The organism is Cellulomonas terrae (assembly GCF_007990265.1).
GTDB lineage: Bacteria > Actinomycetota > Actinomycetes > Actinomycetales > Cellulomonadaceae > Cellulomonas > Cellulomonas terrae.
Genome location: NZ_BJWH01000012.1, coordinates 1 through 113,248 on the forward strand (window position 1 = coordinate 1; position 113,248 = coordinate 113,248).

Annotated in this window: 111 protein-coding genes (1 of these 111 cut by a window edge); 66 read left to right on the forward strand and 45 right to left on the reverse strand. The window is 73.1% G+C overall.

What is annotated here, in order from left to right:
• A partial coding sequence (pheA, locus tag CTE05_RS11910) for a prephenate dehydratase (RefSeq protein ID WP_146846395.1) occupies window positions 1-901 on the reverse strand: 901 nt, incomplete at its 3' end.
• Window positions 902-991: 90 nt separating this feature from the next.
• Between pheA and CTE05_RS11915 the strand changes: the two genes are divergently transcribed.
• On the forward strand, window positions 992-3,295 hold the full coding sequence (locus CTE05_RS11915; protein ID WP_186814843.1) for a hypothetical protein: 2,304 nt from the start codon (window positions 992-994) through the stop codon (window positions 3,293-3,295).
• Window positions 3,296-3,297: 2 nt separating this feature from the next.
• On the opposite strand, the gene CTE05_RS11920 is transcribed toward CTE05_RS11915, so the two are convergent.
• Both CTE05_RS11920 and CTE05_RS11925 read right to left on the reverse strand, forming a co-directional pair.
• Window positions 3,298-4,107, reverse strand: a complete 810-nt coding sequence (locus CTE05_RS11920; protein WP_246123567.1) for a glycosyltransferase family 2 protein — start codon at window positions 4,105-4,107, stop codon at window positions 3,298-3,300.
• Between the two features lie 132 nt (window positions 4,108-4,239).
• Window positions 4,240-5,064 (reverse strand): DUF5926 family protein, encoded by an 825-nt coding sequence (locus CTE05_RS11925; RefSeq protein ID WP_146846396.1) that lies wholly within the window; start codon window positions 5,062-5,064, stop codon window positions 4,240-4,242.
• Between the two features lie 126 nt (window positions 5,065-5,190).
• On the opposite strand from CTE05_RS11925, the gene pgm reads away from it, so the two are divergent.
• On the forward strand, window positions 5,191-6,864 hold the full coding sequence (gene pgm, locus CTE05_RS11930; protein WP_146846398.1) for a phosphoglucomutase (alpha-D-glucose-1,6-bisphosphate-dependent): 1,674 nt from the start codon (window positions 5,191-5,193) through the stop codon (window positions 6,862-6,864).
• A gap of 49 nt (window positions 6,865-6,913) precedes the next feature.
• On the opposite strand, the gene CTE05_RS11935 is transcribed toward pgm, so the two are convergent.
• Window positions 6,914-7,210: a GNAT family N-acetyltransferase gene (locus CTE05_RS11935; protein ID WP_146846400.1), complete on the reverse strand. Its 297-nt coding sequence runs from the start codon at window positions 7,208-7,210 to the stop codon at window positions 6,914-6,916.
• Between the two features lie 57 nt (window positions 7,211-7,267).
• On the opposite strand from CTE05_RS11935, the gene CTE05_RS11940 reads away from it, so the two are divergent.
• Window positions 7,268-8,581: an MFS transporter gene (locus CTE05_RS11940; RefSeq protein WP_146846402.1), complete on the forward strand. Its 1,314-nt coding sequence runs from the start codon at window positions 7,268-7,270 to the stop codon at window positions 8,579-8,581.
• On the forward strand, window positions 8,578-9,516 hold the full coding sequence (locus CTE05_RS11945) for a phosphotransferase family protein (RefSeq protein ID WP_246123559.1): 939 nt from the start codon (window positions 8,578-8,580) through the stop codon (window positions 9,514-9,516). The genes CTE05_RS11940 and CTE05_RS11945 overlap by 4 nt, the downstream gene beginning before the upstream one ends.
• Here the strand turns inward: CTE05_RS11945 and CTE05_RS11950 are convergent.
• A complete protein-coding gene (locus CTE05_RS11950) occupies window positions 9,513-9,893 on the reverse strand; it encodes a VOC family protein (protein WP_246123561.1) in 381 nt (126 codons plus the stop codon). The two genes, CTE05_RS11945 and CTE05_RS11950, sit on opposite strands and share 4 nt — an antisense overlap.
• A 74-nt stretch (window positions 9,894-9,967) precedes the next feature.
• Between CTE05_RS11950 and CTE05_RS11955 the strand changes: the two genes are divergently transcribed.
• The 3 genes from CTE05_RS11955 (at window position 9,968) to CTE05_RS11965 (ending at window position 13,267) form a co-directional block, all read left to right on the forward strand.
• Window positions 9,968-10,552 carry a TetR family C-terminal domain-containing protein gene (locus CTE05_RS11955; protein ID WP_146846407.1) on the forward strand — a complete coding sequence of 195 codons (585 nt, stop codon included), beginning with the start codon at window positions 9,968-9,970 and terminating at the stop codon, window positions 10,550-10,552.
• A 60-nt stretch (window positions 10,553-10,612) separates the two neighbouring features.
• Window positions 10,613-11,446, forward strand: coding sequence for a hypothetical protein (locus CTE05_RS11960; protein WP_146846409.1), 834 nt, complete (start codon window positions 10,613-10,615; stop codon window positions 11,444-11,446).
• Between the two features lie 63 nt (window positions 11,447-11,509).
• Window positions 11,510-13,267, forward strand: coding sequence for a pyruvate dehydrogenase (locus CTE05_RS11965; RefSeq protein ID WP_146846411.1), 1,758 nt, complete (start codon window positions 11,510-11,512; stop codon window positions 13,265-13,267).
• On the opposite strand, the gene CTE05_RS11970 is transcribed toward CTE05_RS11965, so the two are convergent.
• Complete coding sequence (locus tag CTE05_RS11970; RefSeq protein ID WP_146846413.1) at window positions 13,264-14,547, reverse strand: MFS transporter; 1,284 nt, start codon at window positions 14,545-14,547, stop codon at window positions 13,264-13,266. The genes CTE05_RS11965 and CTE05_RS11970 overlap by 4 nt on opposite strands.
• Before the next feature lie 139 nt (window positions 14,548-14,686).
• On the opposite strand from CTE05_RS11970, the gene CTE05_RS11975 reads away from it, so the two are divergent.
• Window positions 14,687-15,196, forward strand: coding sequence for a gluconokinase (locus CTE05_RS11975; RefSeq protein ID WP_307724291.1), 510 nt, complete (start codon window positions 14,687-14,689; stop codon window positions 15,194-15,196).
• Between the two features lie 37 nt (window positions 15,197-15,233).
• Here CTE05_RS11975 and CTE05_RS11980 read toward each other — a convergent pair whose 3' ends face one another.
• The 3 genes from CTE05_RS11980 to CTE05_RS11990 are packed head-to-tail and all read right to left on the reverse strand — an operon-like array spanning window position 15,234 to window position 16,913.
• Window positions 15,234-16,061 (reverse strand): ArsR/SmtB family transcription factor, encoded by an 828-nt coding sequence (locus CTE05_RS11980; RefSeq protein WP_146846415.1) that lies wholly within the window; start codon window positions 16,059-16,061, stop codon window positions 15,234-15,236.
• 40 nt (window positions 16,062-16,101) lie between these two features.
• Window positions 16,102-16,593 (reverse strand): DUF427 domain-containing protein, encoded by a 492-nt coding sequence (locus CTE05_RS11985; protein WP_146846417.1) that lies wholly within the window; start codon window positions 16,591-16,593, stop codon window positions 16,102-16,104.
• Window positions 16,590-16,913, reverse strand: a complete 324-nt coding sequence (locus CTE05_RS11990; protein ID WP_146846419.1) for a YtxH domain-containing protein — start codon at window positions 16,911-16,913, stop codon at window positions 16,590-16,592. The genes CTE05_RS11985 and CTE05_RS11990 overlap by 4 nt, the downstream gene beginning before the upstream one ends.
• 113 nt (window positions 16,914-17,026) lie before the next feature.
• Here CTE05_RS11990 and CTE05_RS11995 point away from each other — a divergent pair, with 113 nt between their 5' ends.
• Window positions 17,027-18,391 (forward strand): APC family permease, encoded by a 1,365-nt coding sequence (locus CTE05_RS11995; RefSeq protein ID WP_146846421.1) that lies wholly within the window; start codon window positions 17,027-17,029, stop codon window positions 18,389-18,391.
• A gap of 17 nt (window positions 18,392-18,408) precedes the next feature.
• On the forward strand, window positions 18,409-19,467 hold the full coding sequence (locus CTE05_RS12000) for a DMT family transporter (RefSeq protein ID WP_246123563.1): 1,059 nt from the start codon (window positions 18,409-18,411) through the stop codon (window positions 19,465-19,467).
• Between the two features lie 23 nt (window positions 19,468-19,490).
• On the opposite strand, the gene CTE05_RS12005 is transcribed toward CTE05_RS12000, so the two are convergent.
• From CTE05_RS12005 to CTE05_RS12035, 7 genes are all read right to left on the reverse strand, one after another.
• Window positions 19,491-19,781 carry a hypothetical protein gene (locus CTE05_RS12005; protein WP_146846423.1) on the reverse strand — a complete coding sequence of 97 codons (291 nt, stop codon included), beginning with the start codon at window positions 19,779-19,781 and terminating at the stop codon, window positions 19,491-19,493.
• A gap of 36 nt (window positions 19,782-19,817) precedes the next feature.
• Entirely contained in the window at window positions 19,818-20,735 is a 918-nt protein-coding gene (locus CTE05_RS12010) for a pseudouridine synthase (protein WP_146846425.1), read from the reverse strand.
• A 176-nt stretch (window positions 20,736-20,911) separates the two neighbouring features.
• Window positions 20,912-21,814, reverse strand: a complete 903-nt coding sequence (locus CTE05_RS12015) for a siderophore-interacting protein (RefSeq protein ID WP_146846605.1) — start codon at window positions 21,812-21,814, stop codon at window positions 20,912-20,914.
• Window positions 21,815-21,900: 86 nt separating this feature from the next.
• Entirely contained in the window at window positions 21,901-24,009 is a 2,109-nt protein-coding gene (locus CTE05_RS12020; RefSeq protein ID WP_146846427.1) for an iron ABC transporter permease, read from the reverse strand.
• A gap of 5 nt (window positions 24,010-24,014) precedes the next feature.
• Window positions 24,015-25,001 (reverse strand): ABC transporter substrate-binding protein, encoded by a 987-nt coding sequence (locus CTE05_RS12025; protein WP_146846429.1) that lies wholly within the window; start codon window positions 24,999-25,001, stop codon window positions 24,015-24,017.
• Window positions 25,002-25,034: 33 nt separating this feature from the next.
• Window positions 25,035-25,856 carry an ABC transporter ATP-binding protein gene (locus CTE05_RS12030; RefSeq protein ID WP_146846431.1) on the reverse strand — a complete coding sequence of 274 codons (822 nt, stop codon included), beginning with the start codon at window positions 25,854-25,856 and terminating at the stop codon, window positions 25,035-25,037.
• Window positions 25,857-25,916: 60 nt separating this feature from the next.
• On the reverse strand, window positions 25,917-27,008 hold the full coding sequence (locus CTE05_RS12035) for a VIT1/CCC1 transporter family protein (protein WP_146846433.1): 1,092 nt from the start codon (window positions 27,006-27,008) through the stop codon (window positions 25,917-25,919).
• A 140-nt stretch (window positions 27,009-27,148) separates the two neighbouring features.
• Between CTE05_RS12035 and CTE05_RS12040 the strand changes: the two genes are divergently transcribed.
• Complete coding sequence (locus CTE05_RS12040) at window positions 27,149-27,562, forward strand: ATP-binding protein (protein ID WP_146846435.1); 414 nt, start codon at window positions 27,149-27,151, stop codon at window positions 27,560-27,562.
• Here the strand turns inward: CTE05_RS12040 and CTE05_RS12045 are convergent.
• Window positions 27,549-28,127 carry a hypothetical protein gene (locus CTE05_RS12045; protein ID WP_146846437.1) on the reverse strand — a complete coding sequence of 193 codons (579 nt, stop codon included), beginning with the start codon at window positions 28,125-28,127 and terminating at the stop codon, window positions 27,549-27,551. The genes CTE05_RS12040 and CTE05_RS12045 overlap by 14 nt on opposite strands.
• A 108-nt stretch (window positions 28,128-28,235) precedes the next feature.
• Between CTE05_RS12045 and CTE05_RS12050 the strand changes: the two genes are divergently transcribed.
• Window positions 28,236-29,423 (forward strand): ATP-binding protein, encoded by a 1,188-nt coding sequence (locus tag CTE05_RS12050; protein WP_146846439.1) that lies wholly within the window; start codon window positions 28,236-28,238, stop codon window positions 29,421-29,423.
• On the forward strand, window positions 29,420-30,079 hold the full coding sequence (locus CTE05_RS12055; RefSeq protein WP_146846441.1) for a response regulator: 660 nt from the start codon (window positions 29,420-29,422) through the stop codon (window positions 30,077-30,079). Before CTE05_RS12050 ends, CTE05_RS12055 begins: the two co-directional genes overlap by 4 nt.
• On the opposite strand, the gene CTE05_RS12060 is transcribed toward CTE05_RS12055, so the two are convergent.
• The 4 genes from CTE05_RS12060 to CTE05_RS12075 are packed head-to-tail and all read right to left on the reverse strand — an operon-like array spanning window position 30,076 to window position 33,252.
• Window positions 30,076-30,441 (reverse strand): hypothetical protein, encoded by a 366-nt coding sequence (locus CTE05_RS12060; RefSeq protein WP_146846443.1) that lies wholly within the window; start codon window positions 30,439-30,441, stop codon window positions 30,076-30,078. The genes CTE05_RS12055 and CTE05_RS12060 overlap by 4 nt on opposite strands.
• Window positions 30,442-30,458: 17 nt before the next feature.
• Window positions 30,459-31,445, reverse strand: coding sequence for a TIGR03557 family F420-dependent LLM class oxidoreductase (locus tag CTE05_RS12065; protein WP_146846445.1), 987 nt, complete (start codon window positions 31,443-31,445; stop codon window positions 30,459-30,461).
• A gap of 38 nt (window positions 31,446-31,483) precedes the next feature.
• Window positions 31,484-32,581, reverse strand: a complete 1,098-nt coding sequence (locus CTE05_RS12070; RefSeq protein ID WP_146846447.1) for a Gfo/Idh/MocA family protein — start codon at window positions 32,579-32,581, stop codon at window positions 31,484-31,486.
• Window positions 32,582-32,634: 53 nt separating this feature from the next.
• The gene (locus CTE05_RS12075) at window positions 32,635-33,252 is read right to left on the reverse strand and encodes a hypothetical protein (RefSeq protein WP_146846449.1); all 618 of its coding nucleotides are present in this window, start codon (window positions 33,250-33,252) and stop codon (window positions 32,635-32,637) included.
• Window positions 33,253-33,407: 155 nt separating this feature from the next.
• Here CTE05_RS12075 and CTE05_RS12080 point away from each other — a divergent pair, with 155 nt between their 5' ends.
• The 4 genes from CTE05_RS12080 to CTE05_RS12095 all read left to right on the forward strand — a co-directional run bounded on the left by CTE05_RS12080 (window position 33,408) and on the right by CTE05_RS12095 (window position 36,170).
• A complete protein-coding gene (locus CTE05_RS12080; protein ID WP_146846451.1) occupies window positions 33,408-34,016 on the forward strand; it encodes a hypothetical protein in 609 nt (202 codons plus the stop codon).
• Window positions 34,010-35,032 (forward strand): hypothetical protein, encoded by a 1,023-nt coding sequence (locus CTE05_RS12085; RefSeq protein WP_146846453.1) that lies wholly within the window; start codon window positions 34,010-34,012, stop codon window positions 35,030-35,032. Before CTE05_RS12080 ends, CTE05_RS12085 begins: the two co-directional genes overlap by 7 nt.
• A gap of 80 nt (window positions 35,033-35,112) precedes the next feature.
• The gene (locus CTE05_RS12090; protein ID WP_146846455.1) at window positions 35,113-35,421 is read left to right on the forward strand and encodes a hypothetical protein; all 309 of its coding nucleotides are present in this window, start codon (window positions 35,113-35,115) and stop codon (window positions 35,419-35,421) included.
• A 143-nt stretch (window positions 35,422-35,564) separates the two neighbouring features.
• On the forward strand, window positions 35,565-36,170 hold the full coding sequence (locus CTE05_RS12095; RefSeq protein ID WP_146846457.1) for a hypothetical protein: 606 nt from the start codon (window positions 35,565-35,567) through the stop codon (window positions 36,168-36,170).
• Between the two features lie 205 nt (window positions 36,171-36,375).
• On the opposite strand, the gene CTE05_RS12100 is transcribed toward CTE05_RS12095, so the two are convergent.
• Window positions 36,376-37,371, reverse strand: coding sequence for an FHA domain-containing protein (locus tag CTE05_RS12100; protein WP_146846459.1), 996 nt, complete (start codon window positions 37,369-37,371; stop codon window positions 36,376-36,378).
• Window positions 37,372-37,628: 257 nt separating this feature from the next.
• On the opposite strand from CTE05_RS12100, the gene CTE05_RS12105 reads away from it, so the two are divergent.
• The 16 genes from CTE05_RS12105 (at window position 37,629) to CTE05_RS12180 (ending at window position 55,135) form a co-directional block, all read left to right on the forward strand.
• Window positions 37,629-38,375: an SAF domain-containing protein gene (locus CTE05_RS12105; protein WP_146846461.1), complete on the forward strand. Its 747-nt coding sequence runs from the start codon at window positions 37,629-37,631 to the stop codon at window positions 38,373-38,375.
• 1 nt (window position 38,376) lies between these two features.
• Window positions 38,377-39,156 carry a CpaE/TadZ family protein gene (locus tag CTE05_RS12110; protein ID WP_146846463.1) on the forward strand — a complete coding sequence of 260 codons (780 nt, stop codon included), beginning with the start codon at window positions 38,377-38,379 and terminating at the stop codon, window positions 39,154-39,156.
• 16 nt (window positions 39,157-39,172) lie between these two features.
• Window positions 39,173-40,486 (forward strand): TadA family conjugal transfer-associated ATPase, encoded by a 1,314-nt coding sequence (locus CTE05_RS12115; RefSeq protein WP_146846465.1) that lies wholly within the window; start codon window positions 39,173-39,175, stop codon window positions 40,484-40,486.
• Window positions 40,486-41,388, forward strand: a complete 903-nt coding sequence (locus CTE05_RS12120; protein ID WP_146846467.1) for a type II secretion system F family protein — start codon at window positions 40,486-40,488, stop codon at window positions 41,386-41,388. The genes CTE05_RS12115 and CTE05_RS12120 overlap by 1 nt, the downstream gene beginning before the upstream one ends.
• The gene (locus tag CTE05_RS12125; protein ID WP_146846469.1) at window positions 41,385-42,305 is read left to right on the forward strand and encodes a type II secretion system F family protein; all 921 of its coding nucleotides are present in this window, start codon (window positions 41,385-41,387) and stop codon (window positions 42,303-42,305) included. Before CTE05_RS12120 ends, CTE05_RS12125 begins: the two co-directional genes overlap by 4 nt.
• Window positions 42,306-42,368: 63 nt before the next feature.
• The gene (locus CTE05_RS12130) at window positions 42,369-42,593 is read left to right on the forward strand and encodes a hypothetical protein (protein ID WP_146846471.1); all 225 of its coding nucleotides are present in this window, start codon (window positions 42,369-42,371) and stop codon (window positions 42,591-42,593) included.
• Window positions 42,594-42,613: 20 nt separating this feature from the next.
• Window positions 42,614-43,015, forward strand: a complete 402-nt coding sequence (locus CTE05_RS12135; protein ID WP_146846473.1) for a TadE family protein — start codon at window positions 42,614-42,616, stop codon at window positions 43,013-43,015.
• The gene (locus CTE05_RS12140; protein ID WP_146846475.1) at window positions 43,012-43,437 is read left to right on the forward strand and encodes a TadE/TadG family type IV pilus assembly protein; all 426 of its coding nucleotides are present in this window, start codon (window positions 43,012-43,014) and stop codon (window positions 43,435-43,437) included. The genes CTE05_RS12135 and CTE05_RS12140 overlap by 4 nt, the downstream gene beginning before the upstream one ends.
• A complete protein-coding gene (locus CTE05_RS12145) occupies window positions 43,434-43,907 on the forward strand; it encodes a pilus assembly protein TadG-related protein (RefSeq protein ID WP_146846477.1) in 474 nt (157 codons plus the stop codon). Before CTE05_RS12140 ends, CTE05_RS12145 begins: the two co-directional genes overlap by 4 nt.
• Window positions 43,904-46,753 carry a LysM peptidoglycan-binding domain-containing protein gene (locus tag CTE05_RS20305; protein WP_186814846.1) on the forward strand — a complete coding sequence of 950 codons (2,850 nt, stop codon included), beginning with the start codon at window positions 43,904-43,906 and terminating at the stop codon, window positions 46,751-46,753. The genes CTE05_RS12145 and CTE05_RS20305 overlap by 4 nt, the downstream gene beginning before the upstream one ends.
• A gap of 130 nt (window positions 46,754-46,883) precedes the next feature.
• Entirely contained in the window at window positions 46,884-47,156 is a 273-nt protein-coding gene (locus CTE05_RS12155; protein ID WP_186814847.1) for a WXG100 family type VII secretion target, read from the forward strand.
• 78 nt (window positions 47,157-47,234) lie between these two features.
• The gene (locus CTE05_RS12160) at window positions 47,235-51,872 is read left to right on the forward strand and encodes an FtsK/SpoIIIE domain-containing protein (RefSeq protein ID WP_146846481.1); all 4,638 of its coding nucleotides are present in this window, start codon (window positions 47,235-47,237) and stop codon (window positions 51,870-51,872) included.
• 51 nt (window positions 51,873-51,923) lie between these two features.
• Window positions 51,924-52,370, forward strand: a complete 447-nt coding sequence (locus tag CTE05_RS12165) for a hypothetical protein (RefSeq protein ID WP_146846483.1) — start codon at window positions 51,924-51,926, stop codon at window positions 52,368-52,370.
• Window positions 52,371-52,378: 8 nt separating this feature from the next.
• The gene (locus CTE05_RS12170; protein WP_146846485.1) at window positions 52,379-52,681 is read left to right on the forward strand and encodes a hypothetical protein; all 303 of its coding nucleotides are present in this window, start codon (window positions 52,379-52,381) and stop codon (window positions 52,679-52,681) included.
• Window positions 52,678-54,699, forward strand: a complete 2,022-nt coding sequence (locus CTE05_RS12175; protein WP_146846487.1) for a DNA/RNA non-specific endonuclease — start codon at window positions 52,678-52,680, stop codon at window positions 54,697-54,699. Before CTE05_RS12170 ends, CTE05_RS12175 begins: the two co-directional genes overlap by 4 nt.
• Window positions 54,674-55,135, forward strand: a complete 462-nt coding sequence (locus CTE05_RS12180; protein WP_146846489.1) for a hypothetical protein — start codon at window positions 54,674-54,676, stop codon at window positions 55,133-55,135. Before CTE05_RS12175 ends, CTE05_RS12180 begins: the two co-directional genes overlap by 26 nt.
• Before the next feature lie 7 nt (window positions 55,136-55,142).
• Here the strand turns inward: CTE05_RS12180 and CTE05_RS12185 are convergent, their stop codons facing one another.
• Window positions 55,143-56,789 (reverse strand): ABC-F family ATP-binding cassette domain-containing protein, encoded by a 1,647-nt coding sequence (locus tag CTE05_RS12185; protein WP_146846490.1) that lies wholly within the window; start codon window positions 56,787-56,789, stop codon window positions 55,143-55,145.
• Window positions 56,790-57,035: 246 nt separating this feature from the next.
• A complete protein-coding gene (locus CTE05_RS12190; protein WP_146846492.1) occupies window positions 57,036-57,878 on the reverse strand; it encodes an SDR family oxidoreductase in 843 nt (280 codons plus the stop codon).
• A gap of 101 nt (window positions 57,879-57,979) precedes the next feature.
• On the opposite strand from CTE05_RS12190, the gene CTE05_RS12195 reads away from it, so the two are divergent.
• The 12 genes from CTE05_RS12195 (at window position 57,980) to CTE05_RS12250 (ending at window position 73,278) form a co-directional block, all read left to right on the forward strand.
• On the forward strand, window positions 57,980-58,357 hold the full coding sequence (locus CTE05_RS12195; RefSeq protein ID WP_146846494.1) for a winged helix-turn-helix transcriptional regulator: 378 nt from the start codon (window positions 57,980-57,982) through the stop codon (window positions 58,355-58,357).
• 122 nt (window positions 58,358-58,479) lie between these two features.
• Window positions 58,480-60,531 (forward strand): DEAD/DEAH box helicase, encoded by a 2,052-nt coding sequence (locus tag CTE05_RS12200; RefSeq protein ID WP_186814848.1) that lies wholly within the window; start codon window positions 58,480-58,482, stop codon window positions 60,529-60,531.
• A gap of 30 nt (window positions 60,532-60,561) precedes the next feature.
• Entirely contained in the window at window positions 60,562-64,041 is a 3,480-nt protein-coding gene (locus tag CTE05_RS12205) for a TM0106 family RecB-like putative nuclease (protein WP_146846498.1), read from the forward strand.
• Window positions 64,042-64,052: 11 nt separating this feature from the next.
• Window positions 64,053-65,084, forward strand: a complete 1,032-nt coding sequence (locus CTE05_RS12210) for a TIGR03885 family FMN-dependent LLM class oxidoreductase (RefSeq protein WP_146846500.1) — start codon at window positions 64,053-64,055, stop codon at window positions 65,082-65,084.
• Window positions 65,081-66,763: an alpha-amylase family protein gene (locus CTE05_RS12215; protein WP_146846502.1), complete on the forward strand. Its 1,683-nt coding sequence runs from the start codon at window positions 65,081-65,083 to the stop codon at window positions 66,761-66,763. Before CTE05_RS12210 ends, CTE05_RS12215 begins: the two co-directional genes overlap by 4 nt.
• 122 nt (window positions 66,764-66,885) lie before the next feature.
• Window positions 66,886-67,830, forward strand: coding sequence for an FKBP-type peptidyl-prolyl cis-trans isomerase (locus CTE05_RS12220; protein ID WP_146846504.1), 945 nt, complete (start codon window positions 66,886-66,888; stop codon window positions 67,828-67,830).
• Between the two features lie 97 nt (window positions 67,831-67,927).
• A complete protein-coding gene (locus CTE05_RS12225) occupies window positions 67,928-69,979 on the forward strand; it encodes an elongation factor G (RefSeq protein WP_146846506.1) in 2,052 nt (683 codons plus the stop codon).
• Window positions 69,976-70,329: a nucleotide pyrophosphohydrolase gene (locus CTE05_RS12230; protein ID WP_146846508.1), complete on the forward strand. Its 354-nt coding sequence runs from the start codon at window positions 69,976-69,978 to the stop codon at window positions 70,327-70,329. The genes CTE05_RS12225 and CTE05_RS12230 overlap by 4 nt, the downstream gene beginning before the upstream one ends.
• Window positions 70,330-70,339: 10 nt before the next feature.
• Window positions 70,340-70,960, forward strand: coding sequence for an L-threonylcarbamoyladenylate synthase (locus CTE05_RS12235; RefSeq protein WP_146846510.1), 621 nt, complete (start codon window positions 70,340-70,342; stop codon window positions 70,958-70,960).
• A gap of 7 nt (window positions 70,961-70,967) precedes the next feature.
• The gene (locus CTE05_RS12240; RefSeq protein WP_146846512.1) at window positions 70,968-71,444 is read left to right on the forward strand and encodes a TIGR00725 family protein; all 477 of its coding nucleotides are present in this window, start codon (window positions 70,968-70,970) and stop codon (window positions 71,442-71,444) included.
• A gap of 76 nt (window positions 71,445-71,520) precedes the next feature.
• A complete protein-coding gene (locus CTE05_RS12245; protein WP_371863370.1) occupies window positions 71,521-72,288 on the forward strand; it encodes a uracil-DNA glycosylase in 768 nt (255 codons plus the stop codon).
• A gap of 42 nt (window positions 72,289-72,330) precedes the next feature.
• Window positions 72,331-73,278: a glycoside hydrolase family 113 gene (locus CTE05_RS12250; protein ID WP_443092665.1), complete on the forward strand. Its 948-nt coding sequence runs from the start codon at window positions 72,331-72,333 to the stop codon at window positions 73,276-73,278.
• Here CTE05_RS12250 and CTE05_RS12255 read toward each other — a convergent pair.
• From CTE05_RS12255 to CTE05_RS12265, 3 genes are all read right to left on the reverse strand, one after another.
• Window positions 73,275-74,327: an SRPBCC family protein gene (locus CTE05_RS12255; protein WP_146846514.1), complete on the reverse strand. Its 1,053-nt coding sequence runs from the start codon at window positions 74,325-74,327 to the stop codon at window positions 73,275-73,277. The two genes, CTE05_RS12250 and CTE05_RS12255, sit on opposite strands and share 4 nt — an antisense overlap.
• 46 nt (window positions 74,328-74,373) lie before the next feature.
• Complete coding sequence (locus CTE05_RS12260) at window positions 74,374-75,096, reverse strand: RDD family protein (RefSeq protein ID WP_146846515.1); 723 nt, start codon at window positions 75,094-75,096, stop codon at window positions 74,374-74,376.
• Between the two features lie 361 nt (window positions 75,097-75,457).
• Window positions 75,458-76,231 carry a TetR-like C-terminal domain-containing protein gene (locus tag CTE05_RS12265; protein ID WP_222595476.1) on the reverse strand — a complete coding sequence of 258 codons (774 nt, stop codon included), beginning with the start codon at window positions 76,229-76,231 and terminating at the stop codon, window positions 75,458-75,460.
• A gap of 121 nt (window positions 76,232-76,352) precedes the next feature.
• Here CTE05_RS12265 and CTE05_RS12270 point away from each other — a divergent pair, with 121 nt between their 5' ends.
• The 3 genes from CTE05_RS12270 (at window position 76,353) to CTE05_RS12280 (ending at window position 78,974) form a co-directional block, all read left to right on the forward strand.
• Complete coding sequence (locus tag CTE05_RS12270; RefSeq protein WP_146846517.1) at window positions 76,353-77,282, forward strand: NAD-dependent epimerase/dehydratase family protein; 930 nt, start codon at window positions 76,353-76,355, stop codon at window positions 77,280-77,282.
• A gap of 10 nt (window positions 77,283-77,292) precedes the next feature.
• The gene (locus tag CTE05_RS12275) at window positions 77,293-78,117 is read left to right on the forward strand and encodes an LLM class flavin-dependent oxidoreductase (RefSeq protein ID WP_146846519.1); all 825 of its coding nucleotides are present in this window, start codon (window positions 77,293-77,295) and stop codon (window positions 78,115-78,117) included.
• A 65-nt stretch (window positions 78,118-78,182) separates the two neighbouring features.
• Window positions 78,183-78,974, forward strand: coding sequence for a zinc ribbon domain-containing protein (locus CTE05_RS12280; RefSeq protein WP_146846521.1), 792 nt, complete (start codon window positions 78,183-78,185; stop codon window positions 78,972-78,974).
• Between the two features lie 20 nt (window positions 78,975-78,994).
• On the opposite strand, the gene CTE05_RS12285 is transcribed toward CTE05_RS12280, so the two are convergent.
• Together CTE05_RS12285 and CTE05_RS12290 are read right to left on the reverse strand one after the other, a co-directional pair.
• Window positions 78,995-79,378, reverse strand: a complete 384-nt coding sequence (locus CTE05_RS12285) for an SseB family protein (protein WP_146846523.1) — start codon at window positions 79,376-79,378, stop codon at window positions 78,995-78,997.
• A gap of 44 nt (window positions 79,379-79,422) precedes the next feature.
• Window positions 79,423-79,746 carry a hypothetical protein gene (locus CTE05_RS12290; protein WP_146846525.1) on the reverse strand — a complete coding sequence of 108 codons (324 nt, stop codon included), beginning with the start codon at window positions 79,744-79,746 and terminating at the stop codon, window positions 79,423-79,425.
• A gap of 159 nt (window positions 79,747-79,905) precedes the next feature.
• Here CTE05_RS12290 and CTE05_RS12295 point away from each other — a divergent pair, with 159 nt between their 5' ends.
• A complete protein-coding gene (locus CTE05_RS12295; RefSeq protein WP_146846527.1) occupies window positions 79,906-80,970 on the forward strand; it encodes an LLM class flavin-dependent oxidoreductase in 1,065 nt (354 codons plus the stop codon).
• Between the two features lie 3 nt (window positions 80,971-80,973).
• Here the strand turns inward: CTE05_RS12295 and CTE05_RS12300 are convergent, their stop codons facing one another.
• The gene (locus CTE05_RS12300; protein WP_146846529.1) at window positions 80,974-82,440 is read right to left on the reverse strand and encodes a DHA2 family efflux MFS transporter permease subunit; all 1,467 of its coding nucleotides are present in this window, start codon (window positions 82,438-82,440) and stop codon (window positions 80,974-80,976) included.
• A 148-nt stretch (window positions 82,441-82,588) separates the two neighbouring features.
• On the opposite strand from CTE05_RS12300, the gene CTE05_RS12305 reads away from it, so the two are divergent.
• The 4 genes from CTE05_RS12305 to CTE05_RS12320 all read left to right on the forward strand — a co-directional run bounded on the left by CTE05_RS12305 (window position 82,589) and on the right by CTE05_RS12320 (window position 88,050).
• A complete protein-coding gene (locus tag CTE05_RS12305) occupies window positions 82,589-83,473 on the forward strand; it encodes an HNH endonuclease (RefSeq protein ID WP_186814850.1) in 885 nt (294 codons plus the stop codon).
• A 69-nt stretch (window positions 83,474-83,542) separates the two neighbouring features.
• Window positions 83,543-84,382, forward strand: a complete 840-nt coding sequence (locus tag CTE05_RS20835) for a nuclease-related domain-containing protein (RefSeq protein ID WP_146846533.1) — start codon at window positions 83,543-83,545, stop codon at window positions 84,380-84,382.
• A gap of 150 nt (window positions 84,383-84,532) precedes the next feature.
• Window positions 84,533-86,752, forward strand: a complete 2,220-nt coding sequence (locus tag CTE05_RS12315; protein WP_146846534.1) for a glycoside hydrolase domain-containing protein — start codon at window positions 84,533-84,535, stop codon at window positions 86,750-86,752.
• A 14-nt stretch (window positions 86,753-86,766) separates the two neighbouring features.
• On the forward strand, window positions 86,767-88,050 hold the full coding sequence (locus tag CTE05_RS12320) for a glycosyltransferase (RefSeq protein WP_186814851.1): 1,284 nt from the start codon (window positions 86,767-86,769) through the stop codon (window positions 88,048-88,050).
• Window positions 88,051-88,053: 3 nt separating this feature from the next.
• Here the strand turns inward: CTE05_RS12320 and CTE05_RS12325 are convergent, their stop codons facing one another.
• Window positions 88,054-88,902 (reverse strand): DUF429 domain-containing protein, encoded by an 849-nt coding sequence (locus CTE05_RS12325; protein WP_146846536.1) that lies wholly within the window; start codon window positions 88,900-88,902, stop codon window positions 88,054-88,056.
• 168 nt (window positions 88,903-89,070) lie between these two features.
• Between CTE05_RS12325 and CTE05_RS12330 the strand changes: the two genes are divergently transcribed.
• On the forward strand, window positions 89,071-90,471 hold the full coding sequence (locus tag CTE05_RS12330) for a glucose-6-phosphate dehydrogenase (protein WP_146846538.1): 1,401 nt from the start codon (window positions 89,071-89,073) through the stop codon (window positions 90,469-90,471).
• A gap of 143 nt (window positions 90,472-90,614) precedes the next feature.
• On the opposite strand, the gene CTE05_RS12335 is transcribed toward CTE05_RS12330, so the two are convergent.
• Complete coding sequence (locus tag CTE05_RS12335; protein ID WP_146846540.1) at window positions 90,615-91,403, reverse strand: SCO4651 family lipoprotein; 789 nt, start codon at window positions 91,401-91,403, stop codon at window positions 90,615-90,617.
• 315 nt (window positions 91,404-91,718) lie between these two features.
• Between CTE05_RS12335 and CTE05_RS12340 the strand changes: the two genes are divergently transcribed.
• Complete coding sequence (locus tag CTE05_RS12340; RefSeq protein WP_146846542.1) at window positions 91,719-92,153, forward strand: hypothetical protein; 435 nt, start codon at window positions 91,719-91,721, stop codon at window positions 92,151-92,153.
• 119 nt (window positions 92,154-92,272) lie between these two features.
• Here CTE05_RS12340 and CTE05_RS12345 read toward each other — a convergent pair whose 3' ends face one another.
• Entirely contained in the window at window positions 92,273-93,550 is a 1,278-nt protein-coding gene (locus CTE05_RS12345) for an alpha/beta fold hydrolase (RefSeq protein WP_307724292.1), read from the reverse strand.
• 100 nt (window positions 93,551-93,650) lie between these two features.
• On the opposite strand from CTE05_RS12345, the gene CTE05_RS12350 reads away from it, so the two are divergent.
• From CTE05_RS12350 to CTE05_RS12360, 3 genes are read left to right on the forward strand one after another with little or no spacing between them, the layout of a single operon-like run.
• Window positions 93,651-95,021, forward strand: coding sequence for an MFS transporter (locus tag CTE05_RS12350; RefSeq protein ID WP_146846544.1), 1,371 nt, complete (start codon window positions 93,651-93,653; stop codon window positions 95,019-95,021).
• A gap of 27 nt (window positions 95,022-95,048) precedes the next feature.
• Window positions 95,049-95,234 (forward strand): antitoxin, encoded by a 186-nt coding sequence (locus CTE05_RS12355; RefSeq protein ID WP_146846546.1) that lies wholly within the window; start codon window positions 95,049-95,051, stop codon window positions 95,232-95,234.
• A 2-nt stretch (window positions 95,235-95,236) separates the two neighbouring features.
• Window positions 95,237-95,674 (forward strand): nitroreductase family deazaflavin-dependent oxidoreductase, encoded by a 438-nt coding sequence (locus CTE05_RS12360; RefSeq protein ID WP_146846548.1) that lies wholly within the window; start codon window positions 95,237-95,239, stop codon window positions 95,672-95,674.
• Here the strand turns inward: CTE05_RS12360 and CTE05_RS12365 are convergent.
• From CTE05_RS12365 to CTE05_RS12380, 4 genes are all read right to left on the reverse strand, one after another.
• Window positions 95,671-97,173, reverse strand: coding sequence for an amino acid permease (locus tag CTE05_RS12365; protein ID WP_146846550.1), 1,503 nt, complete (start codon window positions 97,171-97,173; stop codon window positions 95,671-95,673). The genes CTE05_RS12360 and CTE05_RS12365 overlap by 4 nt on opposite strands.
• A 56-nt stretch (window positions 97,174-97,229) precedes the next feature.
• Window positions 97,230-97,967, reverse strand: coding sequence for an MIP/aquaporin family protein (locus tag CTE05_RS12370; RefSeq protein ID WP_146846552.1), 738 nt, complete (start codon window positions 97,965-97,967; stop codon window positions 97,230-97,232).
• 27 nt (window positions 97,968-97,994) lie between these two features.
• The gene (locus tag CTE05_RS12375) at window positions 97,995-98,405 is read right to left on the reverse strand and encodes a DUF2809 domain-containing protein (RefSeq protein ID WP_146846554.1); all 411 of its coding nucleotides are present in this window, start codon (window positions 98,403-98,405) and stop codon (window positions 97,995-97,997) included.
• Window positions 98,406-98,547: 142 nt separating this feature from the next.
• Window positions 98,548-98,943 (reverse strand): MerR family transcriptional regulator, encoded by a 396-nt coding sequence (locus CTE05_RS12380; protein WP_146846556.1) that lies wholly within the window; start codon window positions 98,941-98,943, stop codon window positions 98,548-98,550.
• A gap of 143 nt (window positions 98,944-99,086) precedes the next feature.
• On the opposite strand from CTE05_RS12380, the gene CTE05_RS12385 reads away from it, so the two are divergent.
• The 5 genes from CTE05_RS12385 (at window position 99,087) to CTE05_RS12405 (ending at window position 103,109) form a co-directional block, all read left to right on the forward strand.
• Window positions 99,087-99,551, forward strand: coding sequence for an anthrone oxygenase family protein (locus CTE05_RS12385; protein WP_146846558.1), 465 nt, complete (start codon window positions 99,087-99,089; stop codon window positions 99,549-99,551).
• A 68-nt stretch (window positions 99,552-99,619) separates the two neighbouring features.
• Window positions 99,620-100,048: a hypothetical protein gene (locus CTE05_RS12390; RefSeq protein WP_146846560.1), complete on the forward strand. Its 429-nt coding sequence runs from the start codon at window positions 99,620-99,622 to the stop codon at window positions 100,046-100,048.
• Between the two features lie 106 nt (window positions 100,049-100,154).
• A complete protein-coding gene (locus CTE05_RS12395) occupies window positions 100,155-100,865 on the forward strand; it encodes an HNH endonuclease family protein (protein ID WP_146846561.1) in 711 nt (236 codons plus the stop codon).
• Window positions 100,862-102,094, forward strand: coding sequence for a type III PLP-dependent enzyme domain-containing protein (locus CTE05_RS12400; RefSeq protein WP_146846563.1), 1,233 nt, complete (start codon window positions 100,862-100,864; stop codon window positions 102,092-102,094). Before CTE05_RS12395 ends, CTE05_RS12400 begins: the two co-directional genes overlap by 4 nt.
• 220 nt (window positions 102,095-102,314) lie before the next feature.
• Window positions 102,315-103,109, forward strand: a complete 795-nt coding sequence (locus tag CTE05_RS12405) for a DUF4240 domain-containing protein (protein ID WP_146846565.1) — start codon at window positions 102,315-102,317, stop codon at window positions 103,107-103,109.
• Window positions 103,110-103,115: 6 nt separating this feature from the next.
• Here the strand turns inward: CTE05_RS12405 and CTE05_RS12410 are convergent, their stop codons facing one another.
• The 4 genes from CTE05_RS12410 to CTE05_RS12425 form a co-directional block, all read right to left on the reverse strand.
• Window positions 103,116-103,502: a RidA family protein gene (locus tag CTE05_RS12410; protein ID WP_146846567.1), complete on the reverse strand. Its 387-nt coding sequence runs from the start codon at window positions 103,500-103,502 to the stop codon at window positions 103,116-103,118.
• Between the two features lie 61 nt (window positions 103,503-103,563).
• Window positions 103,564-104,292 (reverse strand): M50 family metallopeptidase, encoded by a 729-nt coding sequence (locus tag CTE05_RS12415; protein ID WP_146846569.1) that lies wholly within the window; start codon window positions 104,290-104,292, stop codon window positions 103,564-103,566.
• A gap of 54 nt (window positions 104,293-104,346) precedes the next feature.
• The gene (locus CTE05_RS12420) at window positions 104,347-105,051 is read right to left on the reverse strand and encodes an LmeA family phospholipid-binding protein (protein ID WP_146846571.1); all 705 of its coding nucleotides are present in this window, start codon (window positions 105,049-105,051) and stop codon (window positions 104,347-104,349) included.
• A 10-nt stretch (window positions 105,052-105,061) separates the two neighbouring features.
• Window positions 105,062-105,829: an HNH endonuclease family protein gene (locus tag CTE05_RS12425; protein WP_307724293.1), complete on the reverse strand. Its 768-nt coding sequence runs from the start codon at window positions 105,827-105,829 to the stop codon at window positions 105,062-105,064.
• A 100-nt stretch (window positions 105,830-105,929) separates the two neighbouring features.
• On the opposite strand from CTE05_RS12425, the gene CTE05_RS12430 reads away from it, so the two are divergent.
• Together CTE05_RS12430 and CTE05_RS12435 are read left to right on the forward strand one after the other, a co-directional pair.
• Entirely contained in the window at window positions 105,930-107,246 is a 1,317-nt protein-coding gene (locus tag CTE05_RS12430) for a multidrug effflux MFS transporter (protein ID WP_146846574.1), read from the forward strand.
• Between the two features lie 105 nt (window positions 107,247-107,351).
• The gene (locus CTE05_RS12435) at window positions 107,352-107,768 is read left to right on the forward strand and encodes a hypothetical protein (protein ID WP_146846576.1); all 417 of its coding nucleotides are present in this window, start codon (window positions 107,352-107,354) and stop codon (window positions 107,766-107,768) included.
• 12 nt (window positions 107,769-107,780) lie between these two features.
• On the opposite strand, the gene CTE05_RS12440 is transcribed toward CTE05_RS12435, so the two are convergent.
• The 3 genes from CTE05_RS12440 to CTE05_RS12450 are packed head-to-tail and all read right to left on the reverse strand — an operon-like array spanning window position 107,781 to window position 112,385.
• Entirely contained in the window at window positions 107,781-110,837 is a 3,057-nt protein-coding gene (locus CTE05_RS12440; RefSeq protein WP_146846577.1) for an AAA family ATPase, read from the reverse strand.
• Window positions 110,837-112,000 (reverse strand): exonuclease SbcCD subunit D, encoded by a 1,164-nt coding sequence (locus tag CTE05_RS12445; protein WP_146846579.1) that lies wholly within the window; start codon window positions 111,998-112,000, stop codon window positions 110,837-110,839. The genes CTE05_RS12440 and CTE05_RS12445 overlap by 1 nt, the downstream gene beginning before the upstream one ends.
• A gap of 55 nt (window positions 112,001-112,055) precedes the next feature.
• Window positions 112,056-112,385 carry an STAS domain-containing protein gene (locus tag CTE05_RS12450; protein WP_146846581.1) on the reverse strand — a complete coding sequence of 110 codons (330 nt, stop codon included), beginning with the start codon at window positions 112,383-112,385 and terminating at the stop codon, window positions 112,056-112,058.
• A gap of 150 nt (window positions 112,386-112,535) precedes the next feature.
• On the opposite strand from CTE05_RS12450, the gene CTE05_RS12455 reads away from it, so the two are divergent.
• Complete coding sequence (locus CTE05_RS12455) at window positions 112,536-112,928, forward strand: PPOX class F420-dependent oxidoreductase (RefSeq protein ID WP_146846583.1); 393 nt, start codon at window positions 112,536-112,538, stop codon at window positions 112,926-112,928.
• A gap of 11 nt (window positions 112,929-112,939) precedes the next feature.
• On the opposite strand, the gene CTE05_RS12460 is transcribed toward CTE05_RS12455, so the two are convergent.
• On the reverse strand, window positions 112,940-113,248 hold the 3' portion of the coding sequence (locus tag CTE05_RS12460) for an aminoacyl-tRNA deacylase (protein WP_146846585.1). Its footprint extends 186 nt past the window's final position; only the last 309 of its 495 coding nucleotides appear in the window; the start codon falls outside the window, past its right edge; its stop codon occupies window positions 112,940-112,942.

Sequence of the window (113,248 nt, forward strand, 5' to 3'; positions counted from 1 at the left end):
CGACGAAGTCGGCGTCCGCCGTACCCACGTGCACGGTCGGCGCGACGGCGTCGGCGCGGGGGTAGGAGCCGAGGAACCGGACGTACGGGCAGCGGCGGTGCAGGCCCATCACGGCCTCGCCGACGCGCTCGTCGGTGATGTGCCCCTCGGCGTCGATCGAGAACGAGTAGCGGCCGAGGGCGTCACCGATCGGCCGCGACTCGATCCGGGACAGGTTCACGCCCCGCACGGCGAACTGCTCCAGCATCGCGAGCAGCGCACCGGCCTCGTTGTCGGGCAGGTGGACGACGAGGGTCGTCTTGTCCGCACCGGTCGGCGGCGGCACCGAGCCGGGGTGGCCGACGACGACGAACCGCGTCTGCGCCGAGACGTTGTCGGCGACGTCCGCGGCGAGCGGGACCAGACCGTACGGCTCGACGGCCGCGGGCGGCACCAGTGCGGCGTCGAACCCGAGCTCGGCCCCCCCGGCCGCGATGAGCGCCGCGGGGGCGGTGTTCGACGTGGCGGGCACGTGCACCACGGACGGCAGGTGACGCGCCAGCCACCGCCGGCACTGCACCCACGCGTGCGGGTGGGCGGAGATGCGTCGGACGTCGGCGAGCCGCACCCCGGGCGCGGCGGCGAGCGTGAACTGCACCGGGACGAGCATCTCGCGCACGATCACCAGCGGGTCGCCGCCCGCGAGGCTGTCGAGGGTCGCGGTGACGCCGCCCTCGACGGTGCTCTCGATCGCCACCACCGCGAAGTCCGCGTCGCCCGTCCGGACGGCCTCGATGGCCGACGACACGTCGGACACCGGCAGGTCGACGCAGTCGCCGACGGCCGCGACCTGCCGCAGCGCCGCCTCGGTGAACGTGCCGGCCGGACCCAGGTACGCGTACCGCGGTAGCCCCTCGGACATGGCGTCCCTCCCGTGCAGATGATGTGCACGCTGCACGGGTACCCCGCAGCGCCGCCGGGGTCGAGGGTAGTGCGCCCGTAGGCTGGAACGGTGCTGACCCCTGCCCGCCCGCGCGCGTCCGTGCTCCGCGGTGCGGTGCTCACCCTGGTGCTGAGCCTGGCGGGAATCCTGTTCGCCACGCCCGCGCACGCGGCCGACGAGCCGCCGGTGCTCCTCGTCGGAATGACGGGCGTCCGCTGGGACGACGTCACCACCCTGACCACGCCCGCCCTGTGGAACCTGTCCCGCGAGGGTTCCGTCGGTCTGGTCGCCGCCCGCAGCGTCGCGTCCCGGTCGTGCCCCGCGGACGGCTGGCTGGCCGTCTCCTCCGGCACCCGCGCGGCGGACGTGCGGGCCGACGACGGCACGTGCCGCACCCTGCGCGATCCGGGCGAGAGCGGCGAGGTCCCCGGCTGGGACGACTACGTGTCCGCGGCCGAGGCCGAGTCGTACGGTGCGCAGCCCGGCTTCCTCGGGGACATGCTCGCCGAGTCGGGCACCCCCGCGACGGGCATCGGCCCGGGTGCCGCGATCGCCCTGGCCGACGCGGCCGGCATCCCCGTCGGCACGCACGAGACCCTGCCGACCACCAGCACGGCCCTCACCCGGGCCGTGCGCGAGGCCCTCGACGGGTCCCGGCTGGTGGTCGTCGACGCGGGCTCCCTGCGCGACCCGGGGTACGCGACGGCCACCCGACCGAGCACCCCGCAGCCCACCGCGACCGCGCCGGACGACGCGCTGGAGGAACCGTCGCCGCCCGAGGTGTCGACCCCGGACGCGATCGTCGAGCCGTCCCGCGCGATCCAGGCCCAGGTCATCGACGCCCGCATCGGCGCCGCGATCGCCGGCGCCCAGCGCTCCGGAGCGACGGTCCTCGTCGTCTCGCTGGCCGACTCGGGGCGCACCTCGCTCCAGCTGGCCGCCGCGACCGGGCTCGCCCCGAACGGGGAGCCGTACGTCGACAGCCTGCTGACGTCCGGGTCCACGCGGCAGGCCGGGCTGATCCAGACCGTCGACGTGACCCCGACGCTGCTCGACGGCATCGGACTCGACAACAGCGCCGCGTCCCTGAGCGGCGCCGTGATCCTCCCCGGCCCGCCCACCGGAACGGCCACCGCGCGCGTCGCGGAGATCCTCGACATCCAGCGCCACGCCACGATGGTCACCCGGGTCAGCGGCGTCTACTCGGCGCGGCTGGTGCTCGTCCAGGCAGTGCTGTTCATCGCTGCGGCGATCATCCTGACCCGCACGGGCCGCTCCGACCGCGCGCCGCTGCGGCCCGCCCTGCGCGTGCTGCGGATCTCCGCGCTCGCGCTCGCCGCCGCGCCGGTCGCGTCGTTCCTCACCAACACGATCCCGTGGTGGCGCTCCGACATGCCGGTCGCCGCGTTCTGGTGGGTGCTGCTCGGGTGGGTCGCGGTCATCACGGCCGTCGCCGTGGTCGGCCCCTGGCGACGCAACCTGCTCGGGCCCGCCGGCGTCGTCGCCGGGGTGACGGTCGCCGTGCTGGTGGTGGACGCCTGCACGGGCTCGACGCTCGTCATCGACTCCCCCATGGGTGCCCACCGGGTCCTCGCCGCGCGCTTCTACGGGATGAGCAACCAGGCGTTCGCGCTGCTGACCGCCGCCGGTCTCCTGCTCGCGGTCGCGATCGCCGACCCCCTGCTGCGGCGCGGCCGCCGGGGGATCGCGACGGCCGTCGTGGCCGGGCTCGGGCTGCTCATCGTGATCGTCGACGGGGCCCCCGGGCTGGGCAGCGACTTCGGCGGGCCGCCCGCCCTGATCCTGGCGTTCGCGATGCTGACCATCGTCGTCAGCGGCCGCAAGGTCAGCTGGAGGTCGGTCGCGCTCATCGGGCTGGTCGGTGCCGTCGTGGTCGGCGGGTTCGCCGTCCTCGACTGGATGCGCCCGGCGGCCGACCGCACCCACCTGGGCCGGTTCTTCGCCACGGTGCTCGACGGCGGGCTGTGGGACGTCGTCGGCCGCAAGATCGCCGTCAACCTGCGGGTGCTCACGTCGTGGCGCTACCTGGTCACCGCCATCGGCGGCATCGCCCTGACCTGGCTGGTCGTCGTCGGCGGGCGCCCGCGGCGCGGCGAGATGATGGGCCAGGGTCCGCTCGCCGGGCTGACCCGCGCGGTGCCGCTGCTCCGGCCCGCCGTCGCCGCGATCACCGCCGCGCTGACCGTCGGGTTCCTCATGAACGACTCCGGCATCGTCGTCCCGGCGACCGGCATCGCGCTCGCGGTCCCCTGCCTGGTGGCCGCCGCCGCGCAGTGGCGGCTCGGTGCACCGGACGGCGGGCTCGCGGAGCCGGTGGCGGAGCCGGCGAGGCAGCCGGCGCCCGCCGACTGAGGTCAGCGGTGCGTCTGCGGCGGCTTCTGCGCGGGGGCGACCGTCCGCTTCACGGCCCCGGCTGCCCGGCGGACCCGGCGGGCGTTGACCGCCAGCTGCACGTCCCGGTACTGCGCGGCGCGGTGGAGCTGACCCTTCAGGTCCGAGCCGGACGGTCGGTGCTTCAGGTCGCACGGGACCTCGACGACGCGGAAGCCGCGGCGGAGCAGGTCGATCGTCATCCCGGTCTCGACGCCCCAGCCGTGCGCCAGCGGCGTCGCCGCCTCGAACGCCTCGCGGGTCAGGCAGCGCATCCCTGACAGGGGCTGCGTCGGCGTCCACCCGGTCATCGACGTGATCGCCCGGCGCGCGGCACCGACGACGATCCCGCGCCCCCCGGCGCCGGGCTGCGGCGGGATCAGCGCGATCGACAGGTCGGCGTGCCCCTCGAACACCGGCGGTACGAGCGGGGCCGTGTTCACGGCCGTCTCGCCCAGGTCGCCGTCGATGAACAGCAGGATCCGCGGCTGGCGGTCGGGGGCGTCCCGCATCGCGACGACCGCGGCGCCGGTCTCCATCGCGGCGGCCTTGCCGCGGTTGTGCGAGTGCCGGACGACGACCGCACCCGCCTCGCGCGCGACGTGCTGCGTGTTGTCCTCGGAGCCGTCGTCGACCACGAGGACCAGGTCCACGTGCGGGATGGCCCGGGCGGAGCGGACGGTCGCCGCGATGCGCCGGGACTCGTCCTTGGCGGGGATGATCACGGCGACGCGCTGCCGGGCCTTGTGGGCGGCGGCCTTGCGCGCGTCGACGGCGGCCTTGCGTGCCGCCACCGACGGGGTCGGGACGGTGTCCACCGACTCGACAGGAAGGGTCGGAGCAGCGGTCTCCGCCTGGTCGTCGGCGGCCTTGCCGCCCTTGCGCGTCACGGTGGCCACCCTATCCATCTGAGCAGGTCCTGCTGGTCAGCGCAGGGTGACCTGCCGGGCCACCAGACCCGCCCGCGCGCGGCGCTCGTTCGCGTCCAGCGGCGTCGTGTCCGCGAGCGCGGCCTCGAACCGGGGCAGGAAGTCGGCGACGGGCTTCTCGATGTCCTCGGCCTCCGAGCCCTTGGCCAGCTCCCACACCGGCACGACCAGGCCGGCCGAGCGGAAGTAGCCGACGAACTTGGCGCCCTCGAAGCCGGACTCCCGCTTCGCGTGCAGACGGGCCAGGCCGTCGAGCACGACCTGCTCCTCGTGCGGCTGCGCCCAGCGCAGGAACTCGCGGGCGCCCATCCGGCACCAGTACGCGGCGTCGGCGGACTCGAGCTTGACGGTGTCGATGATGCCGCCGTCGGCCTCCTCGATCGCCGCCTGCAGGTCCGGGGTGCGCTCGGTGTCCGGGGCGAGCCAGTACGCGAACGAGTCCTGGACGGTGACCTCGAACGGGACGCTCAGGTCCAGCACGTCCTGCAGGCGCGGGCCCGGCTCGGGCAGGCCGATGGTCTCGACGGCGGTGCCGGCCTCGACCTCGATCGCCTCGAGCAGCGCGTGCGCGAGGTCGCGGCTGACGTCGTTGGAGCTGCTCGTGGTCTGCAGGGCGAGCAGGACCATGCCGTCGGAACGGTGCAGCGCGGGCCAGCTGGTCGGCAGCACCGTGGTCACCAGCACGTCGCGGGCGCCGTGCTCCTGGGTGGTGCGGGCGGTCGCGGTCGCGGCGGGGACGAGCTCCTTGAGCGCCACCCAGTCGGGCTCGCCGGGGAGCCCCTCGAACGGGCGCAGCACGAAGTCGGACGAGTTCTTGGCCATGCGCCCCAGGCTACCGTTCCGCCCGGCGACCACAGCGCGAGCACCGCGTCCTGCCAGGCGGGACGACGGCGTCGTGTGAGCAGATCGGGGGGTGCGGGCGCCGCGGGCGTGAGGGAGGATCACGGCATGGACCCGCGCGCCGGAACACCCGCCCAGCCGTCCGACCTCGTCGATCTGGATGCCCTCACCGGCGCGTACTACGACCGCGAACCCGACCTGGACGACCCGTCGCAGCGGGTGGCGTTCGGCACCAGCGGCCACCGCGGCTCGGCGTTGGACACCGCGTTCAACGAGGCGCACATCGTCGCCATCACGTCGGCGATCGTCGAGTACCGGCGTGACCAGGGCACCGACGGTCCCCTCTTCATCGGCCGGGACACGCACGCGCTGTCCGACCCCGCGTGGCGGTCCGCCCTCGAGGTGCTGGCGGCGGCGGGTGTCGAGGTGCACGTCGACGCGCGCGACTCGTGGACGCCGACGCCCGGCGTCTCGCACGCGATCCTGCGGCACAACGGCGCGGGCAGCTCCGAGGGCGTGCGGACGCAGGGGCCCGGCCTGGCCGACGGGATCGTCGTGACCCCGTCGCACAACCCGCCGCGCGACGGCGGCTTCAAGTACAACCCTCCGCACGGCGGCCCCGCCGGGTCGGAGGCCACCGGCTGGATCGCCGACCGGGCCAACGAGATCCTCGCGTCAGGCTGGCGGTCCGTCCCGCGCGTGAGCATCGAGACCGCGCTCGCCGCGGACACCACCCTCAAGCACGACTACCTGTCGTCGTACGTGGCGGACCTGGCCAACGTCATCGACGTCGAGGCCATCCGGTCCGCGGGCGTACGGATCGGTGCGGACCCGCTGGGCGGCGCGTCGGTCGAGTACTGGGGCGAGATCGGGGACTTCTACGGGCTCGACCTGACCGTGGTGAACCCGACGGTGGACCCGCGGTGGGCCTTCATGACGCTCGACTGGGACGGCAAGATCCGCATGGACTGCTCGTCGCCGTACGCGATGGCGTCGCTGGTCAGCCGCATGGCGGGCGACCCGGCGCCGTTCGACGTCGCGACGGGGAACGACGCCGACTCCGACCGGCACGGCATCGTGACGTCCGACGGGCTGATGAACCCGAACCACTACCTCGCGGTCGCCATCGCGTACCTGTACGGCGGGGCACGCCCCGGCTGGCCGGACGGGACGGCGATCGGCAAGACGCTCGTCTCGTCGAGCCTCATCGACCGCGTGGCCGACAAGCTCGGCCGGCGGCTGCTCGAGGTCCCGGTCGGGTTCAAGTGGTTCGTGCCCGGGCTGGTCGACGGGTCGGTCGGGTTCGGCGGCGAGGAGTCCGCGGGCGCGTCGTTCCTGCGCAAGGACGGCACGGTGTGGACCACCGACAAGGACGGCATCCTGCCCGCGCTGCTGGCCTCCGAGATCCTGGCGACCACCGGGAAGTCACCGTCGGCCCACCACCAGGACCTCGTCGCCGAGTTCGGGCAGTCCTGGTACGCGCGGGTCGACGCAGCGGCGTCGCGCGAGGAGAAGGCGACGCTGTCGAGGCTGACCCCGGACCAGGTGACCGCCACGTCGCTGGCCGGCGAGACCATCACCGCGAAGCTGACCAACGCGCCCGGCAACAACGCGTCCATCGGTGGCCTCAAGGTCACGACGCACAACGCGTGGTTCGCCGCCCGGCCGTCGGGGACCGAGGACGTCTACAAGATCTACGCCGAGTCGTTCGTGTCCGCGGAGCACCTCGCGCAGGTGCAGGCGGAGGCGAAGGACGTGGTCTCGGCGGCACTCGGCGCGTAGAGCCCACCAGCAGGAGGCCCCGGGGTGACCGCTCCCCTGGGGCCTTCTCTCATGCGTGGGGGGCGCGCACGAGGTCCTGGTACTCGGGGTGCCGGCCGAGCCAGGCCTTGACGTACGGGCAGAACGCGACGACGTCCCGGCCGCTCGCCCGCACCGCGTCCAGGGCGCCCTGCACCAGGGTCGACGCGATGCCCCGACCCTCGTACGCGGGGTCCACCTCGGTGTGCGTGAACACGACGGTGGTACCGATCGTGTCGTACACGGAGAACCCGAGGAGCACCCCCTCGGGGCTGCGCGCCTCGAACCGGTGCTCGTCGGGGGCGTCGGTGACCTGCACGTCCGTCATGCCTGAATGGTGGGGCACCGCCGGGCCGTGCGGAAGAGCGGATGACACACTGGCCGCATGCTCCAGCCGTACCGCGACGTCCTGACGCGCCCCGGAGCCCTGGCGTTCTCGGGTGCGGGAGTGCTCGCGCGGCTGCCGATGTCGATGGTCGGCATCGGGATCGTCCTGATGATCTCCACGCTGTACGGGTCCTACGGGCTGGCCGGCCGGGTGTCCGCGGTGTACGTCATCGCGCAGGCGATCTGCTCCCCGCAGCTGGCCCGGCTGGTGGACCGGCACGGCCAGGCCCGGATCATGCGGCCCGCGGTCGCGCTCGCCGCGGTCGGGCTCGTCGGCCTCGTCGTCGCCGCCACGACCGAGGCGCACGAGGTCTGGCTCTACCTCACGGCGGTCGTCACCGGGGCGGGCATCGGGTCGTTCGGGTCGCTCGTGCGGGCGCGCTGGGCCCGCGTGCTCGGCGCCGACCCGCACCGGATGCACACCGCGTACTCCTTGGAGTCGGCGCTCGACGAGCTCGTGTTCATCGTCGGGCCGGTGCTCGCGACCGTCCTCGCCACGAGCGTCGCCGCGACGGCGGGACTCGTCGTGCCCCTCCTCGCCATGCTCGTCGGCGGGTACTGGTTCCTGGCCCAGCGCGCCACCGAGCCCCCGCCCGCGGCGGCCGACAGCCCTCGCCCGAAAGGGTCGGTGCTCCGCAAGCCCGGCATGGTCGTGCTCGCCGTCGTCTTCGTCGCGATGGGCTCGATCTTCGGCGCCACGGACGTCGCGACGGTCGCGTTCGCCGAGGAGTCCGGCGCCAAGGGCATGGCCGGGGTCATCCTGGCCATCTTCGCGCTCGGCTCGCTGATCTCCGGCCTGCTCTACGGCACGCGCGTCTGGAAGCGGCCCCTGTACCTGCGGTTCGCCACCGGGATGGTCGCGCTGGCCGTCGGTGTCTGCTTCTTCTTCCTCGTGCAGTCCCTCGCGGTCCTCGCGGCCGTCATGTTCGTCACCGGGTTCGCGATCGCACCGACGCTCATCAACGGCAACGGGCTGGTGCAGGACCTGGTCCCGCGGGAGCGGCTGACCGAGGGGCTGACCTGGGTGGGCACGTCGCTGGGCGTCGGCGTCTCCATCGGGTCGTCCGTGGCCGGTGCGCAGATCGACGTCAACGGGTCCCACGCCGGGTTCCTGGTGGTCGTCATCTCCGCAGGGGCCGCCGTCGTCGCGACGCTCGCCGCGCTGCGGACCCTGCGGGGCGACCAGGGCGAGCACGTGCACGACTCGGTGGAGGCCGGCTCGCCGTCCGCGACCGGGGGCGCCGCGGTCGCGGCGTGCGAGGTCGCGGAGTGCGTGGAACCGCAGCGGTCGGTCGGTACCCTCGACGCGTGATCGACGCCCTGACCTCGCTCGTCGCCCCGCTGGGCGTGCTGCAGGACGCGGAGCTGCTCACCGGTGGGCAGTTCGCGACGACCTACCGGGTGACGCTGACCGGCGGCGAGCGCGTCGTGGTGAAGACCGCCCCGGCACGCACCGACCAGCTGCTCGCGTACGAGCACGACCTCCTGCGCGCCGAGGCCCTCGTCTACTCCCTCGCCGCGTCGCGTCCCGCCCTCAAGATGCCGACCGTCCTGCGCACCGACTTCACCCGCACGGTGCTGCCCAGCGACGTCCTCGTGGTCAGCCACCTGCCCGGCGTGCCGCTGGTCGACGCGGGGTTCGACCCGGCCGACCCCCGGACCGCTCGTGCGGAGCGCGACACCGGCGCGGTGCTCGCCGCCCTGCACGCGATGACCGGTCCCGCGTTCGGGTACCCGTGCGGGCGACAGGCACCGACGTGGACCGAGTCGTTCACCGGGATGGTCGACGAGCTCCTCGACGACGCCGCACGCTGGTCGGTGCCGGTACCGTCCGACCGGGTGCGGTCCGCGCTGGCCCGGCACGCGCACGTGCTCGCGGACGTCACGACCCCGGCGCTGGTCCACACCGACCTGTGGGCGGGGAACGTGTTCGTCGACCCGTCCTCCGGTGCGGTGGTCGGCGTCATCGACCCGGAGCGCGCGTTCTGGGGGGACCCGCTGGCGGACCTCGTCGGCATCGACCCCATGGGCCGCGAGCCGGGGACGCCTGCGGTGCTGGCGGGGTACGGCCCGATCGACGTCGACAGCCCGTCCGCGCGCGTGCGGCTGGACCTGTACCGGATGCGGCTGTGCCTGGTGATGATGATCGAGATCACGCCCCGGAAGTTCGAGGGCGACTGGGTGGAGCCGCACCGCGCGGCCGTGACGGCCAACCTGCACGCGGCGCTGGCGGCGCTCCGGGTCTAGGCGTCGACGACGGGGATCGGCTGGATCACGTCGACCAGCACGCCACCCGGCGCGACGAGGATCACGTGCCGCTGCCCGAACGTCTCAGACCGGAGGTCGAGCGCGACCGGCGCCCCGCCGCGCGTCACCAGCCGCTCGTACTCGGCGTCGACGTCCTCCACCTCGATGTTCACGAGGATCCCGGTCGCCGAGGTGCGGTAGCCGTCGGGGATCGTCTCGTGGGCGGCGTCGAGGACCGCGAGCTCGAACGCACCGGACCGCAGGGACACGTACCACTCCGACTCGAAGACGGTCTCCAGCGCGAACGCGTCGCGGAAGAACTCCGTCGTCGCCGCGACGTCCGTGCTCATGAGGACGGGATAGATGCTCGTGATCACGACGGCCTCCCGGGATAGATTCTCTGTGTATGTATCTTTACATACACAGCGTATGTAAGAGAAGGGGGACCCGGGTGGCGCGTGCGACCAAGGAGCAGAGCGAGCTCACCGCGGCGCAGATCCGCGCGACCGCGCGGCGGCTCTTCGCCGACCTAGGCTACGCGGACGTCAGCCTCGACCGCGTGGCCGAGCTCGCCGGCGTCACCCGCGGAGCCGTCTACCACCACTACGGCAGCAAGGTCGGGCTGTTCACCGCGGTGGTCGACGACGCCCAGTCGGTCGTCGCCACAGCCGTCGCCGACGCGGCCCCCGACGACGGGTGGCCCGCGATCGAGGCCGGGAGCATCGCGTTCATGCGGGCGGTCGTCGACCCGGCCGTCCGCCGGATCCTGCTCGTCGACGCCCCCGCGGTCCTCGGCTGGACCACCTGGCGCGAGCTGGACGCCGCCCACTCCGGGCGGCTGCTCACCGAAGGTCTGGGCGCCCTCGACGACCTCGCGATCGACCCCGCTGCGGCCGACGCGCTGCTCAACGGTGCGATGAACGAGGCGGCGCTGTGGATCGCCGCCGGGGGAGACGCCGCGCTCGCGGAGCAGGGGGTGCTGCGGATGATCCGGGCGCTGCGGCGTGGACCGGACGAGGACGCGCCGCGGACCTAGCCGCGGATACCACCCGCGGACGTCGACCGGGGACCCTCGCGGGTGCGTCAGGATGGGCCGGTGCCCCCGCTCCGCCCCGTCCGCGCTGCTGTCGCCGCGATCGCGCTCGTCGTCCTCGCCGCATGCTCCGCGGACGTCGCCGGCGACCCGGCGGCGGCCCCGGCCGCCTCGGCGACCCCGACGCGCGCACCGCTGACGTTCGAGCAGGCGGTGGCCGCGCTCACCGAGACGCTCGTGCCCACCGCGACCGTCGAGCGCTGCGACGAGTACGAGCCGGGCTCGCCCGAGGCGCAGGAGTACCTCGACCAGCGGGCCGCGTCCCAGGCGGAGGAGGCCGCAGCGACAGGCGGTGCGGACGCGCCCGCGCCGAGCACGTCGCTGCCCCAGTGCGGCAACCCGCTGCTCACCGACCTGCGGGCCGCGTCCCTGGCGGGCCACGCCTTCGTCCGGGGTGACCCGATCGACGTCCCCGTCACCGGCGGCGCGAGCCGGGCGATCGAGGTCTACGAGATGCCCGACGCGGGCGCGGCGAGGACGGCCGTCGCGACGGAGGCCGCCGACCTCGACGGCTGGGCCGTCGACCGGGAGACGCCCCGGGTCGACAACGCGGACGGCACGTACGTGCCGCGCACCGTCGTCTCCGGGGCTGGCGTGAACCAGGTGGACCTGCCCGGGTGGACGGCGTGGGTGCTCACACGCGACGAGGCGTCGTTCCAGGACGACGGCAGCGCCGCCGCCGACCCCTACTCCGCTGCGCACCTCTGGGCCGAGCGCGACGGCTTCGTCCTGCGCGTGCAGGTCGTCGGTGACGCACCGGGCCAGGCCGTGGCGACGGCGCTCGCCACCGCCACGCAGTACGTCACGGCACTCGACCCGACGGACGCCACCGGCTGAGGTGCGACCCCACCGGCCCGGGCTGACGATGGGTGGACCGCCCACCACCCCCGGAGGTCTTCCGTGGCACGACGCCGCATCATCGCCGACCTGCTCGTCGCCCAGCTCGTCGCCGCCGGAGCGCGGCACATCTACGGGATCGTCGGGGACAGTCTCAACCCCGTGGTCGACGCGGTCCGACGGGCGCGCGAGGACGGTGCCGACATCGCGTGGGTGCACGTCCGGCACGAGGAGGCGGGCGCGTTCGCGGCGGCGGCCGAGGCCGAGCTGACCGGACGGCTGGCGGTCTGCGCGGGCTCCAGCGGCCCGGGCAACCTGCACCTGATCAACGGCCTGTACGACGCGAACCGGTCCCGTGTCCCGGTCCTCGCCATCGCGTCGCACATCCCGAGCGCGCAGGTCGGCACCGGGTTCTTCCAGGAGACCCACCCGGACCGGCTGTTCGTCGAGTGCTCCGTGTACTGCGAGCTGATCTCGACCGCCGCGCAGGCACCCCGGGTCATCCGCTCGGCGATCCACCACGCGTACGGCGGCCCGGGAGTCGCGGTGCTGACCCTGTCCGGTGACGTCGCCGACCTCGAGGCCCCCGACGCCGGCATCGACGTGCTCACTCCCCCGCCCGCCCCGCGCGTGGTCCCCGACGAGGGCGCCGTGCGAGCGCTCGCCGAGGCCATCGACGCCGCGGGCAAGGTGACGATCTTCGCCGGGGCGGGCGTCCGGGGCTCGCGCACGGAGGTCCTCGCGCTGGCGCGTGCGCTGAACGCACCCGTCGGGCACAGCCTGCGCGGCAAGGAGGTCATCCAGTACGACAACCCGTTCGACGTCGGGATGTCCGGGCTGCTCGGGTACGGCGCGTGCCAGTCGGCCATGGAGGGCGCCGACCTGCTGCTCCTGCTGGGCACCGACCTCCCCTACGACCAGTTCCTGCCGTCCGGCGTCCGCACCGCGCAGGTCGACATCGAGCCCACCCGGCTCGGCCGGCGGACGCGCAACGACCTCGTCGTGCTCGGCGACGTGGGCGAGACCGCGAGCGCGCTGCTCCGGTTGGTGAAGCCGAAGAAGAGCCACCGCTTCCTCGACCAGATGATCAAGAAGCACGACCGCGCCATGAGCGGGGTCGTCGGCGCGTACACGAAGGACGTCGAGCACACCGAGCCGATCCACCCGGAGTTCGCGGCCGTCGTGCTGGACGAGGAGGCCCCCGACGACGCGGTCTTCACCGTCGACACCGGCATGTGCAACGTCTGGGCCGCCCGGTACATCACCCCCAACGGCAGGCGGCGGGTCATCGGGTCGTTCTGGCACGGGTCGATGGCGAACGCCCTCCCGCACGCGATCGGCGCAGCGCTCGTCGGCGACGGCCGGCACGTCGTCGCGATGGCCGGCGACGGCGGGCTGTCGATGCTGCTGGGCGAGCTCATCACCGTGAAGGCGCTGGACCTGCCCGTGAAGATCGTCGTGTTCGACAACGCGACGCTCGGCATGGTCCGCCTCGAGATGCTCGTCGACGGTCTGCCGTCCTACGGCACCGACTCCCCGACCGTCGACTACGCGGCGATCGCGTCGGCGATCGGCATCCCGTCGGTGCGCGTCGAGAAGCCCACCGAGATCCGGACCGCCCTGCGCGAGGCGTTCTCCCACGACGGCCCGGCGTTGATCGACCTCGTCACGGACCCGCGCGCGCTGTCGCTGCCGCCGAAGATCACACGCGCACAGGTCTCCGGGTTCACCGCGGCCATGAGCAAGGAGGTGCTCGGCGGCGGGCTGGGCGAGGTCATGGCGATGGCCCGCTCGAACCTGCGGAACGTCCCGCGACCCTAGGGCACCGGGTGGCGGGCGTCGTAGTCCCAGAACGAGCGCTGGGAGCGGACCAGCACCCACAGCAGGACCACGCAGAGGCAGCCGCCGATGACGGCAGCCCAGCCCTCGCCGACCTTCGACGCCGCCCCGCCGAGCAACGCCTCGCCCAGCCGGGGTCCGCCCGCGACGACGACGATGAACACACCCTGCAGGCGCCCGCGCATGTCGTCGGGCGTCGCCGTCTGCAGGATGGTCTGCCGGAACACCGAGCTGATCGCGTCGCTCGCCCCGGCGACCACCAGCATGAGCACCGCGATCGCGAGCGCCAGCCAGAGCACCTGGTCGGGGTGCGACCGGCCGGCCAGCACGAGCGTCAGCCCGAACCCCGCGATCGCCAGACCCCAGACCGTGATGGCGACCGCGATGATCCGGCCCTGCCACCGGATCCGGGCCAGCCCGCCGGAGAACAACCCCGCCAGACCGACGCCGACGGCCGCCGACGCGGCCATCACCCCGGTGGTCGTCGCTCCGCCGCCCAGGTAGACCAGGCCGACGGCCGGGAAGAGCACGCGCGGTGACGACGTGATCATCGCGACGAGGTCCACCGCGAACGTCATCCGCACGTTGCGCTGCGTGCCGAGGTACCGGAACCCGTCGACCACCGAGGCCAGACCCACGCGCTCGCGACGGGTCTCCGACGGCAGCGGCGGCTGTGCGGGGAGCCGGAAGACAGCGAACAGCGCGGCGGTGAACAGGAGAGCGTCGACCGTGTACGCGACGCCGTAGTCGAACGCCGCCACGAGCGCGGCGCCCAGCAGCGGTCCGACCGTGAACGCGACGCTGAACCCGAGGGTCTGCAGGGCGTTCGCCGCGGGCAGGAGCCGGGGGTCGAGCAGCCGCGGGATGATCGCCGCGCGTGCGGGCGTGCTCACCGCGAACGCCCCCGACTGCACCGCGACCAGCGCGAACAGCACCCACTCCTGGGTGTTGCCGAGCCACCCCTGCACGGCCAGCCCGATCGTGGCCGTCCAGGACACGACCGACGCGACGAGCGCGACCCGGCGGCGGTCGTAGTGGTCGACGATCGCGCCGCCGTAGAGCCCGAAGATCACCAGCGGCACCAGCGCGGCCAGGCCGAGCAGACCCACGGAGGCCGTCGACCCGGAGATCGAGTACACCTGCAGCCCGACCGCGACGACGGTCAGCTGCGCCCCGAGGTTCGAGACGGCGAGCCCCCACCAGAGCCGCCGGAACGCCGGACTGACCCGCAGCGGGGTGGTGTCGACGACGAACGAGGGCATCGGGCGAGTTTAGTTGCCCGAGAGACGCGACCCGACTGGTCGCCGAGAGCGGCACTTCGCGACGAGGGCGTGAGTTCCGACTGCCGCGGTCGTCGCAAAGTCACGCCCTCGCGCTCCCCGCCGTGCGACGCTGTCCGGCGTGAGCAGCGCGCCCGAGCATCTTGTCGTCATGGGGGTGTCCGGGACCGGGAAGTCGACGACCGCGCTGCTCCTGGCTCAGCGGCTCGGGTGGCCGATGATCGAGGGGGACGACCTGCACCCTCCGGCCAACGTCGAGGCCATGCGGGCGGGGCGGGCGCTCACCGACGCCGACCGCGGGCCGTGGCTGCGGGCGATCCGGGACGCGATGTCGGCCGCGGGCGGGTCGACCGTCGTGACGTGCTCGTCGCTGCGCCGGTCCTACCGCGACGTGCTGCGCACGGCGACGGGTCGCGTGCGGTTCGTGCACCTGGTGGTCCCGCCGGAGGAGCTCCAGCGCCGGCTGATGGCGCGCACCGGCCACTTCATGCCGGCGACGCTCCTGGCGAGCCAGCTGGCGACGCTCGAACCGCTGGGTCCCGACGAGGACGGGGTGGACGTCCCGGTCGCGGGCCCTCCGGACGCCATCGTCGACGAGACCCTGCGCCTGCTGCGTACCGCAGACGCCTGAGCCGGCCGCGTCGGCGACCGGCTCAGGCGTCGGCTGCTCAGGCCTCCAACGAGGAACCCGTCTCCAGCAGCGTCTTGAGGTCCGACAGGATCTGCGGCCAGCCGCCACCGAACTGCGGCAGGTCGCCCGAGATGAGCGACGCGGTGCGCGGTGCTCCCGTGACGTCGTGGGTCAGGGTCAGCTGCGTGACGCCCTCGCCGCGCGGCTCGAGCTCGTAGGTGAGGCGCGTGAACCCTTCGGCGCGGGCCTCGTCGTCCCACAGCGTGCGCCACGTGACGACGAGCCGGGACCCGACCTCGACCTCGAGGACCTCGCCGTCGAGGATGGGCTGGTCGCTCGGCACGCCGGCCCCGACCATGTCGGCGGACGGCAGGGCCGCGAAGGCGCCGCCCGGGGTGAGGTCGAACTGCGACGGGCTCTTGTAGCCGTAGCGGGCGGTCCACTCCGGCGTGGTGATCGCGCGCCACACCGTGTCGGCGTCGGCCTTGATCCAGATGCGGTGGACGAGGACGGTCGTGGTGGCCGTGTCGGTCTGCGTGGTCATGGTGCTCTCCAGGGCTGATTTGAGGTCGGTCAGCGCGTGCAGGCGCTCGGCGCCGAGCACGTCGTACTTGTCGATCCACCGCTCGTGGATCAGCTGGATCGGGACGGCGTTGAGGAAGTGGAGCTTCTCCCGCCCTGATCGTCGGGTGACGACGAGGCCCGCCTCCTCCAGCACCTTGAGGTGCTTCATCACCCCGAACCGGGTCATGTCGAGGCCCTCCTCGAGCTCCGTCAGCGTGCGGCCGTCACGCGTGTAGAGCTGGTCGAGCAGGTGGCGACGGGTGGCGTCCGCAAGTGCCTTGAACACCAGGTCCTCGTCCATGCCGACCACGTTAGGTGACCAATTGGTCACATGTCAACGCTCACCAGCCGCGGGTGCCCGGAGAACCCTTTAACGGCCCGACGACGCGCGACGTGATCCAGCCCCCGTAGAACTCGCCGGCCTGCGGCTGGACGACCTCACCGTCCACCGTGCAGCGCAGGTCCCCCGCGTACAGGGCGACGCGGTCCGTGAGGATCTCGTAGCCCGGCAGCGGCCGCGGGTACGTCCAGCCGACACGGGACAGCAGCCGGTCGCCGACGCGGACCGACACGTACGAGGCGACACCCTTGAACTCGCACACCGACGCACCGACCGCGCCCTCCAGCACCCCGGGCTCGAACGCGTCGAACGGCAGGTAGTACACCGGCGGGTGGCTGGTCTCCAGCACACGGACGGCGTCGGTGGTCGTCGCGACGGGCAGCCCGCCCAGCGTCACGACGACCAGCTCGGGCGTCTTCTCCACCCGAGGTGGCCGCGGGTAGTCCCAGACCGACTCCTGGCCGGGCCCCGCAGGCAGCGGGGTGGGCCTCACCGCTGCCCGGGGTTGGCGTCGTCCGCGTCGAGGATCGGCTCCACGACCGTCGGCGACGCGTCGTTCGTCGGGTACTTCGTGGTCGACGACGACACCGCGCTCTTGGCCGAGTCGACGGCCTTCTCCCACACCGCGGCGCCCTGCTTCTTCGCGAATGCGGCCGCCTGCGCCTCGTACTCCTGCACGTGCTCCTGCACGCGGGGGTCGTGCCAGACGTCCACCGCCCAGAGCTTCATCTTGTCCAGCTGCCGACGCCCGGAGGGAGTGCCGAACAGGTACCCCGCGGCGACGCCCGCCACGAACACGACTCGCTTGATCATGCGCGATCCTCCCGAACTCGTTGAGTGTCCGAGCGTAGGCAGGGTTCCGCGTCGACGCGCGGCGGAGGGCGTCGGGCAACAGACTGGCAGGCAACGAGGCCTGGGGGGCGACGATGAGCGACCAGACGATCATGACCACGCCGTTGAAGCGCACCATCGGCCGCAAGGTGCTGATCCTCTTCGTGGTCGGCGACATCCTGGGCGCCGGGATCTACGCGCTGACCGGGAAGGTCGCCGCGCAGGTCGGCGGGGCGATCTGGCTGCCGTTCCTGTGCGCGTTCGTGCTCGCGGGGCTGACGGCCGCGTCGTACGCGGAGCTCGTCGGGCGGTTCCCGCAGGCCGCCGGCGCCGCCCTGTACGCGAACCGTGCGTTCAAGCGCCCGTTCCTCACCTTCATGGTCGCGTTCGCCGTGATGATGTCCGGCGTCACCAGCGCGTCCGCGGCGGCCCGGGCGTTCGGCGGCGACTACCTCGCCGAGTTCTACACGGTCCCGACCCTCGCCGCTGCATGGTTCTTCCTGCTGGCGATCTCCGCCGTGAACCTCCTCGGCATCTCGGAGTCCGTCCGCGTCAACGTGGTCCTCACCATCGTGGAGGCGACGGGTCTGCTCGTGATCCTCGCGATCGGGGCGTGGGCCCTGATCAGCGGCGACGGCGAGCCCGCACGCACGCTCGAGCTCGAGACCGAGGGCGCGCCGCTCGTCGCCGTGCTCGGCGCGACCGCGCTCGCCTTCTACGCGCTCCTCGGGTTCGAGGACTCCGTGAACCTGGCCGAGGAGACCCAGAAGCCACGGCGCGACTTCCCGCGTGCGCTGTTCGGCGGGCTCGCGGTCGCCGGCGTCATCTACCTGGGCGTCGCCTTCACCACCTCGATGCTGGTGGACACCGAGACGCTCGCCGAGTCCACCGGACCCCTGCTCGAGGTGGTCAAGGTGGCCGGCCTGGAGTTCCCGCCGGGCCTGTTCGCGATCATCGCCCTGCTCGCGGTCACCAACACCGCGCTCATCAACATGATCATGGCGTCGCGCCTCGTCTACGGGATGTCGAGCGAGGGCATCGTGCCGAAGGTCCTCGGCCGGGTGCACAGGACCCGTCAGACGCCGTACGTGGCCATCGCGTTCACGGTGCTCATCGCCCTGACGCTGGTGAGCACCGGCGACCTGGCCGGCCTGGCCGACACCACGGTGCTCCTCCTGCTGCTGGTCTTCGTCGTCGTGAACATCTCCGTGCTGGTCCTGCGCAGGGAGCCCGACGACACACCGGCCGAGGGCGACGACGGCCCCTCGTTCCGAGCACCGACCTGGGTACCGGTCGTCGGTGCGCTGGTGTCGCTCGTCCTCGCCTCGCCCGTCACCGGACGCGACGCCGACGTCTACGTCCGCGCCGGGATCCTGCTCGGCATCGGCGTCGTGCTGTACGTGATCAACCGCCTGGTCGTCGGCAAGGTCGACGCCGACCCGGCGAGGCTGACCGGCTGACGCGCGATGATGGGGCCGTGACCGACTCCTCGCGCGGCCTGCGGAACGCCGGTGTGCGCGCCGCCCTGCTTGCGGCGGTCCTCTTCGGCGCGAGCGCACCCCTGGCCAAGCTCCTGCTCGGCGAGGTCAGCCCGTGGCTGCTCGCCGGCCTCCTCTATGTCGGCGCCGGCCTGGGGATGTGGGTCTGGCGGCTCGTCCGACGAGCACCGCGGGTCCGCCTCGCCCGCCGCGAGGTGCCGTGGCTCGTCGGGGCCGTGGCCGCCGGGGGGATCGCCGGCCCCGTCCTGCTGATGTTCGGCCTGTCGTCGATGCCGGCCTCGGGGGCGTCGCTGCTGCTCAACGCGGAGGGCGTCCTGACGGCCGTGGTCGCCTGGGTCGTGTTCCGTGAGCCCGCCGGCCGCCGCGTCGTCCTGGGCATGGCGGCGATCGTCGCCGGGGCGGTCGTCATCGCCGTGCCGACCGGGCAGGCCCAGGTCACCAGCATGTGGCCCGCGCTCGCGGTCGTCGGCGCGTGCGCGTGCTGGGCGCTCGACAACAACCTGACCCGCAAGGTCTCGCTGACCGACGCGACCTGGCTCGTCGCGGTCAAGGGCTCGGTCGCCGGCCCGACGAACCTCGCCCTGGCGCTCGTGCTCGGCGCACAGCTCCCCTCCCTGCGCGCCACCGGGGCCGCCCTGGCCCTCGGCTTCGTCGCGTACGGGCTGAGCCTCGTCCTGTTCATCGTCGGGCTGCGGCACGTCGGCACCGCGCGCGCCGGCGCGTACTTCTCCGTCGCCCCGTTCTTCGGCGCGGTCCTCGCGGTCGCCCTCGGGGACGCGGTGACCTGGCAGCTCGTGGTCGCGGGTGCGCTGATGGCCGTCGGGACGTGGCTGCACCTGAGCGAGGAGCACGGCCACGAGCACACCCACCACGCCGTCACGCACGACCACTGGCACACCCACGACGACGGGCACCACGACCACGAGCACGGCGAGCTCGTCGCCGCCGGCGTCCGCCACCGGCACGTGCACACCCACGAGCCGATGACCCACACGCACGAGCACTACCCGGACGCGCACCACCGCCACGACCACTGACGCACAGGGCGTGGTCCGGTCACCTACGGCTGCCGCGCGACGGTCTCCCCGTCGAGGAGGACCTGCACCCGGGTGCCGGGAGCCGCCGGGACGAGGCGCGCGAACGACCCGTCGACGTGGAACACGGTGCGCTCGGCGCCGACCACGACGACGAGCTCTCCCACCCCCGTGCCGTGCACCGTGACCCCGCCAGGGCCGGGCACGATGGCCGCGTCGGCTCGCTGGGGCGGCGACGCGACGAGAGCGACGAGGACGGCGACCAGGACCGCGAGCACGAGCACGGCGCTCCGCCGGGACAGGGCAGCCAGGGCCATGACGCACCTCCTCGCTCGCGACGAGCGTAGCCGCGGTCAGTCGGACAGCGGCAGGCGCCGGACGCTGCGGAACCGGCGCACGCTTCCGTCGACCGGGTCGGTGAACGCGAGCTCCCCGGCCAGCAGCTGCAGCGGCCGACTGAAGTCGTCGACGTCGACCTCCCGCACCTGCGGGTACAGCGGGTCGTCGACGATCGGGATGCCGAGGCCGTCGAGGTGCACCCGCAGCTGGTGGGTGCGGCCCGTGCGCGGCGTCAGTCGGTAGACGCCGCGGCCGTCCGCCTCCGACTCCAGCTCGATGAGCGTCTCCGCGTTGACCGGTGCGTCCGGCACCACCTCGGCCTGCCACGAGCCGCGCTCCTTGCGCAGATGGTTGCGGACCACCACCGGGAACGACAGGTCGTCACGCAGCGGGGCCAGCGCCCAGTACGTCTTGGCCACCGCGCGGTGCTCGAACAGGCTCTGGTACGGCCCGCGCCACCGCGGCTCCGTCGCCAGCATGAGCAGGCCCGACGTGACGCGGTCCAGGCGGTGCAGCGGCGACAGGTCGGGCAGGCCCAGCTGCGCCCGCAACCGAACGACGACGCTCTGCATGACGTGCCGGCCCCGCGGGATCGACGACAGGAACGGAGGCTTGTCGACGACCACGAGCCGCTCGTCGCGATGGACCACGTGGATCGGCGCCGTGACCTCCGGCTCGTCCCGCAGGTCGCGGTGGAACCACACGAACCGGTGCGGCGCGTAGGGGTCGTCCTCCCGGACCGCTCGCCCGTCCTCGTCGACGAAGCGCTCCCCCGCCAGCATCGCCGCCACGTCGACGTGCTCCGGCAGCCGGTCCCGCAGCCAGGCACCCATCGTCGACCACTCGTCCGCGCGGGAACGGTCGCGGTCGGGGGTGCGCAACCGGGCGGCGTCGAGACCGTGCCGCGCCGGGAGCGGCGATCTGGGGGGCACCTGCCGATGCTAGGGGGCTGCTCGAGCAGACGCCGAGCCGTCCCGTCTGCGGGCCGCCGCCGAGGTGGGTCGTCCCGATCCGCGCCGGGTGCCCGCGCTCGTCGGCGACACCGCCTCCGTGGTCCGGTACCTGCTCGTCAGGTCGGGCATGGTGACCTCACGAGCGGCTGAGCCGCTCAGTTCGCCTCCGACCGCCCCGCACGCCAGTACCCCATGAACGCGACGGCCTTGCGGTCGACGCCGCACTCGGCGACCAGGTGCCGGCGCAGGGTCTTGATGACCGCGGCCTCGCCGGCGAGCCAGGCGTAGAGCGCGGCGTCGGCACGCAGCGGGGCACCGGTCTCGTCGACGGGCACCTCCCAGAGCATGCCCTCGTCGACGTCCACGTCCTCGAGCTCGACGTCCGGTGCGGGGGCCTGACCGGGCAGGAGCCGCGCGCAGGCGGCCTGCACGGCGGGGACGAGCAGCTCGCCGTGGGCGCGGCCGTCGCGGCCGTACCAGCGGACGGTCACACCGTCCGGGGCCGCCAACGGGAGGCGGTCGCCGGACAGCGGCATCTCGATCAGGGCCTCGCCGCGCGCGTCGGCGGGCAGGCGTTCGAGGATGCCCGCGATGGCGGGGAGCGCCGTCTCGTCGCCGGCGATGAGCAGGCGGTCGGTGTGGGGCGGGGGCACGAAGTCGACGCCGCCGTGCGGGCCGGTCGCGTCGGCGTTGGGGCCGAGGATCACCAGGTCGTCACCGGGGGCGGCGCCGAGGGCCCAGCGGGAGGCGGGGCCGAGGTCGCCGTGCAGGACGATGTCGACGTCGACCTCGCGGCGGTCCTGGCGGACGCCGCGTGCGGTGTACGTGCGGATCGGGTGCCGCTTGTCCTCGGGCATCGAGCGCCAGCGGCCGTACCAGTCGGCGCTGTCCTGGAGGCTGAGCAGCTCGTCGTAGGACGCGGTGTCCAGCGGCAGGAAGAACTTGATGCGCTGGTCGAACCCGTTGTCCGCGAAGCGGTCCAGGTCGTCGCCCGTGAACGTCACGCGGACCACGCTCGGGCACATCGGCTGCACGGCGGCCACCTGCACGGCGAACATGCGGAAGGGCAGCGCCGGGGCCTCGACGGAAACAGTCACGTCGCTCAGGGTAGAGGAAGGTGAGGCTTCCCTCACTACCGAGTTCGTCACAGTGCACTCCTCCGCGTCCGCCACAGCAGGTAGATGAAGTAGGGGGTGCCGATCATGGCCGTGAGCAGACCGGCGGGGATCTGCGCAGGGGCGATGACGGTCCGGCCGAGGGTGTCCGCGAGGCTGACCAGCAGCGCACCGAGCAAGGCCGCGACCGGGATGACCCGGGCGTGGGACGACCCGACGAGCGACCGGGCCAGGTGCGGCGCGAGGAGGCCGACGAACCCGACGACGCCGATCGCGGTCACCGCCGCCGCGGTGAGCAGCGCGGTGACGACGAGCAGGGCCAGGCGGGTGCGCTCCAGCTGGACGCCGAGCACGCGGGCCACGTCGTCGTCGACTGCGAGGACGTCCAGGTCGCGCCGCCACCGGACGATCAGCGGGACCATCACGAGCAGCGCCACCGCCACCGGCCACACCTGCTCGGCCGTCCGCCCGTACGTCGAGCCCGACAGCCACGTGAGCGCCATCGTCGTGTTCCACGGGCTGGTCAGCACGACGATCAGGGTGATGATCGACGTCGCGGCGGCGGACACACCGATGCCGACGAGCACCAGGCGGTCGGAGCTGAGCCCGCGCCGGTTCGCCAGCGCGTAGACCAGCGCGAACGTGCTCAGCGCCCCGACGGCCGCCGCTGCCGACACCACCCAGAAGGGCGCCCCGGGGAAGACCACGATCGCGGTCACCGCGCCGACTCCCGCTCCGCCGGTGATGCCGAGCAGGCTCGGCTCGGCGAGCGGGTTGCGCGCGACGGCCTGCACGGTCGTGCCTGCGAGGCCGAGCGCGGCGCCGGCCAGGAGCGCGGCGAGCACGCGCGGGGTGCGCTGGTCGAGCACGAAGGACACCTGCCGGCCGCTGACCCCCGCGAACCAGTTGGCCACGTCGCCCATCAGCAGCAGGCGGTCGCCGAGCAGGAAGCCGGCGACCAGCGCGGTGACGACGGCGGCGGCGAGGACCACGACGACGACGCCGACCCGGCGACGCGACGCGGGGTGGGCGCTGACCGACGCGGTGCTGCGGGTCGGGCCGGAGTCGCGCAGACGGCGGGCGAGCCAGACCATCACCGACGCGCCGACCAGGGTGGTGACGACGCCCGTCGGGATGGCGACGGAGGCGACGCCGGGGACGGCCACGCGCAGCAGGACGTCGGCCCCGAGCACGACGACGCAGCCCGCCAGGGCGGCCAGCGGCAGGAGCAGCCTGTGCCGGGCCATCCCGGGGACGCGCCCGGCGACGAGCCGCGCGATCACGGGGGCCGTCAGGCCGACGAAGCCGATGGGACCGGCGACGGTGACCGCGAGCGCGGCCAGGAGCACGGCGAGCAGCACGGAGACGAGGCGGGTGCGGCGGACGTCGAGGCCCAGCACGGACGCGGTGTCGTCGCCGAGCGCCAGGACGTCGAGCCGGCGCGCCCACAGGACGAGGGCGATCCCGGCGAGCAGCACGACGGGCGCGGCCCGGACCACCTTGGAGGTGCCGGACTGCACGATCGAGCCCTCGCCCCACGCGAACATCCCCATCGTCTCCTGCTCGAACAGGAGCATGAGGAGGATGGTCAGCGACGAGAGCGCGAGCATCGTGGCGGAGCCCGCGAGCACGAGCCGGGTCGGGCCCTCGGCGCCGCCGCGCGCGATGGCGAGCACCAGCGCGGCGGCCGCGAGACCGCCGACGAACGCGAGCGCACCGTTGACCGCGAACGGCAGGGTGAGCCCGGTGACCGCCGCGAGCACGACGGTGAAGTACGCGCCGGCGTTCACGGCGAGGGTGTCGGGCGAGGCGAGCGGGTTGCGCGCGACCGACTGGAGCGCGCTGCCGGAAAGGCCCAGTGCGGTGCCGACCAGCAGCGCGGCGAGCACCCGTGGGGCACGCGACGCGACGAGCACCGCGAGCGCCTCGTCGTCCCCCGTCCCGGTGAGCAGGCCGAGCAGGTCGCCGACGCCCACGTGGGACGTGCCGAGCGTGAGGTCGACGAGCGCGAGCACGACCACGAGGGCGATCGCGGCGACGAACACGCCGACGATCAGGGCGGGCCGCGCGCGGCGGACGGCGGCGGGACCCGCGGCGCTGAGCGCTGCGGGTCCCGCCGTCGGTGCGTCGACGCTCATGGGTGTCAGGCTGCGGTCAGTGCTTCGACGGTCGCGTCGATGAACGCCGCACCCGACTCCGGGCCGCCGAACAGCCAGATGCCGTCGGGCAGGCGGGTCGTGTTGCCCGCGACGACGAAGGGCAGCTGCTCCCAGATCGCGTTGCCGGCGAGGCCGTCCTGGAACGCGTCGCCACCGTCGGCGTCGTTGCCGACGTAGAGGAAGTGGGTGTCGCCGAGCTCCGTCAGGCCCTCGACGTCGGTCTGCGCGAGGCCGTAGTCGGGGTCGCCCTCGCCGGTCCAGGCGTTCTCGAGGCCGATCTCCGCGGCGAGGGCGCCGAGGTACGAGCCCGGGGTGTAGATGCGGATGGAGACCGCACCGTCGGCGAGCCAGCCGTCGGCCATGGTGAAGGACGCGCCGGCCAGGCCGGCCTCGTCGAGCCGAGCGGTGGCGTCCTCGACCGTGGCGTCGAAGTCCGCGAGCGCGGCCTCGGCGGCGTCGGACGTGCCGGTCGCCTCACCGAGGATCTCCAGCGTGCGGCGCATCTTGCCGAGCGGGTCGGACGCGTCCGAGCCGCGCAGCGCGATGACCGGGTACTCGGCCTCGATCTGCTCGATGACCTCGGCGGGCAGGTCGGTCGTGGTGACCACCAGGTCGGGGTCGAGGGCCGCGATCGCGTCCAGGGACGGCTCGCCGCGCATGCCGACGTCGGGCGTCGACTCGTCGAGCGGCACGATCGTGTCCCAGGTGTTGTAGCCGACGACGTCGGCGGCGCCGACGGGCGTGACGCCGAGCGTGAGCAGGTTCTCCGTCAGCCCCCACTCGAGCGAGACGACGTCGGTGGCCGGGCCGTCGAGCTCCACGGTGCCGCGGTCGTCCTCGATGGTGATCGTCCCGCCGGCGGCGGCGGAGGACGAGGAGGTCGGAGCGTCGGCGGCGTCCTCGGTGGTGCCGCAGGCGGTCAGCAGGAGCGCTGCGCCGGCGAGGAGGGCGGGGAGGGCTGTCTTGCGCACAGGGGTGTCCTCGGAGGTTGGTGAGCGGGGGTGTCAGACGGTGGTCAGGTGGAAGCGGTGCGTGTGCTTGCCGACGGGGCGGGTGTGCACGCGACCGGTGGTCTCGTCGCGCTGGACGTCGATGCGGATGCCGTACGTCTCGGTGAGCGCGTCGGCGGTGAGCACCTCGTGCGGGCGGCCGGAGCCGACGACCTCGCCGCGGCGCAGCAGCACCACGTGGTCGGCGACGGCGGCGGCCTGGTCGAGGTCGTGCAGGACGACGCCGACGGCGACGCCGTGGTCGTCGGCCAGGTCGCGCACCAGGTCGAGGATCTCCACCTGGTAGCGCAGGTCCAGGTACGTGGTGGGCTCGTCGAGGAGCAGGACGCGGGTGTCCTGCGCCAGGCAGGTGGCGAGCCAGACGCGCTGGAGCTCGCCGCCGGAGAGCTCGTCGACGCCGCGCTCGGCCATCGACTGCACGCCCGTGACCTCCATGGCCCAGGCGATCGCGCGCGGACCGTCGGCGTCGTTCTGCCGCCAGCGGCCGCGGTACGGGTGGCGGCCGTAGCCGACGACGTCGCGGACGCTGACCCCCGACGGGGTGGGTCGCGACTGGGACAGCAGCGTCACGCGCCGCGCGAAGTCCTTCGCGGACAGGGCGTGGGCGTCGGGGACGTCGGGGAGGCTGACCGTGCCGGACTCGGGGCTGTGCAGCCGGGCGAGCGCCCGCAGCAGGGTCGACTTGCCGGACCCGTTGGGGCCGATGAGCGCGGTGACCTGGCCGGGCTGGAGGCGCAGGTCGGCCGACGTCACGACGACCGTGCCGTGGTACGCCAGCGTGAGGTCGTCACCGCGCAGGGCATCGGAAGGGGTCACATGGGTGAGGTTAGCCTGTACTAAGTAAGGCTTGGCAATCCTCTGCTCGAATGACGAGAATCACACCGTCGCGCCGAACGCCAGGCCGAGCAGGTACGTCGCGGCGGCCGCGCCGTAGCCGATGGCGAGCTGCCGCAGCGCGCGCTTGGCGGGCGACGCCCCCGACAGGACCCCGACCGTCGCCCCGGTGGCCAGCAGCGCCAGCCCCACCAGCACCGACGCCCACACCACAGCACTGAGACCCTCGGCCCCGAGCAGGTACGGCAGCACCGGGATCGCCGCCCCCGACGCGAAGAAGCAGAAGCTCGCCGCCGCGGCGCCGACGGCAGTACCGACGGACTCGTGCTCGTCGACGTCGTCCGACGGCTCGCGGGGCAGCGAGTCGGCGCTCCCCAGCGACCCCAGGACCTCGTCCGCCCGCGCCTGCGCCGCGTCGGGCTCCATCCCACGCGCCCGGTAGACCAGCGCGAGCTCGTTGGCGTCGACGTCGAGGTGCGGCAGGGCAGCACGGGCGGCCTGACCGGGCCGGGACGCCTCGAGCAGCTCGCGCTGGGACCGCACCGACACGTACTCCCCCGCAGCCATCGACAGCGCACCGGCCAGCAGGCCGGCCAGGCCGGTGAGCAGGACGATCGACGTCGACGCGCCGCTGGCCCCGATGCCGAGCACCAGCGCCAGGTTGCTGACCAGACCGTCGTTCGCACCGAACACCGCCGCGCGGAACGTGCCCGAGATCCGGTTGCGGCCCCGGGTGGCCAGGCCGCGCACGACCTCCTCGTGGATGGCCTCGTCGGCGGCCATGGTGGCGGTCGCGTCGGCGTCGTCGTCGTACCCCGACCGCGCCTCGGCACGCTGCGCGAGCGCGAGGACGAACACCGACCCGAACCGACGGGCCAGCACGCCGAGGATCCGCGTCCGCAGGTCACCGCGGCGCGGCCTGCCGACGTCGTCGCCCAGCAGGTCCAGCCAGTGCTGCTCGTGCCGCCGCTCCGCCTCCGCCAGGGCCAGGAGGATCTCGCGCTCCTCGCCGGTGCGGCGGGACGCGATGTCGCGGTAGACGGCGGCCTCCGCGCGCTCGTCGGCGAGGTACTGCCGCCACCGGCGGACCTGGCTCCGCGACGGGGTCGGACGCGCGGTCGGGGTGGTCTGCACGCCTCATCGTCCCAGCCGCCGGGGCGAGAAATGCCCTTCAGGGAGGAGTTCAGGTTGCCGAATCATCAGATGTGCATGACCGTGGCAAGGGACAACGAGGCCCCACCTTCGTTCCTGTCCCACTCTCCGGAAGGCTCCCGATGTATGCCGAGACGGCCGTGACGCCCGCGCTCTCCGCGATCGCGCCCGCACGGCACTGGGCTCGGGACCGCCTCTCCGAGGCCGGGGTCGACGACGGACGCCTCGACCTGCTCGTCCTGCTCGTCAGCGAGCTGGTCACCAACGCCGTCGCGCACGCCGACCCGCCCGTCGTCCTGCGCGTGCACGTCGACGAGGAGCGGACGCGCGTCGAGGTCACCGACGGCGTCCGCGACGTCCCGGTGGTGCGCGACCCCCCGCCGACCGCGCTCGGCGGCCGCGGCGTGATGTTCGTGGACCGTCTCGCGAGCAGCTGGGGCACGTCCGAGGAGGAGGGTGACGCGGCGAAGGCCGTGTGGTTCGAGCTCCGTCACGACGACGTCAGCGAGCTCGGCCACTTCTCTACCGAGCGCTGACGCTCTGCGGCCTGGCTCGCGTCGAGAGCTCCGACCAGACGGGCCCGAACACCAGCCAGCCGACGAGCACGAGCGTCGCGCGGCCCGCCCAGAAGACCAGCACCTCCCGCTGCGCGGGCTCGGTCGCGATCAGCATCAGCACGCCCAGCACGCCGCACGACACCAGCCACGCGACGACCACCCGCCCCCACAGGCGCCACTCGTGGCTGCGCGCCGCAGCCCCCTCCCGCGGTCGCGGCTCCGGCGCCGGACCCCCCGCGAACCGGTACGCCACCCACGCGTCGACCTTGTGGACGGTCAGCTTGCCGAACCCGACCGTGAAGCCGAGGTACAGCGCGGCCAGGCCGTGCGTCCACGTGGGTTCCGCGCCGCGCAGCAGGTCCCCGACCGTCGCGACGAGCAGGACCACCTCCAGCACCGGCTCGCACAGCAGCAGCACGGTCGAGGTGCGGCGCCAGTGCAGTCCGTAGCGCGCGAGGACGGCGGCGGCGAGGAACACCCAGAACGCGATCTCGCACGCGACGACGAGGGCGGCGACGGGGTTCTCCCGGATGGCGTCGATCATGCGACCACGGTGACGACGGTGGAGAGCGGCCGCGTCAGGCGTTGGGCGCACGAGGCCGTACATCCTTCGGACGACCCCGGTCCGGACGCCGTGTGCTGGGATGGCCCGATGGGACAGGTCCTGCGCGATCGGCTGGAGGACGAACGCGTGGTCGCCGGGGTCATCCTGCTGCTCGGCGTCGCGCTCGCCATGCTCGGGCTGGCCGGTCGGCCCCCGCGCGCCCTGGCCGGGACCGTCGTGGAGCAGTACGCCGTCTGGTGGCACCTGCTGATCCTCGTGCTGGCCGTCGCGGCGCTCCTGGGCAAGCGTCGCCACCCCGTCCGCACGCTCGTCGTCGTGGCGGTGCTCGCCGCGGTCGACGGATACCTGGGCGGCGGCATCGCGATCTTCGTCGTGCTGTTCGACGCCCTCTACACCGCGGCGCTGGTCACGCGCCCGGTCGTGCGGCGCCGGATCACGTGGACGGTCGTGGCGGTCTCCGTCGGCGGCCCCGTCGCGACGATGGTCGCCGGGGCCGAGCTCCGGGACGCCGTCGTCCTGTTCCTGCAGGCCGTCGCGCTGTACGGCACCCCGCTGTGGTGGGCCTCCGACGTCCGGCAGCGCACCGAGCTCGCGGAGCTGGAGCGTGAGCGTGCGGACCTCGCCCACGCCGTCGCGGCGGACGCGGTGCGGATCGCCGACCTGGACCGCGAGTCCGCCGTGCGTGAGGAGCGCGCGCGGATGGCCCGGGACCTCCACGACGTGATCGCCGGCCACCTCTCCGCGGTCGCGATCCACACGGAGGCCACCCTGGCCTCGCCGGACACCTCGCGGGACCGGGACACGCTGCGGATCGTCCGGGCCGGGGCGCTGGAGGCGCTCGCCGAGATGCGGTCGATGATCCTGGTCCTGCGCGGGCGCCCCGACCCCGTCACCGCCCCGGCCGGGCTGGCGCGGCTCGACGCGCTCGTCACCGCGGCGCGGTCGGCCGGACAGGAGGTCGTCGTGCTCGGCGCCACGCCGGCGCACCTGCCCACGGCCACGGACCAGGCGGCGTTCCGGATCGTGCAGGAGTCCCTGACCAACGCCGCCCGGCACGCGCCCGGGTCGCCGGTGGAGGTCGCCGTCAGCGCGCAGGACCTCGTGGAGGTCGTCGTGACGAACCGCCTGGGAGCGGACGCCGCACCCCCGCAGAGCACCGCCACCGGTCTGCTGACCATGCGGGAGCGGGCCGAGGCGCTCGGCGGGACGCTCGTCGCCGGCCCGTCCGGCGGCCAGTGGGTCGTGCGCGCGTCGCTGCCACGGGTCGCGTCGTGACCGGCGACATCCGCGTGCTCGTCGCCGACGACCACGGCGCGATCCGCGCCGGGCTGCGTCTCATGCTCGACGGTGCCGACGGGATCACCGTCGTCGGGGAGGCCGCCGACGGCGCCGCTGCCGTCACGAACGCCCGCGCGCTGCGGCCGGACGTGGTGCTCATGGACATCCGCATGCCCGGCACGGACGGCATCGAGGCCACCCGCACGATCGTCGCCGAGGGGCTCGCCGACGTCCTGGCCCTGACCACGTTCGACCTCGACGACTACGTCCGCGGGGTGCTCGCGGCCGGTGCCGTCGGCTTCCTGCTCAAGACCGTCGGCGCCGCCGAGCTGGTCGACGCCGTCCGTCGCGTCGCCGCAGGTGACGGGGTGCTCGCCCCGGAGGTGACCCGGCGGCTGCTCGCCGACCTCGTCGCCGCGCAGGCTCCCGCACCGCCCCCTGCTCAGGGCGTCGACGACCTCACCGCCCGCGAGCGCGACGTCCTCGCCTGCCTGGGTGCGGGGATGTCGAACGCGGAGATCGGTCGGGCGCTCGAGATCACGGAGGCCACGACGAAGACGCACGTCACCCGCGTGCTCGCCAAGCTCGGCTGCACGTCGCGCCTCCAGGCGGCCCTGGTCGCGGTGGAGGCCGACGTGGTCTGGCGGTCCTAGTCCTCCCAGGGCGGGGTCTCGTCGAGCTTCTTGTAGTACTTCGCCAGGTGGCTCCTGATGCGGTCGCGGTCCTTGTCGGGGACGTCGACGCCGCCGCGAGAGCCCTGCATGACGGCGGCGGCCGCGAAGACCCCTCGGGGGACCGCCGTCAGCCGACCGTCGACGACGTCCGCGATGAGCAGCTTGTACGCGGTGAAGTTCTCCTTAGCGTCGGCGTCGTACCAGACGTGCGCGTCCCGGTACTTCTCGTTCGGCTCGTCCTCGGCCTTCGCCCAGGCGCGGACGCGCTTCTCGGCGGCGTCGCCGTCCCAGGCACGGTCGCGGTCGGCCAGCGGGAGGTCGCCGAATGCGGTGACAGCCATGGGGGGACTCCTCTCACTCAGTCGGACGGTGCTGCGGCGCGGAGCTTCTCCAGCAGGGGGCCGGCGGCCGTCGCCAGGAACTCGTCCTGGCGCTCGTCGCCGACCTGCACGATCGCGAGGTCGGTGAACCCGGCCTCCCAGAACGCGGAGGCTGCCTCGACCACGGCGTCCAGGTCCGGGCCGCACGGGATCTGCTCGGCGACGTCGGACGGTCGGACGAACTGGCTGGCGGCGTCGAAGGCCTCGGTCGTCGGCAGGTCGGCGTTGACCTTCCAGCCACCGGCGAACCACCGGAACTGCTCGTGCGCACGGGCGACGGCCTGCTCACGGTCGGGGTCCCAGCTGATCGGGATCTGGCCGATCTTGCGCGACTCCGGGATGGCGTGGCCGCGCGCGTCGTCCCACGCGCGGACCGCCTCGGCGTCGGGCTCGACCGCCACGAGGTGGTCGACGAGGGTGGCGAACCTCGCGATCGAGTCCGGTCCCGACACGGCGGCGCCGATCTCGATGCGCTCGTCGGGGAGGTCCCACAGCTTCGCGGAGTCCACCTGGAAGAAGTCGCCGGTGTAGTTCACGCGGTCGCCGGTGAGCAGCTCGCGGATGATCTCGACGGCCTCCTCGAGCATGTCGTGGCGCTCGCCCACCGCGGGCCAGCGCTCCCCGACCACGTGCTCGTTGAGGTTCTCCCCCGCGCCGACGTTGAGCTGGAACCGACCGTCGGAGAGCACCCCGAGCGTCGCGGCCTTCTGCGCGACGACGGCTGGGTGGTACCGGAGGGTCGGGCAGGTCACGTAGGTCATGAGCTCGACGCGCTCGGTCGCCTGGGCGACCGCGCCCAGCAGCGTCCAGGCGTGCGGTGCATGGCCCTGCGCGTCGAGCCAGGGGAAGTAGTGGTCGCTGGACACCTCGAAGTCGAACCCGAGGCGTTCAGCGGCGATGGCGTACCGAACCAGGTCCTTCGGGCCGGACTGCTCGGTCATGAGGGTGTAGCCGAAACGGGTCACCGACCGACGGTCGCACCGCACCCGCGACCGCGCATCCGCTACGCGTCCGCCCACGCCTCCCGCGCGGTCCGGACCGGCTCGCCCGTGCGGCCCGCCTCCTCGATCGCCAGGCCGAGCAGGTGGTCCTGGCACCCGTCGGCCAGCGGGTACGGCGCCGGGCCGTCGCCGCGCACCCAGGCACCCGTCGCGTCGAGCAGCGCGGCGACGGCGATGTCGTCGTCGGCCAGCCGGGCACCCTCGAACGCGTTCCGGTACAGGACACGGCCGTCCAGGCTCAGGTGCTCCAGGTCGAACCCGTCGAGGTTCTGCTCGAGGCCGCTGACGCGCCGGACGATCGGCGAGCTCACGACCGTCCGGTCGTCGACCCAGCGGGTGACCGTGTCGTCGACGATCTCCCCGTGCGAGCCGCGCACGACGATCCGGTTGGTGCGCAACGGGTTGTGCCACTGGTTGTCGGTGAAGTCGTACAGGGCGCTGCGGCCGCCGCCGAAGTCGAGGGTGGCGAGGATGTTCCACGCGTCGACGGGCTCGGCGGCATCGGTCCAGCCGTCGCGTCCGAGCGGCCCGAGCAGGGGGGCGGTGAAGACCGACGCCCGGACGGTGACCTCGCCCCTGCCCGCTCCCAGCAGCCGCCGGATCAGGCCGACGGCGTGGTACAGATGCGTCGAGCTGATCTGTACGCTCGTCGCCGCCCCGATGAGACCGGCGTCGACCACGGCGATCCGGGCGGCGTGCGCCGGCATCGACGGGCTGTGCTCGGCCACCTGGACCAGTCCCGACGAGCCCACGTCCGCCCACAGCTCGCGCAGCCCGTCGGCGTCGGGCGCCGGCGGCGTCTCGGCCAGGACCGGGATGCCGAGCTCGACCAGCTCACGCGTGGCGTCGGGCGTCACCGGCCACGGCACGGAGACGACGACGAACTCCGGCCGGTCGGTCGTCGGACCGACCGCGGTGACGAGCTCCTCGATGGTGCGGACCGTCGGCACGCCCCACGTCCGCTCGACCTCCGCGCCACGCTCCGCGGACCGCGTCACCACGCCCGTCACCTGGAACCGCTCAGGCATCAGCCGCGCCATGCGGACGAAGAACTCGGCCCGCCACCCGCTGCCGACCACGCCGAACCGGATGGGTGCCATGAACCGTCCTCACCGTCGAGTGCTACGCGTCGGGCGAGCGTAACCCCGCAGCGTCAGCGCTCGGGGCGGTCCACGCGCAGGCTCAGCGCGACGGCGCGCAGGGCCTCGTCCATCGCGGGTGCGTGCTCCAGCGCGCTCGTCGTGCCGGTGAGCACCGCGAGCCAGATGCTGTCCGGCAGCGGCGCGGCGACCTGTGACGTGATCTGGTCGGCGCCCGTCGGCGTCGACTCGACCCGCCGCGCGAGGACGCCCGGACCCAGGCCCGTCTCGACCGGCTCCCCGTCCCGCACGACCAGGCGGGCGAGATCCAGGTCCGCCAGGACGGGCGCGGTCCGCAGCCACGTCAGGGAGAGGGAGGCGACGTCGGGCAGCGCGTCCGGGCCGACCGGCGTGCCGCCGACGCGCAGCATGGTCGCCACGGCGCCGGTCGCGGCACTCACCCCGGCGACGGACCGCAGCACGTTCGCCAGGCCGAGCCGCTGACGCTCGGTCAGGGTCGGCCACAGCGCCGACCGCGCGACGAGCGCCACGAGGTCGTCCCGCAAGCCCTTCGCGTCGCCCCGGAACGCCTCCCACCCCGGCGGCGCCGTCACGGTGAACGCGAACGGCGGGCGGGCAGGGACGCCCGGCCGGCGTCGGTACGACCCGGCGGCGGTTGCGGTGCTGGTCACGCCAGGGACCCTAGCGGCCGGAGCGGCAGACCCGGCGACGCCCTGTTCATCCCCTCCCCGGAAAGGACAATGCGGAGGGAATCGGTACCCTGGGCGTCGGTCGGCGCGTCCGGTCGGGTGGTGCGGGGTTGCAGCCAACGTGTGGAGGATCGTCGATGGGCCGGATCAACGTGGTCGTCGTGTCGGCGGCCTGCGCCCTGCTGCTGGCAGGGTGCACGTCGGCGCCCGCCGGCCCGCCGGGACTCACGGCGTCCCCGACGACCTCCGAGACGGCAGCCCCGACGCCCGCACCGACCGAGGACGAGGGTGTCGACGACCTGTCCGATCCGGAGCTCGGGATCGTGTTCGAGGACATCCCCGAGCTCGAGGGTGACGCGGCCGACGTCTACAACTGGATCGCCACGTACAACAAGGAGTACTGGCGCACCCTGACGACCAACACGGTCAGCCCCGCGTTCGGGGTCCTCGCGTCCGCCGAGGTGCAGGCCAGGATGCAGCAGATCGCGGACAAGAACACGAGCATCCAGGGCACGATCGGTGGCGTCCTGCACTCGAGCATCAGCAACGTCGTGGTCGACGGCGACTCGGCGTCAGGCATGGTGTGCGACGACTTCCGGGAAGCCACGTTCGCCGACCCGACCAGGTCCTACACGCCGGAGGAAGCCGGCTTCGGGGACCGCGCGTCGGTGAAGGTCACCCTGGCGCGGGTACCGGCGGAGGACCGGTGGACGATCGCGACGACCACGGTGGAGGGAACATGCTGAGGCGCCTGGCTCTTGCCGTCGTGGCAGCCACCGCACTGTCGCTCGTCGCGGTCGCCCCGGCCATGGCCGACGACCCGCCGGGCTTCGAGGGCAACGTCCCGGGACTGCCCTCGCCGTCGACGCCGGAGGTCACGCCGGGCGCGGGCGCCGGTTCGGTCCAGGTGACCGTCAGCCAGACCGGGACGACGGCGGGCGGTACCACCTTCTCGCCGCCCACGACCGTGCGGACGGTCGCGCCCATCTGCTGGTACTCCCGCGGGCAGACCGGCTACGACTACTACGAGTACTGGAAGCCGGGCGGTCCGGCGCGCAACGCAGGCACCCTGGACGCCTACGCGGCGCAGGGTCTGCTGCACCCGAACTACGAGGCCTACGCCACCGACACCACCGGCTACTGGTACGAGCCGAGGTGCCAGTACGACGCCCCGACCGAGACCTACCTGGCGTACCGCGGCACCCACCCGCCCGTGTTCGTCCCGGCCGGGGAGCCGGCGCCGGCGCAGGACGCCACGGTCGACCCCGAGGTGCTCGCGCAGATCGCGTCGGAGTCCATGGACCTCCCCGAGGGCACCATCCGGTGGAACCCGTCGCTGGTCGGTTCCGGTGCGACCGTCGTGAACACGGACACGTGGGTCTGGGTCGAGGGCGCGGCGACGTCTGTGTCGGTGACGGCGTCGATCCCGTCGGGCTTGTCGGCGACCGTGAACGCGGTGCTGTCCGGGATGGAGCTGAGCGCGCCGGGTTCGGACGGGACGACCTGCGCCGACACCGGCACGCCGTGGACCGCGGGAGCGACCTCGACCTCCTGCGCCCTGACGTTCTACCGCTCGACGGCCAACCAGCCGGTGAAGGCGGGCCAGTCGCTCCCGACGGCGACCCTGACCGCGACGGCGACCTGGACCGCGTCCTGGGTGTCGTCGGTCGACCCGAACCCGACCGCGCTGCCCGCCCAGACCCTGGCGACCACCGCGGAGGTCCCCGTCGCCGAGATCCAGTCCATCGTCACGCGAGGCTGACCTCGAAGGGCGCCCGAGCATCGCGTTCGGGCCGGTAGCGTGCAGCGCATCAACGGTGGCGTGACCCTGGAGGGCTGAGCGTGGACCCGGTCGAGCGCTCGCAGCAGCGGGTCGACGAGCTCCGAGCACTCCTGCGCGACCTGCGCGCCGCGCGCGCTGACGTCCCGTCGCTGTCCCGTCCGACCGGTTCCGTCGGCGCGCTCGGGACGTGGACCGGAACCGCCGCCGACCGTCTGCACCGCGACGAGCTCGTCCCGCTGTCCGGCGACCTGAGCCCCACCCTGCAGCGCGCCGAGCAGGCGATCCAGGACGAGCTCACCCACGCCCTCCGGGCCCACGACCGTGCCGAGGCCGACGCGGAGGCGGAGAAGCGGGCCACGACCACGTGACCCGCTGGTCGAGATCAGCGCGGAGGGTGTGGCGGCCGCGTGCTGGCTCCAGCGAGTGCCGTGGTGGGAGCGGGTGATCGATGCCGGTACCGTCGGCGCGTCGGGTCGGGTGCACGGTGCAGCCAAGGGGTGGAGGATCGTCGATGGGCCGGGTCAACGTGGTCGTGGTGTCGGCGGCCTGCGCCCTGCTCCTGGCAGGGTGCACGTCAGCACCCGCCGGTTCGCCGGGACCGACGGCGTCTCCGACCACCTCCGAGACGGCAGCCCCGGCGCCCACCCCGACCGACGAGGGCGCCGACGACCTGTCGGACCCGGAGCTCGGCATCGTCTTCGAGGACGTCCCCGAGCTCGACGGGGACGCGGCCGACGTCCACAACTGGATCGCCACGTACAGCACGGAGTACTGGCGCACCATGACGACCAACGAGGTGAGCCCCGCGTTCGACCTCATCGGATCGGCCGACGTCCAAGCCACGATGCAGGGGATCGTCGACCAGAACGTGAGCTCTCAGGTCGACATCGCGGGTGTCTTCCACGCCCGGGTCGGGGACGTGGTGGTCGAGGGCGACACGGCACGCGGCACCGTCTGCGACGACTACCGCGACGTCACGTTCACGGATCCGAACGGCACCTACACCCCCGACGACGTCGGCTTCGGCGAGCCGCGCCACAAGACCCTGACCCTCACCCGGGTCCCGGACGAGGACCGGTGGCTGGTCCTCACGAGCGTGGTCGAGGGCACCTGCTGACCTGCTCCCGCGGAAGGGTCTCCCATGACGGTTCCGAGCTCGTCCTCGACCCGGCTCGTGCGCGAGCTGACAGCGTCTGGCCCCGAGGAACGTGGAGCACCGTGATCCGGCCACGTCAGCCTCTCGACCACGACGGGAGCCGCGGGCGGCTCGACCGACGTTCGTCCGAACGAGCGACCCGAGCGGTGCGCCGGACGGGTGGACCTCAGTCGACCAGCGTCACCGTGCAGCGGACGTCGCCGAGCTCGAGGGTCGTGCCCGGCGCGATCTCGTGCCGGTCACCCGGCGTGAGCCGCACGGGGGGCTGGGACATGATCCGCGTGCCGTTCGTGGAGCGGCAGTCGGTCACGAACACGCGGCCGTGGTCGTCGACGTCGACGAACGCGTGCGTCTTCGAGACCTGCATACCCGGGCTGGCCACGCGGATCGGGTGCCGTCCGTCCGCGGCCGCGGGATCGCGGCCGAGCGAGACGCCGTCCGGGGCGGTGACGCTCGGCTGGGCGCTGAAGGTGAGGTGCAGCGAGCGGGCACGGACGACGGCAGGGGCGGTGCGCCGTCCGGTGCGGGTCGGCGGCGGGGCGACCGGCTCGGGGTCGGCCGGCTCGTGGAACAGGTTCCCGAGCGACGCCGGACCGGTGGTGGTCGACCGGGTCGCGACAGGCACGAGGGGCACAGCGGGCGCCGGGCGAACCGCCGGCTCGGGCCGAGGTGGGGCCGTCGCCGCCGCGTCCACGAGGGTGGCGCGCAGGCGCTCGATGACCTCCTCGTCGGGGTGGACGAGCGCGTCGGCGTCGAGCACGGCGACGGGCACGAGCTCGACGCGGTGCGGTTCGAGCACGCCGCACGCGTCGCACGTCATCGTCGTGACCTGCTGCGGGACGCCGCACCGCCGGCACGGCGAGGCGTCGACGGGGGGTGCGACCGCAGTGTCGAGAGTCCCGTCGTCGCGCACCCGCTGGACCGCGCCGTCGGGGCCGACGGCGAGCTGCTGCGTGCCGAGGGAGTCGGTGAGCTCGAGTCGGACGGGCCGGTGCACGGTCGTCGCGAGGGCGGCGCACCGCGCGATCACGCCGGCTCGCAGCCGGGCGGCGGACGGAGCGGCGCACGCGTGCTCGACGTCGTTCACGCTCAGCGTGCCGGTGCCGTCGGCCCGCAGGTCGGCGCGCACGCGCGGCCAGCGCCCGAGCACGGGTGCCGTCACGGCCGTGCACCCCCGTCGCGACACCGGAGCGGCGTGCGCGGATCGTGCCGGGTGGCTGCGGACATGCCTGCTCTCCTGTCGGTTCCCGTGAGGTGTCCGAACCGGACCCTGGACGACGGTCGCGGGGGCGAGCGGTCGTCGAGGCTCGATGGTAGCCGGGCTCCCCGGTCGCGGGTGTCCGGGCTGTCCACGTTCGCCGGGTGCGTCACACGGATTCGCCTATAGTCGTGCGGACCTTGGTCTGAGGCTGGACGAGCGTGAGGTACGGACTCCCGAGCATGACGGTGAACACGAGCACGAGCACGCCCGACGGGGCACAGGACCGCCGGCGTGCGCGCGAGGACCGCGGCCTGAAGCCCGCGGGCGCGGCAGCACGCGCCGACCGCCTGCCCCCGGCGCCGCGGGAGCGTCGGCCGCTGCTGGCCGCCTTCGCGGTGCTCCTCATCGTCGGCGGCGCCGCTGCGGCGGGCCTCCTCGCGGTGCGCTCCGACACGCGCGTCCCCGTGCTCGTGGCCGCACGCGACATCGCCGTGGGCCAGCAGATCACCGAGGACGACGTCACGACCACGCCGGTCGCGTCCGAGGGCCTCCTGCTGATCCCCGCGGACCAGAAGGACCTCGTCCTCGGCCAGTACGCGGACATCACGGTGAGCGCGGGGCAGCTGCTCGACACGACGATGCTCATCGGCACGCGCACCCTGCAGGACGGCAAGGTCGCCGTCGGCGCCTCGCTGGCCCCCGGCCGCATGCCGGCCTCAGGGCTCGCGGCGGGCGACGTCGTGCAGCTCGTCCAGGTGTCGGAGGGCGAGGGGACGGTCCTCGTGCCGGACGCGCTCGTGAGCTCCGCAGCCAGCCCCGACGCCGCCACCTCGGGTACGAGCGCGACGACGGTGACGTTCATCGTCGACGAGGCGGACGGTGCCCGGGTCGCCGGCGTCGGCGCCGAGGGGCAGCTCGCCGCGGTGCTCGTGACGCGCGGCGCACCCCTCGACGGGGAGGACTGACGTGCTGGTCGCGTTCGGCTCCGCGAAGGGCTCGCCCGGCGTCACGACGACCGCACGGGTCCTCGCGAGCGTGTGGCCCGGCGACGTGGTCCTCGTCGACGCCGACCCCGCGGGCGGTGACACGTCGCTGCTGGCCCGGACTCCCGACCGTGGTGCGCTCGACCCCGAGCGCGGGCTGCTGTCGCTCGCGGCCGACGCCCGGCGCGGCCTCGTCCAGGGTGGGGTCCGCGAGCACCTGCAGACGATCGAGGGTGGCCTGGACGTGCTGTGCGGGGTCTCGACGCCGGAGCAGATGACCGGCATCGCCAACGTGTGGCCCGCGCTCGCCGCGGAGCTGGCCCAGGTGCAGGCGACGGACGTGCTGGTCGACTGCGGGCGGATCGTCGCGTCGAGCCCGGTGCTCCCGGTGGTCATGGCCGCGGACGTGCTCGTGCTCGTCGCCCGCCCGCGGCTGGAGTCGTTCGCCCACGTGCGTGAGCGCGTGCGCTGGCTCGCGCACCTCCAGGACACCACCGCCCGCGTGCCTGCGGTCGGCGTGGTCCTCGTGGCCGACAGCCGCGACAAGCGCTCGCTCGCGGACCTGCAGCAGCTCCTCGCGCACGAGCGCCTCCCGGCGACGGTGCTCGGGCAGGTCGCGCTCGACGAGCGGGCTGCCGACGTCGTCGCGGGCCGGCTCGAGCGTCCGATCGCCCGCTCGCTGCTGGTCCGTTCCGTCCGCCAGCTCGTCGAGCCGGTCGCCGCGCTGGCCGTCGAGCGCGGCGCCGTCCGCCGACCCGCCTAGAACGAAGGAGCGGACCATGGCTGTCGACCAGGCACTCGTCCGGCGCCTCCGCGAGGAGGTCGCCGACATCCTCGCGCGCCAGCGTCGCGACGACGCCGCGAGCGGTCTCCCGGCGATGTCCGGCGAGGACGAGCGGCAGTTCGCGCGAGCCGTCATCAACCGGGTGCTCGACGCGTACGCGCGCGACGAGGTCAGCGCCGGACGCACGCCGCCGTCGCACGTCGACGAGGAGGACGTCGCCGCCGGCATCCACGCGGCGCTGTTCGGCGTCGGCCGGCTGCAGCCGCTGCTCGACGACCGTGACGTCGAGAACATCGACATCAACGGGCACGACAACGTCTTCGTCCAGTACTCCGACGGGCGCGAGGCGCGCATGCCGCCGGTGGCCGAGTCGGACGACGAGCTCGTCGAGCTCGTGCAGATCCTCGGTGCGTACTCGGGCCTGTCGAGCCGGCCCTTCGACGCGGCGAACCCCCAGCTCGACATCCGCCTGCCCGACGGCAGCCGCATGTCCGCGGTCATGGACGTGTGCGCACGGCCCTCGATCTCGATCCGCCGCGCACGCCTGTCGCGCGTGCACCTCGACGACATGGTGCGGCTCGGCTCGATGACCAACGAGGTCGCCGCGTTCCTGTCCGCCGCCGTGGCCGCGCGCAAGAACATCATGATCGCGGGCGCGACGAACGCAGGGAAGACGACGCTGCTGCGGGCCCTGGCCAACGAGATCCCCCCGCACGAGCGGCTCATCACCGTCGAGCGTGCGCTCGAGCTCGGGCTCGGGGAGTTCGCGGACCTGCACCCGAACGTCGTCTCGTTCGAGGAGCGCCTCCCCAACTCGGAGGGCAACGGCGCGATCTCGATGGCCGCGCTCGTGCGCCGCAGCCTGCGCATGAACCCCAGCCGCGTGATCGTCGGCGAGGTGCTGGGCGACGAGATCGTGACCATGCTCAACGCGATGAGCCAGGGCAACGACGGCTCGCTGTCGACGATCCACGCGAACAGCTCGATCGAGGTGTTCAACCGGATCTCGACGTACGCGATCCAGTCCACGGAGCGCCTCCCCGTCGAGGCGACGATGATGCTCATCGCGGGTGCCATCGACTTCGTGGTGTTCGTGCAGAAGCAGAACGACTTCCACAGCGGCGGCCGCCTGCGCCGGTTCGTGGCGAGCATCCGCGAGGTCAACGGCATCGACGGGCGCGTCCTGTCGAGCGAGATCTTCGCGGCGGGGATCGACGGCGTCGCCGTCCCGGCCGCGCCGATCGCGTGCATCGACGAGCTCACGGCCGTCGGGTACGCGCCCGGCTTCGCGTACCTGCAGGGGCTGTGATGGCGCCGTCGACGATCTTCATCATCCTGCTCGGCGGGCTCGTCGGTGTCGGCGTCGTGCTCCTGCTGACGGCGGTGCGTCCGCGTCCCACCGAGCACCGCGTCGTGCACCGCAGCGGTCCGACGCTCGCCGAGCGGATCGGCCGGCGCGGGCTCCTGGCCGCGGCGGTGGCGCTGGTCGTCCTGCTGCTGACACGGTGGCCCGTCGCCGCCGCGGGTGCGGCCGTCGTCGTGATGTCGTGGACGGCCCTGTTCGGCGGTGCTCGCGCGGAGAAGCAGTCGATGGCCCGCATCGAGGGCCTCGCGTCCTGGACGGAGTCGCTGCGCGACACGATCGCCGGTGCCGTGGGCCTCGAGCAGGCGATCCCCGCGACGGTCTTCGCCGCGTCGCCCGCGATCCAGCCGCAGCTGCGTCTGCTCGTCGACCGGCTGCGCGTCCGCGTGCCGCTCCCGACGGCCCTGCAGCGCCTCGCGGACGACCTCGACGACCCGAGCGCCGACCTGGTCGTCGCGTCCCTGATCCTCAACGCCCGCCTGCGCGGCCCCGGTCTGCGCCAGGTGCTCACGTCCCTCTCGGAGTCGGCGCGCGAGGAGCTCGACATGCGGCAGCGCGTCGCGGCGGGCCGCAGCTCGACCCGGCGCTCCGCGCAGATCGTCATGGGGTTCTCGCTCGGCGTGATCCTCCTCATCTCGCTGATCAACCCGACGTACGTCGCCCCGTACTCGACGGTCACCGGGCAGCTCGTGCTGCTCATCGTGATCGGCCTGTTCGGCGCGGGCTTCTGGTGGATGAAGCGCCTGTCGGGTGTCGACGTCCCCGACCGCTTCCTCGTCGCGACGCCGGAGCGCATGGCGTCGTCGCCGGCACGCGGCGCCGTCGCGCAGACGGAGCGGGCGCTGTGACCGGCATCCTCGTCGCGGGCGCCGTCGTCGGGCTCGGCCTGCTGATCCTCGTCCTCGTCCTCGTCCCGCCGGCGTCGCACGCGGGCAGCGCGCTCGCTCGCCTCGACCAGGAGCGGCTCCAGGGCCGCGCCCGGGCGACCATCCTCGGGCTCGACGAGCGGGGAGCCCGGACGCCGGCGTGGCAGCAGTCGCTCGGACGCCGCGCGACGAGCGGTGTCACCGCCGCAGGGTTCGAGCTGCGGCCGCTGCGTGCCGACCTCGCGATCGTCGGGCTCACGCTCGACGCGTTCCTCGCGCGGTGCGTGATCGCCGGGGTCGCCGGCCTGCTGGTGCCCCTCGCGCTGGGCGCCGTCGCGACGGCCCTCGGGCTCGGCGTGAGCCCGTCCATCCCGCTGGTGCTGTCGCTCGTCATCGCGCTCATCGCTGCTCTGCTGCCCTGGATGGCGCTGCGGTCCACCGCCGCGGAGCGCCGGCGCGACTTCCGGCACGTCGTCGGCTCGTTCCTCGACCTCGTGGCCATGAGCCTGGCGGGCGGCCGTGGTGTCCCCGAGGCGCTGCAGGGTGCGTCCGAGCTCAGCGACGGCTGGGCCATGGTCCGGATCCGCAACGCGCTCAGCGAGGCCCGTCTGCGCGGCGCGACCCCCTGGTCGGCGCTGGGCGCGCTCGGTGAGGAGCTGCAGGTCGACGAGCTGCGGGACCTCGCCGCAGCGCTCGCGCTCGTCGCGGAGGACGGTGCGAAGGTCCGGGACTCGCTCTCCGCCCGCGCGGGGTCGATGCGGCGCCGCGAGCTCGCCGAGGCCGAGGGCAAGGCGGGCGAGAGCTCGGAGTCGATGCTGGTCGCGCAGCTGCTGCTCGCGGTCGGCTTCCTCATCTTCCTCGTGTACCCAGCACTCGTGACCGTCATGCAGCCCCGCTAGTATCTGCCCGGCCCGGCCGGACTCATTCACCCCGCACAGTTGTCGGAAGGACCGGAGGACCCCATGTACCTCTCCCCCACCAGCCCGTTGCTCTTCCTCGCGAACGAGGCACGCCGCCGCTACGCACGGGCACGTGCGTCCGAGGACCTGGGCGCGTCCGCCATCGAGTGGGTCATCATCACGGGGATCCTCGTGGCGATCGCTGCGGCGATCGGCCTGGTCATCTACAACCTCGTCAAGACCGAGGCCGACTCCATCACGATCCCCGACGCTCCTGGCGGGCCGTGATCCCGTCCCGTCGTCGCGTCATGACGGGGGATCGGGCGCGGCGTGACGAGGGCTCGAGCTCGATCGAGCTCGTGCTCTACACGCCTGTGCTCATGCTGGTCATCTTCCTGACCGTGCAGTTCGCGCTGACCTGGTACGGCAACGAGGTGGCCGGAGCGGTCGCGCGGGAGACGGCGCGCGTGGTGCGGGTCGGCGGGGGCACGCCCGCCTCGGTGGCCGAGGCGCGCACGCACGCGCAGGAGTACACGGACGCGATCGGCGGGGCGTCGTTCCGTGACCTGCAGGTCCAGATCACGCAACCGGACGCCCTCACCGTGCGGGTGACCGTGTCGGGCCGGTCGCTCGAGATCGTGGACGGGTTCGCTCCGCGGGTCTCCGCGACCGTGCAGGGCCCGATCGAGTCGTTCCGGCCCGACGCATGAGTGCGGGACGCCGTCCGGCGGAGCACGAGCGCGACCGCGGGTCGATGGCGGTCGAGATCGTCGTGCTCGTCCCGGTGCTCCTCGCCATGCTCTTCCTCATCGTGGCGTTCGGCCGCTACGTCTCCGCCGAGGGCGACGCCCAGGCGATGGCCCGCGACGCCGTGCGGGCTGCGACCCTGGAACGGGACCGCGACAGCGCGGTCGTCGCCGCGCGCACCGTCGCGGCGTCGGCGGTGCCGCCGTCCCTGACGTGCCGGCCGGCCGCGCTCCGCGGGGTGTTCGAGCAGGGTGCCACGCTGACGGTCGACGTCGACTGCACGGTGTCGTGGTCGGAGCTCGGCTTCATCGGGCTCCCCGGCACGGCACGCGTCGAGGCGTCGAGCTCGGCGCCGCTCGACGAGTACCGCCGGACGGGGGGATGACCGTGGGCCACCGCATCGTCGATGCTCTCCGCGCGCGGCTCGGTGACCGCGACCGCGGTTCCGCCTCCGTCTTCGTGCTCGGCATGGTCGTCGTGCTCTTCGCGCTCGCGGGTCTCGTCGCCGACGGCGGGCGGTCGCTCAACGCCCGCGTCGCGATCATGGACGACGCCGAGCAGGCGGCGCGGTCCGGGGCCAACCAGATCGACGCCGCGTCCCTGCGCGGGGGAGGCACGGCACGCATCGACCCGGCGGCCGCCCGGGCCGAGGCGACCGCGTTCCTGTCCTCGCGCGGCTACGACTCGTCACGGATCGACGTCACGGCCGACGCCGCCACGGTGAGCGTCGTCGTGAGCGACACCGTGCCGACCTCCCTGCTGCAGCTCGTCCTCATCGACAGCTTCGAGGTCGAGGGCGCAGCCACCGCACGCGCCGCACTCGGCATCACCGGCGAGATCACAGGAGCGCCATGACACGCGAACCCGCCCCCCGGCCGACCGACCGCGAGATCGGTCCCGGCCGCTTCCAGCAGCCCGAGGGCACCGACGAGTCGCGCAACCGGGCGGCCTCCGTGGGCGCCGGGCTCCTGCTCCTGCTGCTCGTCGTGGGCGTCCCCCTGGCTCTCGTCGCGCTCGGCGGCGTCCCGCAGATCCCCACGTCGTTGCCCGGACGCGACGAGCTGACCGCGACGATCAGCGCCGAGCAGCTGCTCGCGGTGCTGGTGTGGATCGTGTGGCTCGCCTGGTTGCAGTTCACGGTGTGCGTCGCCGTCGAGCTGCGCTCGGCGCTCTCGGGTGTCGGACTGCCCCGACGGGTGCCGCTCGCGGGGCCCAGCCAGCGGCTCGCACGCACGCTCGTCGTGACCGTGCTGCTCATCTCCACGGCCGCGACCCAGGCGACCGCCGCGGTCGGGTCCGTCCTGCCCGAGCACACCGGCGGGTCGGCGACCAGCATCTCCGTCTCCGTCGACGGCGGGTCGGCGACGGCGTCACCGGTCGAGGCGGCCCCTGTGGCCGCCGTGGAGCAGGCCGCCGTCCAGGGCGAGACGACCTACTGGCTCGGGGACGTGCAGCTCAGTCCCGAGGAGGGCACGGAGCTCGTCGGGCAGCGCGTGTACATCGTCCAGCCGCCCGACGGCCGCTACCACGACAACCTCTGGGACATCGCGGAGCGGTCGCTCGGTGACGGCCGGCGCTACCACGAGGTCTTCGAGCTGAACAAGCACCGCGACCAGCCCGACGGGCACGCGCTGACCCTCGAGCGCCTGATCTACCCGAACTGGCTCCTCGTCATGCCCGAGGACGCGGTCACCGTCGACCGGGTCACCGCGGTCGTCGCCGAGGTGGCCCCGCCCGTGGCGCCCCCGGTGAGCGAGGTCCCCGCCGTCCCCACGACCGACGCGGGCGTCGCCGACACCGCAACGGCGGGCACCGAGGCGGTCACCGACGTCGCCTCGGAGCAGCAGGGGACGGGGAACGCGGGGCTGATCGGTGCCGGCCTCCTGGCAGCCGGCCTCCTCGTCGCGGTCGACCAGCTCCGCCGGCGGCGCCGGACGAACGAGCCGTCCCCGGACGCGGTGGAGGTCGAGGTGGCGTTGCGGATCGGTGCCGACCCGCAACGCGCGATCCTGCTCGACCGCGGCCTGCGCCAGCTGGCCGAGAACCTGCGCGCGGCCGGCCGCGAGCTCCCGGGAGTGTTCGGCGCGGTCGTCGACGACACCGGCGTCGAGCTCCGCCTCAGCCCCCCGTCGACCACCGCGCCCGCGCCCTGGCGGGTGCTCGGCACGGGCGCCGCGTGGCGCCTCGATGCCGCGGACGTCGACCTCGACGCGCGCGGGGGCACCGCTCCCTTCCCCGGTCTGGTCTCGCTCGGGCGCGACGAGGACGGGCGCGACGTGCTCATCGACCTCGAGGCGGCGCAGGGTCCGGTCGCGATCGTCGGCGACCTCGACGTCGCCCGCGAGGTCGCGAGCGCCTGGGCGGCCGAGCTCGCGACCAACCGGTGGTCGGACGGGCTGCACGTCACCGGCGTGGACCTGCCCCCGGGCCTGGACGCCTTGCCGGGCGACCGCTACGACACCGCGGCGTCCGCGGCGGACGTCCTGCCGCGGCTGCGCGAGCGTCGTGCCGACGTCCTCGGGTCGAGCGTGCTCACCGGCCGGCTGCGCAGCGGCGGCGCGGGTGCCTGGGTCCCGGAGTACCTCGTGCTCGGCTCCACCCCGGTCGGGAACGCCGCGCACCAGCTCGTCGAGCTGACCGCGACGAACCAGCGCTCACCGCTCGGCGTCGTGTGCGTCGGTGCCCTGCCGGGCGCTCGCTGGCAGCTCGTCGCCGGGTCCGACGGCAGCCTCAGTGCCCGGGTGCTCGGCCTGGACGTGCGCGCCAACCGGCTCACGTCGCGGCAGGTCGCGGCGCTCGGCGAGCTGCTCACCGAGGCGCCGGAGCCGGCCCGCGCGGTCGACGAGCGTCGCGCCGCGATCGAGCACGAGGGCGCCGTCGAGCGTCCGCCCGTGGTCGCCCCCGCACGAGCCCTGGAGCCGGCCGACCTCGACGCGGCCGCCGTGCGCGTGCTCGTGCTCGGTGAGCCGCGCGTCGAGACGTCCCGGGCGATCGAGGACAGCCGCCGCGCGCTCGCGACCGAGCTCGTGGTCTACCTCGCGCTCCACCCGGAGGGCGCCCACGCGAACGTGCTGGCGGCTGCGCTGTGGCCGAAGGGCGTCACGACGGAGGTGCGGGAGAGCCTCTTCGCGCGCACCGCCGAGTGGCTCGGCACCGACGCCGACGGGCGGCCGAACCTGGTCCGCGGCGCCGACGGGCACGTGAGCCTGGGCAGCGACGTCGTCGTGGACTGGGACGTGGTGCGCTCACTGCTCGCGCGTGCACGTCAGGCGGCGAACCCCGGTGCCGAGCGCAGCGACCTCGCTGCGGCGCTGCGGCTCGCGCGCGGTGCGGTGCTGTCCGCACGGCCCGCCGGGCGGTACTCGTGGCTGGCCCGCGTGCGGCTGGAGCGTGCCTCGCAGGCGCTCCTCGTCGACACGGTGCACCGGCTGGTCGTGCTGTGCCGGGACGGCGACGACCCGGCGGGCGCGCAGTCGGTCGCCTGGACGGGACTGCGCCTCGCGCCCACCGAGGAGCTGCTCTGGCGAGACCTGGTCCGCGCGGCCGCCGCGCTCGGGGGCGGCGACGCGGTGCGTCCCGTCGCGCGCGACCTCGAGGCGACGCTGCGGGCGGCCGGGGCACCGACGGTCTCGCCTGCGACGCGCGCGCTGCTCGAGGAGCTCGCTCCCGGGTCCGACGACGCGGTGCTCGGCTCGGCGTGATCCCGGTGCCGGCCGAGCGTGTCCACGTCGTGGCGGTCCCTGTGGATCTGTCGCCCGGGCGTCGGGGCGAGCGGGTAGGGTCATCGGGTCGCCACGCCGCCCCGGTGTGGCCTGAGACGAGGAGATCTTCGTGGCCGTTGGTGCAGAGCTCAGTACACTCCAGAGCCTCTACAAGACGTTCCAGGACAAGGCCCTCCAGGCCGCCGACATCAAGACCGCGGTCGACAGCGGACTTCAGAGCGCGGTCTGGACGGGTAAGTACTCCGACGACTTCCGCACCGCCTGGCAGGACTACCGGGCCAACCTCGACCGCCTCCAGGAGGCGCTCGACGGTGCAGCGTCCGACGTGCGCACGAACCACAACAACATCGCACAGGCGACGGGCGAGGCCGACCGCATCTGAGTCCGGTCGGAGCCCGGCCCGTCCTCTGCGAGGGCGGGCCGTCCGTCTGTCCGGAGACCGACGACGAGAGAGCGTGCCGTGCGACTGATCGTGAGCGCCACCGCCGAGCACGGCGGCGAGCTGGTCGACGTCGTGCTCGACTGCGCCCCCGGGTCGCTCGTGCGCGACGTGGCGCACGCTCTCGCGGAGCGACTCGAGACCACCCAGCAGCGCGTCGTGCCGCGCGGGTCCGGGCACCTCGGCGTCGTCGAGGTCGTCCCCGCCGCGCAGGCGGCTCCGGCGCTGTGGTGGCACGGCCGTGAGCTGGACCCGGCCGAGCCGGTCGAGAGCTCCCCGCTGCGGCACGGCGCAGTCGTCGGTCTCGGGGTCGACCCGGGCGACAGCTGGCATGAGCCGGGCGGCTCCAGCGAGGTGCGGCTCGTCTCGGGCGTCGACGCGGGCCGCGTGCACCGGCTCGCACTGGGGCGCCACGAGATCGGCAGCGCGCCGGGCGCGTCCGTCCGCGTCGAGGGCGCCGACGTGCCCGGCGTCGCGGTCGTGCTCGAGGTCGCGCTCGACGGGTCGGTCACGGTCGAGCCGGCGGACAGCGTGGCGGGGGCCGTCCGTCCCGCGCCGGTGCGGCGCCGCCCGCTCGACGGACCGATCGTGGTGCGTCGTGACCCTCCCGCGTCGGCGACGCCCGCGCGCGGACGCTCGCGGAACAAGTACGCCCGCAAGCTCGTGGACGCCCGGCGCGCGCTCGAGGGCATCACGGAGATCGACCCGGAGGCGGACCGCCCGCTCGTCCACGTCGACCGGGAGCCCCTGACCGAGCGGCGCACGTGGGCGCCGGGGCAGTCGCTCGTCGTCGGCGACGTCGTCCTCGAGGTCGCCGGCGTCAGCTCCCCCGACGCGTCGCTGTCGCTCAGCCCCGTCGGAGCGACGCTCGACTACAACCGTCCGCCGCGCCTCCTGCCACCGCCGCGCACCACCGACTTCCGCCTCCCGAGCGAGCCGCGCACCCCCGACAAGCAGCGGTTCCCGCTCGCAATGATGATCATGCCGCTCATCATGGGCGCGGGGATGTACTGGTTCACGCGGTCCCCGTACGCGCTCCTGATCATGGCGCTGTCGCCGGCGATGGCGGCGTCGAACTTCTTCTCCTCGCGCGGCCAGCGGCGCACCCAGCACCTCGAGGCCGTGCAGACGTTCGTGCAGCGCACCGCGCGGATCGAGCAGCAGGCGTACGACGCGCTGACGGCCGAGAGCGCCGCGCGCCGCGGTGAGCTCCCCGACCCGGGCTCGGTGCTGCTGTTCGCGACGGGTCCGCGCGCGCGGCTCTGGGAGCGACGGCGCACCGACCCCGACTGGATGCTGGCGCGCGTCGGGACGGCCGACGTCCCGAGCGAGGTGTCGCTGAACGACCCGGCGCGTGAGGACCACGAGAAGGTCCTGCACTGGACCGCGTCCGACGTCCCCGTGGCGGTCCCGCTCGCCCGGGCGGGCGTCACCGGCGTCGTCGGGGCGGGCGCCGAGCGGCGTCAGGTCGCGGCGTGGATGCTCGCCCAGGTCGTCACGGCGCACTCCCCGGCCGACGTGTCGGTCGTGCTGCTCGCCGACCAGGAGGGCGACGACGCGTGGTCCTGGGTCCGGTGGCTGCCGCACGCCCGCCGCGACTCCGGCCCGGTCGTCGCCGTCGGCAACGACGAGGAGACCACGTCGCGCCGGATCTCCGAGCTCCTCGACCTGGTCGAGCGCCGTCGGGAGGCGGCGAGCAACGGGCCGCGGATGGGCGGCGGGGCGTTCGGCGGCGGTGGGATCCTCCCGCCCCCGGTGCTCGTGGTGCTCGACGGGGCCCGTCGGATCCGGCTCCTGCCGGGGCTGGTGACCCTCCTGCGCGAGGGGCCGGGCGTCGGCGTGTACTTCCTGTGCATCGACGAGCAGGAGCGGCAGCTGCCCGAGGAGTGCCAGGCGGTGGTCGTGGTCGACGGCGCCGGCTCGACCGTGTCGGTGACCGGGGAGCGGCCGGTCGACGGCGTGCGCGCGGACCTGGTGCCGCGCGGTTGGTTCGAGCAGCTCGGCCGGTCGCTCGCGCCGGTGCGTGACATCAGCTCCGAGGACCTCGCCGGCACCCTGACGTCGACGTCGCGGCTGCTCGACGTGCTCGCGCTCGACCCGCCGGACGCCGGCACCATCGCGCACGGCTGGGCCCAGGGCGGCCGCACGACGAAGGCGGTGATCGGCGAGTCGACCGACGGTCCCTTCACGGTGGACCTGCGCGCCGACGGTCCGCACGGTCTCGTCGCCGGGACCACCGGCTCGGGCAAGTCGGAGCTCCTGCAGACGCTGATCGCGTCGCTCGCCGTCGCGAACCGGCCCGACGAGATGACGTTCGTGCTCATCGACTACAAGGGCGGGGCGGCGTTCAAGGACTGCAGCAGGCTGCCGCACACGGTCGGCATGGTCACGGACCTCGACGCGCACCTGACGACGCGTGCGCTGGAGAGCCTGGCCGCGGAGCTGCGGCGCCGCGAGCACCAGCTCGCCGACGCCGGCGCCAAGGACATCGAGGACTACCTCGCCGGTCGTGAGCCCGGCGATCCCCCGATGCCGCGCCTCACGATCGTCATCGACGAGTTCGCGGCGCTCGTCGCCGAGCTCCCCGACTTCGTCACCGGCCTCGTCGACATCGCCCGGCGCGGCCGCTCCCTCGGCGTGCACCTGCTGCTCGCCACGCAGCGGCCGGCGGGTGTGGTCAGCGCCGAGATCAAGTCGAACACCAACCTGCGCATCGCCCTGCGCGTCACCGACCGCAACGACAGCCAGGACGTGATCGAGTCCGGCGACGCCGCGGAGATCCCCCCGAGCCTGCCCGGCCGCGCGTACGCCCGCCTCGGGCACTCGAGCCTCGTGGCGTTCCAGTCGTCGCGCGTCGGGGGTCGTCCGCCGACGGCCGCGGGCGGCGGCGCGGTGCACGTGGAGCGGCTCACGTGGTCGGCGGTCGGACGCCCGCTGTCCGCGCCGCGCGCGCAGGCCGAGGACGACATCGACACGCCGACGGACCTGGCCGCGCTGGTGACGGCCGTGCGGTCGGCCGCCGAGCTCGCCGGGGTCGCGGCACCCCCGCCGCCGTGGCTGCCCGCGCTCTCCACCGAGATCACGCTCGACGACGTCCTCGCGCAGGGCGGCCCGTCGCTCGACCGGAAGCCCTTCGCGCTGCCGTACGGGATCGTCGACCTGCCCGCGCAGCAGCGTCGGGACGTCGCGGTGCACGACCTGGAGAGCGCCGGGAACCTGGCGATCGTCGGGGCCCCGCGCTCGGGCCGGTCCACCGTGCTCCGGACCTTCGCCGCCGGTGTCGCGACGCGGCTGTCGCCGCGGGACGTGCACGTCTACGGGCTCGACTTCGGCAACAACGCGCTGCTCCCCCTCGTCGCGCTCCCGCACACCGGGGCGGTCGTCACGCGCGACCAGCCGGACCGCGTCGCGCGCCTGACCCGGCGGCTGCGCACCGAGATCTCCCGCCGCCAGCAGCTCCTCGCCGAGCAGGCGTTCGCGGACGTCACCGAGCAGCGCGCGGGCACCGACCCGTCGCGACGTCTCCCGTACCTGCTGGTCCTGCTGGACCGGTGGGAGGGGTTCATCCAGGCGTTCGAGGACTACGACGCGGGCGTGCTCATCGACATGTGGACGCAGATCCTCCAGGAGGGACCCGGCGCGGGCATCAAGGTCGTGGTGACGGGCGACCGCAGCCTGCTCGTCGGACGCGTCTCGACCCTGACCGAGGACCGCGTGATGCTGCCGATGGCGGACCCGGGCGACTACGCGGCGGTCGGGATGTCCCCGCGCGAGGTCCCCGAGAAGCTGCCCGAGGGGCGCGCGTTCCGGTCGCAGGGCCGCCAGGAGCTCCAGGTCGCCCTGCTCGACCCGGACCCGTCGGGCCCCGCGCAGGTGGCGGCGCTGCAGACGATCGCGCGGTCCGCGGTCGAGCGGTACGCGGCCACCGGCGACCGCCCCGAGCCCGCCCAGGTGCCGTTCCGCGTCGACCCGCTGCCGACGCGGGTCACGCTCGCCGAGGCGCACGCCCTCGGCGGCGCACCGCTGGGTCGCACGGCGGTCCCGGCGGGGGTGGGGGGCGACACGCTCGCGCTGTTCGGGCTGGACGCCGAGGAGCACGGCCCCGGGGTGCTCGCGGTGGGTCCGCGACGCTCGGGCCGCAGCACGGTGCTGCTCACGATGGGCACGTCGGCGCTGGAGCGTGGCTGGGCCGTGGGCCTCGTGACGCCGCGCCGCAGCCCGCTGCGTGACCTCGCGGAGCGGCCGGGGGTCGTCGGGACGCTCACGATGGAGTCGACGCGCGAGGAGATCACCGCGTTCATGGAGTCGCTGGTGCCGTCGGACGACGTGCCGACGCTCCTGCTGGTCGACGACCTCGAGCTCGTCGGCACCGACGGGCCGCTCGCGGACGCGATCGTCGCGCACCTCGGCGCCCTGCGGGACCGCCCGGGTCTCATCGTCGGCGCGGGCACGACCGACGAGCTGACGAGCGCCTACCGCGGGCCGGCCGCGACGATCAAGAAGTCCCGCAGCGGTCTGCTGCTGTCGCCCGCGACGCCCAACGACGGGGACCTCCTGGGCGTGCGGCTCCCCCGCTCGGCGCTGGGCGGCGCGAACCCCGGACGGGGGCTCCTGGTCACGGGTGGGGCGTGGCAGCTGGTGCAGGTCCCGGTGCCCTGACGAGGCCCGGCTGGCATCATGTGGGTTCGGCAACGTCGAAGGGGGTCCTCGGTGGGTCTGGCAGAGCAGCAGGAGCAGCTCGGTGTGGTGGTGCGCCGGTTCGCCGAGATCGCACCCCAGGGCTGGGCCCGCCTCGTCGGCAGCTGGGAGGCGACCCCGGACGGGTCCGGTGGGGTGACCCTGAACTGGATCACGACGGCCGTCGTGCACGGTGGTGACCGCTGGCTGTACGGGCAGGTCGGGTACGACGAGCCGCTGTACGACGCGGTCGTCGCGCTCAACGAGCTCTCGGCCGAGGGCGGACCGGAGCACCGGTGGACCACGTTCGAGCTGCTCGTCGACCCGGACGGCACGATCAAGGTCGACTTCGGCTACGACGCCCCGAAGCGCAGCCAGGGCATCCTCGACGAGCAGTCGCACGGCCGGTTCGAGCGGTACCTCGACACGTGGGTCGCCGAGCACGGGGCGGTGCCCGCGAGCCCTGCACCCGGGGCCTGAGGCGCGCCGTGACGGACGAGGTCGCGCCGATCGCCAACCCCTACCTCGCGGCCATCAAGCAGCGTCGCGCGCTGGCGGTCCCGGTCGCGGGGGACCTGCGTGACGACCTCGACGCCGTGGTGCGGGCGATGGACGCCGGGGCCTGGCTGAGTCCCGTCGCCGACGACTTCTATGTGGACCTCACCGGTCACAAGCAGGCGCTGGGCACAGCGGCGGACGGCGCGATCTCGACGTTCGACTCGGCAGTCCGGTCGCAGCCCGAGGAGGTCGAGCCCGGCGCGTGGCAGACCCGGTGGAGGAACCTGCGGTGAGCGTCGCGTCGATCGACCTGACCCAGATGGCAGCGCTGGTGCGTGCGCTCGAGAACGCCGCGTCCGACGTGTCGTCGCACCGGTCGTCGCTGCGGTCCGGCCTGGAGAGCGTCATGCTCTCCGCCGAGGAGCTCCAGCGGATCGACGCGGTGAGCACCTGGATCGACGGTCAGCTCCCGGGCCTGCGGCGCCGGCTCGCGCTCGCCCGGCACATCGAGGCCCAGGTCCCCGGCTTCCAGGGGTACGTGCAGCTCGACGAGTCGACGGTGCCGACGACGACGCCGGCCGAGGCGAAGGAGCGCGCGGACCGCGCGGCCCACCTGATCGAGGAGTACGGGTCCGGGGAGGACCTCCCCCAGGAGCTCGTCGACCTCCTGGCCGAGAACGGCACCGACCCGTACTTCGCCTACGAGCTCGCCCTGCAGGTCTCGCCGGAGGAGGTCGCGGACCTGGTGATCGACGCGTCGAACACGCGGCGGTCCCTGGTCCGGAACAGCTCCCTGAGCCCGGACATCGAGGACGTCGAGAAGTTCGACGAGCAGTACGAGGCCCTCCTCGACGGGCTCGGCACGACGTTCGGCACCGCGACGCAGGGCACGGGCGACCACGCGCTCCCCGAGGGCTACGCGAAGAGCTGGTCCGACGCGATCACCGACGAGAACCCCGAGACCCTCGGTCAGGCCAGCGCGCTGGGTCTGGTGATCTCCCGCGGGTCGTTCTCCACACCCTTCCTGACCACGGTCGCCCAGGACGTCTACGACTACGAGCGTCAGGTCGACACGAGGGACATGTGGTACGACCGGGCCCACTCCATGAGCGAGGGGTTCGGGGCCATCGACCCCGTGCACGGCGACGACGAGGGCGCCCCGACCGGGTACACCGAGTACTACGACCCGCTCGCGGGCATCATGGCGGCGGTCGGTCGGAACCCGGAGGCGGCGCACAGCCTGTTCGGCACCGGCCCCACGGTCACCATCGAGGGCGGCGGCAAGACCGCCACCACGAACGCGTTCCTCGAGTACGTCCTGGTGAAGCGGCGCTGGCCCGTCGACGACGGCGCGGGCTCGAACGCCGCCATCGCGGCGGCGATCACCCCGTTCGAGGGTGGCGACACGATCAGCGCCGCGATCGCGACGGACGCGCGCGAGATCTTCGACATCAAGGCCGCGGAGGTCGAGGAGGCGCGGGAGAACCAGAACCCGTTCTCCGAGATCGGCCACCTCGTGCTCGACGGGCTCGGCCTCATCCCGCTGATCGGCGAGCCCGTCGACGCGATCAACGCCGTCTGGTACGCGGCCGAGGGCAACACGGTCGACGCCGCGCTGTCCGGCGCGGCCCTCATCCCCTTCCTCGGCTGGGGCGCCACGGGCGGCAAGTGGACGCGACGCGCGCTCAGCGCCGACGAGATCGCGATCCTGGTCTCCCGAGGCGTCGACATCGACAGGCTCCGCTCGTTCGACGCGTCCATCGACCTCGTCGCACGCGCCGACGGGCTGCCGATGCCGCACCTGACGTTCACCGACCTCGACGCGTTCAACCGGGCCGCGAACGTCCCGCACCCCAACGCGATCTACGAGTTCAGGGGCATGGCCTGGGAGACCGACCACCTCGGGCGGACCCGCAGCGTCAGCGGCCAGATGAACCTGGGAGACGGCGGTCGCAACAGCACCCTGACCGCGCTGATCGGCAACGAGGGCCTCCCGACCGACATCGGCTTCCACCTCGTCGCCGACTCCCTCGGCGGAGCGACGAACCGCCTGAACGTGCTGCCCGGCAACGGCAAGCCGTACGACGGCCTGGTCAACCTCAACCAGGGCCAGTGGGCGAGCATGGAACGCTCCATCCGCAAGGCTCTGCGTGGTGAGACGCCGGGCAAGGTGGAGATCCACATCGAACCGATGTACCGGGACGGGAACGTCTCGACCAGGCCCGACGAGTTCGTGGTCAAGCTGCAGATCGACGGGAAGACCTTCGAGTACGAATGGACCAATGATGCCCAGCCACGACCTCCCCGATGACGCACCGACCCTCGACCTGACCCCTGACCAGCTGGACCTCGTCGGACGCATCGCGCAGAGCTACGCCGCGGCGGCGCCTGCCGGATGGGTCCGGATCGTGGCCCGCCAGGAGTGCTCGGTGGGTGAGGACGCGCGCGGGATCGCCAACGTCCGGGTCGTCGTGGTCGAGACGCCGGACGGGCTCGTGCAGGAGGACTACAGCCCTCCGCGCGACCTGCACTTCCAGACCGGGGACATGCTCCGTGAGCTCGCCGCGGGCTCGCCGACGCAGACGGTCGTGCTGAACCTGGTCGTCGACCGCGACGGGACGCACCGTGCCGCGGTCACGGTCGACGTCCCGCGCGTGCTCGTCGGGATCCGTGACGAGACGTCGTCCGAGCCCGTGCACGACTACCTGGAGCGGAACCGCGCCGAGCTGACCGCGCTGCTGCGCTGACGGGACCTCAGTCCGCCGTCACCTCGGTGACCTGGCCGTCCTCGACGTGCCAGCGGCGCGTCAGACGGACGGTCTCGAGCATCCGGCGGTCGTGCGTGACCAGCAGGATCGTCCCGTCGAAGCTGTCGAGCGCCGACTCGAGCTGCTCGATCGCGGGCAGGTCCAGGTGGTTGGTCGGCTCGTCGAGCACCAGCAGGTTCACGCCGCGGGCCTGCAGGAGCGCGAGGGCGGCGCGGGTGCGCTCGCCGGGCGACTGCGACGACGCCGGCCGGTGGATGTGGTGGCCGCCGAGGCCGAACTTGGCCAGCAGGGTGCGGACGTCGGCCGTCGGCCAGTCGGGGACCTCGCGGGAGAACGCGTCGACCAGCGGCTCGTCGCCCTCGAACGCCCGACGGGCCTGGTCGACCTCGCCGACGAGCACCCCGGAGCCGAGGTCGACGGCGCCGGACGTGGGCTCCAGCCGGCCGAGCAGCAGGGCCAGCAGGGTGGACTTCCCGGCGCCGTTCGGCCCGGTGACGGCCACGCGGTCCCGCCAGTCGAGCTGCAGGTCGACCGGCCCGAGCGTGAACTCGCCGCGGGTCAGGACCGCGTGCCGGGCGACCGCGACCACGGACCCGGAGCGGCCCGCGGTCGCGATGCTCATCTGGAGCTGCCACTCCTTGCGCGGTTCCTCGACGACGTCGAGCCGCTCGATCAGCTTCTCCGTCTGCCGGGCCTTCGCCGCCTGCTTCTCGGAGGTCTGCCCGCGGAAGTTCTTGATGTGCTTGTCGTTGTCGGGCGCCTTGCGACGCGCGTTCCGGACGCCCTTCTCCATCCACGCCCGCTGCATGCGCGCACGGGCGGCGAGGGCGTCCCGACGCGCGGCGTACCCCTCGTAGGCCTCGCGGGCCTGGCGACGGGCGATCGACCGCTCGTCGAGGTACGAGTCGTAGCTGCCGCCGTAGTTGGTGACGCGCTGCAGGCTCCGGTCGATCTCGACGACGGCCGTGACGGTCCGGCTGAGGAACTCGCGGTCGTGGCTGACGACGACGACCGCGGCCTCCGAGCGGTCGACGAACTCCTCCAGGAGGTCCAGACCGGCGGCGTCGAGGTCGTTCGTCGGCTCGTCGAGGAGGTAGAGGTCGTAGCGCGAGAGCAGCAGCGCGGCCAGACCGACCCGCGCCGCCTGGCCTCCGGACAGCGCGGTCATCGGGTGGTCGAGGTCGACGGTGAGGCCGAGGTCGTCGGCCACCGTGCCGAGGCGCGACTCCAGGTCGGCGCCGCCGAGCGCGAGCCAGCGCTCCAGTGCCTCGGAGTAGGCGTCGTCGGCCCCCTCCGCCCCCGCGCCGAGCGCGTCAGCGGCCCGGTCGAGGGCGGCCTGCGCGTCGGTCACGCCGGTGCGCCGGCCGAGGTGCTCGCGGACGGACTCGCCGTCGAGACGCTCGATCTCCTGCGCCAGGTAACCGAGCTGCGCGTGCGCGGGTGACACCGCGACGCTGCCGCTGTCGGCCTGGCGGCGGCCACCGAGGATCTGCAGCAGCGTGGACTTGCCGGCGCCGTTCGGGCCGACGAGGCCGATGACGTCGCCGGGTGCGACGACGAGGTCGACACCGGAGAACAGCTCGCGATCGCCGAACCCGGCCCCGACGTTCCTGGCCTGGACGGTTGCGGTCATGCGGTCATTCTCCTTGCTCGGGCGGAGAGGCGACGGTACGCGGAACACTCCTCGCAGGGCGCGCTCTTTCTCGTCGTCGCGCTGCACGTGGTCGCTCGCGGACAACCAGCCGCACCTGGTACGCGAGGGACGGGAGGGCCGTCGCGAGCGCCACTCCGGCCTCACGTGTCACAGGTGCGGCTGGTTCCGACGCGGCCGGTCTCGCGGCACGGCATCACGTGGCGGGCGGCGCGCCGGTCCGGGGGCTCAGGCGAGCGCCGTGCGCAGGCCGTCGACGAGCGGGGTCGTCGGCCGCCCGATCAGGGTGCGCAGGTCCGGGGTCGCGTCGGCCAGGTCGCCGCGGCGGATGTCGGCGTCGAGCGTCGCGACGAAGCCCGCGGTGCCCTCGTCGAGGCCCGCGTCGACGAGGATCGCGCGGTGCTCGTCCGAGGAGACCTGCTTCGCGACGACGGGGACGCCCAGGACGGCCGACGCCGCCTCGGCGAGCTGGTCGAAGGACCACGCCACGTCGCCGGACAGCTCGTACACGCGGCCGTCGTGGTCGCCGCCCAGCAGCACGGCGGCCGCGCCTGCCGCGAAGTCGTCGCGCGAGGCGCTGGCGACGCGGCCGTCGCCCGTGCTCGTCAGGAGCACGCCGGTCGAGCGTGCCTGCTCGACCGCGCCGACGTAGTTCTCCGTGTACCAGTTGTTCCGCAGGATGGTCCACGCGAGGCCCGACGCCTTCAGCAGCTCCTCGGTGGCCCGGTGGTCCGGCGCGAGGACGAGCGAGGTCGTGTCCGCGTGCGGGGCGCTCGTGTAGACGACGCGACGGACACCCGCGGCCCTCGCGGCGTCGATCACCCGGCCGTGCTGCGCGACCCGCGTGCCGACCTCGGTGCCCGAGATGAGCAGCACCATCTCCGCACCTGCGAACGCGGTCTCCAGCGAGAGCGGGTCGTCGTAGTCGATCGTCGCCGTACGGACGTCCGCGAGGCCCTCGGGCCTCCGGGCGGCGGCGACGAGCTCGTCGGCGGGCAGGCCTCCCGCGCGGAGGTGCTGGACGACGAGACGACCGAGCTGGCCCGTGGCACCGGTGACGACGACGGACATGAGGTGTTCCTCTCGCAGGTGGTTCTTGTCGTCCGGCCCAACCCGCCCTGCGTCCACAACCTTCCCGGTCGTCGGTACCCACTTTGACGTAAGGTACGCACGTGACGGTAAGCAACGAGGTCAGCGTCCTGGGCCGGCTCCTGACCGACGGAGTCCTCGCCGCCGCGTGCCCGTCGCGGACGGTGCTCGACCACGTCACCAGCAAGTGGGGCGTCCTCCTGCTGGTCGCCCTGTCCGAACGCACGATGCGGTGGGGCGAGCTGCGCCGGATCGTCGAGGGGATCAGCGAGAAGATGCTCGCGCAGACCCTGCGCACCCTCGAGGCCGACGGGATCGTGCACCGCGAGGTGACCGGCAGCGTCCCGCCGCGCGTCGACTACTCCCTGACCCCGCGCGGCTCGGAGCTGGTCGCGCGGCTGCTGCCGCTCATGGAGTGGGTCGTCGACAACGCCGACGACATCGTCGCCTCCCGCGTCTGACCGCCGGTCCCGCCGGACGAGATGCGGTGCGCGACTGAATTCGAGCCGTGCAGATGCCGACAAGACAGGAGGGCATCGGACGCGGAGACCTGTCTTCGCCGAGCGGGATCGAGGAGCGCACAGTGTCGACACCGAACGACGTGCTGCACGCTGCCCTCTGCGCGCGCCCGCTGCAGACGGCGTCGGAGCTCACCCTCACCGTCGCGGACGCCGGTCACGACGCACTCACCACGGCCGAGGTCGAGGAGCTCCTGGTCGGCGACCCGCGGCTCCGGGCGGACAACAGCACGCCGCCGCGCTGGCGCGCCCTGGGTGCCGGTCACCCGGCGACGATGCTCAACCTGCCGACGCCGCGGCGTCAGGTGCTCGCTCCCGCGGCGTCGTTCGGTGAGCGTCCCGGGCCCACGGTTCTGGAGCAGGCGGACACCCGTCTGGGGATCCTGCCGGCGGCGGCGTTCGCGGGCCGGCCGTCGGTGCGGCTCCAGGAAGCCCGTGCGACGACACCGACCACGCCGACCGTGCCGGTCCGGGTGCCCGTGAGCGCGCGTCTCGCGGCGGTGGCCAAGCCGGCACCCGAGACGCCCGCGGCCGAGCAGCCGGTGGTCGAGCAGCCGCCGGTCGAGCAGCCGCCGGTCGAGCAGCCGCCGGTCGAGACCACCGTCGAACCGACCGTCGTGCAGCCGTTCGAGCCGGAGACCAGCGCGACCACCACGACCCACCCGACCGCCCGCGTCGGCGAGCCCCTCCCGGTGCGGGTCGCCCCGGAGGACCGCCCGCCCGCCGAGCCGTTCGCGATCGCCCCCGCGACGCCCGCCGGTGGCCTGTTCCTCGCGCTCGGCGCGACCCCCGCGGTCGAGCGTGGCCCGCTCCCGCCGGGCGGCGAGGTCCGGTACGTCGGACCGCAGCTGCGCCGGTGGCAGAAGGACGTGCTGGACGCGTGGCTGGCGGAGGAGCGGCGCGGGATCATCGAGGCGGTCAGCGCCCAGGGCCGTGCCGTCGTGGGGGTGCTCGCAGCCTGGGACGCCCTGACGCGCGGCGAGAAGGTGCTGGTGCTGGTGCCGACGTCGGACCTGCTGGACCGCTGGTTCTCGACGCTGGAGCTGTACCTGCCGGGGTTGTCGATCGGTCGCCGGGACATCACGACGGCGCACACGTTCGACGAGTGCGACGTGCTGGTGTCGCTGGTCAGCGCGGCGTTCGGCCAGCAGCTGCTGACCGACGGACAGGCGGGGCTGGTCATCGCGGACGAGGTGCACAAGTACGGGTCGGCACGACCGGCGGAGACGCTGCGCGCCGGGTTCGCGGCGCGGCTGGGGCTGACGTCGGCGATGGAACGGCAGGACCCGGGGTTCGACGACATCCTGCGGCCCTACTTCGGTGCGGTGCTCGACGGGTGCGACCTGCGCCGCGGCCGGAAGGACGACGTGCTCGCGCCGTTCCGGCTCGCGTTCGTCGCGGTCGACCTGGACGCGGACGAGCAGGCCGAGCACGACGCCCTGTCCGCGCAGATCACGGAGCTCGCGGGACGTCTCGCCGAGCAGGGGTGCACGCCGCACCGGTTCGTCGAGGACGCCGTCCGCCTCCAGAACGGCTGGCGGGAGAACGCCCGCGCCGCCGCGGACGCCAGCGCGTACCTGCGCGCGGTCAGCACCCGCCGGGACCTGCTGGCGACGTCGTCGGCGAAGCTCGCCGCGGTCGCGACGCTCGGCCCGACGCTCGCGCGGTCCACCCACGCGCTCGTCTTCACGCACACGAAGGACGCCGCCGACGCCGCGGCTGCCGGTCTGCGCACGGCGGGGGTGCCGGCGGCGTGGCTGCACAACGGTCTCGAGCCGGAGGTCCGCCGCAACACCCTGCGCGACCTGCGCGCCGGGCGGCTCCGGGTGCTCACGGCACCGAAGGTGCTCGACGAGGGCCTCGACCTGCCGACCGTCGACGCGGTCGTCCTGCTCGCCGCGAGCCGGTCCTACCGCCAGCTCGTCCAGCGGGTGGGCGCGGTGCTGCCGCCGACGGAGGCCGACCGGCACCCGGTGGTGCTCGTCGTGCACGCGCGCGGGACGGTGGACGCCGACGACGGCTTCGTCACCGATCTCGCCTCCGTCGCGACGGAGGTGCGGACGTTCGACGTCGGCACCCCGGCCGCCGCGATCGCCGCGTGGTTCGTCGGCGCCTGACCTGTCCGAGGCGCCCTCTACCCTCGGCGCATGTTCCTTCTCGCCGACGGTGGCCTCGTCCTCAGCCCGAGCGACCTCGCCAACGCCGCCGCCTGCGAGCTCGCCGTGCTCAGCGACCTCGACGGCGGCCTCGGCTGGTCGCCGCCGGCGCCGCTCGCTGCGGACGCGATGCTGGCCCGGGTGTCGGCGCTGGGTACGGCCCACGAGCGTGCGGTCCTCGCCGCGTACCGCGCGTCGGGCGACGTCGTCACGATCGCGCGTCCGCGGTTCGACGAGGCCGACGACCGGGCCGCGCTCGAACGCGTGCAGGCCTCGACGCTCGCGGCGTTGTCGTCGGACGCGGACGTCGTCTACCAGGCCGGGTTCTTCGACGGGCGGTTCACCGGCTGGGCCGACTTCGTGGTGCGCGAGGGCGATCGCTGGGCGGTGCTCGACACCAAGCTCGCGCGCAGCGTGAAGGTCACGGCGCTGCTGCAGCTGACGGCGTACGCGGACCAGCTGCTCAGCGCGGGCGTCCCGGTGACCGACGACGTGCACCTCGTCCTGGGCGACCGGTCCCGGTCCAGCCACCGCCTCGCGGACCTGCTGCCGCTCTACCGCGAGCGCCGCGCCCGCCTGGAGGACCTGCTCGACGCGCACCGCACCGCGCAGACGCCGGTGACCTGGGGCGATGCCCGCTACCGGGCGTGCGGGCGGTGCGTGGCCTGCACCGCGCAGGTCGTGGCGCACCGCGACGTCCTGCTGGTGGCAGGGATGCGGTCGACGCAGCGCGCACGGCTGGCGGCGGCCGGGGTCCGCACGATCGACCAGCTGGCGACGAGCACCGGCGCGGTGGCCGGCATCGGCGTCGCGACGCTGGCCGACCTGCGCCGGCAGGCCGCCCTCCAGGTCCGGCAGGAGAGCGCGCCGGAGCCCCTCGTCTTCGAGGTCGTCGAGCCCGCGGCGATCAGCGACCTGCCGGAGCCGGACACGGGCGACATCTTCTTCGACTTCGAGGGCGACCCGCTCTGGACCGACGACTCGGTCGCCGCCGACGAGCCCGCCGACTGGGGGCTGGAGTACCTGTTCGGGGTGGTGGAGGCGGGCGGTGCGTTCCGGCCGTTCTGGGCGCACGACCGCGCACAGGAGAAGCAGGCGTTCGTCGACTTCCTGGCCTACGTCGAGAAGCGCCGCGCGGCGCACCCGGGCATGCACGTCTACCACTACGCCCCGTACGAGCGGTCGGCGCTGCTCCGGCTCGCGGGCCGGCACGGCGTCGGCGAGGACGCGGTCGACCAGCTGCTGCGCGACGGCGTGCTGGTCGACCTGTACGCGACGGTGCGCCGCGGCCTGCGCGTGGGCAGCAGCTCGTACTCGCTGAAGAAGCTGGAGCCGCTGTACATGGGCTCCCGGACGCGGGAGGGGTCGGCGGTGACGACCGCCACCGACTCCATCACCGAGTACGCGGAGGCGTGCGACCTGCGTGACGCCGGCAACGAGACCGCCTGGCGGGCGAAGCTCGACGAGATCGGCGAGTACAACCGGTACGACTGCGAGTCGACCCTGCGGCTGCGCGACTGGTTGCTCGCGCACGGTCCCGCGCCGACGGGGTCCGCGGTGCCCGACGTCGCCGAGCCCGCGGAGGACGACCCGCTGGTGCTCGACGTCCTGGCGCGGGCCGAGCGGCTCGAGGACCCGCGCGACGCGCAGGCGCTCCGGATGCTCGCCGCCGCCGTCGGCTATCACCGACGCGAGGAGAAGCCGTTCTGGTGGGCGCACTTCGACCGGCTCCAGGCCGACCCGGCGGAGTGGATGGACCCGCGCGGCACGCTGCTCGTCGACGGGACGCCGGAGGTGCTGGAGGACTGGGGCATCGGCCCCGGCAGGCAGACCTTCAGCCGGGTGCTGCGGGTCGCGGGCCACCTCGAACCAGGCAGCGACCTGCGCGCGGGCAGCAAGGCGTACGCGCTGTACGACGCCCCGCCCACCTACGCGAAGACCTCGACCACCGGGCACCGCGGGTGGACGCAGAGCGTCGAGATCCTCGAGGTGACCTCGCAGCGCGCACCGGACTCGTCGTCGGGAACCCGCGACGTCCTGCGGATCGTCGAACGGCTCCCCAAGAACGCGGTCCCGGAGCCCTGCCTGCCGATGGCTCTCGCGCCGTCGGCACCGCCGCAGACGACGACCATCGTCGCCGCCATCCGCACCTTGGTGGAGGGCCTCGGCGACGCCCTGCCACCGCTGCCGGCCGTCGACCTGCTGCGCCGCGTCCCGCCGCGCACCCGGGCGCTCCCGCTCCCCCGGCCCGACGACGTCACCGGCACCACGGAGGCGATCATCGACGCGGTGCTCGACCTGGACGGCTCGTACCTGGCCGTGCAGGGACCACCGGGCACCGGCAAGACCTACACCGGCGGTCACGTCGTCGCGGCGCTCGCGGCGCAGGGCTGGAAGGTGGGCGTGGTCGCGCAGTCGCACGCGGTGGTCGAGAACCTGCTGCGTGCGGTGAACGACGCCGGGCTCGCGGCGGAGCACATCGGCAAGAAGGCGCAGGACACGCACCCCGACGACGCCGTGTGGGAGTCCCTGCCGCAGGGCCGGCACGCGGTCGCGTTCCACGCCCGCCAGCCCGGCGGCTTCGTCATCGGCGGCACGAAGTGGGACTTCACCAGCAGGGACCGGGTGCCTGACGGCCTGTTCGACCTGCTGGTCATCGACGAGGCGGGCCAGTTCTCGCTCGCGGACACGATCGCCGTGTCGACGGCGGCGCGGAACCTGCTGCTCCTCGGTGACCCGCAGCAGCTGCCGCAGGTGACCCAGGGCCGGCACCCGGAGCCGGTGGACCGGTCCGCGCTCGGCTGGCTCGTCGACGGCGCCGACACGCTGCCCGACGAGCTCGGCTACTTCCTGGCCCGCACGTGGCGGATGCACCCGGAGCTCTGCGCGGCCGTCTCGCACCTGTCGTACGAGGACCGGCTCGCCGCGGTCCCGGAGACGGCCCAGCGGTCGCTCGACGGGGTCGCGCCGGGGCTGCGGACGATCGTCGTCGAGCACGCCGGCAACGCGGTGTCGTCGCCCGAGGAGGCCGCGGTGGTCGTCGAGCAGGTCCGTGGCCTGCTCGGCCGCGCGTGGACCGACGGCACCACCCGGCCGCTGACCGGGCACGACATCCTCGTGGTCGCTCCGTACAACGCGCAGGTCTGGACCGTCCGGCGCGCCCTGGAGGCCGCGGGCATCACGGACGTGCGCGTGGGGACCGTCGACAGGTTCCAGGGGCAGCAGGCGGCCGTCGTCCTGGTCACCCTGTGCGCGTCGTCGGCCGACGAGGTCCCCCGCGGGATGGAGTTCCTGCTGAACCGCAACCGGCTCAACGTGGCCGTCTCGCGCGCGCAGTGGTGCGCGGTCGTCGTGCGCTCCGCCCGCCTGACCGACTACCTGCCCACCCGCCCGGAGACCCTCGCAGAGCTGGGCGCGTTCATCGGCCTGTGCACGGCCGCTCACCGCGCGCAGGAGCCCGACAGCGGGTAGAACCGATCCCCATGACCATCGTCGGATTCCACAACTCGCACGAGCAGGTCCACCCCGCAGCCCTCCTCGCGGCCACCCAGCGCGCGGAGCAGGCCGGGTTCGACGCCGCCATGTGCTCGGACCACTGGGCGCCCTGGTCGGTCCGGCAGGGGCACTCCGGGTTCGCCTGGACGTGGCTCGGCGCGGCGCTGGCGACGACCGGGCTGCCGCTCGGCGCCGTGAACGCACCGGGCCAGCGGTACCACCCGGCGATCATCGCGCAGGCCGCGGCGACGCTGGCCGCGATGTTCCCCGGACGGTTCTGGGTGGCGCTGGGCTCGGGCGAGAACGTCAACGAGCACATCACCGGCGGGCGCTGGCCCGCGAAGGCGGAGCGGGACGCTCGTCTGCGCGAGTGCGTCGAGGTGATCCGGGCGCTGCTGGACGGCGAGGAGGTCACGCACGACGGGCTGGTCACGGTGGACCGCGCCAAGCTGTGGACGCTCCCCGACACCAAGCCGCTGCTCATCGGCCCCGCGGTGACGCCCGCGACGGCCCGCGCGCACGCCTCCTGGGCCGACGGGCTCGTCACGGTCAACCAGCCGCCCGAGGTCCTCGAGCAGGTGGTGCAGGAGTACCGCGACGCGGGTGGGCGCGGCGCGCTGAACCTGCAGGTGCACGTGTCGTGGGCGCCGTCCGCGGAGACCGCGCTCGCCGTGGCCCGGGACCAGATGGCCGGCCAGGTGTTCGGTCCGCCGGTGGCGTGGGACCTGGACACCCCCGAGGCGTTCGACTCCCTCGGCCAGCACGTCGGCGACGACGCCCTGCACCGCAGCGTGCTCGTCGACCACGACCCGGCGCGCCTGGCCGACCGCATCAGCGAGCTCGTGGCCATCGGCTTCGACGCCGTCTACCTGCACCAGGTCGCGACGGACCCCGCCCCGAGCGACGAGAAGCACGACGACGCCGCGCCCACGCGCACCCCGCGCAGCGCGACCCTCGACGCGTTCGTCGACATGGCCGCCGAGCACCTCCTCCCCCAGCTGAAGCAGGTGACCGCATGAGGATCCACGACACCGGCGACCTCTGGTGGAAGAACGCCGTCATCTACTGCCTGGACGTCGAGACGTTCATGGACTGGAACGACGACGGCATCGGCGACCTGCCGGGGCTGGTCCAGCGCATCGACCACCTGGCCGACCTCGGCGTCACGTGCCTGTGGCTCACGCCGTTCTACCCGACGGCGGACTACGACGACGGCTACGACATCTCCGACTTCTACGGGGTCGACCCTCGCCTCGGCGACGCGGGCGACCTGGTCGAGGTGATCCGCACCGCGAAGGACCGCGGGATCCGGGTGATCGTCGACCTCGTCGTGAACCACACCTCCGAGAAGCACCCGTGGTTCCAGAGCGCTCGCAGGAGCAAGGACAGCCCGTTCCACGACTTCTACGTGTGGCGCACGGACAAGCCACCGTCGACGAAGGACAAGGTCGTCTTCCCCGACAAGGAGACGGGCATCTGGACCAAGAACGACGCCACCGGCGAGTGGTACCGGCACACCTTCTACCACCAGCAGCCGGACCTGAACACGGCGAACCCGCAGGTCAGGGACGCGATCGCGAAGGTCATCGGGTACTGGGCGGAGCTCGGCCTGAGCGGCTTCCGCGTCGACGCCGTGCCGTTCTTCCTGGCCGACGCCGCCAAGACCCCGGGCGACAAGGTCGAGGACAAGCACGACTTCCTCAAGGAGCTGCGAGCGTTCCTGACCCGTCGGGTGGGCGACGCGATCCTCATGGGCGAGGTCAACCTGCCGTACGAGGAGCAGAAGCTCTACTTCGGCGGCGACGGCGCGGACAGCGACCAGCTGACCCTCCAGTTCGACTTCATCGGGATGCAGAACCTGTACCTGGCGCTCGCCCGGCAGGACGCGCGGCCCATCGCGAAGGCCCTCGACGCACGGCCGGAGATCCCGCACGACGCCCAGTGGGCCACGTTCGTGCGCAACCACGACGAGCTCACCCTGGACAAGCTCGCGGAGGACGAGAAGCAGGAGGTGTTCGCCGCCTTCGGCCCGGACCCCGACATGCAGCTCTACGACCGCGGCCTGCGCCGACGCCTCCCGACGATGCTCGGCGGCGACCCTCGCCGCATCCGGATGGTCTACTCGCTGCTCTTCTCCCTGCCCGGCACCCCCGTGCTCTTCTACGGCGAGGAGATCGGCATGGGCGAGAACCTGGCGGCCGAGGGACGGCTCGCGGTCCGCACCCCGATGCAGTGGACGTCGGGTCTCAACGGCGGGTTCTCCCGTGCGCCGAAGCGGTCGCTGTCCGGGCCGGTCACCGAGGGCGGCTTCGCCCCCGAGCACGTCAACGTCGCCGACCAGCGGCGCGACCCCGACTCGCTCCTGACCTTCGTGCAGCTCCTGGTCCGGCGGTACCGCGAGTGCCCCGAGCTCGGCTGGACCACCCGCGCGGAGATCCTCGACCAGCCGCACCCGGCCGTCCTCGCCCACCGCAGCACCTGGGACGACGGGTCGCTCGTCGCGCTGCACAACCTGGGCACCGAGCCCGCGATGGTGCCGTTGCAGCTCGCCGACTGCGACGACACCGTCCGGCTGGTCGACCTGCTCCAGGACGGCTCGTGCACCATCGACGCGAAGGGCCGCACGGAGGTCGAGCTGGACGGCTACGGGTACCGCTGGCTGCGCGTGGTCCGCGAGCACGACCGCCGCCTGCTGTGACCGACTGAACCGTTTCGGGCCGCTCGCTGCGCGGCCCACTCAGCAGACTCCCAGCAATCTCGCGTACCGTGCCGAGGTCCGCCGCCTCCCCGGGCGGGACCCGAACCCGACGGAGGACCCTCGTGCGCCGCACGACCACCGCCCGCCGCGGCCTCGCCGCAGCAGCCCTCACCCTGTCCCTCGGCCTCGCGCTGACCGCCTGCGCCGGAGGCTCCGGCGACGACCCGTCGCCCTCGTCGTCGACGACGTCGACCGCGAACCCGGCCGACGTGGCGGCGCTCGCCAAGGTCGAGGTCGAGGGCGAGGCCGGCAGCAAGCCCACCATCACGCTCCCGGAGACGCCGTTCGAGGTCTCCGCCCTCACGGTGCGCGTGGTCGACGAGGGTGACGGCGACGTCATCGAGGAGGGCCAGACCCTCTCCATCCAGACGACCGCCGTCAACGGCGCGGACGGCAGCGAGCTCGGCGACACGTACGCGACGGCGCCCGAGAAGATCGTCGCGGACGAGAACCTGCTCCCCGAGCTGCACGACGCGCTCGTCGGCCAGAAGGTCGGCGTCCGCATCCTGTTCGCCCTCCCCGCCGAGGCCGGCACCAACGTCGTCGTCGGCGAGGTCGTCGAGGCCAAGGACACCCCGAAGCCGCTCGACGGCCCCGAGGGTGAGGCCGTGACGCCCGCCGCAGGCCTGCCGACCGTCACGCTGGACGCCGACGGCAAGCCGTCGATCACCCCGGTCGCCGGCCCGGCACCGACCGAGCTCGTCGTGCAGCCCCTCATCAAGGGCACCGGCGCCGAGGTGACCGAGGACCAGACGCTCACCGTCAACTACACCGGCTGGCTCTGGGACGGCACGCAGTTCGACTCGTCCTGGGACTCGGGCGAGCCCGTGCAGTTCGCGCTCACCGGCGTCATCCCGGGCTGGACGCAGGGCCTCGCCGGCCAGACCGTCGGCAGCCAGGTGCTCCTGGTCATCCCGCCGGCGCTGGGCTACGGCGACCAGGCGAGCGAGTCCATCCCCGCGGGCTCCACGCTGATCTTCGTCGTGGACATCCTCGCGGCCAGCTGACACCAGCACACCGCACCACCTCGAGCCCGGGACGCCTCGCGTCCCGGGCTCGTGGCGTCCTAGGGTGGCGTTCTGGACCCGGACGGGGAGAAGAACCATGGCAGCGACGCCGAGGATCCGCACCGTGGCGCTGCTGGGCGCCGTCGGGTCGGGCAAGACGACTCTCACGGAGGCCCTGCTGCACCGGGCCGGCGTGCTGACCCGGACCGGCCGCGTCGAGGACGGCTCGACAGTGAGCGACCACGAGCCGGAGGAGATCGCGCGCGGCATCTCCCTGGGCCTCGGCGTCGCCCCCTTTCCGTGGACCGCGACCGACGGCAACGCGTACGACGTGACGTTGCTGGACACCCCCGGGTCGGCGGACTTCGCGGGGTCGGTCGACGCGGCGCTCGCCGCGGCGGACCTGGCGCTGATCGTGGTCAGCGCGGTCGACGGGGTGCAGGCCGGCACGCACACGGCCTGGCGGCTCGCGGCCGACGCCGGGCTGCCGCGCATGGTCGTCGTCACCAAGGAGGACAAGGCGCGGGCGGACTTCCGGCACGTGCTGGCGGACCTGCGCGCGGCGTTCGGCGACGGGCTGGTCCCCCTCGAGCTGCCGCTGGGCGAGGAGACCGCGTTCACGGGCGTCGCCGACGTGCTCAGCGAGGAGGGCCTCGCGTACGACGGCGACGGCCACCACCACACGGAGGCGCTGCCGGCGGGCCTCGCCGACGAGGAGCACCGGCTGCACGACGAGATCACCGAGGAGATCGTCGCGCACGACGACGACCAGCTCGAGCGGTACCTGTCGGGCGAGGTGCCGACCCCGCAGGAGCTGGAGACCACGCTCGCGCACGAGGTCCTCGCGGGCGAGGCGTTCCCGGTCGTCATGGCGTCGGGGGTCACCGGGGTGGGCGTCGACCGGCTGGCGGACCTGCTGTGCGAGCTGGGGCCGTCACCGTCGGACCGGACCGCGCGCGTGCAGGCGGGGAAGACCGAGGTCGAGGTCGCCGCCGACCCGGCCGGCCCGACGCTGCTGTACGCGTTCCGGACGCTCGCCGACCCGTTCGTCGGTCAGGTGACCATGTTCCGCGTCCTGTCCGGCACGGTCCGCAACGGCGACCGGCTGCTCAACACGGCGACCCGCACGGAGGAGCGCATCCCCGGGCTGTTCCGGCTGCGCGGCAAGGAGCACCTGCCGGTCGACGCGGTGCCGGCGGGGCAGATCGGTGCCGTCGCCAAGCTCACGGGCACCCCGTCGGGGACCCTGCTGGCGGAGCGGACCGGGCCGGGCGCGTCGATGACCGCCCGGCCCCCGCGCGAGCGGGCGACCGTGTACGCGCTCGCCCTCGCACCGCTCACCCAGTCCGACGACGACCGCCTCTCCGCCGCGCTGGCCCGGCTGACCGCCGAGGACCCCACGCTGCGCGTGGACCGGTCCGGTGACAGCACGGTCCTGCGCGGCCTCGGCGACACCCACCTGACCGTGGCCCTGGAGCGGCTGGCCCGCGTGTTCGGGGTGCACGTGAGCACGTCGCCGGTGCCCGTCGGGTACCGGGAGACGATCCGGAAGCCGGTCGAGGCCGAGGGCAAGGTCAAGAAGCAGTCGGGCGGGCACGGGCAGTTCGCCGTGGTGCAGCTGCGGGTCTCCCCGCTGCCGAGCGGGACCGGGTTCGAGTTCGTCGACGCGATCGTCGGCGGGGCGATCCCCCGCACCTACGTCCAGGCCGTGCACAAGGGGGTCGTCGAGGCGATGGCGTCCGGCGGTCCGCACGGGTACCCCGTGGTCGACCTGCGCGTCGAGGTCTACGACGGCAAGTCGCACTCGGTGGACTCCTCCGACATGGCGTTCCGGACGGCCGCCGCGACCGGTGTCCGCGAGGCTCTGCACGCGGCCGGCACGACCGTCCTCGAACCGATCAGCCACGTGTCGGTCACGGTGCCGATGGCGGCGCAGGGCGACGTGATGAGCGACCTGTCCGCCCGCCGCGGTCACATCAACGCGACCACGTCCCTCGACGACGGCCTGGTGCTCATCGAGGCGTCCGTGCCGGAGGCCGAGCTCGCCCGGTACGTGCTGGACCTGCGCTCGATCACCGGCGGCCGCGCGGAGCTGACCATCGAGCCCGACCGGTTCGAGGTCTGCCCCGACCACCTGGTCCCCGCGTGAGCGAACCCGAGATCGCCGAGCTGACCCGCCTCGTCCGGGAGTTCAGCACCGAACGCGACTGGCAGCAGTTCCACGACCCGAAGTCGGTGATCCTCGCGCTCGTCGGGGAGGTCGGCGAGCTGGCCGAGCTGTTCCAGTGGGTGCCCGCGCACGAGGCGGTCGAGCGGTTCTCGTCGCCGGACCGGCACGAGCGCGTCGCCGAGGAGATGGCCGACGTCCTCGTCTACCTCGTGTGCCTGGCCGACGTCCTGGGGGTCGACCTGGGCGAGGCCGCGCGGGCCAAGCTGGCCGCGTCGCACGAGCGGTTCGCGGCCGACCAGGTCCGGGGTGTCGCCCCGCACAAGCCGTAGCCTCGTCCCCATGGCCCGGTACTTCGACGTCCACCCCGAGAACCCCCAGCCGCGGTCGATCGCGCAGGTGGTCGAGCTGCTCCGCAACGACGCGCTCATCGCCTACCCGACCGACTCCTGCTACGCGCTCGGCGCCCGCATCGACAACCACGCCGGGGTGGACCGCATCCGCACCATCCGGCACCTCGACGACCGGCACCACTTCACGCTCGTCTGCGCCGACTTCGCACAGCTCGGGCAGCTGGTGCACCTGGACAACAGCGCGTTCCGGGCCATCAAGGCCGTGACCCCCGGCCCGTACACGTTCATCCTCCCGGCCACCCCCGAGGTGCCCCGCCGCCTGGCGCACGCCAAGAAGCGGTCCGTCGGCGTGCGCATCCCCGACCACCCGGTGGCGCAGGCGATCCTGCGCGAGCTCGGCGAACCCCTCCTGTCCAGCACCCTGCTCATGCCCGGCGCCGAGTGGCCGATGGTCGAGGGCTGGCAGATCAAGGAGGAGCTGGACCTGGTGCTCGACGCCGTCGTCGACGCCGGCGACTGCGGCACCGAGCCCACCACGGTCGTCGACTGGACGGAAGGCGCTCCCGAGGTCGTCCGCGTCGGTGCAGGCGACCCGGACCGCTTCAGCTGAGGCGGCCGTGGCACACGTCGGGGTGGTCGGGCCGTCGTCTGCCGACGAGCGCGAGCTCGACGAGGCCGAGTCGCTCGGGCGCGGGCTGGCCGAGCGCGGGCACGTCGTGGTCTGCGGCGGGCTCGGCGGGGTCATGGAGGCCGTCGCGCGGGGGTCCGCCCGTGCCGGTGGGACCGTCCTCGGTCTGCTGCCCGGGACCGACCGGGCGGACGCGAACCCGTACGTCACGGTCGCCGTCCCGACCGGCCTCGGCGAGCTGCGCAACGGTCTGCTGGTGCGGTCCTGCGACGTCGTCGTCAGCGTCGGCGGGTCCTGGGGAACGCTCAGCGAGACGGCGCTCGCGGTGCGCACGGGCGTGCCCGTGATCGCGATCTCGGGGTGGATCCTCACGACCCGGGACGGGCGGGAGATCGACGACGGGCCGCGGTCGGTGTCGTCGGCCGGCTCGGCCCTCGACCTGCTCGACAGGATGCTCGACGCCTAGCCGAGCTCGGTGATCGGGGGCCTCCCCCGCGGCCGCCGCCGCGCCCGTCGACAGCCGACGGCCGTACGGTGCTGGTGTGAACGAGCCGCACGACAGCGCGTCCCGGGTGCCGTCGACCGCCGACGACGTCGCCCGTGCCGCCGCCGCGGCACCCGACCTCGCGGCACTCGACGCCGTCGTCCCGCAGTGCCGTGCGTGCCCGCGGCTCGTCGCGTGGCGCGAGCTCGTCGGCGTCGAGAAGCGGGCGGCGTTCCGCGACGAGACGTACTGGGCGCGGCCGGTCCCGGGGTTCGGCGACCCGGAGGCGCAGGTGCTCGTCGTCGGCCTGGCCCCCGCGGCGCACGGTGCCAACCGCACCGGCCGGATGTTCACCGGCGACCGGTCGGGCGACTTCCTCTTCGCGGCGATGCACCGCACGGGGTTCGCGTCGCAGGCCACGTCGACGTCGCGCGACGACGGCCTCACCCTCACGGACGTCCGCGTCACGGCTCCGGTCCGGTGCGCCCCGCCCGCCAACGCGCCCACGCCGCAGGAGCGGCGCACGTGCGGGCCGTTCCTCGGCCGGGAGCTGGCTCTCGTCCGCCCCCGGGTCGTCGTGGTGCTCGGCGGCTTCGGGTGGCAGGCGCTGCTCACGACGCTGGCCGAGCAGGGCTGGGCGGTGCCCCGTCCGCGGCCTGCGTTCGGCCACGGCGTGGAGCTCGTCCTCGCCGGACCCGACGGTGCCGAGCTCGTGCTCCTCGGCTGCTTCCACGTCAGCCAGCAGAACACCTTCACCGGTCGGCTGACGCCACAGATGCTCGACGCGGTCCTGGTTCGCGCACGGGCACTTTGTTCGTCGCTCTAAGAAAGTCGTAGGGTGTGCTCCTCGACGATCGAAGGAGACGGCGTGGGCGACCTCGGCTACGTGGCAGGCATGACGTGGGGCTGGACCGGGGTGCGCGGCACCTGGGGAGGTCCCGACGCCGTGCGGTCGATGGATCTCATGGTCGAGCGGCTCGGCGTGAGCTGGACCGCGATCACCCTCGCCGCCCTCCAGGACCACCCGCAGTCGACCCGGATCCAGTTCCGGGACGAGCCCACGGTCACCGACGACGAGGTCCGGTGGGCCGTCCGGGAGGCCAAGGCACGCGGCCTGAAGGTCTGCCTGAAGCCCGTCGTCAACGTCCGGAACGGGACGTGGCGCGCGCACATCAACTTCTTCGACCTCGACGTCCCCCCGGAGCCGAAGTGGTCCGAGTGGTTCGCCAGCTACACGGAGTTCATCGTCCACCACGCGCGCATCGCGGCCGAGGAGGGCGCCGAGATGCTCTGCATCGGCTGCGAGATGGTGCAGACCGACCGCCGCGAGGCCGAGTGGCGTGCGCTGGTCGCCGAGGTCCGGGCGGTCTACGACGGCCTGGTCACGTACAACTGCGACAAGTACCAGGAGGACCACGTCGGCTGGTGGGACGCCGTCGACGTCATCTCGTCGTCCGGGTACTACCCCGTGAACGACTGGGAGAACCAGCTCGACCGCATCGAGCCCGTCGTGACCGCCGTCGGCAAGCCGTTCTTCTTCATGGAGGCCGGCTGCCCCAGCCGCGTCGGCTCCCCCGCCCTGCCCAACGACTGGAACCTGCGCGGCGCCCCGTCCGAGCAGGCGCAGGTCGACTGGTACGAGGCGGCGTTCACCGCGTGCGCGCGCCGCGACTGGGTCTCCGGCTTCATGCTCTGGGACTGGCCGGCGAAGCTCTACGACGAGGCCGACGCGCCCACGGACGACGACTACTGCATGTTCGGCAAGGCCGCCGAGGGCGTCGTGCGACGGGCCTTCACGGACGCGCAGCGGCGCTAGGTGCGTAGCGGATCAGCGAGCTCCGCTCGGAGCAGCTCCAGGTACCGCTCGCCGCCGGCCCGCACCCGACGCCGCACCGATCGCGCCTCCGACGGGTGGGTCCCCTCCCGCACCGTGAGGCACACGCGCACGCCGTCCCCCTCGGGCTCGATCGAGATCTCCCGACGGGCGGCGTGCGCCGCGTCCGTCGACAGCGTGCGCCACACGACCGCCCGCCCCGGCAGCAGCGCGACGACGCGCCAGAACAGGACCGTCGAACCCTGCTGCCCGGGGCACAGGAGGACGCCCACCAGCTCGCCGGGCTCGCCGCGGAGAGACCCCGGCACCGAGAAGCTGGCGGCGCGGTCGTCGGGCACCGGCACGAAGCGGTCGGCGTCGGCGACGACCGCCCAGGCCGCCTGCGGGGTCGCCTGGACGACGGCCTCCACCGACACCTCGACGTCGACGTGCCGGTCGGCGACGCAGGGCCGGGTCACGCTCCAGGACTCGTCGAGCTCATCGCGGGCCAGGGCCGCAGCGACCCGCGCGACTCCCCGACGCATCTCGTCGGCCAGCCCGTCGTGCTCTCGCGCCGCCGTGCCCGGGTGCGCCTCCGTGTCGACGTCCCACCGCAGGACGCAGGCGTCGTCGCCGTCGGGCGTCAGGGTGAGGGTGGACCGACTGGGGTGGGCGCTGCTGAGCGCGAACGTCACGTCCCGCCATCCCTCGACGAGCTCTCCCTGGGTGGAGAGGCGGCCGGTCCAGGCGCCGTCCGGGGCCCGCACGACGCAGCACCGGACGACCTCCTCCTCGCGACCGCGGGTGCTCGGCAGCGTGAACCCCAGGACGTGATCGGGCCCGCACGTCACATGGCTCTCGCCCGCGACGAGCTCCCAGACCTCCGCGGCCGGGTGCGGGAGTCGCGCGTCGAACTGCACGATCAACGGGATGACGGGCAGACGAGCGTGGCGCTCGACCGCTGCCCGGAGCTCCGCGGCACGGCGCGCCGCCCATCGTCGGTCGAACCACTCCAGGCCTGCGTCCCACCACAGCCCGACCGGGTCGGACATCCTCACGACGGCGCAGCGACCGAGCGAGCGCCGTCCGTCCGGGACGTCACCGGACGACGACCGACTTCGTGAGCTTGTCCGAGAAGGTCTGGCGCTTGCCGTCCCACAACGGCCACAGGTACCCGAGGTAGAGGATGCCGTCGACGTAGTGCGCGACGTCGCGCACGAACGCCATCCACACGCCGATCGGCTCACCCGTGACGTCGCGCTGCAGCGTCAGGCCGACCGCCTTCTTGCCCCACGACTGCCCCGTGCGGCCCGCGCGCACCCAGCGGTTCCACGCCCACAGCACCAGGGTCACCAGCGCGCCGATGCCGAACGCGAGCGCCCCGGTGGAGGTGGGCTGGCTGCTCGCGTTGCCGTAGGCGTCGACGCCCGGGACCGACGTCGTCGACATGACCAGCAGGCCCAGGAGGTACGGGACGATCGCCAGCGAGTCGAGCAGGTACGCGCCGACCCGCTGGATCCAGTGGGCGTAGGTGAACCCGGCGCCGAAGCCCGGGTACCCCGGGAAGGCGTGGACGGGAGCGCCGTAGACCGGCCCTCCGAGCGGGGGCGCGCCGTACGGGGGCATCGTCGCGTACGCCGGCACGGGCTGGCCGTACGCAGGCTGGCCGTACGGAGGCTGGCCGTACGCAGGCTGGCCGTACGGAGGCTGGCCGTACGCAGGCTGGCCGTACGCGGGCTGGCCGTACGGAGGCTGGCCGGCGGGGTTCGAGGGCTGCCATCCCGCGCCCGGGTGCTGCTGGTACGGATCCTGGTTGCTCACGCTTCTCCTGTGCGGGGGGACCACCGACGGAGCGGCCGTCGGCGGGTGTGCCGCCTCCCCATCGACACGTCCGTGCACCGGGTTGAGCGCCGTCACACGGATGCGCTCGGCGCCGTCTCCAGAACCCGGCACAGGCTCGCAGGTCGGACGGCGGTCGGGCCCCCGCGCATCTGCACGGAGCGGACCAGGCGCAGTACCGCGGGCAGAGGGTTCGGGGCCGAGCTGGCGGGGCGGACGGTGGATGGTCGCGAGCGGAGGAGTCGAACCTCCCGAGGCAGGCCCGTCGCGGACCCGCCGGCGACCTGCGCCCGCGGGGACCAGGGTGGGGTCCGGGCGGACGATCCGGCCAGTGATTTCCTGGTCAGTCCAGCGTGATGCGCAGGCCGACGCCCGCGGCCGCCGTGGCGATCGTGACGTCGAAGAACCGTGCGTGGTCGTCGGCGACGCGGTGCAGGTGGCCGAACAGCTCGACGGAGATCGCGCCGACGAGGGACGTGAACAGCGTCCCCGAGCGGACCGCGATCCGGGCGACCTCGTCGGACACGGTCGTCGGGTCGGTGAAGCCCGCGGTGGCGAGCGCCTCGGGTGCCATCCGCCCGGTGGGGTCGAAGTCGGGTCCGGCCGGGTCGAGGGTCCCTCCGTCGGCCGCCGCCATGAGCAGGCCGATGATGACCCCCCACAGGCGCACGGCCGGGCGCACCGTGTCGTCGGGGGCGCGATAGCCGCGGACCGGGGTGCCGTAGATGAGCTCGAACGAGTACGGCTGGTCGAGGGCCCACCGCCGCACGGCGCGCGCGACCTCCAGCCACGTCTGCGCGGGGTCGCGGTCCGCGTCGGCCGCGGCCGTCTCGGCAACCTCGCCGACGGCGTCGTACGCCTCGATGATCAGCAGCGTGAGCAGCGCGTCGCGCGAGGGGACGTAGCGGTAGACCGCCGACGACGCCATACCGAGGTCGCGGGCGACAGCCCGCAGGCTCAGCGCCGCTGACCCGTCGCTCTCGAGGCGGGCGCGGGCCGCGGCGAGCAGCTCGGCCATGACCTCGGCGCGGGCTCGTTCGCGGGCGCCGAGCGCAGGCCTCGTCGGCTCGGGGCCGTCGTCGTCTGCGCGCAGCGGCGGTCTCGTCGACGTGGTCACGGACGCCAGTGTGCCTGCTCCGTCGACAAACTGCGAGCACTGCTCTTGTTTGGGTGAGCGGCTTGTGCGAGCATTGCTCACATCAGAGAGCGGTGCTCTCGTTCGATTCGGAGGAGACGCCATGGCCCGCCACGTCATCGTCGGCAAGGGTGCCGTCGGCACCACGCTGGCCCACCAGCTCGCCGACGAGGGAGCCGACGTCCTGGTGCTCAGCCGCACCGGCGGGACCTCCACGGGCAGGATCACGCACACCGCCGTCGACGCCACCGACGTCGCGGCCCTGGTGGCTGCCGCCCGCGGCGCGGACGTGCTGTACAGCTGCGCGGCCCCGCCGTACCACCGCTGGCCCACCGACTGGCCCCCGCTGTGGGCTGCCCTGCTCGACGCGGCAGCGCGGACCGGCGCCGTCCTCGTCTCCGTCGGCAACCTCTACGGCTACGCGACGCACGGCGCCGTGATGACGGAGGACACGCCGCTCGACAGCACCGAGCGCAAGGGCATGGTCCGCGCCCGGATGTGGCGCGACGCCGAAGCCCGCCACCGCGCCGGCGACCTGCGCGTCACCGAGGTCCGCGCCGCCGACTACTTCGGGCCCTTCGCGGACTCCCAGGCGGTGCTCGGACCGCGGTTCCTGGAGCCGCTGCGTGCCGGCAAGGTCGTGCGGACGGTCACCGCCGTCGACCAACCGCACAGCTGGACGTACCTGCCCGACCTCGCCCGCACGCTCGTCGCCGCCGGGCGGACGCCCGACGCCTGGGGGCGCGGCTGGCACGTCCCCACCGCGGAGCCGCTGACGATGCTGGAGCTGGGCGACAGGTTCGCCGTCGGCGGGCCGCCGGCGCGGATCCGGCCCCTGCCGGCGGCGGCCGTGCGTGCGCTCGGACTCGTGTCGCCGCTGCTGCGGGAGGTCGCGTCCGTCTCCGACCACTTCACGCAGCCCTACGTCATGGACACCGCGTCGTCGTCCCGCATGCTCGGTCTGGTCGCCACCCCGTGGGACGTCGCGGTCGCCGAGACGCTCGGCCGGACGGGTGTCGGAGGTCGGGCGTAGCGTCGCGGGCATGAAGTTCGGTGTCACCGCGTCGTGCGGTTCAGCGGCCCAGAACATCGAGATGGCCGTCGCGGCCGAGGAAGCCGGCTGGGACGCGTTCATGGCCTGGGACGGCATCAGCGTCGGCCCCATGGACACGTTCGACCCGTGGACGGTGCTCGGCGCCGCCGCGGTCCGGACCAGCCGGATCACGCTCGGCGCCATGGTGTTCTCGCTGCCGCGCCGCAAACCGTGGGAGGTCGCCCGCCAGGCCCTGACCGTCGACCACCTGTCCGGCGGGCGGCTCGTCCTGCCCGTGGGCCTCGGCGCCGTCGACGACGGCGCCTACAGCCGTGTCTCCGGCGAGACCACCGACGTCAAGCAACGGGCAGCCCTGCTCGACGACTCGCTCGCGATCCTCGACCTCGCGTGGACCGGCGAGAAGTTCAGCTACGCCGGGACCCACCACCAGGTCACCGACCTCGAGTTCCGGCCCCGCCCGGTGCGCGGCACCATCCCCGTCTGGGTGATCGGCGTCTGGTTCGCGCCGCGCTCCATGCGCCGTGCGGTCGGGCGCGACGGCGTCATCGCGGTCCGACGGGAGGACGGGTTCGACCCGCTGAAGCCCGACGAGTGGCGCTCCGTGCGGTCCTGGGTGGACGAGCACAGCGACGGCAGGCCGGTCGAGCTGGTCGCCGAGGGCGTGCTCCCCACCGACCCGGCCGAGGCGGCGGACAGGATCGCCGCGCTCGAGGACGCCGGCGTCACGTGGTGGATCGACTCCAACTGGAACTTCGACGCCGTCACCCCCGACGGCCTCCTGGACCGGATCAGACAGGGTCCGCTGTTCGGCTAGGAGTCCCCCTCGTCCCCGGAGCGGCGCTCGGTGCGTCACACTCTCCCTAGAGACGAAGGAGCACCATGCTGACATGCCCGGCCTGTACGTCCGGAGAGCTCGAACTCGTCGAACGGTTGGCGGACGATCGCCGCACCATCCGATGCACCGCCTGCAGCCACCAGTGGACCCGAGGAGAGTCGAAGACGTCGGCCCCCCTGCCGTCCTCGTCGGCCGACCTCCAGGCCCGGTTCCCCGACCGCGCCGCCGTCGACCCCGCCCGCTGGGAGAAGGTCGCCGCCCTGGCCGCGGCGGCGCCGCCCACGGAGCCCGGGTACGACTGGACCCACTACCAGCAGGTGTTCGCGCGCGACGAGGTAGCCGACTGCGACCCCCGCGACCTGCTCTCGTTCGTGAACGAGACCCCCGGCGCGACGAACGCGACCACCGCCTCGTTCAACCGGGCGTGGAAGACGATGGGCGAGCGTGAGGCCTCCGCCCGCACCCGCAACACCATCCGCTACCTGCTGTACGGGCCGACCACGGTGCCGCTGCCCGACCGGCTCACCCGGCTGATCCTCGGCCAGGGCGGGCTCGGGATGACCGGCTTCAAGGAGCCGACCCTGACTCGCGTCCTCGTCGCCACGTCGCCCGAGTCCTACCTGCCCATCTCCACCTACGGCGCGGCGCGCGGCGGCAAGAAGGAGATCGCGCAGCGCGTCTACGGGCTGACCCTGCCCGAGGTCGCCAAGGAGCAGTTCACGATCGGCCGGCTCATCCTGTGGAGCAACGACCTGCTCGTCGACCTCGTCGAGGACGAGTTCGACGACCTCACCCAGGCCGCCGCGTTCCTCACGACCGTGAAGGTGCCCGCGTAGTCAGTCGACGCTGACACGGCTCACGGCGACTCGTCGTGCGGCCGCGTCAGCTCGTCACGCAGCTTCGCGACGGCCTCGGGCCCCAGCTCGAACCCCTGTGAGCTGCCCGGGTTGATCACGATGCCCACGTCCGTGGGCATCCGCAGCAGCACCTCGCGCACGGGCATCGTGATCGCCTCGCCCCCGAGACGCCCCTCGTCCTGGAACCGCTGCACCGACGAGAACGCCACCAGGTGGTGCGTGCCCTCACGCTGCACGAGCGCGGGGATGAACCCTTCGAAGCGCTCCCCGACCGGCCCCCCGCTGGGCACCGCGACCTGCTCGTACGCGAACCGCGTCAGCAGCTTGGCGCCGTCGATCGTGCCGGGGGCCGCCGTGCGCAGCGCCTGGTCGAAGTCCTTCATGGATGCTCCCTCGTCGTTGCGGGCGAGGTTCACGCTACCTGCGTTCAGTGCGGGGCCAGCCGGAAGAGCCGGGGTGTCACGACGGAGATCCGGCGGATCTCGAACCCCGTCCGCCTCCCCGCGACGTGCCGAGCCCACGCGTGCTCGCGGCACAGCTCCTCCGTCGACCACACCTGCCCGTGCGGCCACCCCGGAGTGTCCAGCAGGACTCCCTTGACCTCGCCTATCACGGCGACCCAGCGCAGGTCGGGTCCGGTGCTCGGCGGCTCCCCGAGGGGGTGCGCGATGGCCCAGACGGTAGAACCGAGAACCGGTTCGTTGTGGTCGGCGGCGGAGTAGAGGCGGGCGATGTCCAGCGTCGTGGCCATGCGACAAGTGCAGCGCGCCGACGTGGCCGGGACGTGGCCGGCGGCTGACGCGTGAGCGACATCCACACCTCGGACACCCGCAACAAAAGTGGACTCATCTTGTCTGCTTAACGATAGGGTCCGGCACCCGATCACCCCACCGACACCCAGGGACCCGTGATGAGCACCGACTACCTCTGGTACATCCCGAACGAGGTCGCCCCGGGGCACCGCGGTGACGCGGTCGTGCCCGACCACAACAGCCTGCAGACCCTCACCGAGCAGGCCGTCGCGCTCGAGGACCACGGCTGGACCGGCGCGCTGCTCGGCACCGGCTGGGGTCGGCCCGACACGTTCACCGTCGCCACGGCGATGGCCGCCCGCACCACCACCTTCGAGCCGCTCATCGCGATCCGGCCCGGCTACTGGCGGCCCGCCAACTTCGCGTCGGCCGCCGCAACCCTGGACCACCTCACGGGCGGGCGCGTCCGCATCAACGTCGTCTCGGGCAAGGACAACCTCGGCGCCTACGGCGACAGCGAGGGCGACCAGGCGGACCGCTACGCCCGCACACGGGAGTTCCTCCAGGTGGTCCGACGCCTCTGGACGCAGGAGGACGTCCACTACGAGGGTGACCACTTCCAGGTGACCGGGTCCACCGTCGTCCCCCGGATCGAGCCTCGCGACGGTCGCCCCCACCCGACCCTCTACTTCGGCGGTGCGTCGGAGGCCGCCGAACGCGTCGCCGCCGCCGAGGCCGACGTCCAGCTCTTCTGGGGCGAGCCGCTCGCCGGGGTGCAGGACCGCATCCAGCGCCTGCGCGCGCTCAGCGACGAGGTGGGACGGGAGCACGCCCCGCTGCAGTTCGGTCTGCGGGTCACCACCCTGGTCCGCGACACCACCGAGCAGGCCTGGGCCGACGCCGAGGCGAAGGTCGCCCGCATGGCCTCGACGCACGGGGCCAACCCGCCGAACCCGCACCGTCGGACCGCCGTCGGCCAGCGCCGCCTCCTCGACCTGGCCGAGCAGGGCGACGTGCTCGACGACAACCTCTACACCGCGCCCGGTCGTTACGGCGGCGGCGGCGCCGGCACGACGTGGCTCGTCGGGTCCGCCGCCGACGTCGCGAGATCCCTCCGGAAGTACGAGGACCTCGGCATCACCCACTTCGTGCTGTCCGACACCCCGTACCTGCAGGAGATCGAACGGCAGGGCAGCCAGCTCCTCCCCCTGCTGCAGGGCTGAGCGCTACTCGGTCGGCGGTGGGCCTCCGTCCACCTGCTTCGGCAGGACGAACACCAGCGCGAAGCTCACGACGGCCAGCACCGCGCTGACAGCCATCGCGTGGGCGGCGGCGTCGACGAACGCCTGCGCGATCTGCGCGGGGTCCTTGCTGGTGAGGTGCAGGGTGCCGAACAGGACGCTGCCGATGACGGCGATGCCGATGGCCGACCCGACGCGCTGCATCACGCTGATCACCCCGCTGGCCGCGCCGGCCTCGGACCGGTTGACGGTCGCGACGATGAACTGCGCGTTCGGCGCGATGAACAGCCCGCTGCCGATGCCGGCGATCAGCAGCGGAAGGAGCAGGTCCCAGTTCACGAGGTCGGGCGCCGGCACCCACCGCAGGATGAGCCACGTCGCCACGAGCCCGGCCGCGACCATCCCCGTTCCGACGACGAGCACCGTCCGGCCCAGCCGCTTCGCCAGCCGGTTGCTCTGCGAGGCACCGACGATGCTCCCGAGGGCGAACGGCACCGCCACGATGCCGGACTCGAGCGCCGTGTGGCCGAGCCCCGCCTGCCACAGCAGCGAGATGGTGAAGAAGATGCTGGTGAACGCGGCGAAGTAGACCAGCGCGAGGATCGTGCCGCCGGTGAACGCCGGATGTGCGAAGAGGTGCGGCGGGACCATCGGGTTGTCGTCCTCGATGCGCTTCTCCCACAGCGCGAACGCCACGATCAGGAGGACCCCGGCCGCGAGCGTGACGAACGTCCACGCCGGCCACCCCTTGTCCTGCCCCTCGATCAGCGGCACCAGCAGCGCGATCAACCCGGCGGTCAGCAGCACGAGCCCGACGAGGTCGTACCCGTCCTTCGCCTTGGTCGCCGCCCCGGCCGGCAGGACCTTCGCGGCAGCGACCAGCGCGACGACACCGATCGGCAGGTTGACCCAGAACACGAGGCGCCAGCCGTTCTCGTCGCCGAACGCCTCGATGATCAGACCACCCAGGATCGGACCCAGGGCCGTCGAGACACCGATGACCGAGCCCAGGATGGCGAACGCCTTGCCCCGCACCTGCGCAGGGAACAGCAGCTGGATGAACGCCGTGACTGCCGGGACGAAGATGCCGCCCGCGAGCCCTTGGACGACTCGCGCGACGATCAGCTGGAGGCTGTTCTGGGCGAGCCCGCAGAAGAGGCTGGCCAGGGTGAAGAGCAGCAGGCCGGTGAAGAACACCCACTTGTGCCCGATGCGGTCGCCGATCCGGCCCGCGGGGATCAGCGCGATCCCGAACGCCAGCGCGTAGCCGCTGATGATCCAGCTCAGCGTCGCCTCGCTCGCGTCCAGGCTGACCTGGATCGTCGGGAGGGCGACGTTGACGATCGTCGTGTCGAGCAGAGCCATGAACATGCCGGCCATGAGCACGACGAGCGCGTTCCACGCGGAGCGGGGGACGGTGGGGAGCTGACTGCGGGACACAACCTCGTTCACGTGCTCGCCCTTCCGGACACTCGACAAACCCCACACGCGACCTTCGCAGCGCGACGCAGCCCCGGGCCTTGTCGCGATCATGGCAGCAGACGCCCGGCCTCGCGGGTTGAGCCTTGCGTACACCCGCCGCATCTGGTCAGCTCACGAGATGGATACCGTGGTCGAGGCAGCGCTTCGGACCCGGATCATGGATTGGATACGCATCCGCGCCGAAGCGAATGGTGGATTTCTGCATCGGCAGGAGCTCTTGAGCTTTCGCATCGACGGCCGCGACCTACCGATCATCGACTTCTCGCGCGGCATCCGGAATCCGGCCGGACTGTCGTCGACGCTGGCGATCGTGGCATCGGCGACCGGCCCGTACGACGACACAGAGTCTAAAGATGGACTCCTCCACTATGCGTATCGGAGCGGCGACGCATTCAGCGGAGACAACCGGAAGATGCGAGCGGCGATAGAGACGGGAATGCCGCTGATCCTCTTTCGCAAGGAGGTCGCCAACTATTACACCCCGGTGATGCCGGTGTACGTCGTCGACGACTATCCCGAGGAGCGAACCTTCCTCGTCGCGCTCGACGAGGCGTTCCGCTACATGGGCGATCTCCGCGATCTCGACGTGCGTCAGCGCGAGTACGCGATTCGACTTGCGAAGCAACGACTGCACCAGCCGGCCTTCCGGACGCGGGTGCTCCTGGCCTATGACACCAGGTGCGCGGTCTGCACGCTCAAGCACGGTTCGCTGCTCGATGCCGCGCACATCGTTCCGGACACGGAGGTCCTGGGCGTTCCGACGACGCCGAACGGACTCGCACTCTGCAAGATCCATCACGCCGCCTACGACCAGAACATGCTCGGCATCACCCCCGACTATCGCGTCGAGATAGCCGTCGATGTGATGGCCGAGGTCGACGGACCGATGCTCCGCCACGGCATTCAGGAGATGCACGGCCGGGAGCTCACGCTCCCGCGTCGCCGCGCGGACCACCCCGATCGCGCGCTGCTCGCCTGGCGATGGGAACGCTTCAGGAGATGACGCAAGTCAAACGACTGCCGGTGGAGCCATGGCCTCAAGGTGCGAGCCCGACCAGCCGACAGGGCACCCATGGGCGAGGCGGGCTTCGGCGCAGAGGAACAGGCCAGTCGACGGGCTCGCCGCGTCGCGCAGCTGCGAGCCGAGGAAGCGCGAAGCTGTGAGCTCGATGCCGAGGTTCAGGCGCGCCTCGTTCGCGCACAGCGCGACCAGCGCGCATGGTCTGCGGGAGCCGAGGGCGAACGCCTCGTCGCGGCAGCAATCGAGAGCACAGCCCGATACGGATGGGCCGTCCTCCACGATCTGCATTGGCCAGGTCGCCCCAAGGCAAATCTTGACCATGTGGCTCTGGGACCCGGCGGCGTCATCCTGGTCGATGCCAAGAACTGGTCGGGCGACGTCACTATCGTCGATGGTCGCCTTCGCCAGAATGGGTATGACCGGACTCCCCAGGTCGAGTCTGTCGCCTCTGCCGCGGCTGATCTCTCCGCTGAGCTGGCGCCGCCTCACAGATCAGCCGTACGCGGCATCGTGTGCCTGGCCAGCCAGGATCTGCCACCGACGTCGTCCTCCCTGGGTGTTGTCGTCGTGGGGCGCGTGCACCTCCCGGCGTACTTGGCGAGCCTGCCGTATCGCCTGTCTCCGTTCGACGTCGCCGATGTCGGGCGATATCTCGAGAGTCATCTCGGCGGTGCCACGAGTCCCGGCGTTCCGACCCCGAGAAAGCGCAGGCCGAGCAGCCGGACAGTGCAGAAGCGACGCGAGGGAGCGGTCCAGCGCCCCACGACTCGATCGAGAGGGTCATCGAAGGCCCGGCAGTCATCCTGCGCTAGCGCTCTCGGCCGGCTCTTCATCGTGGGCGTGGGTCTCGTCGTCCTCCTGAACGTTCTCTCCAACGTCAGCGGTCGCTGAGACATCGACGGGGGTCCGTGAGGACACCCGACACGCTCGTAACCCGCCAGACACACTCCCCCCGTACCGTCCCCCTCAACGAGGCATAGACGCAGGCGTCGCCCGCACGCGACCCTGACGTCCGGTGACGACGAGCGCGAGGAGCGGCGGATGTTCGAACGCGTCGACCCGTTCATCGGCACGGAGGCGACGAGCCTGCCGCCGCAGCAGGGGATCGCCACGACGTGGTGGTGGCCGAAGCCGCAGGTCGGCAACACGCACCCGGGGGCCACGTACCCGTTGGGCATGGTCAGTGCGTGCGCGTACAGCGGCGCGTACCCGACGGGCTACGGCCGCTACGACCTGGGCACCGAGGGTCTCCCGACGGAGCTGTACGACCGGCAGGTCGCGAGCGGCTTCACGCACTTCCAGCAGTCGGGGACGGGCGCGATCCGCAAGTACTACAACTACTTCCGCGTGACGCCGATGCTGCAGCCGCTGGACGACCTGGGTCAGCTGTGGGACGTCGTCGACGAGAGCGCTGAGCCGGGCTACTACTCGGCGACGCTGGAGTCGGGCATCCGGGCGGAGATCACGGTCGGCCCCAAGAGTGCCGTGCACCGGTACACGTTTCCTGCGCACCGGGACGCGCGGCTGGTCATCGACTTCTCGCTCGGGGGCTTGTCGATCCCGCATGGGCGGACGGTGCCGCTGCGGGCGCACCTGCACTCGATCAGCCCGGGGATCGCGCAGGGCGAGATCGTCGTCGAGGGTGCTCCGCTGGCGATCCACGTGGAGTGCGACGACCCGCGCTGGCGACAGCTGCTCTGGTACGACCGCCGGCTCATGCCGGGTGGGACGCGGCTGGACTTCGACCGGATCCGGCCGACGACGTTGCGGCCGTTCGGCTTGATGTGGGCGGGTCCGTCGGAACCCGGTCAGGTGGTGGAGCTGCGGTTCGGGTTCTCGTTGCGCGGCGTCGACCAGGCACGGGAGAACCTCGAGCGGGAGTGCGGGCCGGGGCCGTCGAGCTTTGCGACGAGGCGCGCGGCGACGGCCGAGGTCTGGCAGGACGCCCTGAGCAAGATCCGGGTGGACACCCCGTCGAAGGACAAGCAGACCGTCTTCTCGACCGCGCTGTACCACTCGCTGATCAAGCCGTGCCTGGCGCCCGACGAGTCGCCGTTCTGGCCGGCCGACGGGCCGTTCGCGTTCGACCTGGCGACGATGTGGGACATCTATCGGACGCAGCTGCCGCTGCTGACGACGCTCCTGCCGGACAAGGCCGTCGAGCTGGCGAACGCGTTGCTGTACATCTCGGAGGAGGAGGGGAACCTCCCCATCGGGTACCGGATGGCTCGTGGTGCCGACCAGTTCAGCCGGCAGGCGTCGGCGCTGGCGCACACGTTCCTCGCCGACCTGTGCCAGCTCGGGCTCCCGGGCATGGACTGGGACTGGGCGTTGGTGCACATGCACAACGACCTGCGCCGGACGTACGGCGAGGACTTCCTGCTGCGCGGCAAGGTGCACCCGATCAGCCACACGCTGGACCTGGCGTTCGGGTACTGGTGCACGTCGCAGATCGCGGCGCACGTCGGGGACCCGGCGCTGGTCGAGCAGTTCACGCCGCTGGCCGCCCGCTGGGTCAACGCGTTCGACGAGGAGACGGGCCTGCTGCAGGACTCCACCTACTACGAGGGCGGCCGCTGGAACTACTCGTTCCGGCTGCTGCACGACATGGCGGCCCGCATCAAGCTCTCAGGCGGCGACGACGCGTTCGTCGCGCAGCTCGACGAGTTCTTCGGCTTCGGCGCGCCCGCCGTGACCCAGCCGGGGCTGCGGCCTGCCATCGAGGAGATGGCCGCGGGGTACGCGCTGAACCGGTTCGAGGGCCTGAACAACGAGCCCGACATGGAGGCGCCGTGGTCGTACCACTACGCGGGCCGTCCGGACCGGACCGCCGAGGTCGTCCAGGCGATCGTGCAGAACCAGTTCGGCACCGGTCGCGGCGGGCTGCCCGGCAACGACGACTCCGGCGGGCTGTCGTCGTGGTTCGTGTGGGCGTCGCTGGGGCTGTTCCCCGTCGCGGGCCAGAACCTGTTCCTCATCAGCGCGCCCGCGTGGCGGGAGTCGAGCATCGACGTCGGCGACCGCAACCTCACGATCGAGACCACCGGGTTCGTCGAACCGACCCCCGACGGACCCACGCAGTACGTCCAGTCGGTCCACCTCGACGGCGACCGGCTCGACCGCACGTGGCTCACGGGCACGGAGCTTCATCGCGGCGGACGCCTGCACCTGGAGCTCGGCCCGACACCGAGCGCCTGGGGCACCACCGTCCGGCCGCCGTCCGTGAGCACCCACCCCCCGACCGCCGCGCTGCGGCGCTGATCCCAGGAGTCGCCGTGTTCCCGAACCGCCGTCTCGTCATCGTCGTCCGCGCCGACCCGGTCATCTGCGGCCACTCGGGCGAGGCCCGCAACCTCGCCGAGGCCGCCCTGCAGCGGGGCTTCGACGACGTCCGCATCGTCACGTGGCCCATCGACCGGCTGCAGGCGACCGGGCTCCCCCTCAAGCCGCTCGACGGCGTGCTGCCGTACTCGCCGGGGATCACCGTCGAGCGCCCCGAACCCGTCGGCGACTACAAGGTTCCCGACGGGCGCTGGCTCGCAGGGATCGTCGGCCGCCTGGTGGAGCTGTTCACGGACGGCGTCCCGACGGTCGCGATGTCGCTGTACCTGAGCCCGCACTCCCTGGCCGTGGCCGACGCGGTGCACGTCGCCCGGCGGACCGGTCTGCCGGTGAACGTCACGACCGTCGCGGAGGCCGTCGGCTCCGACGTCACCAACGTCGTCCGTGCCTGCGTCGAGAAGGACGAGTTCGGCGCCGCGGCGCACGTGCTGTCCAGCTACCTGGAGCACGACGTGTGCCTCGCGGTCAGCGACTACACGCGCGAGCTGATCATCGCCGAGGCCGCCGCCATCGACGCCAAGCACGGCACCACGTTCGCCGCCCAGTGCCGCGAGCGCGTCTCGGTCTCGTACCCCGCGATCGACGTCGGCTCGTACCTCGACCTCGACGCGGCCGAGAGCGCGAACGTCCTCGAGAGGCGGGGCCTGACCTCGGACGGCTACGTCCTGTTCCTCTCGCGTCTCGCGCACGCCAAGGGCGTCGACGACCTCATCGCCGGCTTCGAGCAGAGCCGTGGCTGCGACGACCTCCGCCTCGTCGTCGCCGGCAACGGTCCCGACGCCGCCCGCCTCCAGGAGATCGCCGCCACCTCTCCCGCCGCCGACCGCATCGTGTTCTTCGACGACGTGGACGACGACGAGAAGGCCCACCTCATGGCCGGCTCCGCCGCGTACGTGCTGCCGAGCAAGCCGCGGCCGGAGTTCGTCGAGACGTTCGGCATCGCGCTGGCCGAGAAGATGCTGGCCGGGGGCGGCCCCGTCATCACCACGGACACCGGAGGCATCGGCGAGGCCGTCGGAGACACCGCCGTCATCGTCCCCGTCGAGGACCCGGCCGCGATCGCCGCGGCCCTCGATCGCGTCCTCGCCCTGTCCCCCGACGAGCGCGCCGACTGGGAGACCCGCGCGCGCCTGCACGCCCTGCAGTTCGACCGCGGGGCCGTGCTGGACGCGATCCTCGACCGGGTCGCGCGTGTGCTGTGGGTGCCGGTCGGGTAGAGGTCAACGCTGTCGGGCGATCGCCGCCAGCCGCTCGGCCTCCTGGCGGGTCAGGCTCGGGACCGCCGTCCGGAACTCGTCGGCGAGGTCAGCACGCGGTGTGCGTCCCGCCGGGGGCACCGAGGCCGTGCCCGGGACGACGATGTAGCCGCTGTCGACGTCGCCGAGCACCCGCATCGTCGGCGAGCCCGTGCCCCAGAGCCAGGCGAGGTACGCACACAGCACCGCGTCGACCTCGTCCTCGACCCGGTCGAGGTCCACGATCCGTTCGGCTGAGGCCACGGCCGACCGGATCTCCGCCCACCGCGGCGAGGCCGTCAGCCCGAGCGGCTCGTCGCACACGCGCTCCATGTGGTCGAGCAGGGAGGCGAAGGCTGTCTTCAGGGCACTGACGTCCCGGCCACGCTTCGCCTTGTACGGCAGCACCGTCGCCAGCGCGAAGAGCACCACCATCGCGGGATGCGGGTAGACCTCGATCGCCACCGATCGGTCGCGCCCGGGCGGGGTCGCCGGGTCGGGATCCCACCCGAACCGCTGGCACAGGGTCTCTCCCCGCGGAGGGTCGAACAGGGGTCGCGAGCGGTTCGACGGGTACGCGCCCGCGTTGTAGCGCCCGAACTCCCGGGTGATCAGCTGCTCCGCGACGCGCGAACCTGTGGCGTTCGGGACGATCAGCGGGGCGTCGATCGCGGCGACGACCGCGCCGGACGTGTGCGCGTCGACGAACGCGGCGATCTCGTCGTCGGTGATCGCGCTCGTCGACGCGACGAGCCGGCCGTCCTCGTCCAGTGCCGCGAGGCCGGTCCTCGCTCGCGCGGCCCACGCGAGATCGATACCGAGATAGGTCGTCATGCCAGGACCCCGAACGTCGGGCGAAGGGAGCGGGCGTCGGCGAGGACGCCGCGCTGCTGGCCATGATGGATCCCCCGCGCCCGTCGGACCATCCGTCCCGCCGCGCGCTCGTCGGCACGCGAACGTACGGTCGAGGCTCCGCCCGTCACGTCGTGAGGACCCAGCCCGATGGCGCCCACCGAACCGTTGATCTTCGTCCTGCACGGTGCCCGCGGTGACCTCGCGAAGCGCATGGTGCTCCCCGCGCTGGCCACGCTGCAGCGGCGTGGGCTGCTGCCGGAGCGTTGGGCGCTGCTCGGCACGGGACGCACGCCGATCAGCTCGCACGACTTCGACGAGCTCCTGCGCGCCGCCGTCGAGGAGTTCGGCGACGACGAGGCCGCGGCGGGCGTCCCGGAGCTGACCAAGCACACCGCGTACTGCGGGGACGTCAGCGAGGACGACAGCGCCGACGAGCTCCCGGGCGAGCTCGACCGGCTGCGCGAGGTGCTGGGCGGCGACGTCACCGTCATCCACTACCTCGCGGTCCCGCCGTCGTCCTTCGCCCCGATCACCCGCGCGCTGAAGAAGGCCGGGCTCACCGACGGCATCCGGATCGTCTACGAGAAGCCGTACGGCACCTCGCTGGAGACGTTCCGCGAGCTGGACGCGATCGTGCACGACGCGTTCGACGAGGAGCAGGTGTTCCGGATCGACCACTTCCTGGGCAAGGAGGCGACCCAGAACCTGCACGTCCTGCGGTTCGCCAACGAGCTGTTCGGGGGCATCTGGAACCGGCGGCACGTCGCGCAGGTCCAGATCGACGTGCCCGAGACGCTCGACGTCGCGCAGCGGGCGGAGTTCTACGACGCGACCGGCGCCGCGCTCGACATGCTGGTCACGCACCTGTTCCAGGTGGCCGCCGAGGTCGCGATGGAGCCGCCGCACCGGCTCGACGCCGCGAACCTGGGCACGGCCCGTGAGGACGTCATCGCGCACTTCCGCCCGCTGGACCCGGACGACGACGTGGTGCTCGGCCAGTTCGAGGGGTACCGCGACATCGCGGACGTGCCGGACGACTCGACGACCGACACGTTCGTCGCCGCGCGCCTCTGGGTCGACACCCCGCGGTGGGAGGGGGTGCCGTTCCTGCTGCGCACCGGCAAGCGGATGGCCGCGTCGGCGCAGCAGGTGACGCTGGTGCTGCGGACGCCCGACGAGCTGTTCGGCTCGCCCGTCGGCCCCAACCGCGTGGTCGTGTCCCTGGCGGGGTCGGGCGAGCTGAAGGTCACGACGACGGTCAAGAAGCCCGGCGCGTTCCTCGAGCTCGGCACCGGTACCGCCGACCTGGCGCTCGCGGACGTCGAGCCCGGCGAGTCCCTGCCCCCGTACGCGGGGCTGCTGGAGGACGTGCTCGTCGGCGACCGCACCCTCTTCACCACGGCCACCGGGCTCGAAGCCGCGTGGATCGCGTTCGCCCCGCTGCTCGGCGAGGACCGCCCGGCGCCCGAGCCGTACGCGGTCGGGTCGTGGGGACCGGCGTCGGCGGACCGGCTGGCGGAACCGCACGGGTGGGCGCTGGGCGACTGACGGTGGGGCTCACGGACGCGGTGCTCGGCGGGACGCTGCGCGTGATGACGATCCCGTGACCGCGCGACTCCTGGTGCTTGCCGTACCAGGGGCCCGCACGGCCGCGCGGCCGGCGGCCCGCTCACCGCGGGCCGCCAGGTCGGTCACATGGTCGGTGCGGCCGTGACCTGGTCGGCGGGCGGGGCCTCGATGGTCACCGGTCCGCCCCAGTTGCTGAACGTCATCTCGATGTGCGACCCCAGCAGGTCCATGGAGAGCTTGCGCGGCAGCTGGTCGTCCCCGACCCAGTACGTGTAGGTGATCTGCGCGGGCACCTCGACGCCCGCCTCCGCGGCGGCGGCGAACTGCTCGGCCGACCTCCCGGCGATCTTGCTGGTGTCCACCACGACGTCGTACGGCTGCGCGCTGACGCCGTCGAGCTCCTCCACGGCGCCGGACTTCTCGACGGACACCAGCGCCGGGACGAGCGCCTCGAGGCTGTCGGCGGCGCTGGCCTGTCCCGTCGACCCGGCGAACCCGGCCGTGAGGGGGTTCGAGGTGTCGGTGGGGTCGAGCTGCCAGAACAGACCGCCGGTGAGCTCGCCCATGTTGACGTACATCTGGCCGCCGACGAGGCGGATGTCGAGGGGTGCCGCCATCTCGGGGCTGCTCATCGAGAGGGTCATCTCGGTGCCTGCGTCGCTGACCCGCGCCTGCCCCTGTGCCGTCATCGAGGCGCCTGCGACCTCGGTGACCATCGTCGTGTCGTACGTCTGCGCGGCCAGCATCGCGGCGGCGATGTCGGGCAGGTTCTCCGTGGTCAGCACGAAGCCGGCGGGCTCGACGACCGTCTCCTCGGTGGCCGACGCGCTGGCGTCGAGCCCGGCCGGTGCCTCGGGGGCTGCACCCCCGCACGCGGTCAGCGACCAGGCGAGGACGGCAGCGGCAGGCACCGCGAGGAGACGACGGGAAACGCGCACGGGGAGGCTCCAGGGGCAGGTCAGAGGGTCGGCGGGTGGCGTCTGGCGCCCACCCGGGGAGCCACCCTGCCACACGGGACAGGTCGACTCGCCGGTCGGTGGGGTGATCTGTGGACGGACGGATCCTTCCGCTGCCGCCGCCATCCATGTCGGGTTCGCCGCTGCCGTCGCGGTCGCCGACGAGACCTGAGCGTCGGCACGGGCGTCGGGTGCGGTGCTCGGGGCTGGTGCGCGGCGGACGTCGCGGGTCGACGTGCGGGAAGGGGTGGGCGCGGCGACCATCGACGCATGGCTGATGAGCGCGACGACGACCACCGACCGCCGCCCGGCACCTCCGAGCAGACGGTCGACGCCGTCGGTGCGCTGACGGCGGCGTTCGAGGTGGTCGAGCACGCGCGGGGGATGCTCTACGCGTTCCACCGGCTCACGGGCCGCGCGGACAAGGAGCTGGCGGAGGCCCTGGACCAGCTGGCAGAGGCCGGGCACCAGGACCTGGCCGACGAGCTCCGCGCCGAGCTCGTCGGCCGCAACGTGCTGCCGGGCCGGTGGACGTTCCAGGTCGTCGAGGCGTACGACGAGGAGTACTACCGGGTCTTCGAGGCGGCCGAGCAGCGCGTCTGCGACGAGCTCATGGCGGGCCGCCGCCACGTCTACGAGGCGGGCCTGAAGGAGCAGAACCGCACCCACGGCCGCCCGGGCCACGAGCCGACGCCGGAGGCGTGAGGACGGCACCGGCCGACTCCGCCGGGCGAGGACGGCAGTCTGCGACGAGGACGGCAGTTCCGACTGCCGCTCTCGTCGGAAAGTGCCGCGCTCGCCGGGCGACGCCGGTCAGCGGCCGGTCAGCGGCCCGTGACGCGGGCCTTGCCCGCTGCCAGGTCGAACAGCCTCGGGAGGATCGTGTCGCCGGCGGCGCGCAGGCCGTCGTGCAGGTGCTCGTTCGTGATCCAGACGTCGAGGTTGCCGACGGGGGTCGCCAGGGCGAGGTCCAGGTCGACGTACGGGTCGTCGTAGTACTGCACGGCGGCGACGGGCACCTCGTTCGCCGCGAGCGCGTCCAGGTCGTACAGGGCGGGCCACTCGGTCCGGGCCGCGAGCGCCTCGGCGGCCGCGCGGAACGGTCGCAGCGCGGCGTGCTGCTCGTACATCCAGGGGAAGATCGTCTCGCCGGTGAGCTGCAGCGGGCGGGCGGACGGGTCGAACGACGGCCACCGGTCGCGCTCGGACTGTGCTGCCCAGCCGGGCTCGCGGTGGCCCTGGTGGTAGATGACCTCCTGGAGGACGGCGTACAGGGGGTTGCTGTCGAACCCGGTGTGCTGGACGACGGATCCCAGGAACGCGTCCGACAGCGCACCGGAGGGGGTCAGTGCGGTGTCGAGCAGCCAGTGGAGCTCGTCGATCCCCGTGCTCATCCCGAGCCCGTGCCCGAGCTGCTGGAGCCGCTCGACGGTGAACGGCTCGCCGGTGGGCAGGACGACCGACCCGTCGGAGAGGAGGTCGGCGATCGCGCCGAGCACGGGGACGTCGGACGGGTGCAGGCGCGCGAGCTCGCGGTTGCGGGCGGCCTGGCGCTGGAACGTCGCCGCGTAGACGGCTTCGGCGTCGACGGTGGCCGGCGGCAGCCCACCGGTGACGAAGCACCGGGTGAGCGCGTCTGGGTGCTGCGACAGGTAGGTCAACGTGAGGAACCCGCCGTAGGACTGCCCCAGCGTCGCCCACTGCCGACCCCCGTAGACGGTCGCCCTCAGGTGCTCGGCATCGGCGACGATCGCGTCGCCGCGGAAGCACGCCAGGTAGCCCGCTGCGTCCTCGATGCCGCCGATCACGCGCCCGTCGACGGGCGACGACCGTCCGGTCCCCCGCTGGTCGAGCAGGATCAGCCGGTACTTCTCCAGCGCGGCGGCGACCCAGCCGCCGCCGAGCGGTCTCGGCCCTTGTCCGCCCGGTCCACCCTGCAGGAAGAGCAGCAGCGGCAGGTCGTCGGACGCCTTCTCCGGGTCGACGAGCTCGCGGGCGAACACCTCGATCGAGCCGAACCGGTCGGGTGCCGACCAGTCGACCGGCACCTCGACCCGGTGCTCGCGGACGGTGAACCCGGTCATCGCATACTCGCGCGTCACGTCGGCCAGCCTAGGGTCGACCCCGAAGGACCACCGAGGAGGACCCCTGAGCACCGATGTCGGCTTCCGCTCCGAGCGCGGCCCGATCCTCGTCGCGATCATGGTCACGACCGGTCTGGTCGCCATCGACGCGACGATCCTGGCCACGGCGGTCCCGACGATCGTCGCTGACCTCGGCGGCTTCACCAGCTTCCCGTGGCTGTTCTCGGTGTACCTGCTGACGCAGGCGGTGAGCGTCCCGATCTACTCCAAGCTCGCCGACACCGTCGGCCGCAAGCCCGTCATCCTGCTCGGCATCGGGCTGTTCCTGCTCGGGTCGATCCTCTGCGGGTTCGCGTGGAGCATGCCGGCGCTCATCGCCTTCCGGGCGGTGCAGGGTCTGGGTGCGGGGGCCGTGCAGCCGATGGCGATCACCATCGCGGGAGACATCTACACCGTCGCGGAGCGGGCGAAGGCGCAGGGGTACATCGCGAGCGTGTGGGGCGTCTCGGCCGTCGTCGGTCCGACGCTCGGCGGCGTGTTCGCGGAGTTCCTGACCTGGAACTGGATCTTCTTCGTCAACATCCCGCTGTGCCTGGCGGCGGCGTGGCTGCTGGTCCGGCACCTGCACGAGACCGTCGAGCACCAGCGGCACCGGATCGACTGGGCCGGCGGCCTCCTGCTGACCACCGGCATGACCCTGCTGATCCTCGCGCTGCTGGAGGGCGGCAACGCGTGGGCGTGGCTGTCGGTGCCGAGCGTCGGTGCGTTCGTCGTCGGCGCCCTGCTGCTGGTGGCGTTCGTCCGCGTCGAGCAGCGGGCCGACGAGCCCGTGCTGCCGCTGTGGGTGTTCTCCCGGCGGCTGCTGCTCGCGGCGTCGCTGGTGTCGGTCGGGGTGGGCGTCATCCTCATCGGTCTGACGTCGTACGTGCCGACGTTCCTCGAGGCGCTGCTCGGCGTCTCACCGCTGGTCTCGGGCCTCACGCTGGCCACCCTGACCATCGGCTGGCCCATCTCCGCGTCGCAGTCCGGGCGGCTGTACCTGCGGTTCGGCTTCCGCACGACGGCGATCATCGGCTCCGCCGTCGTGGTGGCCGGTGCGGTCGGCCTGGTCGTCGCGTCGGCCCACCCGTCCGTGCCGGCCGTGGGGCTCGCCTGCTTCGTCATCGGCGCAGGGCTGGGGCTCGTCGCGTCGCCGAGCCTGATCGCCGCGCAGTCGAGCGTCGGGTGGAGCGAGCGCGGGGTGGTCACGGGCGCCAACCTGTTCTCGCGGTCGATGGGCAGCGCGGTCGGGGTCGCGGCGCTCGGGGCGCTGGTCAACGGCCTCATGCACGGGGACACGCCCGCGCAGGACCCGGAGCAGTTCGGTGACGCGGTCACGGTGGCGTTCGTCGCGGTGGCGGTCGTCGCGGTGGCGACGGTGGCAGCAGCGGCCGCGATGCCGCGAACGACCTCCTCGTCGAGCACACCGGTCCCGGACGTCGCAGACTGAGTCGTCACCCCGAGGAAGGACGCCACCATGGGCATCGAGAACCTGGTCAACCAGGCCAAGGCCGCCGTCAGCGGTCGCGAGGAGCAGGCCAAGGACGCCATCGACAAGGCGGCCGAGGCGGTCAAGTCGAGGACGAGCGACGGCCACGACGCGAAGATCGACAGCGTCGTCGAGAAGGCGAAGAACTACCTGGACGAGCAGAAGAAGCAGTAACCGTGCCGCTGACCGGGGAGTACGAGCCCAGCACGTCCGCGTGGGCCCGCAACCAGGCCGAGACCTTCGAGCGCACGAACGGCCAGAAGGCCAACACCCTGCAGGGCAAGCCGATCATCGTCCTGACCTCCGTGGGAGCCTCCAGCGGGAAGCTCCGCAAGACCGCCCTGATGCGCGTCGAGCACGACGGGCGGTACGCGGTCGTCGCGTCGAAGGGTGGGACGCCCGAGAACCCGGCCTGGTACCGCAACCTCGTCGCGCACCCGCACGTCGAGCTGCAGGACGGTGCCGTGAAGAAGGACTACCTCGCGCGCGAGGTCTCCGGTGCCGAGCGGGACGAGTGGTGGGCGCGCGCCAACGAGGTCTGGCCCGCCTACGAGGGCTACCAGACGAAGACGGACCGCCTGATCCCGGTACTCGTCCTCGAACCCGTGGACTAGAGCTTCGCGCCCGTCCGTGCGTCGTGGCCGGGGTTCGCCGCCACCGAGTGCCGGTACGAGTAGACGAAGTAGATGACGACGCCGGCGGCCAGCCAGGCCAGGAAGCGCAGCCACGTGAGTGTCGTGAGGTTGGCCATCAGCCACAGGCACGCGACGCCCGCGGCGATCGGCAGCGCGGGCGACCAGGGAACCTTGAACCCGCGCTTCAGGTCCGGCCGCGTGCGGCGCAGGATCGGGATGCCGAAGCTGACCAGCACGAACGCCGACAGCGTCCCGATGTTGATCATCTCCTCGAGCAGCTCCACCTCGGACAGCCCGGCGATGAGGGCGACGACGATGCCGACGCCGATCTGCAGCCGGACCGGGGTCCCGTACTTGTGGGAGGTCCGCGACGCGCCCCGGGGCAGCAGGCCGTCGCGGCTCATGGCGAACACGATGCGCGTCAGGCCGAGCAGCAGCACCATGAGCACCGACGTGAGGCCGACGAGGATCCCGACGGAGATCACCCGCCCCGCCCAGTCCGCGCCGACGAGCACGAACGCCGTGGTCAGCGACGGGGTGTCCGCCTCGGCGAGCTCGGTGTAGGACACCATCCCGGTGACCACGATCGTCACCAGGATGTAGAGCACCGTCACGATCGCCAGGCCGCCGAGGATGCCGCGCGGCACCGTGCGCTGCGGGTTCTTGGTCTCCTCGGCGGTCGTCGCGACGACGTCGAAACCGATGAACGCGAAGAACACCAGAGCGGCGCCCGACAGCACCCCGATGACGCCGTACGCCGTCGGTTCGAGCCCGAACAGGAACGCGAAGACCGGCTGCTCCAGCGACGTGCGCTCCGGTGCCGGCTGCGACGGAGGGACGAACGGAGAGAAGTTCGCGGTATTGATGTAGAAGAAGCCGACCACGATCACGAACAGCGTGATGGCGACCTTGATGATGGTGAACACGCTGTTCACGCGCGTGCTCAGCTTGGTGCCCAGGGCCAGCAGCGTGGTGAAGATCGCGACGATGACGACCGGTCCCCACTCGACGTCCACGCCCCCGAGGGTGAGCGTCGTCGGGACGTCGATACCGAAGAGGCCGAACGCGTCGGACAGGTACACGCCCCAGAACTTCGCGATCACCGCCGACCCCAGCAGCATCTCCAGGATGAGGTCCCACCCGATGATCCAGGCGACGAACTCCCCCATCGACGCGTACGAGAACGTGTACGCGGACCCGGCGACGGGCAGCGTCGACGCGAACTCCGCGTAGCACATGATGGCCAGACCGCACACGACGGACGCGATGAGGAACGAGACGATGACCGCCGGGCCGGCGTAGTTCGCCGCCGCGGTGGCGCCCACCGAGAAGATGCCCGCACCGACGGCCACCGCGACACCCAGGACGATGAGGTCCCAGGTGGTCAGGGTCCGGCGCAGGGCGCGTTCGGGGTCCAACGTCTCCTCGAGCGAGTCCTCGACGGACTTGCGCCGGAAGATGCTCGTGTTCACGGACATGTCCCACCCCCGGCAACGAGCATGCCGGTCAGGGCCCGATGTGTCCTGCCGAGCGGTCAGCCGAGCAGGAGGTACCAGCCGCCGACGCCGATGATCCCGCCCAGCACGGGCGCCGCCACGGGCACCCACGCGTAGTCCCACTGCGACGACCCCTTGTGCCGCAGCGGCAGCACCGCGTGCACCAGCCGAGGGCCCAGGTCACGCGCCGGGTTGAGCGCCGGACCGGTCGGACCGCCCAGGCCGGCGACGAGTCCCCAGACCAGGAACCCGAGCGCGAGGTGCGCGACGGCGGGCTCGGTCTGCGTCAGCGGCGAGTTGATGATGGCGAGCGCGCACGAGAAGAGCACCACCGAACCGAGCAGCTCGATGAGGAAGCCGTTGAGGCGCGAACGCGCGGAGTTGATCGTCGCGAACGTCGCCAGGATGTCCTCGGGGTCCGTCGTCTGGTCGTAGTACGGCTTGTGGGTGACGACGATGGCGACCTGGCCCGCGATCGCGCCGAGCACCTGCGCGACGATGTACGGCGCCACCTCCGACCACGGGAACAGCCCCCACGTCGCCAGCCCCAGCGTGAACGCCGGGTTGATGAGGTTGCCGCTGATCCCGCCGAACATGAGCGCGGGGATCATCACGCCGAACCCGTAGCCCATCGCGATCAGCGACCACCCGCCGCGGTACCCCTTGGACCCCTTGAGGTGCACGTTCGCGACGGTGCCGTTGCCGAGGATGATGAGGATCGCGGTGCCGATGAACTCGCAGGCCAGCCGGACGGCCAGGCTGTACGACGGATCCATCTGTCCCCCGGTGCGTCGGTCCGGCTGTCAGCGTCGCACGACCCAGGCCAGTCCCGCACCCACCGCGTACGCGAGCAGGTCCACGGCGACGAACGTCGTGCCCAGCGCGTACCGGGCCACGGGGACCGCGTCGACGACCGCCGCGGGGATCCCGGTCAGCTGCGCGAGCTCGACGGCGGCGCAGATCGCGAACGCGACGCCGGCGACCGTCACGGACCGTGCCCGAGGTACGACGACGACCAGCACCGCGACGACCAAGGCGGCGTAGAGGGCGTCGCCGACGGGATCGGCGACGGGGTGGTCCACCCGCGACACGACGAGCCCCACCGCGACGAGCGCGAGGGCGACTCCCCCGGCGACCAGCCGACTCCCTCGTCGACCGCCCGGCCTGCGACCGTGACGCCGCTCGGCGTGCGGACGTCGCGACGACGTCGTCACGCGGCCGTCGGCGTCGTCACCCGAGAGCGCCGGACCGTTCGCGTGACGACTTCGTTCCGCCTGGCGCGACGAAGTCCTCACGCGAGCGTCGTCGTCGTTCGGGGGCACCCGACGAACCTACGGGCGCTCTGCGGACGTCGTGTCAGGTGAGTGTGCAGGTGCTGCGCTCGTACAGGCCGATCTTGTACTCGATGGCCTCCAGGTGCGTGGCGACCTCGGAGAGCTGCTGCCGGACGCGGTCGCGGTGGGCGACGAGGAGCTGGAGCCGCTCGGCCTCGTTGCCGTCTCCCGCCCGGACCAGGTCGGCGTACTGGCGGACCTCCCGGATCGGCATGCCCGTGGAACGCAGCCGCGTGATCATCCGGATCCAGCCGACGTCGTCCTCGGAGTAGCGGCGGTGGCCCGACGACGCCCGGTCGACCGCGTCGAGCAGCAGCCCGTCACGCTCGTAGTAGCGCAGGGTGTGCGTGGTCAGGCCGGTGGCCTCGGCCGCCTCGGCGATGCTGAGGCTGACGTCCGTGGACTCGGCGACGCTCATGGCGTCGATGATGCGCCTTCGAGTGCGCTCGAAGTCAAGCAAGTCTCCGCTGGACGATCGGGCATGAACGCGCGACGTCTCGTCATGGACAGTCCACGAGCGGCCCGGGACCGTGGAGACATGACCTCGTGGACCCTGACCTCATGAGCACACCCCTCGTCGTGCTCACCGTCGCGACCGCGATCGCGTCCGCCACCGTCGGCGGGGTGCTCTTCGCCTTCTCGACGTTCGTGATGCCCGCCCTGCGCCGGCTCCCGGCCGCGCACGGCATCGCCGCGATGCAGTCGATCAACGTCACCGCGCAGCGGCCGCCGCTGATGCTCCTGATGTTCGGCACCACGCTCGCGTGCGTCGCGCTGGTCGTCGTGGGCGTCGTCGACCGGTCGCCGTGGCTCCTGGCCGGTGCAGCCGTCTACCTGGTCGGTGCGATCGGCGTCACCGCCGCCTACAACGTCCCGCGCAACATCGAGCTCGCGGCGCTCGACCCCGCGGGCCCGGACGCCGCCGCACGGTGGCCGGGGTGGGTGCGCGAGTGGAACGCCGGCAACCACGTGCGCACGGTCGCCGGCATCGCGGCCGCGGCGCTCCTCCTGCGAGCCGTGGTGTAGCGCGGACCACGCTGTACGGTGTCGCGGGCCGGTCTCCCGTACCGGGCGACGCCGACCGGAGGGCTGCCGTGAGCATCGAGACCGGACAGCTCAGACCGGCCGTGCAGGTGGACGGCTCGGTCACCGACGAGTGGCACGTCGTCCTGCCCGACGACGTCGACGTGCTGGTCCGGGGCTCGGGCGCGGGTCCCGACGAGGCGGCGCTGCGCCTGGCGAACCGTGTGATCGGCTCGCTCGGTGCGGTCGAGGCGCGCGCGGTGCGTCTGCTCGGCACCCTGCTGCGCGGTGAGGGAACCTGGACGCTCAGCGGCATCGACGTCGCCGGGGTCGCTCGCCAGCAGACGTGCGACGTCGTCCTCGACTTCACGTTCGAGGCCGACGACGCGCCCTACGAGGACTTCTACGCCGCGTACTCCGTGTGCTTCTCGGTCGACGACCGTCGGCCCGGTCCGCTCGCCGACCCTCATCCGTTCAAGGTCGTCGTCGAGTACCGGTGAACCGCGGTGCCCTGCCCGCCGGCGGGTCGACCCCGACGAGCCGCCCACAGGCCCGTCCGTCCACACCTCACCACCGCAGACGTACGGCGGTGCCCGATGGTCAAGCATGCGAGACGACGACCACCGCGCCCCGGGCCGGCGCCGAGCCGGACCATGGCTCCTGGCGCTCGTCGTCTGCGTCGCCGTCGGCGCCGGGGCACCGGCGTGGTCGCAGTCGCGCGACGCCGCCCGGTACGCCGTGACGGCCGACGACCTCGCCGCGGGGCGTGCGGCGCTCGGCTCGTTGCCGGTCCGCGGCAGGGCGCCGAGCACGGGGTACGCGCGGGAGCGGTTCGGGCAGGCGTGGGCCGACGTCGATCGCAACGGGTGCGACACCCGCAACGACATCCTGCGCCGGGACCTGGTCGCGACCGTCGTGGAGGACTGCGTGGTGCTCAGCGGCACTCTCGACGACCCCTACACGGGGGTCCCGATCCCGTTCGCGCGCGGACCCGGATCGGCCGAGGTGCAGGTCGACCACGTCGTCGCACTGTCCGACGCCTGGCAGAAGGGTGCCCAGGCGTGGACCGTGAACCAGCGCGAGGCGTTCGCCAACGACCCCGCCAACCTTCTCGCCGTCGACGGTCCCGCCAACCAGGAGAAGGGCGCCGGCGACGCCGCCACGTGGCTGCCGCCGCAGCGCGGGTACCGGTGCGTCTACGCCCTGCGGCAGGTCCGCGTGAAAGCGGCGTACGGCCTGTGGGTCACGGCGGCGGAACGTGATGCGCTGAACCGGGAGCTGAACGGGTGCGTCGTCGCTACGGTGAGCCCACCATGACGCTGCGCTTCCCTCCCCTGCTGCTGGGCCCGACCACCAAGGGCTTCTGGTGTCCCACCCCGGTGACGCGGTCGGACTTCGTCGCCGCTGGTCACACGCTCACCGACGGGTCGCTGACCTGGCCCGTGCTGACCCTCGACGCCGACGCCGTCGTGCACAACATCGCGCAGCTCGCGGCGTTCACCGCCGAGCGCGGGCTGGCGTTCGCGCCGCACGGCAAGACGACGATGTCGCCGGAGCTGTTCGCCGCGCAGCTCGACGCCGGGGCGTGGGGCATCACCGTGGCGACCGGCAACCAGCTGCTCACGGCGCACTCGTTCGGCGTGCGCCGGCTGCTCGTCGCCAACGAGGTCCTCGACCCCGCCGTGCTGCGCTGGATCGCGCAGACCCTGGCGGCCGAACCGTCGACGGACATCCTGTTCCACGTCGACTCCGTGGCCGCGGTCGACGTCGCGGCGTCCGCCGCTGACGGTGGTCGGGTGCGGGTGCTTCTCGAGGTCGGGTTCGCGGCCGGCCGCTCCGGCGTCCGCACCGGCGACCAGGCCCTCGCGGTGGCGCAGCACGCCGTACAGACCCCGGGCGTCGACCTGGTCGGGGTCAGTGCGTACGAGGGCGCCCTCGCCGACGTGGACGCCGCCCGGAAGTACCTGGCCGAGGTCCGCGCCGTCGCGGAGATGCTGGTCGACGCGGGACTGCTGCGGGACCACGTGATCCTCTCCGCCGGCGGGTCCGCGTACTTCGACGTGGTCGCCGACGTGCTGGGCGGACCCGACGTCGCAGGCGTGCCGAGCACGACGATCCTGCGGTCGGGGGCGTACCTCACGCACGACCACGGCACCTATGCGGCCTCGACGCCGTTCACCCGGATCGCCGGCCACCTCTACCCGGCGCTGCGGGTCTGGGCGCAGGTGGTCTCGACCCCGGAGGTCGGGCTCGCGATCGTCGGCGCCGGCAAGCGGGACGTGCCGTACGACTCCGGCCTGCCGGTGGTGCTGCGTCGGCACCGCGCCGCCCAGGCGCCGGTGGCCGTCGTGGGCTGGGACGTCACCCGCACCAACGACCAGCACGCGTACCTCGAGGCGAGCGACCCCCTGGGCACGGCGCTTGCCGTCGGCGACCTGCTGGAGCTCGGGATCTCCCACCCGTGCACGGCGTTCGACAAGTGGCGCGCGATCCCCGTGATCGACGCGGGTCAGCGGGTCGTGGACGTCGTCACCACATGGTTCTGACGGGTGTGACCCGGACCGGCGGTCGACCGGCCCTGGCGACCTGACGTCGAGTGCGTCGTCGCTGACCGCCTCGACCGGACCGCCATGCTCGGCCGATGAGCCGGTATGGCATCTGAACGTCAGGGCGGCCCTCGGCGTAAGAAACCTTCGTCGAGGCCTCTCTCATCCTGAAGTACCGCATGCGGTACGGAAAGTGTCCCGATGGAAATCCGGTGTGCAGGTGAACAGCTCCCGACGTCCGGCCGACGAGCCGACCTTCTGGTCCCTCATCGACGTGCTGGGCGGCAGCGTGACGGACGAGTCCCTCGACCGGCTGGCGGAAACACTCCGCGGTCTGCCACCGGGTGAGATCGTCGCGTTCCAGGACCGTCTCGACACGGTGCTGGCGAGCCTCGCGACACTGGACGTCCGCCACAGCGACAACGGGGCGAGCGCCCTGGGCGACACCCGGAGGGCGCTCGAGCTGTCGATCGTCGCTGCGGGTCACCGTTCTCTGGCAGAGGTCCTCGCCCAGGGCAGCGTCGAGGCCGACGACCCGCCGGACGCGACGCTCGGACTTGCTGACATCGCCCGGGTGACCTACGAGGACGTGACTGGCTCGGCGTGGCCCGAACCTGATCTGTGGGCCGAGCTCGCCAAGCACCGACTCGTGAGCGCCACGCTCGTCGGGATGACGCGGCGGCAGAAGTCCCATCCGGTGGTGCTCGCCGTCGAGTCGGCACTCGATCGATGGACCAACAGCGGGGTCTACTCCCGCGCCATCCATGCGGGCGACTTCGGCCTGCTCTACTGCCACGGCGCGTTGTACGACCCCCGGATCCCGGGGGCCGTCACGGGTACATGGTGGCGTAGCCGACGCGGTCCCGGAGTGTTGAAGGTGACGTTCCAGATCGACCTGGACAGCGTCGAGGCCGCCGACGAGGAGGCAGCGGAAGCATTCGTCCGGACGATCATCGACGGGCTCGCGCGACAGTACGGGCTCCCGTCGTCGACGGCGACGCTGGGAACGCCGTAGCCGAAGTCAGTCGTCGATCGTCAACCGTCCCGCCACCACGTCGATCTCCACCTTGATCCCCGCCAGCTGCGACCCGACCGTCGTCCGCGCCGGTTTCGGGTACGGGAAGAACTCCCCGTAGGCCGCGTCGAACTCGGCGAAGTCCGCCAGGTCGGCCAGGTGGACCGTCGTCTTGACCACGTCGCCCAGGTCGAGCCCCGCCTCCGCCAGCGTCGCCTCGACGTTGCGCAGCGCCCGCCGCGTCTGGTCCGCCACCGACTCCGGGATCTCGCCCGTGACCGGGTGCTGCGGTCCGAAGCCGGCCGTCCACACGAGGTTCCCCAGCCGGATCCCCTGGGAGTAGTTGCCGGCCGGCTGCGGCGCGTCGGGCGTGCTGATCTTCTCGCGGGTCATCGGACTGCCTCTCCCGGTGGTGAGCGCTACCCGGGACAGTCTTGCGCAGCGGGTGCCGCGATCACGGGATCTGCAGCCCGATCAGCCACACCGCGCCGAGGGCGAGCGCGGCCAGGCAGACGAGCAGCAGGATGGCGACCCAGAGGGCGCCCGGCGTGTGGGTCAGCCGCCCCAGCAGCCCGGCGTCGGAGTTGTCCGGCACCCCCCGTCGGCGGCCGCGGCGGCGCTCCGACTGCATCTCCAGCACTGCGCGCGGGGCGCCCAGCAGCAGGAACCAGGTCATCGCGTAGGCGGCGGTGCTCTGCACGGTCGCCGAGCCCCACACGGTGACCGCGACCAGCAGGGCACCCGTCACCAGGACCGCCCACAGGCCGTACCAGTTGCGGATCTGCACGAGCACGAGCACGAGCACGACGAGCAGGATCCACAGCAGTGCGACCGCGTAGCCGCGGGACAGCAGCCACGCCGCGCCGACGCCGAGCAGCGCCGGCCCGGTGTACCCCGCGGCGACGGTGGCGACCATGCCCGGGCCGCGCGGCTTGCCCACCGAGACGGTCAGGCCCGACGTGTCGGAGTGCACCCGGATGCCGGACAGCCGACGGCCGACGAGCACCGCGACGCCCGCGTGCGCGGCCTCGTGCACGATCGTCAGCCCGTGCCGCGCGACGTGCCACGCGGCCGGGACGAGCAGGACCAGCAGGACCCCCGCCGCGGTGAGCAGCACCGCGGTGCTCGACGGCACCGGTTGGGGCGTGGTGATGTCCTGCCAGGCGTCGCCGATCCAGTCCACGGGCGGGATCCTTCGTCCGTCGTCGTCCACCCGGGCGGGTGGGCACGACGGACCCTACCCAGCCGGGGGCGCGTCGGTGGGCAGGACGACGTCGGTCCCGTCCGCGGTGATCCGCACGCCGTCGGCGACGACCGTCGCGTCGGACAGGACGAGCCCGTCCGGGAGGCCCTCCACGGGGATCTCGATGTCGGTGAGCCGGTCGCCGATCGCGTTCGGCAGGTCCTCGACGGACACCGTCAACCCCGCGATCTGCACGTTCTCGACCGACACGAGCAGCTTCCCCGCGTCGACCCGCGGCACCAGGTCCGCGGCCAGCCGCAGCCCGAGCACCTCGCCCGACGCGGTGAGCGCTCCTGCGTCGACCGCGACCGCGATCTCGAGGTCCGACCGGTCCGCGACGATCTGCTCGATCGACGCGGTCGGGAGCGTCGCGGAGATCGTCGCGGTGCTCACCGTGTACGGCTCCGAGGTGCTCACGCCGTGCCCTTCGAAGGTCACGTCGGTGGCGTCGATCCCCTCGAGGGTGACCCCGTCGACCTGACCGGTGACGTTCTCGATCGAGCCGGCCAGCAGCTGCGTGAGGAACGGGAAGCCACCGAGCTCGACGGTCGGGGTGCCGACGACGTCGAGGTTCTCCTCGATCGCAGCCACGACCTGCCGCTCGGCCGACGACTCCGCCAGCCGGTCCGCGACGAACCCTCCGGCGACGAGCACGGCACCCGTGACCAGCACCCCGACGACCACTCCGCGTCCGCTCACGGGAATCAACCTAGGGGGCGAGGACCGGCCGCGCCGCTCCGGCGGGCAGCGGCTCCGCGGGGCACGTGGACAGGACCCGGACCATCGCGTCCTGCTCCGCCTGCGTCACCCACAGCCCGTAGGTCAGCTTCACGCCGACCTGTCGCGCGACGTACGTGCACCGGAACGCGTCGTTCGGCGGGAGCCACGTCGCGGTGTCGCCGTCGCCCTTCTGCTGGTTCAGCGGACCGTCCGCCGCGAGCAGGTTCAGGGGATCGTTCGCGAACGCCTCCCGCGTCGCGGTGTCCCACTGCTGGGCACCCTTCTGCCAGCTGTCCGACAGCGCGACGACGTGGTCGATCTGCACCTGCGACGACGTGTCCTGCCCGCGGACGAACACGATGGGCCGCCCCGAGTACGGGTCGTGCAGCGTGCCCGTGAGGACCACGCAGCCGTTCGTGCCGTCCTTGAGCACCTCGTCCACCAGGTCCCTGCGCAGGATGTCGTTGCGAGTGTCGCAGCCGTTGCGGTCGACGTCCTTCCACGCGTGGCCGAACAGGTCGCGGTCGTAGCCGGTCTTCGGTGCGCGGCCCTTCACCGGGAGCAGCACGGCAGCCGCGAGAGCGCTCTGAGGGGGAGCGCCGGCGACGAGAGCCTCCACGACGGCGTCGGGTGCCGGGCTCGCGACCGGCGGCGCCTCGGCGGCCGGTGCGCCGAGCTGCACCTGCTCGTCGCACCCGGTGAGCAGGACGGACAGCCCGACGACGAGGGCCAACGACACGGGCACGGGGGTTCTCACCGCGGAAGTATCGACGCTGCCACCGACAGACCTGACCACCTCCGTCCCACGGGTTGGACCTGCCGGGAAGACGCGCGCACCCCGCAGGCTTGGCACTGTCATGGCCCGTACCCCCGCGACGCGTGTGAGCGTCGGCTTCGTCCTCCTGCTCTCGGCGCTCACCGCCCTCGGGCCCTTCACGTTCGACACCTACCTCGCCGCGTTCCCCGAGATCGCCGACGACCTGGACACCACCGCTGCCGCGGTCCAGCTGACCATCGCCGCGTCGCTCGCGGGCCTCGCGCTCGGTCAGCTCCTCATCGGGTCCGTCTCCGACGCCTACGGCCGCCGCCGACCGCTGCTCGGCTCGCTCGTCGTCTACGTGCTGGCGTCCGTCGGGCTCGTGCTGGTGCAGGACATCACCGCGTTCACCGCCCTGCGGTTCGTGCAGGGTTTCACCGCCGCCGCCGGGATGGTCCTGTCCCTGGCCGTGGTGCGCGACAAGTTCGAAGGGCTCGCCGTCTCCAAGGTGATGGCCCGCCTGATGCTCGTCGTGGGCGTCGCGCCGATCATCGCGCCCACCATCGGCGCACAGCTGCTGCTCGTCGGGTCGTGGCGGCTGATCTTCGTGTTCCTCGCCGCCACCGGTGCGGTCCTGCTCGTCGTCGCGTGGTTCGCGCTGCGCGAGTCGCTCCCGGCAGCGTTGCGGCGCACGGGCGGCACCGGCGCCGCGCTGCGCACCTACCGTGACCTGCTGACCGACCTGCCGTTCCTCGGCCTCGCGCTCATGTCCGCGTTCTACCTGTCGGCCATGTTCACCTACGTCGCCTCGTCGACGTTCGTGTTCCAGGAGGGCTACGGCCTGACGCCGCAGGAGTTCGGCTGGGTGTTCGCCGCCGGAGCGGTCGCGATCACCGCCGGGTCGCAGATCAACGGTGCCCTCGTCGGCCGCTTCCGCCCCGAGCAGATCCTCTCGGGCGCCGTGGCCGTCGGCGTGGTGCTCGGGCTCTCCCTCTTCGCGGCGACGCTCCTCGGTGCGCCCTTCTGGCCCGTGACCGTCCTGCTCGTCCTCACCCTCGGCACCGCCGGGTTCGTGCTGCCGTCCGCTCCCGCGATCGCGCTCGCGTCCAACCCGCACCGGGCGGGCTCCGCCGCGGCCCTGCTCGGCGCCCTGCAGTTCGGGCTCGGCGCGATCATCGCTCCCCTCACCAGCGTCAACGGCACGCCGACCGCGGTGACGATGGGGGGCGTCATGGCCGGCGTCATCGTGGTCGCGGCGGTCCTGCTGGTCCTCGTGCGCCGCTCGTGGACCCGCACCGCCATCGAGGAGGCCGAGAGGGTCGTCGCGGCGGCGCGCACCTCCCCGGACCTGGTCGACGCACCGGACGTTCCGAGCTCACGGACCGCCCGGGCGACCCCGGAGGTCGCAGCGAGGTAGTCACGGGACCGGCTCCTGGCGCCCGTCCGACCCGACGGGAATATTGTGGCGCACGTCACACTTGCGACTTAATCTGGGCCGTACGCGCTCGATGAAGGACGCACGATGAGCTGGATCTTGCTGGCCGCTGTGATGTTCGTCCCGGCGCTCGTCTTCGGTGCCATCTGGCAGCTGTTCCCGTCGCCCGACGAGCCGCCGCGATGGCGCACGTTCCTGGCCACCCGGCTGGAGCGCCTGGCTGAGCGGATCCGGCCGCAGCGGCCCCCCGAGTACGACCCGTTCACGACCCTGCGCGTGCAGGAGCGGCTGAGCGTCGTCGCCGACCACGTCCGCTCGCTCGAGCTCGACCCCCGCACGTTCGCGCGTGCCGAGCGGATCATCGCGTCGCAGCTGGCCTACGACCAGCTGCTCGTCGAGGCGTGCCACCTCGCCGGTGTCGAGGTCCAGCCCGCGGCGAAGGGCGACCCCGCCGAGCGCTTCCGCGAGGAGGTCGAGCTCGCCTCGCGCGGCTGGGCCTGGTGAGACGGGAGCCGTTCAGCCCGCTCGCACCGTCAGGGTGCTCGGGCCCTCGGCCGTCGGGCGGATCTCGATCCGGTCCGCGATCGACTGCTTCAGCGCCTCGACGTGCGACACCACCCCGACCACCCGGCCGCCGGCCCGCAGGCGGCCGAGCTCGGTGAGCACCGCGTCGAGCGTGTGCGGGTCGAGCGACCCGAAGCCCTCGTCGACGAACAGCGTGCCGAGGTCGATCCCACCGGCCTCCGCGGTCACGACGTCGGCCATGCCGAGCGCGAGGCACAGGGACACGTAGAACGTCTCGCCGCCGGACAGCGTCCGGGGGTCGCGGGCGTGCTCGGTCCGGTGGTCGATGACCCGCATGGCCAGGCCGGTGTTCCTCGCGCGCACGTCCTCCTTCTCGTCGCTGCGGACCAGCTCGAACCGGCCGTCCGACATGACGAGCAGGCGCTCGTTGGCGGCGGCGACGACGTCCTCGAACCGGCGCATGAGCACGAACGTGGCGAGCGACAGGTTCCGTGCGTTGTCGCCCCCGCCCCCGCCGGTCAGGTCCGCGAGCCGGCTGACCGGACCCGCGGTGCCGAGCGCGTCGGCCAGCGCGGTCGCTGACGCGACGACCCCGTCCCCCGCGACCGCGACGGCTGCCGAGCGCTCCTCGGCGACCCGGGCCTCGCCCGCGGTCCGCTCGGCCTCGGCGCGCGCGGCTGCCTCGGCGGTCGTCGCCGCGTCGAGGTCGACCACGAGGTCGTCGGCGAGCGCCGCGACGGCCGGCTCGGCCAAGCCTGCGGTCGCCCGGTCGAGCCGGGTGGCGTAGGCCGTCACGACGCGGTCCAGCTCGGCGAGGACCGCCGCGTCGACCGCGGCATCCCGCGCCTCGTCGGCGGAGCGGAACCCGTGCTCGTCCAGTCCCACTGCCAGCTCGGCCTGCCGACGACCGAGCTCGTCGAGTGCCGCGTCCTGGTCCGCGAGCGCGTCGAGCACCGTCGTCGACGAGGCGACCCGCTCGAGCAGCTCCGAGTGCCGGGCGGCGACCGTCGGGTGGCCCGCGCGCCCCGCGACGACCTCCGCCTCGGCGGCGTCGAGGTCCAGCAACGTCACCTCCAACGTCGCCCGCTCCCCCGCGAGCCGCGCGACGGCGGCCGCCCGCTCGGCCTCCCGGGTGCGGGTCTGCACGTCGAAGGCGTCGAGCGCCGGCACCAGCCGGGCGACATCGGCCTGAGCGGCCTGCGCCTGCGCGAGCGCCGAGCGCGCCCGGTCGCACCGTTCGGTCGCGTCCTGTGCGCTGCCGCCACCCACGCGAGCACGCAGCGCGCCGGCACGCTCGTCCAGGACGCTGCACCGCTCCGCCGCGGCGTGCAGGGCCTTCTCGGCGGTGACCCGCTCGGCCTCGGCCTGCTCGACCTGCTCGGCGGACACGTGGTCGGCGCCCAGCACGGCCTTGGCGGGGTGCTCCGTGGAGCCGCACACCGGGCACGCGGCACCGTCGTCGAGCCGGGACGCGAGCTCACCGGCCAGGTCCGCCACCCGTGCGGCGCGCAGGTCCCGCTCGGTCCCGAGCGCAGCCAGCGCGGCGGCCCCGGCGGCGGTGCGGGCGGCGGTCGCCTCCGCGAGGCTCCGCTCCGCCAGCGCCAGAGCCTCGTGCGCGGTGACGATCTCGATCGCGGTCGTCAGCGCCGACTCGCGCTCGCCCGTCACGCTCGCCAGCGTCCGGGCAGCCTCCAGCTCGGCGGCCAGGGTGGCGCGGGCGGGCGGCCGGCCGGCGAGCCACTGGTCGTCCGCGGCGATCGCGGCGTCGAGGTCGTCGACCGCGTGGCGCGTCCGGCGCACCGCTCGGCGGCGCGCCTCGAGCCCGGCCTCGACGTCCACCAACCGCGCGAGGGCGCCCGCCTCCTCGGCGGCGGAGCGTCCGACAGCCTGCACGTGCGACCGCAGATCGACGCCGTCGGGGGGTGCGGCGAGGTCGGCGGGCGCTCCGTCCACCGCGGCCGTCACGGTCTTGCGCGCCGCGTCGAGCGTCGTGGCCGCCCGCTCTGCCCCGAGCAGCAGGGGCCGGACGGCCTGCGCCGCGCGCGCCGCCGTGAGCTGGAGGACTGCCTCCGCGTTCATGTCCGCAGCGGCGTCCAGGGCTGCGCGTTCCGCCCGCAGCCCGTCGCGGCGCCGCAGCAGCGCGTGGGTGGCGGTCGACTCGTCGAGGTGCGTGCGCGCGGCCCGGCGTACCGCGTCGGCAGCGACCGCCGCCGCACGCGCCCCGGCCGCCCAGGCGTCGAGCGCGTCGGTCCGCTCGCCGACCACGGCCCGCACCGCCGCCACGAGCCCGGTGCTGCCCGCCACCGCGGTGTCGATCGCCGCCCGGACGTCCGAGGCCTCGTCGTCGGAGAGCCGAGCGGCACCGACGAGCTGGGACGTGCCGGACGACAGGGCCGCGCGTGCCGCCGCGGTCGCCCGGTCGCTCTCCCGCCGCAGCTCCGCCAACCGCTGCGCCAGCCGTTCGTACACCTCGGTGCCGAAGATCTTCTGCAGCAGCTTGGCCCGTTCCTCGGGCTTGGCGCGCAGGAAGTGCGCGAACTCGCCCTGCGGCAGCACGATCGTCTGGACGAACTGCGTGCGGCTCAGGCCCACGGCCTTCTCCAGCTCGGCGCCGACCTCGTCGAGCCGGTTGCCGAGCGGCACCCCGACGGAGTCGAGGGTCGCCGGGTCGAGGTCCGCTCCTGCGGGCAACCGCCACGCCTTCACCGACGCGTTCGCGGTCGTGGTGCCGCTGCCCCGGCGCTTGGCGCGCTGGTACGCGGGGGTGCGCCGGACGCGGTAGATGCCGGAGGGCACCTCGAAGACCAGGTCGACCATGCTCTCGGTGTCGTCGGCCGCGTACGCCGAGCGCAGCCGGTCCTCCGACGCCTCGCTCGACGCGACCTTCCCGTACAGGGCGAACACGATCGCGTCGATGAGCGTCGACTTGCCCGAGCCCGTCGGACCTTCCAGCAGGAACAGCCCCGCCTGGCCGAGCGCGTCGAAGTCGACGGTGTGCCGCCCGGCGAACGGCCCGATGGCCTGGAGCGTGAGGGTGCGCAGGTGCATCAGGCGCTCCGCTCCATCGCGGCGACGTCCTCGTAGGCGCGTCGCAGCACGTCCGCCTCGGCGGGCGTCGGACCGTGCCCGGTGACGTGCGCCAGGAAGTCCGCGGCGACGTCCAGCGGGTCGTGCGCCGAGGTCACGGCCGCCGCGCGCGAGGACTGCGCCGACTGTGCCGCGCGGTGGTGCACGACGAGCGCGTGCGGGAACCGCTGCTTGACGCGGCGGTACAGGTCCTCCGGACGGTGCGTGTCCGTGACGGTCACCCGGGTCCACGCGTCGGTGTGCGGCTCGCCCGCGGCCCCGAGCAGCTCCTCGAGCGTGCCCGTGACGTCGGCGAGCCGGCGCGGCACCGGTGCGGCGACGAGCGACGTCCGCACCTGACCGCCGGACAGGTCCACCAGGACCGTCGACTTGGTGTGGTGCTGCTCGGAGAACGAGTAGGCGAGCGGTGACCCGCTGTAGCGCAGGACCGTGCCGTCGACCCCCGACACCGTCTGCGGACCGTGCAGGTGGCCGAGCGCCACGTAGTCCGCCCCGGCGAACACCCCGGCGGGGACCTGGTCCACGCCGCCGACGCGGATGTCGCGCTCGGAGTCCGTCGGGGCGCCACCGATGACGAACGCGTGCGCGGCCACCACCGAGCGCGGCCGGGCGGGCCCCTGGCGTCCTGCGAGGTCGTCGCGGATCCGCCGCATCGCCGCGGCCGCCACGGCCTGGTGCGACCGGGCCAGCGGCTCGGGACCGTCGGCCAGCTCGACGCGCGCGAAGTCGGGGTCGAGGTACGGGATGCCGTACACCAGCACGTCACCCTCGTCGTCGGGGAGCACGACGGGCTCCGCGAGACCGGCGACCCGCGTGCGCAGCCGGACCCGGTCCCGCATCAGGGCCGACCCGAAGCCCAGCCGCGTCGCGGAGTCGTGGTTGCCGGACGTGACCACGACGGTGGTGTGCTCCGCCAGCCGGGCGAGGGTCTCCGACAGCAGCGTCACGGCCTCGACGGGCGGGATCGCGCGGTCGTACACGTCCCCGGCGACGACCACGGCGTCGACCTGCTCGGCGCGCACGACGTCGACCAGGTGGTCCAGGTACGCCGCCTGGTGGTCGATCAGGTCGACCCCGTGCAGCGACCGGCCCAGGTGCCAGTCCGACGTGTGCAACAACCGCATGCGGCGAACGTAGACCAGCCCACCGACACACCCGCCGACCTGCCCCGGGGTGGCGTCAGACGGTCGCGGCGGGCACCTCGCTCGACAGGCCGACCATGTCCAGCATGTCCCGGAGCACGCGGTGCGGGTCCAGGAGGGTCACGGGGATCTGCTCCGCGGACGCGGCGAGGTGCAGCTGCAGGACGAACGCGATGCCCGACGAGTCGATGAACGTCGCCAGCGTGGAGTCGATGACCACCGGGAGCCCGTTGACGAGCGCGACGCCCATGCACGCCCCGGCCTCGTCGCGCAGCGCCGCGTCGATCTCCCCGACGAGGCTGATGACGGTCTTCGTGTCCTGGGCGTCGACCCGGATGGTCCCCGCAGCGGGCGCGCGATCGATCACGTCGAACTCTCCTCAGCTCTCGCCCCCGTGACCGGATCTGCCTCCCGGCGGGTCGACGCTACCGCTCCTGGCGGCGGGGCACCTACGACATCGAAGAACGGATGTGCCGCTCCGGAGGTTCCCGCGCAGGGGCCGGGCTAGCCTCGTCCGATGGCCCACACCGAGCTCCCCGCCAGCCACGCCGACCTGCTGGAGCGCCCCCTGTTCGCCCATCTCGCCACGGTCGCACCGGACGGCTCGCCGCACAGCAGCGTCATGTGGTTCGTGTGGGACGGCGAGGTCCTGCGGTTCACGCACACGTCGACCCGCCAGAAGTTCAAGAACCTCCAGAACGAGCCGCGCGTCGCGATCTCGATCCACGACCCCGAGAACCCGTACCGCTCGCTCGAGGTCCGCGGTGCGGTCGTCGAGACAGTTCCAGACGACGAGGTCGCGAGCTTCTACAAGTCGCTCCAGACGCGCTACGGCCAGGACTACGAGATCACCGACGCCCCGAAGCGCGTGATCCTGACGGTCCGGCCGACCACGTTCGTCACGAAGTAGCGGCGCCGGCGTCAGCCCTCGGGCTCGGTCACGTCCGCGACCGTCGCGTCCAGCGCGCGCACCAGGTCGGCACCGTCGACGGTCGCCGCGACGCCGTGCGCGCCGCCGCCGATCGACACCTGCCGGGTCCGGATGCGCGAGTCCGCGACGACGGGCCATTCCACGAGCGACCCGAACGGCGTGATCGTGCCCCGCTCGTAGCCGGTGACGTCCTTCGCGGTCGCCGCGTCGGGCATCGAGAGGCGTGACACCCCGAGCAGGGCGCGTAGCTTCGGCCACGAGATGGTCCGGTCGCCGGGCACCAGGACGAACAGGAAGTC

What these genes read in the sequence shown, in the direction of transcription:
- CTE05_RS11970 (WP_146846413.1), bottom strand. Translation starts at nt 14,547, where the DNA reads ATGCCCTCGTTCGTCGTCGACACCACCCCGCTGCGGGTCAGTCCGGCG.
- CTE05_RS11990 (WP_146846419.1), bottom strand. Translation starts at nt 16,913, where the DNA reads ATGATCAAGCGAGTCGTGTTCGTGGCGGGCGTCGCCGCGGGGTACCTG.
- CTE05_RS11925 (WP_146846396.1), bottom strand. Translation starts at nt 5,064, where the DNA reads ATGGCCAAGAACTCGTCCGACTTCGTGCTGCGCCCGTTCGAGGGGCTC.
- CTE05_RS12050 (WP_146846439.1), top strand. Translation starts at nt 28,236, where the DNA reads ATGGGACAGGTCCTGCGCGATCGGCTGGAGGACGAACGCGTGGTCGCC.
- CTE05_RS12040 (WP_146846435.1), top strand. Translation starts at nt 27,149, where the DNA reads ATGTATGCCGAGACGGCCGTGACGCCCGCGCTCTCCGCGATCGCGCCC.
- CTE05_RS12130 (WP_146846471.1), top strand. Translation starts at nt 42,369, where the DNA reads ATGTACCTCTCCCCCACCAGCCCGTTGCTCTTCCTCGCGAACGAGGCA.
- CTE05_RS12290 (WP_146846525.1), bottom strand. Translation starts at nt 79,746, where the DNA reads ATGGCCACGACGCTGGACATCGCCCGCCTCTACTCCGCCGCCGACCAC.
- CTE05_RS12210 (WP_146846500.1), top strand. Translation starts at nt 64,053, where the DNA reads ATGACCATCGTCGGATTCCACAACTCGCACGAGCAGGTCCACCCCGCA.
- CTE05_RS12015 (WP_146846605.1), bottom strand. Translation starts at nt 21,814, where the DNA reads ATGTTCGCCGTGCAGGTGGCCGCCGTGCAGCCGATGTGCCCGAGCGTG.
- CTE05_RS12380 (WP_146846556.1), bottom strand. Translation starts at nt 98,943, where the DNA reads ATGAGCGTCGCCGAGTCCACGGACGTCAGCCTCAGCATCGCCGAGGCG.
- CTE05_RS12295 (WP_146846527.1), top strand. Translation starts at nt 79,906, where the DNA reads ATGAGCACCGACTACCTCTGGTACATCCCGAACGAGGTCGCCCCGGGG.
- CTE05_RS12440 (WP_146846577.1), bottom strand. Translation starts at nt 110,837, where the DNA reads ATGCACCTGCGCACCCTCACGCTCCAGGCCATCGGGCCGTTCGCCGGG.
- CTE05_RS12140 (WP_146846475.1), top strand. Translation starts at nt 43,012, where the DNA reads ATGAGTGCGGGACGCCGTCCGGCGGAGCACGAGCGCGACCGCGGGTCG.
- CTE05_RS12315 (WP_146846534.1), top strand. Translation starts at nt 84,533, where the DNA reads ATGTTCGAACGCGTCGACCCGTTCATCGGCACGGAGGCGACGAGCCTG.
- CTE05_RS12120 (WP_146846467.1), top strand. Translation starts at nt 40,486, where the DNA reads ATGGCGCCGTCGACGATCTTCATCATCCTGCTCGGCGGGCTCGTCGGT.
- CTE05_RS12340 (WP_146846542.1), top strand. Translation starts at nt 91,719, where the DNA reads ATGGCTGATGAGCGCGACGACGACCACCGACCGCCGCCCGGCACCTCC.
- CTE05_RS12370 (WP_146846552.1), bottom strand. Translation starts at nt 97,967, where the DNA reads ATGGATCCGTCGTACAGCCTGGCCGTCCGGCTGGCCTGCGAGTTCATC.
- CTE05_RS12135 (WP_146846473.1), top strand. Translation starts at nt 42,614, where the DNA reads ATGACGGGGGATCGGGCGCGGCGTGACGAGGGCTCGAGCTCGATCGAG.
- CTE05_RS12365 (WP_146846550.1), bottom strand. Translation starts at nt 97,173, where the DNA reads ATGTCCGTGAACACGAGCATCTTCCGGCGCAAGTCCGTCGAGGACTCG.
- CTE05_RS12330 (WP_146846538.1), top strand. Translation starts at nt 89,071, where the DNA reads ATGGCGCCCACCGAACCGTTGATCTTCGTCCTGCACGGTGCCCGCGGT.
- CTE05_RS12005 (WP_146846423.1), bottom strand. Translation starts at nt 19,781, where the DNA reads ATGGCCCTGGCTGCCCTGTCCCGGCGGAGCGCCGTGCTCGTGCTCGCG.
- pgm (WP_146846398.1), top strand. Translation starts at nt 5,191, where the DNA reads ATGGACCCGCGCGCCGGAACACCCGCCCAGCCGTCCGACCTCGTCGAT.
- CTE05_RS12215 (WP_146846502.1), top strand. Translation starts at nt 65,081, where the DNA reads ATGAGGATCCACGACACCGGCGACCTCTGGTGGAAGAACGCCGTCATC.
- CTE05_RS12270 (WP_146846517.1), top strand. Translation starts at nt 76,353, where the DNA reads ATGGCCCGCCACGTCATCGTCGGCAAGGGTGCCGTCGGCACCACGCTG.
- CTE05_RS12400 (WP_146846563.1), top strand. Translation starts at nt 100,862, where the DNA reads ATGACGCTGCGCTTCCCTCCCCTGCTGCTGGGCCCGACCACCAAGGGC.
- CTE05_RS12395 (WP_146846561.1), top strand. Translation starts at nt 100,155, where the DNA reads ATGCGAGACGACGACCACCGCGCCCCGGGCCGGCGCCGAGCCGGACCA.
- CTE05_RS20835 (WP_146846533.1), top strand. Translation starts at nt 83,543, where the DNA reads ATGGGCGAGGCGGGCTTCGGCGCAGAGGAACAGGCCAGTCGACGGGCT.
- CTE05_RS12085 (WP_146846453.1), top strand. Translation starts at nt 34,010, where the DNA reads ATGCTGAGGCGCCTGGCTCTTGCCGTCGTGGCAGCCACCGCACTGTCG.
- CTE05_RS12255 (WP_146846514.1), bottom strand. Translation starts at nt 74,327, where the DNA reads ATGTCCGACCCGGTCGGGCTGTGGTGGGACGCAGGCCTGGAGTGGTTC.
- CTE05_RS12045 (WP_146846437.1), bottom strand. Translation starts at nt 28,127, where the DNA reads ATGATCGACGCCATCCGGGAGAACCCCGTCGCCGCCCTCGTCGTCGCG.
- CTE05_RS11940 (WP_146846402.1), top strand. Translation starts at nt 7,268, where the DNA reads ATGCTCCAGCCGTACCGCGACGTCCTGACGCGCCCCGGAGCCCTGGCG.
- CTE05_RS12205 (WP_146846498.1), top strand. Translation starts at nt 60,562, where the DNA reads ATGTTCCTTCTCGCCGACGGTGGCCTCGTCCTCAGCCCGAGCGACCTC.
- CTE05_RS12235 (WP_146846510.1), top strand. Translation starts at nt 70,340, where the DNA reads ATGGCCCGGTACTTCGACGTCCACCCCGAGAACCCCCAGCCGCGGTCG.
- CTE05_RS12285 (WP_146846523.1), bottom strand. Translation starts at nt 79,378, where the DNA reads ATGAAGGACTTCGACCAGGCGCTGCGCACGGCGGCCCCCGGCACGATC.
- CTE05_RS12325 (WP_146846536.1), bottom strand. Translation starts at nt 88,902, where the DNA reads ATGACGACCTATCTCGGTATCGATCTCGCGTGGGCCGCGCGAGCGAGG.
- CTE05_RS12385 (WP_146846558.1), top strand. Translation starts at nt 99,087, where the DNA reads ATGAGCACACCCCTCGTCGTGCTCACCGTCGCGACCGCGATCGCGTCC.
- CTE05_RS12445 (WP_146846579.1), bottom strand. Translation starts at nt 112,000, where the DNA reads ATGCGGTTGTTGCACACGTCGGACTGGCACCTGGGCCGGTCGCTGCAC.
- CTE05_RS12070 (WP_146846447.1), bottom strand. Translation starts at nt 32,581, where the DNA reads ATGGCACCCATCCGGTTCGGCGTGGTCGGCAGCGGGTGGCGGGCCGAG.
- CTE05_RS12095 (WP_146846457.1), top strand. Translation starts at nt 35,565, where the DNA reads ATGGGCCGGGTCAACGTGGTCGTGGTGTCGGCGGCCTGCGCCCTGCTC.
- CTE05_RS12275 (WP_146846519.1), top strand. Translation starts at nt 77,293, where the DNA reads ATGAAGTTCGGTGTCACCGCGTCGTGCGGTTCAGCGGCCCAGAACATC.
- CTE05_RS12435 (WP_146846576.1), top strand. Translation starts at nt 107,352, where the DNA reads ATGAGCTGGATCTTGCTGGCCGCTGTGATGTTCGTCCCGGCGCTCGTC.
- CTE05_RS12185 (WP_146846490.1), bottom strand. Translation starts at nt 56,789, where the DNA reads ATGACCGCAACCGTCCAGGCCAGGAACGTCGGGGCCGGGTTCGGCGAT.
- CTE05_RS12305 (WP_186814850.1), top strand. Translation starts at nt 82,589, where the DNA reads ATGGATACCGTGGTCGAGGCAGCGCTTCGGACCCGGATCATGGATTGG.
- CTE05_RS20305 (WP_186814846.1), top strand. Translation starts at nt 43,904, where the DNA reads ATGACACGCGAACCCGCCCCCCGGCCGACCGACCGCGAGATCGGTCCC.
- CTE05_RS12355 (WP_146846546.1), top strand. Translation starts at nt 95,049, where the DNA reads ATGGGCATCGAGAACCTGGTCAACCAGGCCAAGGCCGCCGTCAGCGGT.
- CTE05_RS12455 (WP_146846583.1), top strand. Translation starts at nt 112,536, where the DNA reads ATGGCCCACACCGAGCTCCCCGCCAGCCACGCCGACCTGCTGGAGCGC.
- CTE05_RS12145 (WP_146846477.1), top strand. Translation starts at nt 43,434, where the DNA reads ATGACCGTGGGCCACCGCATCGTCGATGCTCTCCGCGCGCGGCTCGGT.
- CTE05_RS11995 (WP_146846421.1), top strand. Translation starts at nt 17,027, where the DNA reads ATGAGCGACCAGACGATCATGACCACGCCGTTGAAGCGCACCATCGGC.
- CTE05_RS12080 (WP_146846451.1), top strand. Translation starts at nt 33,408, where the DNA reads ATGGGCCGGATCAACGTGGTCGTCGTGTCGGCGGCCTGCGCCCTGCTG.
- CTE05_RS12350 (WP_146846544.1), top strand. Translation starts at nt 93,651, where the DNA reads ATGGTCACGACCGGTCTGGTCGCCATCGACGCGACGATCCTGGCCACG.
- CTE05_RS12410 (WP_146846567.1), bottom strand. Translation starts at nt 103,502, where the DNA reads ATGACCCGCGAGAAGATCAGCACGCCCGACGCGCCGCAGCCGGCCGGC.
- CTE05_RS11935 (WP_146846400.1), bottom strand. Translation starts at nt 7,210, where the DNA reads ATGACGGACGTGCAGGTCACCGACGCCCCCGACGAGCACCGGTTCGAG.
- CTE05_RS11980 (WP_146846415.1), bottom strand. Translation starts at nt 16,061, where the DNA reads ATGGACGAGGACCTGGTGTTCAAGGCACTTGCGGACGCCACCCGTCGC.
- CTE05_RS12430 (WP_146846574.1), top strand. Translation starts at nt 105,930, where the DNA reads ATGGCCCGTACCCCCGCGACGCGTGTGAGCGTCGGCTTCGTCCTCCTG.
- CTE05_RS12190 (WP_146846492.1), bottom strand. Translation starts at nt 57,878, where the DNA reads ATGTCCGTCGTCGTCACCGGTGCCACGGGCCAGCTCGGTCGTCTCGTC.
- CTE05_RS12280 (WP_146846521.1), top strand. Translation starts at nt 78,183, where the DNA reads ATGCTGACATGCCCGGCCTGTACGTCCGGAGAGCTCGAACTCGTCGAA.
- CTE05_RS12225 (WP_146846506.1), top strand. Translation starts at nt 67,928, where the DNA reads ATGGCAGCGACGCCGAGGATCCGCACCGTGGCGCTGCTGGGCGCCGTC.
- CTE05_RS12020 (WP_146846427.1), bottom strand. Translation starts at nt 24,009, where the DNA reads ATGAGCGTCGACGCACCGACGGCGGGACCCGCAGCGCTCAGCGCCGCG.
- CTE05_RS12115 (WP_146846465.1), top strand. Translation starts at nt 39,173, where the DNA reads ATGGCTGTCGACCAGGCACTCGTCCGGCGCCTCCGCGAGGAGGTCGCC.
- CTE05_RS12060 (WP_146846443.1), bottom strand. Translation starts at nt 30,441, where the DNA reads ATGGCTGTCACCGCATTCGGCGACCTCCCGCTGGCCGACCGCGACCGT.
- CTE05_RS12180 (WP_146846489.1), top strand. Translation starts at nt 54,674, where the DNA reads ATGCCCAGCCACGACCTCCCCGATGACGCACCGACCCTCGACCTGACC.